Annotated in this window: 92 protein-coding genes and 2 pseudogenes; 27 read left to right on the top strand and 67 right to left on the bottom strand. The window is 70.1% G+C overall.

Features of this window, described 5'->3' with window-relative positions; genetic code table 11:
- Positions 1-430 precede the first annotated feature (430 nt).
- The 6 genes from ACTOQ3_RS30225 to ACTOQ3_RS30250 all read left to right on the top strand — a co-directional run bounded on the left by ACTOQ3_RS30225 (position 431) and on the right by ACTOQ3_RS30250 (position 13,916).
- Complete coding sequence (locus ACTOQ3_RS30225) at positions 431-919, top strand: MarR family winged helix-turn-helix transcriptional regulator (protein ID WP_440086837.1); 489 nt, start codon at positions 431-433, stop codon at positions 917-919.
- Positions 888-3,731 (top strand): PEP/pyruvate-binding domain-containing protein, encoded by a 2,844-nt coding sequence (locus ACTOQ3_RS30230; RefSeq protein WP_440086838.1) that lies wholly within the window; start codon positions 888-890, stop codon positions 3,729-3,731. The genes ACTOQ3_RS30225 and ACTOQ3_RS30230 overlap by 32 nt, the downstream gene beginning before the upstream one ends.
- 313 nt (positions 3,732-4,044) lie before the next feature.
- Positions 4,045-5,334: an ROK family protein gene (locus ACTOQ3_RS30235; protein ID WP_440086839.1), complete on the top strand. Its 1,290-nt coding sequence runs from the start codon at positions 4,045-4,047 to the stop codon at positions 5,332-5,334.
- A gap of 203 nt (positions 5,335-5,537) precedes the next feature.
- Entirely contained in the window at positions 5,538-11,261 is a 5,724-nt protein-coding gene (locus ACTOQ3_RS30240; protein ID WP_440086840.1) for a ThuA domain-containing protein, read from the top strand.
- A gap of 168 nt (positions 11,262-11,429) precedes the next feature.
- A complete protein-coding gene (locus ACTOQ3_RS30245) occupies positions 11,430-11,975 on the top strand; it encodes a hypothetical protein (RefSeq protein WP_440086841.1) in 546 nt (181 codons plus the stop codon).
- Between the two features lie 222 nt (positions 11,976-12,197).
- Positions 12,198-13,916, top strand: a complete 1,719-nt coding sequence (locus ACTOQ3_RS30250) for an HAD-IIB family hydrolase (RefSeq protein WP_440086842.1) — start codon at positions 12,198-12,200, stop codon at positions 13,914-13,916.
- Positions 13,917-13,976: 60 nt separating this feature from the next.
- On the opposite strand, the gene ACTOQ3_RS30255 is transcribed toward ACTOQ3_RS30250, so the two are convergent.
- Positions 13,977-14,720, bottom strand: coding sequence for a hypothetical protein (locus ACTOQ3_RS30255; RefSeq protein ID WP_440086843.1), 744 nt, complete (start codon positions 14,718-14,720; stop codon positions 13,977-13,979).
- Positions 14,721-14,907: 187 nt separating this feature from the next.
- Complete coding sequence (locus tag ACTOQ3_RS30260; protein ID WP_440086844.1) at positions 14,908-15,438, bottom strand: hypothetical protein; 531 nt, start codon at positions 15,436-15,438, stop codon at positions 14,908-14,910.
- Positions 15,439-15,954: 516 nt separating this feature from the next.
- Between ACTOQ3_RS30260 and ACTOQ3_RS30265 the strand changes: the two genes are divergently transcribed.
- Positions 15,955-17,841 carry a propionyl-CoA synthetase gene (locus ACTOQ3_RS30265; protein ID WP_440086845.1) on the top strand — a complete coding sequence of 629 codons (1,887 nt, stop codon included), beginning with the start codon at positions 15,955-15,957 and terminating at the stop codon, positions 17,839-17,841.
- Positions 17,842-17,990: 149 nt separating this feature from the next.
- Complete coding sequence (locus tag ACTOQ3_RS30270) at positions 17,991-20,273, top strand: WD40 repeat domain-containing serine/threonine protein kinase (RefSeq protein WP_440086847.1); 2,283 nt, start codon at positions 17,991-17,993, stop codon at positions 20,271-20,273.
- Between the two features lie 172 nt (positions 20,274-20,445).
- Here the strand turns inward: ACTOQ3_RS30270 and ACTOQ3_RS30275 are convergent.
- The 12 genes and pseudogenes from ACTOQ3_RS30275 to ACTOQ3_RS30330 form a co-directional block, all read right to left on the bottom strand.
- Positions 20,446-20,811: pseudogene (locus ACTOQ3_RS30275) on the bottom strand (cation:proton antiporter domain-containing protein); the annotation flags it as partial.
- On the bottom strand, positions 20,763-21,245 hold the full coding sequence (locus ACTOQ3_RS30280; RefSeq protein WP_440086848.1) for a cation:proton antiporter: 483 nt from the start codon (positions 21,243-21,245) through the stop codon (positions 20,763-20,765). The gene ACTOQ3_RS30280 and the pseudogene ACTOQ3_RS30275, both read right to left, overlap by 49 nt.
- A 68-nt stretch (positions 21,246-21,313) precedes the next feature.
- Positions 21,314-21,646, bottom strand: a complete 333-nt coding sequence (locus ACTOQ3_RS30285) for a hypothetical protein (RefSeq protein WP_440086849.1) — start codon at positions 21,644-21,646, stop codon at positions 21,314-21,316.
- Positions 21,647-21,654: 8 nt separating this feature from the next.
- The gene (locus ACTOQ3_RS30290; RefSeq protein ID WP_440086850.1) at positions 21,655-22,821 is read right to left on the bottom strand and encodes a DUF418 domain-containing protein; all 1,167 of its coding nucleotides are present in this window, start codon (positions 22,819-22,821) and stop codon (positions 21,655-21,657) included.
- Between the two features lie 121 nt (positions 22,822-22,942).
- Positions 22,943-23,938 (bottom strand): N-acetylglucosamine kinase, encoded by a 996-nt coding sequence (locus ACTOQ3_RS30295; RefSeq protein WP_440086851.1) that lies wholly within the window; start codon positions 23,936-23,938, stop codon positions 22,943-22,945.
- Between the two features lie 5 nt (positions 23,939-23,943).
- Positions 23,944-24,831, bottom strand: a complete 888-nt coding sequence (locus ACTOQ3_RS30300) for an alpha/beta hydrolase (RefSeq protein WP_440086852.1) — start codon at positions 24,829-24,831, stop codon at positions 23,944-23,946.
- Between the two features lie 217 nt (positions 24,832-25,048).
- Complete coding sequence (locus ACTOQ3_RS30305) at positions 25,049-26,443, bottom strand: NAD(P)/FAD-dependent oxidoreductase (RefSeq protein WP_440086984.1); 1,395 nt, start codon at positions 26,441-26,443, stop codon at positions 25,049-25,051.
- Positions 26,444-26,686: 243 nt separating this feature from the next.
- Positions 26,687-27,538, bottom strand: coding sequence for an ABC transporter permease (locus ACTOQ3_RS30310; RefSeq protein WP_440071169.1), 852 nt, complete (start codon positions 27,536-27,538; stop codon positions 26,687-26,689).
- Complete coding sequence (locus tag ACTOQ3_RS30315) at positions 27,535-28,386, bottom strand: ABC transporter permease (protein ID WP_440086853.1); 852 nt, start codon at positions 28,384-28,386, stop codon at positions 27,535-27,537. The genes ACTOQ3_RS30310 and ACTOQ3_RS30315 overlap by 4 nt, the downstream gene beginning before the upstream one ends.
- A gap of 42 nt (positions 28,387-28,428) precedes the next feature.
- Positions 28,429-29,673: a polyamine ABC transporter substrate-binding protein gene (locus ACTOQ3_RS30320; protein ID WP_440086854.1), complete on the bottom strand. Its 1,245-nt coding sequence runs from the start codon at positions 29,671-29,673 to the stop codon at positions 28,429-28,431.
- Positions 29,674-29,680: 7 nt separating this feature from the next.
- Entirely contained in the window at positions 29,681-30,826 is a 1,146-nt protein-coding gene (locus ACTOQ3_RS30325) for an ABC transporter ATP-binding protein (RefSeq protein ID WP_440086855.1), read from the bottom strand.
- 25 nt (positions 30,827-30,851) lie between these two features.
- The gene (locus ACTOQ3_RS30330; protein ID WP_440086856.1) at positions 30,852-32,309 is read right to left on the bottom strand and encodes a gamma-aminobutyraldehyde dehydrogenase; all 1,458 of its coding nucleotides are present in this window, start codon (positions 32,307-32,309) and stop codon (positions 30,852-30,854) included.
- Positions 32,310-32,502: 193 nt separating this feature from the next.
- On the opposite strand from ACTOQ3_RS30330, the gene ACTOQ3_RS30335 reads away from it, so the two are divergent.
- The gene (locus ACTOQ3_RS30335) at positions 32,503-32,997 is read left to right on the top strand and encodes an Lrp/AsnC family transcriptional regulator (protein WP_329091340.1); all 495 of its coding nucleotides are present in this window, start codon (positions 32,503-32,505) and stop codon (positions 32,995-32,997) included.
- Between the two features lie 122 nt (positions 32,998-33,119).
- On the opposite strand, the gene ACTOQ3_RS30340 is transcribed toward ACTOQ3_RS30335, so the two are convergent.
- Both ACTOQ3_RS30340 and ACTOQ3_RS30345 read right to left on the bottom strand, forming a co-directional pair.
- Positions 33,120-33,701: a DivIVA domain-containing protein gene (locus ACTOQ3_RS30340; RefSeq protein ID WP_440086857.1), complete on the bottom strand. Its 582-nt coding sequence runs from the start codon at positions 33,699-33,701 to the stop codon at positions 33,120-33,122.
- Between the two features lie 449 nt (positions 33,702-34,150).
- Positions 34,151-36,907 carry a glycosyl hydrolase family 95 catalytic domain-containing protein gene (locus ACTOQ3_RS30345; RefSeq protein WP_440086858.1) on the bottom strand — a complete coding sequence of 919 codons (2,757 nt, stop codon included), beginning with the start codon at positions 36,905-36,907 and terminating at the stop codon, positions 34,151-34,153.
- 620 nt (positions 36,908-37,527) lie between these two features.
- Between ACTOQ3_RS30345 and ACTOQ3_RS30350 the strand changes: the two genes are divergently transcribed.
- From ACTOQ3_RS30350 to ACTOQ3_RS30365, 4 genes are all read left to right on the top strand, one after another.
- Positions 37,528-39,648 (top strand): ThuA domain-containing protein, encoded by a 2,121-nt coding sequence (locus tag ACTOQ3_RS30350; protein WP_440086859.1) that lies wholly within the window; start codon positions 37,528-37,530, stop codon positions 39,646-39,648.
- A gap of 45 nt (positions 39,649-39,693) precedes the next feature.
- Positions 39,694-43,038, top strand: a complete 3,345-nt coding sequence (locus ACTOQ3_RS30355) for a galactose-binding domain-containing protein (protein WP_440086860.1) — start codon at positions 39,694-39,696, stop codon at positions 43,036-43,038.
- Between the two features lie 238 nt (positions 43,039-43,276).
- Positions 43,277-44,032, top strand: coding sequence for an ATP-binding cassette domain-containing protein (locus ACTOQ3_RS30360; protein ID WP_440086862.1), 756 nt, complete (start codon positions 43,277-43,279; stop codon positions 44,030-44,032).
- On the top strand, positions 44,029-44,700 hold the full coding sequence (locus tag ACTOQ3_RS30365; RefSeq protein ID WP_440086863.1) for a hypothetical protein: 672 nt from the start codon (positions 44,029-44,031) through the stop codon (positions 44,698-44,700). The genes ACTOQ3_RS30360 and ACTOQ3_RS30365 overlap by 4 nt, the downstream gene beginning before the upstream one ends.
- Positions 44,701-44,810: 110 nt before the next feature.
- Here ACTOQ3_RS30365 and ACTOQ3_RS30370 read toward each other — a convergent pair whose 3' ends face one another.
- From ACTOQ3_RS30370 to rlmN, 4 genes are all read right to left on the bottom strand, one after another.
- The gene (locus tag ACTOQ3_RS30370) at positions 44,811-46,325 is read right to left on the bottom strand and encodes an alpha/beta fold hydrolase (protein ID WP_440086864.1); all 1,515 of its coding nucleotides are present in this window, start codon (positions 46,323-46,325) and stop codon (positions 44,811-44,813) included.
- Positions 46,326-46,480: 155 nt separating this feature from the next.
- A complete protein-coding gene (locus ACTOQ3_RS30375) occupies positions 46,481-46,732 on the bottom strand; it encodes a Scr1 family TA system antitoxin-like transcriptional regulator (protein WP_440086865.1) in 252 nt (83 codons plus the stop codon).
- Positions 46,733-46,886: 154 nt separating this feature from the next.
- Complete coding sequence (locus ACTOQ3_RS30380; RefSeq protein WP_440086866.1) at positions 46,887-47,147, bottom strand: hypothetical protein; 261 nt, start codon at positions 47,145-47,147, stop codon at positions 46,887-46,889.
- Positions 47,148-47,551: 404 nt separating this feature from the next.
- Positions 47,552-48,676: a 23S rRNA (adenine(2503)-C(2))-methyltransferase RlmN gene (rlmN, locus tag ACTOQ3_RS30385; RefSeq protein ID WP_362680458.1), complete on the bottom strand. Its 1,125-nt coding sequence runs from the start codon at positions 48,674-48,676 to the stop codon at positions 47,552-47,554.
- A gap of 72 nt (positions 48,677-48,748) precedes the next feature.
- Between rlmN and ACTOQ3_RS30390 the strand changes: the two genes are divergently transcribed.
- Positions 48,749-49,840 (top strand): suppressor of fused domain protein, encoded by a 1,092-nt coding sequence (locus tag ACTOQ3_RS30390; protein ID WP_440086867.1) that lies wholly within the window; start codon positions 48,749-48,751, stop codon positions 49,838-49,840.
- A gap of 93 nt (positions 49,841-49,933) precedes the next feature.
- Here ACTOQ3_RS30390 and ACTOQ3_RS30395 read toward each other — a convergent pair whose 3' ends face one another.
- The 6 genes from ACTOQ3_RS30395 to ACTOQ3_RS30420 all read right to left on the bottom strand — a co-directional run bounded on the left by ACTOQ3_RS30395 (position 49,934) and on the right by ACTOQ3_RS30420 (position 55,283).
- Positions 49,934-50,803: a phosphatidate cytidylyltransferase gene (locus ACTOQ3_RS30395; RefSeq protein WP_362680452.1), complete on the bottom strand. Its 870-nt coding sequence runs from the start codon at positions 50,801-50,803 to the stop codon at positions 49,934-49,936.
- A 59-nt stretch (positions 50,804-50,862) separates the two neighbouring features.
- Positions 50,863-51,420: a ribosome recycling factor gene (gene frr, locus ACTOQ3_RS30400; protein ID WP_362680448.1), complete on the bottom strand. Its 558-nt coding sequence runs from the start codon at positions 51,418-51,420 to the stop codon at positions 50,863-50,865.
- Between the two features lie 336 nt (positions 51,421-51,756).
- Entirely contained in the window at positions 51,757-52,524 is a 768-nt protein-coding gene (pyrH, locus tag ACTOQ3_RS30405; protein WP_386160956.1) for a UMP kinase, read from the bottom strand.
- 50 nt (positions 52,525-52,574) lie between these two features.
- Complete coding sequence (gene tsf, locus ACTOQ3_RS30410; protein WP_440086868.1) at positions 52,575-53,408, bottom strand: translation elongation factor Ts; 834 nt, start codon at positions 53,406-53,408, stop codon at positions 52,575-52,577.
- Between the two features lie 109 nt (positions 53,409-53,517).
- Positions 53,518-54,447, bottom strand: a complete 930-nt coding sequence (gene rpsB, locus ACTOQ3_RS30415; protein ID WP_440086870.1) for a 30S ribosomal protein S2 — start codon at positions 54,445-54,447, stop codon at positions 53,518-53,520.
- A 227-nt stretch (positions 54,448-54,674) separates the two neighbouring features.
- Positions 54,675-55,283, bottom strand: a complete 609-nt coding sequence (locus tag ACTOQ3_RS30420; protein ID WP_440086871.1) for an ArsR/SmtB family transcription factor — start codon at positions 55,281-55,283, stop codon at positions 54,675-54,677.
- 118 nt (positions 55,284-55,401) lie between these two features.
- On the opposite strand from ACTOQ3_RS30420, the gene ACTOQ3_RS30425 reads away from it, so the two are divergent.
- The gene (locus ACTOQ3_RS30425; RefSeq protein WP_440086873.1) at positions 55,402-56,709 is read left to right on the top strand and encodes an MFS transporter; all 1,308 of its coding nucleotides are present in this window, start codon (positions 55,402-55,404) and stop codon (positions 56,707-56,709) included.
- A gap of 194 nt (positions 56,710-56,903) precedes the next feature.
- Here ACTOQ3_RS30425 and ACTOQ3_RS30430 read toward each other — a convergent pair whose 3' ends face one another.
- On the bottom strand, positions 56,904-58,256 hold the full coding sequence (locus tag ACTOQ3_RS30430; RefSeq protein ID WP_440086874.1) for a CoA transferase: 1,353 nt from the start codon (positions 58,254-58,256) through the stop codon (positions 56,904-56,906).
- A 335-nt stretch (positions 58,257-58,591) separates the two neighbouring features.
- Here ACTOQ3_RS30430 and ACTOQ3_RS30435 point away from each other — a divergent pair, with 335 nt between their 5' ends.
- Positions 58,592-59,326, top strand: coding sequence for a murein hydrolase activator EnvC family protein (locus ACTOQ3_RS30435; protein ID WP_440086875.1), 735 nt, complete (start codon positions 58,592-58,594; stop codon positions 59,324-59,326).
- A 161-nt stretch (positions 59,327-59,487) separates the two neighbouring features.
- Here ACTOQ3_RS30435 and dprA read toward each other — a convergent pair whose 3' ends face one another.
- The 12 genes from dprA to rpsP form a co-directional block, all read right to left on the bottom strand.
- Complete coding sequence (gene dprA, locus ACTOQ3_RS30440) at positions 59,488-60,555, bottom strand: DNA-processing protein DprA (RefSeq protein ID WP_440086876.1); 1,068 nt, start codon at positions 60,553-60,555, stop codon at positions 59,488-59,490.
- Positions 60,556-61,031: 476 nt separating this feature from the next.
- Positions 61,032-62,693: a YifB family Mg chelatase-like AAA ATPase gene (locus ACTOQ3_RS30445; RefSeq protein WP_440086877.1), complete on the bottom strand. Its 1,662-nt coding sequence runs from the start codon at positions 62,691-62,693 to the stop codon at positions 61,032-61,034.
- A 122-nt stretch (positions 62,694-62,815) separates the two neighbouring features.
- Positions 62,816-63,169: a YraN family protein gene (locus tag ACTOQ3_RS30450; RefSeq protein WP_440071194.1), complete on the bottom strand. Its 354-nt coding sequence runs from the start codon at positions 63,167-63,169 to the stop codon at positions 62,816-62,818.
- Positions 63,170-63,414: 245 nt separating this feature from the next.
- Complete coding sequence (locus ACTOQ3_RS30455) at positions 63,415-63,738, bottom strand: DUF2469 domain-containing protein (RefSeq protein WP_030511723.1); 324 nt, start codon at positions 63,736-63,738, stop codon at positions 63,415-63,417.
- 39 nt (positions 63,739-63,777) lie between these two features.
- Positions 63,778-64,464 (bottom strand): ribonuclease HII, encoded by a 687-nt coding sequence (locus ACTOQ3_RS30460; protein ID WP_440086878.1) that lies wholly within the window; start codon positions 64,462-64,464, stop codon positions 63,778-63,780.
- A gap of 64 nt (positions 64,465-64,528) precedes the next feature.
- Positions 64,529-65,125, bottom strand: a complete 597-nt coding sequence (gene lepB, locus ACTOQ3_RS30465; RefSeq protein ID WP_440086879.1) for a signal peptidase I — start codon at positions 65,123-65,125, stop codon at positions 64,529-64,531.
- A 9-nt stretch (positions 65,126-65,134) separates the two neighbouring features.
- Positions 65,135-66,001 carry a signal peptidase I gene (lepB, locus tag ACTOQ3_RS30470; RefSeq protein ID WP_440086880.1) on the bottom strand — a complete coding sequence of 289 codons (867 nt, stop codon included), beginning with the start codon at positions 65,999-66,001 and terminating at the stop codon, positions 65,135-65,137.
- A gap of 156 nt (positions 66,002-66,157) precedes the next feature.
- Positions 66,158-66,511, bottom strand: coding sequence for a 50S ribosomal protein L19 (rplS, locus tag ACTOQ3_RS30475; RefSeq protein WP_362680339.1), 354 nt, complete (start codon positions 66,509-66,511; stop codon positions 66,158-66,160).
- A 198-nt stretch (positions 66,512-66,709) separates the two neighbouring features.
- The gene (trmD, locus tag ACTOQ3_RS30480) at positions 66,710-67,510 is read right to left on the bottom strand and encodes a tRNA (guanosine(37)-N1)-methyltransferase TrmD (RefSeq protein WP_440086881.1); all 801 of its coding nucleotides are present in this window, start codon (positions 67,508-67,510) and stop codon (positions 66,710-66,712) included.
- 1 nt (position 67,511) lies between these two features.
- The gene (rimM, locus tag ACTOQ3_RS30485; RefSeq protein ID WP_440086882.1) at positions 67,512-68,045 is read right to left on the bottom strand and encodes a ribosome maturation factor RimM; all 534 of its coding nucleotides are present in this window, start codon (positions 68,043-68,045) and stop codon (positions 67,512-67,514) included.
- A gap of 93 nt (positions 68,046-68,138) precedes the next feature.
- Entirely contained in the window at positions 68,139-68,381 is a 243-nt protein-coding gene (locus ACTOQ3_RS30490) for an RNA-binding protein (RefSeq protein WP_362680331.1), read from the bottom strand.
- Between the two features lies 1 nt (position 68,382).
- Complete coding sequence (gene rpsP / locus ACTOQ3_RS30495; protein WP_362680328.1) at positions 68,383-68,883, bottom strand: 30S ribosomal protein S16; 501 nt, start codon at positions 68,881-68,883, stop codon at positions 68,383-68,385.
- Positions 68,884-69,150: 267 nt separating this feature from the next.
- On the opposite strand from rpsP, the gene ACTOQ3_RS30500 reads away from it, so the two are divergent.
- Together ACTOQ3_RS30500 and ACTOQ3_RS30505 are read left to right on the top strand one after the other, a co-directional pair.
- The gene (locus tag ACTOQ3_RS30500) at positions 69,151-69,705 is read left to right on the top strand and encodes a hypothetical protein (protein WP_440086883.1); all 555 of its coding nucleotides are present in this window, start codon (positions 69,151-69,153) and stop codon (positions 69,703-69,705) included.
- 68 nt (positions 69,706-69,773) lie between these two features.
- Positions 69,774-70,795 (top strand): annotated as a pseudogene (locus ACTOQ3_RS30505) (IS5 family transposase).
- Between the two features lie 260 nt (positions 70,796-71,055).
- On the opposite strand, the gene ffh reads toward ACTOQ3_RS30505, so the two are convergent.
- From ffh to ACTOQ3_RS30530, 5 genes are all read right to left on the bottom strand, one after another.
- Positions 71,056-72,615 (bottom strand): signal recognition particle protein, encoded by a 1,560-nt coding sequence (gene ffh, locus ACTOQ3_RS30510; RefSeq protein WP_440086884.1) that lies wholly within the window; start codon positions 72,613-72,615, stop codon positions 71,056-71,058.
- Between the two features lie 85 nt (positions 72,616-72,700).
- Positions 72,701-73,261: a GTP-binding protein gene (locus ACTOQ3_RS30515; protein WP_031158879.1), complete on the bottom strand. Its 561-nt coding sequence runs from the start codon at positions 73,259-73,261 to the stop codon at positions 72,701-72,703.
- Positions 73,262-73,274: 13 nt separating this feature from the next.
- Positions 73,275-73,733 carry a DUF742 domain-containing protein gene (locus ACTOQ3_RS30520; RefSeq protein ID WP_440086886.1) on the bottom strand — a complete coding sequence of 153 codons (459 nt, stop codon included), beginning with the start codon at positions 73,731-73,733 and terminating at the stop codon, positions 73,275-73,277.
- Between the two features lie 24 nt (positions 73,734-73,757).
- On the bottom strand, positions 73,758-74,171 hold the full coding sequence (locus ACTOQ3_RS30525) for a roadblock/LC7 domain-containing protein (protein WP_326646986.1): 414 nt from the start codon (positions 74,169-74,171) through the stop codon (positions 73,758-73,760).
- 43 nt (positions 74,172-74,214) lie between these two features.
- Complete coding sequence (locus tag ACTOQ3_RS30530) at positions 74,215-77,385, bottom strand: nitrate- and nitrite sensing domain-containing protein (RefSeq protein ID WP_440086887.1); 3,171 nt, start codon at positions 77,383-77,385, stop codon at positions 74,215-74,217.
- 489 nt (positions 77,386-77,874) lie between these two features.
- On the opposite strand from ACTOQ3_RS30530, the gene ACTOQ3_RS30535 reads away from it, so the two are divergent.
- The 5 genes from ACTOQ3_RS30535 (at position 77,875) to ACTOQ3_RS30555 (ending at position 82,464) form a co-directional block, all read left to right on the top strand.
- Complete coding sequence (locus tag ACTOQ3_RS30535; RefSeq protein ID WP_440086888.1) at positions 77,875-78,861, top strand: ABC transporter substrate-binding protein; 987 nt, start codon at positions 77,875-77,877, stop codon at positions 78,859-78,861.
- Entirely contained in the window at positions 78,858-79,646 is a 789-nt protein-coding gene (locus ACTOQ3_RS30540) for an ABC transporter permease (protein WP_440086889.1), read from the top strand. Before ACTOQ3_RS30535 ends, ACTOQ3_RS30540 begins: the two co-directional genes overlap by 4 nt.
- Positions 79,646-80,437, top strand: a complete 792-nt coding sequence (locus tag ACTOQ3_RS30545; RefSeq protein ID WP_440086890.1) for an ABC transporter permease — start codon at positions 79,646-79,648, stop codon at positions 80,435-80,437. Before ACTOQ3_RS30540 ends, ACTOQ3_RS30545 begins: the two co-directional genes overlap by 1 nt.
- Before the next feature lie 9 nt (positions 80,438-80,446).
- Positions 80,447-81,229, top strand: a complete 783-nt coding sequence (locus ACTOQ3_RS30550) for an ABC transporter ATP-binding protein (RefSeq protein WP_440086891.1) — start codon at positions 80,447-80,449, stop codon at positions 81,227-81,229.
- Positions 81,230-81,459: 230 nt separating this feature from the next.
- A complete protein-coding gene (locus ACTOQ3_RS30555) occupies positions 81,460-82,464 on the top strand; it encodes a methyltransferase (RefSeq protein ID WP_440086892.1) in 1,005 nt (334 codons plus the stop codon).
- 186 nt (positions 82,465-82,650) lie between these two features.
- Here the strand turns inward: ACTOQ3_RS30555 and ACTOQ3_RS30560 are convergent, their stop codons facing one another.
- The 10 genes from ACTOQ3_RS30560 to ACTOQ3_RS30605 form a co-directional block, all read right to left on the bottom strand.
- A complete protein-coding gene (locus ACTOQ3_RS30560; protein WP_440086893.1) occupies positions 82,651-83,946 on the bottom strand; it encodes a flavin-dependent oxidoreductase in 1,296 nt (431 codons plus the stop codon).
- A gap of 25 nt (positions 83,947-83,971) precedes the next feature.
- Complete coding sequence (locus ACTOQ3_RS30565; RefSeq protein ID WP_440086894.1) at positions 83,972-84,787, bottom strand: ABC transporter permease; 816 nt, start codon at positions 84,785-84,787, stop codon at positions 83,972-83,974.
- Positions 84,784-85,563, bottom strand: coding sequence for an ABC transporter permease (locus tag ACTOQ3_RS30570; RefSeq protein ID WP_440086895.1), 780 nt, complete (start codon positions 85,561-85,563; stop codon positions 84,784-84,786). Before ACTOQ3_RS30570 ends, ACTOQ3_RS30565 begins: the two co-directional genes overlap by 4 nt.
- On the bottom strand, positions 85,560-86,504 hold the full coding sequence (locus ACTOQ3_RS30575; RefSeq protein ID WP_440086896.1) for an ABC transporter substrate-binding protein: 945 nt from the start codon (positions 86,502-86,504) through the stop codon (positions 85,560-85,562). The genes ACTOQ3_RS30570 and ACTOQ3_RS30575 overlap by 4 nt, the downstream gene beginning before the upstream one ends.
- Positions 86,505-87,389: 885 nt before the next feature.
- Positions 87,390-87,929, bottom strand: coding sequence for a GTP-binding protein (locus ACTOQ3_RS30580; protein ID WP_440086897.1), 540 nt, complete (start codon positions 87,927-87,929; stop codon positions 87,390-87,392).
- 7 nt (positions 87,930-87,936) lie between these two features.
- Positions 87,937-88,335 carry a DUF742 domain-containing protein gene (locus ACTOQ3_RS30585; protein WP_362680287.1) on the bottom strand — a complete coding sequence of 133 codons (399 nt, stop codon included), beginning with the start codon at positions 88,333-88,335 and terminating at the stop codon, positions 87,937-87,939.
- 9 nt (positions 88,336-88,344) lie between these two features.
- Positions 88,345-88,767 carry a roadblock/LC7 domain-containing protein gene (locus ACTOQ3_RS30590; RefSeq protein WP_030906232.1) on the bottom strand — a complete coding sequence of 141 codons (423 nt, stop codon included), beginning with the start codon at positions 88,765-88,767 and terminating at the stop codon, positions 88,345-88,347.
- A complete protein-coding gene (locus ACTOQ3_RS30595) occupies positions 88,764-91,745 on the bottom strand; it encodes a sensor histidine kinase (RefSeq protein WP_440086898.1) in 2,982 nt (993 codons plus the stop codon). Before ACTOQ3_RS30595 ends, ACTOQ3_RS30590 begins: the two co-directional genes overlap by 4 nt.
- A gap of 197 nt (positions 91,746-91,942) precedes the next feature.
- Positions 91,943-93,349, bottom strand: coding sequence for an aminobutyraldehyde dehydrogenase (locus tag ACTOQ3_RS30600; protein WP_440086899.1), 1,407 nt, complete (start codon positions 93,347-93,349; stop codon positions 91,943-91,945).
- A 34-nt stretch (positions 93,350-93,383) separates the two neighbouring features.
- Positions 93,384-94,655, bottom strand: a complete 1,272-nt coding sequence (locus ACTOQ3_RS30605; RefSeq protein WP_440086901.1) for a glycosyltransferase — start codon at positions 94,653-94,655, stop codon at positions 93,384-93,386.
- Positions 94,656-94,781: 126 nt separating this feature from the next.
- On the opposite strand from ACTOQ3_RS30605, the gene ACTOQ3_RS30610 reads away from it, so the two are divergent.
- Entirely contained in the window at positions 94,782-95,390 is a 609-nt protein-coding gene (locus tag ACTOQ3_RS30610) for a TetR/AcrR family transcriptional regulator (RefSeq protein ID WP_440071216.1), read from the top strand.
- Here ACTOQ3_RS30610 and ACTOQ3_RS30615 read toward each other — a convergent pair.
- From ACTOQ3_RS30615 to ACTOQ3_RS30630, 4 genes are read right to left on the bottom strand one after another with little or no spacing between them, the layout of a single operon-like run.
- Complete coding sequence (locus tag ACTOQ3_RS30615) at positions 95,384-96,409, bottom strand: ABC transporter ATP-binding protein (RefSeq protein ID WP_440086902.1); 1,026 nt, start codon at positions 96,407-96,409, stop codon at positions 95,384-95,386. The genes ACTOQ3_RS30610 and ACTOQ3_RS30615 overlap by 7 nt on opposite strands.
- The gene (locus tag ACTOQ3_RS30620) at positions 96,409-97,182 is read right to left on the bottom strand and encodes an ABC transporter permease (RefSeq protein ID WP_440086903.1); all 774 of its coding nucleotides are present in this window, start codon (positions 97,180-97,182) and stop codon (positions 96,409-96,411) included. The genes ACTOQ3_RS30615 and ACTOQ3_RS30620 overlap by 1 nt, the downstream gene beginning before the upstream one ends.
- Positions 97,175-98,059, bottom strand: a complete 885-nt coding sequence (locus tag ACTOQ3_RS30625) for an ABC transporter permease (protein WP_440086904.1) — start codon at positions 98,057-98,059, stop codon at positions 97,175-97,177. The genes ACTOQ3_RS30620 and ACTOQ3_RS30625 overlap by 8 nt, the downstream gene beginning before the upstream one ends.
- Positions 98,056-99,183 (bottom strand): polyamine ABC transporter substrate-binding protein, encoded by a 1,128-nt coding sequence (locus ACTOQ3_RS30630; RefSeq protein ID WP_440086905.1) that lies wholly within the window; start codon positions 99,181-99,183, stop codon positions 98,056-98,058. The genes ACTOQ3_RS30625 and ACTOQ3_RS30630 overlap by 4 nt, the downstream gene beginning before the upstream one ends.
- 313 nt (positions 99,184-99,496) lie before the next feature.
- Here ACTOQ3_RS30630 and ACTOQ3_RS30635 point away from each other — a divergent pair, with 313 nt between their 5' ends.
- Both ACTOQ3_RS30635 and ACTOQ3_RS30640 read left to right on the top strand, forming a co-directional pair.
- Entirely contained in the window at positions 99,497-100,480 is a 984-nt protein-coding gene (locus tag ACTOQ3_RS30635; RefSeq protein ID WP_440086906.1) for a hypothetical protein, read from the top strand.
- A gap of 46 nt (positions 100,481-100,526) precedes the next feature.
- Positions 100,527-101,531: an SIS domain-containing protein gene (locus ACTOQ3_RS30640; RefSeq protein ID WP_440086908.1), complete on the top strand. Its 1,005-nt coding sequence runs from the start codon at positions 100,527-100,529 to the stop codon at positions 101,529-101,531.
- Positions 101,532-101,604: 73 nt separating this feature from the next.
- Here ACTOQ3_RS30640 and ACTOQ3_RS30645 read toward each other — a convergent pair whose 3' ends face one another.
- On the bottom strand, positions 101,605-102,204 hold the full coding sequence (locus ACTOQ3_RS30645; protein ID WP_440086909.1) for a DUF742 domain-containing protein: 600 nt from the start codon (positions 102,202-102,204) through the stop codon (positions 101,605-101,607).
- Between the two features lies 1 nt (position 102,205).
- Positions 102,206-105,184, bottom strand: coding sequence for a sensor histidine kinase (locus ACTOQ3_RS30650; RefSeq protein ID WP_440086910.1), 2,979 nt, complete (start codon positions 105,182-105,184; stop codon positions 102,206-102,208).
- Positions 105,185-105,573: 389 nt separating this feature from the next.
- Here ACTOQ3_RS30650 and ACTOQ3_RS30655 point away from each other — a divergent pair, with 389 nt between their 5' ends.
- Positions 105,574-106,599, top strand: coding sequence for an ABC transporter substrate-binding protein (locus ACTOQ3_RS30655; protein ID WP_440086911.1), 1,026 nt, complete (start codon positions 105,574-105,576; stop codon positions 106,597-106,599).
- Between the two features lie 136 nt (positions 106,600-106,735).
- On the opposite strand, the gene ACTOQ3_RS30660 is transcribed toward ACTOQ3_RS30655, so the two are convergent.
- The 7 genes from ACTOQ3_RS30660 to ACTOQ3_RS30690 all read right to left on the bottom strand — a co-directional run bounded on the left by ACTOQ3_RS30660 (position 106,736) and on the right by ACTOQ3_RS30690 (position 115,185).
- Positions 106,736-107,323 (bottom strand): GTP-binding protein, encoded by a 588-nt coding sequence (locus ACTOQ3_RS30660; RefSeq protein WP_329091201.1) that lies wholly within the window; start codon positions 107,321-107,323, stop codon positions 106,736-106,738.
- Entirely contained in the window at positions 107,304-107,666 is a 363-nt protein-coding gene (locus ACTOQ3_RS30665) for a DUF742 domain-containing protein (protein WP_362840796.1), read from the bottom strand. Before ACTOQ3_RS30665 ends, ACTOQ3_RS30660 begins: the two co-directional genes overlap by 20 nt.
- A gap of 39 nt (positions 107,667-107,705) precedes the next feature.
- Positions 107,706-108,128 carry a roadblock/LC7 domain-containing protein gene (locus ACTOQ3_RS30670; protein WP_440086912.1) on the bottom strand — a complete coding sequence of 141 codons (423 nt, stop codon included), beginning with the start codon at positions 108,126-108,128 and terminating at the stop codon, positions 107,706-107,708.
- The gene (locus ACTOQ3_RS30675; RefSeq protein WP_440086913.1) at positions 108,125-111,007 is read right to left on the bottom strand and encodes a nitrate- and nitrite sensing domain-containing protein; all 2,883 of its coding nucleotides are present in this window, start codon (positions 111,005-111,007) and stop codon (positions 108,125-108,127) included. The genes ACTOQ3_RS30670 and ACTOQ3_RS30675 overlap by 4 nt, the downstream gene beginning before the upstream one ends.
- Before the next feature lie 249 nt (positions 111,008-111,256).
- Positions 111,257-113,533 carry a [protein-PII] uridylyltransferase gene (locus ACTOQ3_RS30680; protein ID WP_440086914.1) on the bottom strand — a complete coding sequence of 759 codons (2,277 nt, stop codon included), beginning with the start codon at positions 113,531-113,533 and terminating at the stop codon, positions 111,257-111,259.
- 3 nt (positions 113,534-113,536) lie between these two features.
- Positions 113,537-113,875 (bottom strand): P-II family nitrogen regulator, encoded by a 339-nt coding sequence (locus tag ACTOQ3_RS30685; RefSeq protein WP_329091194.1) that lies wholly within the window; start codon positions 113,873-113,875, stop codon positions 113,537-113,539.
- Entirely contained in the window at positions 113,872-115,185 is a 1,314-nt protein-coding gene (locus ACTOQ3_RS30690; protein ID WP_440086915.1) for an ammonium transporter, read from the bottom strand. Before ACTOQ3_RS30690 ends, ACTOQ3_RS30685 begins: the two co-directional genes overlap by 4 nt.
- Positions 115,186-115,343 lie beyond the last annotated feature (158 nt).

The following is a 115,343-nucleotide window of genomic DNA, read 5'->3' on the forward strand; positions in this document are numbered from 1 at the left end:
CTTCAAGATCCGCGTCTGCGAGGGCACCGACAAGTTCGACGACTGCGGCCGCTGGGGCGACGCCTTCTAACCCCCTCTCCGCACACCGACCCGACACCGACCCGATCGGTCTCCCACGCTCGAACCCGGCCGGCTCCCCAGGGGGCCGGCTTCGTGCTGTACCCGGCCTGTGCCCGGCCTGCATCCCGGCCCTGCATCCCGATGCCGTATCCCGGCGCCGTTCTCACCTCCGCGTCCACTGCCGTGCCGGACGGCACCCCGCGGGGAACCGTGCGTGCGCCACGAACCCGGGCCCCTCTCGCCCGCGGACCGGACACCACGCGAGATCGGCGGAAGGCCGTGGGCTAATTTCATCACTTGTTGACTTCTCCTCCCCTCCGGCTTAGCCTTGCGACAACGCATTAGTTGCATTGATGCAAGGAGTTGTCCGATGGACCCCGTGGACGGCGCGGAGCGCGACCGGCTGGCCGACGACATCGGCGACTTCCGGCGGGCGCTGATCCCCGGCCTGCTGCTCCACATGCTGAACGGCTTCGAGGGCGACGAGCCCTCCATGATCCAGATCGCCACGCTCTACCTCCTCGACGAACCGGTCGCCCCGACGCTCCGCGAACTCGCCGAGCGGGTCAGCCGGTCCGTCTCGGCCACCAGCCGCCTGGTCGACCAGCTCGTACGGCGAGGGCTGGCCGACCGCCGGGAGGATCCCGGCGACCGGCGGGTGCGGCGAATCACCCTCACCCCGGCCGGAGCGGACTTTCTCCGCACGTTCGAGCGCGTCCGGGCCGACGCCCAGCTCGAAGTCACGGCCCATCTGACCGCCGAGGAACGCGAGCTCGTGACCCGGGCCATGACGCTTCTCGGCGAAGCCTCAAGGAGACGACGCACCCATGCCCAAGCCGCTCATCCTGAGATTCGATGACATCGGGGCGGAGATGCTGCCCCTCGTCGGCGGCAAGGCCGCCAATCTCGGCGTGCTCACCACCGCCGGGTTTCCCGTCCCCCCCGGCCTGTGCGTCACCACCGAGGCCTACCGCAGGGTCACCGAGCGAGCCGGGCTGGAGGAGGTGCTCGCGACGCTCGCCACGACGGCCGCCGGGGACGCCCCCGCCCTGAACGCGCTGGCCGCGAAGGCCCGCGAGCTCGTGCTCACCGCGCCGGTCCCCGACGACATCGCGAGCGCCGTACGCGACAGCGCGAACGGTCCCGTCGCGGTCCGCTCCTCCGCGACCGCCGAGGACCTGCCGCACGCCAGCTTCGCCGGGCAGCAGGACACCTACCTCAACGTGATCGGCGCCGACGCCGTGCTGGACGCGGTCCGGCGGTGCTGGGCCTCGCTCTGGACCGACCGGGCCGTCGCCTACCGGGCCGCGAACGGCATCGGCCACGACACGGTGCGCCTGGCGGTGGTCGTCCAGGAGATGGTCCAGTCGGAGGTGGCCGGGGTGATGTTCACCGCCAACCCGGTCACCGGACGGCGGCGCGAGGCGGTGATCGACGCCAGTCCCGGTCTCGGCGAGGCAGTGGTCTCCGGCGCGGTCAACCCCGACCACTTCGTGGTCGACACCGCCACCGGCCGGATCACCGAACGCCGCCTCGGCGACAAGCGGCTGGCCGTACGGTCGCTGGCGGGCGGCGGCGTCGAGCACGTCGAAGCACCCGCGAACCCCGCGGCCTCCCCGGAGTCCACGGAGTCCACGGAGTCCACGGAGTCCACGGAGTTCACGGAGAACGCCTGTGTCACCGACGCGCAGCTGGCGGCGCTGGCCGAGCTCGGTGACCGGGTCGAGCGGCACTACGGTGCGCCCCAGGACACCGAGTGGGCGATCGACTCCGATGGCGTCCTCTGGCTGACCCAGTCGCGTCCCATCACCACGCTCTATCCGATCCCCCACCACGCGGAGCCGCCCGCGGACCCGTTGTCCGTGCCGGGTGACGCGGGCGCGGGGGAAACCGGCGCCCTGGACCCGCGGCGCGGAGGCTCCGAGCCCGGCGGCGCGCGGATCTACTTCTGTTTCAGCCTGGCGCAGGGCCTCTACCGGCCGATCACCCCCATGGGCATGTCGGCCTTCAGGCTGCTGTCGTCGTCGGTGTTCGAGATGCTGGGGATCCCGGTGGCCGACCGGGTGGCCGGTGCCCCCGTCATCGCGGAGTCGGGCGGGCGGCTGTTCTTCGACATCACCGGATTGATGGGCGGCAGGGTGGGCCGCGTGGCCTTCCCGAAGGTGCTCGACGTGATGGAGGCACGGTCGGCGAAGGTGCTGCGCGGCCTGCTCGACGATCCCCGGTTCGGCGTCACCCAGCCCTCGCTCCGCCCGCCCCTGCGCCGGGCGTTCAGGATCGCGTCCCGCTTCCGCGTCCCACAGCGCGCCGTACGGGCCCTGCTCGACCCCGCGTCGGCGCACCGGGACGTGAAGGTGCTGGACGCGCGCCTCCGGAGGGAGCTGGCCGCGCCCGGGGACGCCACCCCGGCCCAGCGTCTCGACCACGTCGAGCGGGTGCTGAGCCACCAGGTCTTCCCCCTGCTGCCGACCGTCGCCCCGGCGGCGGCGGCCGGGTTCGCGATGCTCGGGCTGGCCGCCAAGGCGCTGGGTGACCGGGTCGGGCCCGGCGAGCTGCAGACGGTCCTGCGCGGGCTCCCGCACAACGTGACCACCGAGATGGACCTGGCGCTGTGGCGGCTGGCCACCCGCATACGCGAGGACCGCGAAACCACCTCCCTGCTGCTGGGCACCCCCGCCGCCGAGCTGGCCGAGCGCTTCCGCGCCGGATCGCTTCCCGGCGTCGCGCAGAGGGGCCTGGCGGACTTCCTGTCCGTCTACGGCGTCAGGGCGGTCGCCGAGATCGATCTCGGGCTACCGCGCTGGTCGGAGGATCCGACCCACATCGTCGGCGTCCTCGCCAACTACCTGCGGTTGGAGGACCCGGCCCTGGCTCCGGACGCCCTGTTCGCCAAGGGCGCCGCCGAGGCCGTTCTCATGATCAAGACCTTGAGCGGACGCGCCGGAGGCCTTCGCGGGCGGTTCGTCCGCTTCGCGCTCGGCAGGACGCGGGCGCTGGCGGGTCTGCGCGAGATGCCCAAGTACGCCATGGTGACCGCGCTGGCCGCGATGCGGACCGAGTTGCTGGCCGTCGGCGTCGAGCTGGCGGCGCGCGGGCTGCTGTCCCGTGCCGACGACGTCTTCTTCCTCACCTTCCGCGAGGCCAGGGCGGCCCTCGCCGCGCCCTCCCGGGAGGCCTCGACTCCGCCCTCCCGCGAAGCCCCGGCCACGGCCGGTGCCGCACGACCCGCGCTGACGGACCTCGTGGCGCGGCGGCGCGAGGAGGCCGCCCGCGAGCTGCGCCGCAGGCACGTCCCCCGCGTCCTGCTGTCGGACGGCACCGAGCCGGAGGCCGTCGCCGTACGGACACCGGTGGACGGGGCGCTGACCGGCACCCCGGCCTCGGCGGGCACCGTCACCGGTGTCGCCAGGGTCGTCCTCGACCCGGTCGGCGCGCACCTGGAGCCCGGGGAGATCCTGATCTGCCCCTCCACCGACCCCGGCTGGACTCCGTTGTTCCTCACCGCGGGCGGCCTGGTGATGGAGATGGGAGGCGCCAACTCCCACGGCGCCGTGGTGGCCCGCGAGTACGGGATCCCGGCCGTGGTGGGGGTGAGCGGGGCGACCGAGCACATCACCACCGGCCAGGAGGTCACCGTCGACGGCACCTCCGGCGCCGTCACCGTCACCTGACCGGGCGCGCGACTCGTTCATGGCTCGCTCATGCCTCGCGTCGTTCCCGGCTCGCCCGTGGCTCGCGTCGTTCATGGCTCGCTCACGGCTCGCGGCGGCTCCTTCGCCGCCCTCCCGCACGCACCCCGGCGCCTTCCGGGCGCACCGGCCGGGAGAGTGAAAATTACAAACATAACAACTTGATAACAAAACCCTCACGCCATCTACCTGCGCATGTTCGAAGATGTCAACTCGTTACCTCTCAACAAGGTGCACATCGGACACATGCATGTTAAAAACCCCAATAGTTGATCGCTGAGACAAACGAAAGGCGGTGACTCGCGTGACCCAGGAGTACAACGTCATGTACGCCGCCGGCACCGCCCTACCGACCAGCTCGCCCATGATGCGCCAGACGAACCTCTCGTTGATCTTGCGCCACCTGCGTGACCGCGCGTCCCAGTCCCGGGCCGACATCGCGGAGGTGACGGGACTGCACCGGGCCACGGTCTCCAACCTGGTGTCTCAGCTGATCGACCGACGACTCGTCCAGGAGATCGACATGGAGCACGTCGGCGCGATCGGCCGTCCCCGGCGCCCCCTGGCGCTGCACGGCGCGCATGTCGGCGCGCTGGGTTTGGAGATCAACGTCGACCACATCTCGATTCACGGGTCCGACTTCGGCGGCCGGGTCCTCGTGGAGCGCAGAACCGGCTTCGACGCGATGGCCGGCGGGCCGGACCGCGCACTGCGCGTGCTCGGCAGGATGGCCCTGGAGGCCGTCGAGGAGATGAAGCGGGCCGAGGCCGTCCCCGCCGGTCTCGGGGTGGCGGTCCCCGGCCTGGTCGACGTGGCACGCGGCGTCGTCACGTTCGCACCCAACCTGGGCTGGCGCGACCTGCCGCTGGCGGCACGGCTGTCGGCCGCACTCGGCCCGTGGAGCGTTCCAGTGCTGGTGGACAACGACGCCAACCTCGCGGCCGTGGCCGAGCACACCTCCGGCGTCGCCGCCGGCACCCCCCATCTCGTCTACCTGACCGGCGAGGTCGGCGTGGGCGGCGGCATCTTCGTCGACGGCAAGCTGCTCCGTGGCGCGGACGGCTTCTCCGGCGAGGTCGGGCACCTGCCGGTCGACCCGGGCGGCGCCCGCTGCGGCTGCGGGCGGCACGGCTGCTGGGAGACCAAGGTGGGGTTGGCGGCGCTGGTACGGACGGCCATGCCCGACCATGCCTACCGGCCGGCCGACCTGCCGGTGTCCGACCCCGAGGAGCACGCGACGGAGATCGCCAGAGGATTGGCCGCGGGCGACCGCCGGATGATGGACGCGGTCGCGCAGGTGGGGCGGTGGCTCGGGCTCGGCGGCTCGATCCTGGCCAACCTGTTCAACCCGCGAATGATCGTCGTCGGCGGCTACTTCGCCACGCTCGCCGAATGGCTGCTGCCCCACGCACAGGCGGAATTGGAACGGCTCGTCGTGGCCCGCTCCGCCAACCGGTGCCGGTTCGTCGCCTCCGACCTCGGCTTCGGCGCCGCCTCACGGGGCGCCGCGGACATGGTGATCAACCGGCTCATCGACCACCCGACCCTCATCACGGATCCGCTACCCCGGCTGTCGACCGGCTGACGGGTCCCCCACAAGCCTGGAGGCGGCACCCTCCAGTCACCGCAGTACCCAACCTCATGCAACAAGTGGCACCAGTGCGGCGGCGCGCGCTTTGCCTGACGACCCCCCAAGTCAGGAAAGGGATCATCATGTCACCACGTTCTCGAACGTGGGCCAGGCTCTCGAAGAGCCTGCCGATAACCGAAAACCGCTCCCTACGCCGGATGGCGGCGGCGATGGCCCTGGCCATCGTCGTGCCCCTGATACCCGTCTTCACATTCCTGACGCCGCCGGCGAACGCCGCCGGCGGGCCGGCCCTGGCGTCGTCGGCGAACGCCGCCGACCCCGCCTTCAAGGTCCTGGTCTTCTCCAAGACCAGCGGCTTCCGGCACGACTCGATTCCCGAGGGAATCGCCGCCGTCCAGAAGCTCGGCCAGGAGAACAACTTCGCGGTCGACACGACCGAGGACAGCGCCCAGTTCACCGACGCCAACCTGGCGCAGTACCAGGCCGTCATCTTCATGTCCACGACCGGTGACCCCGTCACCACGCCGGACCAGAAGGCCGCCTTCGAGCGCTACATCCAGAACGGCGGCGGCTTCGCCGGCATCCACGCGGCCTCCGACAGCGGCTACAACTGGGAGTGGTACGGCAAGCTCGTCGGCGCGTACTTCAAGTCGCACCCGGCGACCCAGCAGGCGACGGTCCTCACCGAGGACCTCGCCCACCCGTCGACCTCGCACCTGCCGACCTCGTGGACCCGCGTCGACGAGTGGTACGACTTCCAGGCCAACCCGCGCAACAACGTGCACGTGTTGCAGTCGATGAACCAGAAGTCCTACACCGGCTCCACGCAGGGCATCGACCACCCGATCTCCTGGTGTCAGGACTACGACGGCGGACGCTCCTGGTACACCGGCCTCGGCCACACCAAGGAGAGCTTCGCCGAGCCGAACTTCCTGAAGATGCTCCTCGGCGGGATCAAGACCGCCGCGGGCGCCGAGAAGGCCGACTGCTCGGCCTCGCAGAGCGGCAGCTTCGAGAAGGTCACCCTCGACGACAACACGGCGAACCCGATGATGACCGACATCGCCAAGGACGGCCGGGTCTTCTACATCGACCGCCTGGGCGACGTCAAGATCATCAAGACCACCGGCTCGACCGTGACGGCCGGTCGCCTGAACGTGTTCACCGCCAACGAGAGCGGCCTGCTCGGCCTGGCGCTGGACACGGACTTCGCCACCAACAACTGGCTGTACCTCTTCTACTCGCCGACGGGCCAGAACGTCGACCGGCTGAGCCGGTTCACGGTCAACGGCGACACGCTCGACCTCTCGAGCGAGAAGGTCGTCCTCAACGTGCCGGTGCAGCGGGCCGAGTGCTGCCACCACGGTGGCGGCATGCTCATGGACCACAAGACCGGCGACCTGTGGCTGGCCACCGGTGACAACACCAACCCGTTCGCCTCGGACGGCTACACGCCGATCGACGAGCAGGCCGGCCGGTCCTCGTGGGACGCCCAGCGCACCTCGGGCAACACCAACGACCTGAGCGGCAAGCTGCTGCGCATCACCCCGCAGGACGACGGCACCTACACCGTGCCGGCCGGAAACCTGTTCCCCCCGGGCACGGACAAGACCAAGCCCGAGATCTACGCCATGGGCTTCCGCAACCCGTTCCGCATGGGCCTGGACCCGAAGACCGGCTTCCCGATGGTGGCCGACTACGGACCCGACGCGGGCTCCGCGAGCGCCACCCGCGGTCCGCGGGGCACCGTCGAGTGGAACCTGGTCAGCAAGCCGGGCAACTACGGCTGGCCGTTCTGCGTGGGCGACAACACGCCGTACATCGACTACAACTTCGCCACCAAGGCGTCGGGCTCGGCGTTCAACTGCGCCGCGCCGGTGAACGACTCGCCCAACAACACCGGCCTGACCACGCTGCCCCCGGCGATCGCGGCGTCGATCCCGTACACCAGCGCCACCAACCCGAACTCCTTCCCCGAGCTCAACGGCGGCGCGCCGATGGCGGGCCCGGTCTACCGCTACGACGCCGACCTGCAGTCGACCGTCAAGTGGCCGGCCTACTGGGACGGCAAGGCGATCTTCGGTGAGTGGAACACGAACAAGATGTTCTCGTTCCAGCTCAACGAGGCCGGCAACGCCCAGATCAAGATCAACCAGATCCTGAGCGCCATGAGCTTCAAGCGCCCCATGGACATCAAGTTCGGTCCCGACGGCGCGCTGTACCTGATCGAGTGGGGCTCCGGCTTCGGCGGCGACAACGCCGACTCCGGCATCTACCGCATCGAGTACGTCAAGGGCGTCCGCCCGCCGGTCGCCCGCGTCTCCGCGGACAAGACCGACGGCCCGGCCCCGCTGACCGTGCAGTTCTCCAGCCAGGGGTCGAACGACCCGGACGGCAGGCCGATCACCTACGCGTGGGACTTCGACGGCGACGGCACCACCGACTCGACCGACGCCAACCCCTCGCACACCTACACCCAGGCCGGGCAGTACAGCGCGGTCCTGACCGTCAGCAACCCCGACGGCCTCACCGGCACGGCGAACCTGCCGATCACGGCGGGCAACACCCGCCCGAAGGTGACCTTCGAGCTGCCGCCGAACGGCGCGTTCTTCGAGTTCGGCGACCAGGTGAACTACAAGATCGTGGTCACCGACGCCGAGGACGGCACGATCGACTGTGACAAGGTCCAGATCCAGGCGTACCTGGGTCACGACAGCCACGGTCACCCGCTCGACCAGCACGAGGGCTGCGAGGGCACCATCCAGACGCTGTCCGACAGCGGACACGGCATCGACGACAACCTGTTCTACATCCTTGAGGCCACCTACGCCGACAAGGGTGGCGCGGGCGGCGCCCAGTCGCTGACCGGGCGGGCCGAGGCCATCCTCCAGCCCAAGCGCAAGCAGGCCGAGCACTTCTCGTCGACCGGCCGGGTCGCGGACGGCACGGGCACCGACACCCCCGGCGTCCAGGCCGAGGCCGCCACCGACCCCCAGGGCGGCAACCAGAGCATCGCCTTCACCAACGACGGCGACTACTGGGCCTACACCCCGATCAACCTGAGCGGCATCACCCAGGTGCGGTTCCGGGTCTCCTCGGGCGGCGCCGGCGGCACCGTGCAGATCAAGACGGGCAACGCCGACACCGGGACCCTGGTGGGCTCGGTCGACATCACGCCGACCGGCGGCTGGCAGACGTACAAGGACGTCACGGTCGACCTGACCGACGTCCCGGCGACGACCGGCCCGCTGTTCTTCATCGTGCGCAAGCCGGCGAGCGCGGCCAACGACGCCTACCTGCTCAACGTCAACTGGGTCGACTTCATCGGCCAGGGCGCCACCGACAACCAGCGCCCGACGGTGACCGCGTCGGCGACCCCGGTCACGGGCGTCGCCCCGCTGAAGGTCGACTTCACCTCGACCGCCACCGACCCCGACGGCAACATCCCGCTCACGTACAAGTGGAACTTCGGCGTGAACGGCTCGCCTGAGCCGGCCACCGCCGACGCGAGCCACACCTACAACGCGCCCGGCACGTACACCGCCACGGTGACCGTGACCGACACCAAGGGTGCCTCGACGAGCAAGACGATCTCCATCAAGGTGGACCCGCCGAGCACCGCGTGCCTCACCGGTCGTTCCGACGACTTCCTGGGCGCCGAACTCGACCGGGACCGCTGGTCGGTCGTCCGTGAGGACCAGAACCTCAAGGTCGCGGACGGCAAGCTCGTCCTGCCGACATCGCTCACCGAGATCTACGGCACCGGTGCCGGCACCACGACCAACATCGTCCTCCAGCCCGTGCCGCAGGGAGCCTGGACGGCCACCACCAAGGTCACGCTGAACGCCCGCGACATGTACCAGCAGGCGGGTCTGATCGTGTACGGCGACGACAACAACTACGCCAAGATGGTGCTTCAGGCACGGGGGACCAACGACCACGCCGCCCGCGTCTTCCAGTTCATCCGGGAGGAGAACGGCACCCCCAACGAGGTGACGCAGAGCAACACGGCCAACCTCGGGGACGCCTACCCCGACACGGTGTACGTGCGGTTCATGAGCGACGGCACCAACCTCACCGCCCACTACTCGCCGGATGGGACCACGTTCACGGCGATGCCGCAGACCAAGGCGCTCGCCGGGATCACCAACCCGAGGATCGGCCTGCTCTCCCTGGCGAGCACGGGCACCCGCCCGGTGGTCGACGCGTCCTTCGACTGGTTCCACATCAGCCCCGACGACACCGCGAGCAAGCCCGAGCCGAGCGACGAGTTCGACGGCTCGTCGATCGACACCTGCCGCTGGGACGCGATCGTCCGTGGTGACAGCTCGACCGCCAGGGTCACCGGCGGCAACCTGGAGATCGACACCCAGACGGGCGACATCTTCGGGACCGGCAACTCCGCTCCGAAGAACTTCATCCTGCAGACGGCGCCGAGCGGCGACTGGACGCTGGAGACGAAGATCGACGGATCGGCGCTCAACGAGCAGTACCAGCAGGGCGGCCTGATCGTCTACGCCGGTGACGACGACTACGTGAAGCTCGACTACGTCATGGACAACGCCGCGGGCTCCGCGGTGTCGCGGCGGATCGAGCTGCGCAGCGAGGTCGCCGGAACCGTCCTGAACCCGCAGCCGCAGATCGGCTCGCTCACCCAGGGCGTCTGGCACCTCCGCCTGAAGAAGGAGGGCACCGCCTTCAAGGGGTCCTACTCCTCCGACGGCACCACGTGGACCGAGTTCGCGGAGGCGGTGACCAACACCGCCGTCGGCGACGGCAAGATCGGCGTGTACGCCATCGGCACCTCCCAGCAGGCGTCCAAGACGGTCAAGTTCGACTACTTCCGCCTCAACGGTGGCGGAACGGCCGACTCGACCGCCCCGGTGACCACGGCCACCCCCGACCCGGCCCAGCCGGCGAACGGGTGGTTCACCGGCCTGGTCCAGGTCGCGCTGGCCGGCGCCGACGAGGCTCAGGGCAGCGGCGTCGACAAGACCGAGTTCCAGCTCGACGGCGGCGCCTGGACCACGTACCTGGAGCCGGTGGTCATCACCGGTGACGGTGACCACACCCTGGCGTACCGTTCCGTCGACAAGGCGGGCAACGTCGAGGAGACCAGGACGCTCGCCGTCAAGGTCGACGCGACCGCGCCCGTCACCACCGCGGACTTCCTCCCGGTCGGCCAGGACACCGTGCCGGTGACCCTCGCCGCGACGGACGCGACGTCCGGCGTGGAGAAGATCGAGTACGCCCTCGACAGCGGCGACTGGACGCCCTACACCACGACGGTCGACGTCATCGGTGTCGGCGACCACGAGCTGCGCTACCGCGCCACCGACAAGGCCGGCAACGTCGAGGAGACCAAGGCCGCGACCATCAAGATCGAGGACGGCGCCGAGCCCACCATCCTCATCTCCGGTGTCGCGGACGGCACCGAGTACGGCGACAGCAAGGACCTGACCATCGCCTGGGAGGTCACCGGAACCGGGGTCAAGACCGTGACCGGCAAGCTGGACGGCCGGCCGTTCACGTCCGGGACCGTCCAGCCGCTCCACACGCTGGCCCTGGGCGAGCACACGCTCACCGTCACCGTCGAGACCCAGTCCGGCGGCGTCCACGAGCAGTCGGTCGCGTTCAAGACGGTCACCTCGACCAAGGACATCTCCGCCCTGATCGAGCGCTTCAAGGCGGCCGGGCAGCTGTCCGCCAAGAGCGCCAAGAAGCTTCAGGACAAGATCTGCAAGGTCATGAGGGCCGAGGACAAGAAGCCCGGACCGGACAAGAAGAAGGTCGTCAAGGAGCTCGAGCACTTCATCAAGGAGGTCAAGGACCGGAAGGTCGTCTCCGACCCGACGGTGAAGGCCACGCTTCTGCGTGACGCCAACGCCCTGATCGTCGCGAACGGCGGCAAGCCCGTATAAGTGGGGTCACGGCCCCGACCAGGGGGTGCCGGGCTCTCTCCATGAGCCCGGCGCCCCCGATGGATCCGTAGTCGGGGTGCCCCGCGACGCGGGCACCCCGTTTCGCGCTCCGGCGGCGGCGGGCCCCACCGGACCCGCCGCCGCCGAACCCGGAAGGAAACCACGCCAGTGAACAAGGCCCTGAGATACGCCGCGGCCGTCCTGCTGGCCGGGCTCGGGCTGCTGCTCGGCGCCCCGGCCGCCTCCGCCGCGCCCGGCTCACCCCTCGCGCTGGAGGTCGTCGGGGACGGCGGCCGCAATGTCAACGTGCTCGTCACCTGGAAGAAGGACGGCCGCCCGGTCACCGACATCGTCGCGGCGACCCTGCTCGCGACGGCACCCGACGGCCGTACCTTCGGCCCGATCCCGCTGAAGTCGGCGCCCGAGGGCCAGAACCTCTACAACGCGGCCGAGCCGCTCCCCGTGGGTGAGTGGAAGGTCGCCGTGACCGTCACCAAGCCCGCCGAGGTCCGCAAGTCGGCGACCGTGAAGGCCCAGGACATCGTGCTCCCCAAGGCGGCCGCGCCGGCGTCCACCACGGCACTGGCCGAACGCGCCGCCCAGGAGAACTCGTCCGACGACCTCCCCCTCCAGATCGGCATCATCGCCGCCGCCGCGGTGGCCGCCATCGGGATCATGTTCGTTCTCGTCCGCCGCCGGAACGTGTCCGGCTGACCCGCGGGCCGGAGGATCACCGTGCTCCCGGCCCATCCCATGACGATCGTGTGCGCCGTCATCGAGCACGCCGGTGGGCGCCTCCTCCGGCACGCGAGCCGACCGGATCCGGCTCACGCCAGGCGTGTCAGGGATCTCGTTCCGCCACCGGAACATCCTCCTGCCAGGAGAAGTTCACCTCGGACCCCGTTTCCCTCCCTGGGGCGGGGTAAGTGGCCCGGCATGCGCTATCACGTTCTGGCCTGTGACTACGACGGAACGCTGGCCGCCGAGGGCCACGTCGACGACGACACCCTGGACGCGCTCGAACGCCTCGCCCGATCGGGGCGGCGGCTGGTGATGGTCACCGGCAGGGAGGTCGACTCGCTCACCCGGGACTTCGAGCGACTGGACCTGTTCGACCTGGTCGTCGCCGAGAACGGGGCCGTGCTCCACCGTCCCGGCGAGCAGGAGAGCTCGACCCTCGCGGAGGCGCCGCCCGAGGCCTTCGTCGAGCGGCTGCGCGAGCTGGGCGTGGAGCCGCTCAGTGTCGGTTCGGCGATCGTCTCCACCTTGGAACCCCACGCCGAGACCGTTCTCACCGCCATCCGCGAGCTCGGGCTGGAGATGCAGGTCATCTTCAACAAGGGCGCGGTGATGGTCCTGCCCTCGGGTGTCAACAAGGCCACCGGCCTGGCCGCGGCCCTGGCCGAGCTGGAGATGTCGGCCCACGGCGTGGTCGGCGTGGGCGACGCCGAGAACGACCACGCGTTCCTGGCCGCCTGCGAGTGCGCGGTGGCGGTGGCCAACGCGCTCCCCGCCGTCAAGGAACGGTGTGACCTGGTGACCGAACGGGAGCGCGGCGCCGGGGTCGTCGAGTTGATCGACCGGATCGTGGAGACCGACCTGGCCGACGTGGACGTGACGCGCCACCACCTGCTGCTGGGCACCGACGACGGCGGAGAGGTACGGTTCCCGCCGCACGGCGTGCGCATGCTGGTCGCCGGGCCCTCGCACAGCGGCAAGTCCACCGTCACCGCCGCGCTGCTGGAGCGGATCACCAGGGCGGGCTACCAGTTCTGCCTGATCGACCCCGAGGGCGACTACACCGACGGGGTCGAGGGCGCGTCCGTGCTCGGCGACGTCCGGCGCGCGCCCACCCAGGAGGAGATCCTCCAGGTGCTGCAGGACCCCGAGCAGAGCGTCGTGGTCAACCTGCTGGGCGTACCCCTCGACGACCGGCCCGGTTTCTTCCAGGACTTCCTGCCCCGCCTGTCGGCACTGCCGGCCGGCTCCGGGCACCCGCACTGGCTGGTGGTCGACGAGGCCCACCACATGATGCCCGACGGGTTCAAGCTGCGGTCGGTGGGGATGCTGCGCGAGATAGGCGGGATCCTGCTGGTCACCGTGCATCCCGAGGCGGTCAGCGAGGCGGTCGTCCAGACCCTCGACACGGTCGTCGCGGTCGGGGACGAGCCCGGGGGCGTCCTGGGCGCGTTCGCCGCCGCCACCGGCCACGACGCTCCCGGCCGGGATCTTCCCGACCTGCCGACCGGGGAACTGCTGTTCTGGCGGCTCGGCGGCGAGCCGGTCAGGGTGAGGCTGGCCCCGCCGGAGGAGGAACGCCAGAGGCACCGCCGCAAGTACGCGGCCGGCGAGCTCGGAGAGGACGCCAGCTTCTACTTCCGCGGCCCCGAGAACGTGCTGAACCTGCGGGCCGACAACCTGACCGCGTTCTGCCGCATCGCCGACGGCGTCGACGAGGAGACGTGGACCTACCACCTGCGCCGGGGTGACTACTCGCGCTGGCTGGCGGACAGCGTCAAGGACGAGGAGCTGTCGGCCGAGGTGGCCCAGGTCGAGCAGGATCCCGGCGACTCCGTCGACGACGCCAGGAAACGGGTACGCGAGCTCATCGAGGCCCGCTACACCGCCCCCGCCGAACCGAGCGGAATCACCTGATCCCCCAGCCGGACCGGCGTGTCGGGCGAGGACGGCGTGACCTCGCCCGACACGCCGTCCTCATGCCGTGGCACCGGTGAGCTGGGCGTGAAGGCGCTTGCACTCGTGGACGAAGCGGATCGTCCGGCGGCTGCGCGCGAACTCGGCGACGACCGGGATCTCCCCGCGCGCGCCGGTCCAGCGTGCCACGTCGGTGGCGAAGGCGACGAGTTCGGTGTGGGTCACGGTGATGCGCCGCCCCTCGCCCGGCAACATCCCGGGCAGCAGAGCCCGCAGGATGCGCCACACCTCGTGGTGGCCGCCGGCGTCGGCCAGCTCGGTCAGGGCCGCGATGGCGGGGCGGGTCTCCAGCCAGGTGCGGCGCAGCACCAACGCGAGCTGGCGGCCGATCGTCTCGGCGGGCAGGTCGCCCCTGGCCGCCATCCGCAGCACCACCGGGATCGTCCTGGGCACGCCGCTCCCCAGCAGGAAGGCGATGATCACCGCCGTCGCCTCGCTCACGGGGCCGTCGCAGGCGGCCAGGCGGGACAGTTCCGCCGGGGTCACGCTCGCGTACCAGCGGCCGCGGAGCACGAACGGCAGCATGTTCACGACCACCACCTCGCGGTGCGAGGGCAGCATGGCCGACCACCCGTCGATCCCGCTGCCCAGGCCCTCGCCCGACCAGTCGAACGGCTGCCGCAGCAGCACCTCGTCGATCAGCTCGTCGCCGGTGGACGTGGCCCGTAGCGCGGGTGTCAGGCGGACCTCGGTGAAGTACTCGGGTTCGCCGTCGCCGAACTCGACCATGGACGCGTCCACCATGTGAGTCCACCGGAGACCGCACTCCGGGTCGGGCATGCCCTGCCCGGCCAGCCATTCGGTTAAGATTCTTTATTAAAATCTTGACATCCGTGATCTTCCATGCCGACCGTGCCTGGCGAGCTGGTCGGCGACCGGACAACGGCCCGGCCGAGGGAGGTCCTGCCAGGATCGGTGTGGTCCAGGGGGATCACGGGACGGATGGTCGTGTGGCGTCAGCGCCGGCCTTGGCAGTGGTGAGGGCCGCCAGCAGGTAGGCGGCGAGGGCGTAGGCCGGGGCGTAGAGGAAGAACGGTGTCGCCCCGGCGCCCCGGTAGCAGGCGGAGTCATGGTCACCCAACGGCGGGCACACCGACAGATCCGAGAAAAGGGCAACCAGGTTGGCGCCGAGATTCGCCACTGAAAGGACGACCAGCAGCCAGACCACGAGCCTGGTGAAGCGACGTTCCCGCCACAGCAACGCCGCGACAACCAGAACCGCCGGCACCGCGAAACCGATCGTGAAAATTTCCACGCGCAGCACCGCCACCGCCACATCGAAGACCGCCGGGTTCAGGTACCCGACGCCGAGTCCTTGCGCCAGCGCGAATATCCCGATCCCATCACGCACGGACATGTCATAATAAAACAGCCCGGTAATCGAGATAAGTGCTCCCCCGAAATACGCCGACACCGTCGGAAACAACACGAAAATCACGGCAGCCGACCAACGCATCCACATGCGTCGAAATCATAGGTCCAGCCCCGTCGCTCCACCCACACCCAGGCTTGTCATCCAGGGCGCCGGCACCGCGGTCCGGTCATGAAGCGCCGTGCTCGCATATGCCGGAAGAAGCGGCCCGGAAGGCCGCCCGCTGCGCGCTCTGTCCGTGCTCTCGTTCTACGGCTGGTTGAAGAGAATCCGTCATGGGGTCACCGGCGCGTGCACGGCGAACCGGCCATCCTCGGTATCAAGGTCGCGCCCTCTGCCATCTGGGAAATTCTTAAGACGGATCCGGAGGACGCGGGCTGCCGAGCGCGCCACCTGATCCAAGAGCGGGACGGGAATTGCCCGGAACTCATGGACGAGATCCCGGCCGAGGCCGGCATCCATACGGTGCTCACCGGCGTCCGCATACCGCGCGTCAACACGGTCACGGAGAGGTGGGTGAGGTCCTGCTGTCGTGTGCTTATGGATCGATGCCCGCTCCGGAGAGGGGCCTCGACCCGGGAGTCCGGGAAAGAGCATGATGGCCTGATGTCGTACGCTGACGCCTTCGCCCGCAGCATCGCCGATCCCGAGGACTTCTGGGCCGAGGCCGCCGAGGCGGTCACCTGGAGCAGGCCGCCGCGCGAGGTGCTGGACGCGGGGGCGCCGCCCTTCTACCGGTGGTTTCCCGACGGGGAGCTGAACACCTGCCACAACGCGCTGGACCGGCACGTCGAGGCAGGTCACGGCGACCGGCTCGCGCTGGTCCACGACAGCCCGGTGACGGGCACCGGCAGGCGCTACACCTACGCCGAGCTGCGCGACGAGGTCGCCAGGTTCGCCGGCGTGCTGCGCTCGCTCGGGGTGGAGCAGGGCGACCGGGTGGTGGTCTACATGCCGATGGTGCCCGAGGCGGTGATCGCCATGCTGGCGTGCGCGCGGCTGGGGGCGGTGCACTCGGTGGTGTTCGGCGGGTTCGCGCCCAGGGAGCTGGCGGCCAGGATCGACGACGCGCGCCCCAAGGTGGTCGTGTCGGCCTCCTGCGGGATCGAGCCCTCGCGCGTGGTGCCGTACAAGCCGATGCTCGACGCCGCGCTGGGGCTGGCCGCGCACGCGCCCGCGCACTGCGTGATCCTGCAGCGCGAGCAGGCCCCCGCCGAGCTGGTGGAGGGGCGGGACGTCGACTGGGCGAGCGCGAAGGCCGAACCGGCCGAATGCGTGCCGGTGCGGGCGACCGACCCGCTCTACATCCTCTACACCAGCGGCACGACCGGCCTGCCGAAGGGCGTCGTGCGCGACAACGGCGGGCACGCGGTGGCGCTGCTGTGGAGCATGGCCAACGTCTACGACATCGCGCCGGGCGAGGTGTTCTGGGCGGCCTCCGACGTCGGCTGGGTCGTCGGGCACTCCTACATCGTGTACGGGCCGCTGCTGCGCGGCGCCACGACCGTGCTGTACGAGGGCAAGCCGGTCGGCACCCCCGACGCGGGCGCGTTCTGGCGGGTGATCGCCGAGCACCGGGTGAACGCGCTGTTCACGGCGCCGACCGCGTTCCGCGCCATCAGGAAGGCCGACCCGGAGGCGGCCCTGCTCGGCGGGTACGACATCTCGTCGCTGCGGACGCTGTTCCTCGCCGGTGAGCGTCTCGACCCCGACACCTACCACTGGGCGGCGGACAGGCTGGGCGTGCCGGTCGTCGACCACTGGTGGCAGACCGAGACCGGCTGGCCCGTCGCCGCCAACCTGCGCGGACTGGAGCCCATGCCGGTCAAGCCCGGCTCCCCCACCGTGCCCGTCCCCGGGTACGACGTGCGCGTGCTGAGGCCCTCCGGCGACGAGTGCGCCCCGGGAGAGGAGGGGGCGATCTGCATCCGGCTCCCGCTCCCGCCGGGCACCCTTCCCACCCTCTGGCAGGACGACGAGCGCTACGTGAAGTCCTACCTGTCGGCCTTCCCCGGCCACTACCTGACCGGCGACGGCGGCCACCTCGACAAGGACGGCTACCTGTTCGTGATGGGCCGCACCGACGACGTGATCAACGTGGCCGGGCACCGGCTGTCGACCGGGTCCATGGAGGCGGTGCTCGCCGCGCATCCGGCGGTGGCCGAGTGCGCGGTCATCGGGGTCGCCGACGAGCTTAAGGGGCAGGTGCCGCGCGGTTTCGTGGTGCTGAAGAGCGGGTCGGAGATCGACCTGGAGACCCTGCGGGCCGAGCTGGTCCTGGCCGTCCGCGAGCAGGTGGGCGCCGTGGCGGCCTTCCGGCAGGTGGACGTGGTCCCGGCCCTGCCGAAGACCCGGTCGGGGAAGATCCTGCGCAAGACCATGCGCGGTATCGCGGAGGGCTCCGACGAGCCCGCCCCCTCGACCATCGAGGACGCGACGGTGCTGGACGTGCTGCGCCCCATCATCGGACGCCGCACCGCCGCAGACGGCTAGGAGGCCGGAATCTCCCGAGGTCACCCCGGGGGTTCTCGAGAATTCACGTGACGGCCGCGCCGATCGGACGGCCCACGCTCGGCATCATCACGGTTACGATCAGTTCCCCTTTACGGCTTATCACACCATGCCGTCGTTAAGGTCTTATCGTGGCGAACGACGCGGGCAGGCTGGTCGCCGGGCGATACCGGCTGATGAACGTGCTGGGCCGCGGCGGGATGGGCACGGTGTGGCGGGCGCGGGACGAGAGCCTGCACCGCCAGGTGGCGGTCAAGGAACTCATCCTCCCCGATCATCTGGACGTTTCCGCGCGCGAGACGCTCTACAAGCGGATGCAGCGTGAGGCCCGCGCCGCGGCGCAGTTGAAACATCCGGCGATCATCACCGTTCACGACCATGTCGTCGAGGCCGACGGCCGCCCGTGGATCGTGACAGAGATCGTCGACGGGCCCTCATTGGACGAGGTGCTGAGAACCCGGGGGCGCCTGCCGCCCCAGCGGGTGGCGGCGATCGGCGGGCAGATTCTCGCGGCGCTGACGGTCGCACACGCCGCCGGGATCACCCATCGCGACATCAAACCCGCCAACGTCCTGCTCGAAGGCGAGCGGGTCGTGCTGACCGACTTCGGGATCGCCGCCGTCGAGGGAGACGTCACCCTCACCGGCGCCGGCGTCACCCTGGGTACCCCGGCCTTCATCTCTCCCGAGCAGATCAACGGCCACCCCGCCACCGCGGCGTCGGACCTGTGGTCGCTGGGCGCCACCCTGTACGCCGCGGTCGAGGGCCACCGTCCGTTCAGCGGCACGACGCACGCGTCGATCTACGTCTCGATCGCCACCCGGCCGCCCGTCCCGCCCGTGCACGCCGGTCCTCTGGCGCCCGTTCTGGAAGGGCTGCTGCGCAAGGACCCCGCCCTACGCCTCACCGGCTCCCAGGCCGCAGCCGCGCTCGCCGGGATCGCCGCCGGGCCGGCATCCGGTGAACCCTCCGCCGGGCCGGGAGACGAATCCTCGGCCGGGCCGGGACCGGACGACGGCGACACCCGGATCGCCGACCGCGCCGCTCCCCCCGCACCCGCTCCTCCCCCGTCTCCTTCACCGGCCGAGGCGTACGCCACCGCGCGCCAGGAGGAGGTACGGCCCGTCACCCTGCCGTTCACCGCAGTGTCCGCCGTGTCCCCTATGTCCCCCAGCGCCCCGCCCCCCACCACCTCTCCGGCCGCCACCGAGCCCGCGCGGGTCCCGGCGCGTACCCCCCGGCGCGGGCTCCGCCCCGCGATCGCGGTGGCCGCGGCGATCCTGGTCACCGCCGCCACCGCGGCCTACCTGTTCCGGCCCGCGCCGGACCCCGCGAGAACAACCGGCGTCGCCCAGCTCAGGGGGCACACCGAGAGGGTGAACGTCGTGGCGTTCAGCCCCGACGGCGGAACGCTGGCAGGCGGCGACGGCGACGGCGCGGTGATCGTGTGGGACGCGCGGACCCGGCGGCCGGTCGGCGACCCGATGAAAGGCCACACCAGGGCGGTGGAGGCGATGGCGTTCAGCCCGGACGGCGGGCTCCTGGCCAGTGGCGGCAACAACGGCGAGGGAACCGACTCCGGCGACCACACGGTGATCCTGTGGGACACACGGACCCGGCAGCCGGCCGGCGACCCCCTCACCGGCCACACCGACTGGATACGGTCGGTCGCCTTCAGCCCCGACGGCAGGACCCTCGCCACCGCCGGCGCCGACAAGACGGTGATCCTGTGGGACGTCGCGACCCGGCAGCCGACCGGCGACCCCCTCACCGGCCACACCGACTGGGTGCAGTCGGTCGCCTTCAGCCCCGACGGCAGGACCCTCGCCACCGCCGGCGACGACGCGACGGTGATCCTGTGGGACGTCGCGACCCGCCGGCCGATCGGCGCCCCCCTCACCGGCCACACCGATCTGGTGCGGTCGGTCGTCTTCGGTCCCGACGGCAGGACCCTCGCCACCGGCGGCCGCGACAGGACGGTGATCCTGTGGGACGTCGCGACCCGCCGGCCGATCGGCGCCCCTCTCACCGGCCATCCGGACGAGATCCACACCGTCGCGCTCAGCCCGAACGGCGCAACCCTGGCCGTGGGCACCGGTTCCGTCGTCCGGCTGTGGGACCTGGCGACCCGGCGGCCGATCGGCGACCCGCTCACCGGCCACGCGGGTCCGGTCTGGTCGGCCGCCTTCGCTCCCGACGGGAAGATCCTCGCCACCGGTGGCGACGACAAGACAGTGAGGCTGTGGGACACCTCCTTCGCGGCCGGTGCCGGCACGACCGTTCCGTGGCCGTGGCTCGCCGGGGCGGGCGTGCTGGTCGTGGCGGCGGCGGGAGCGGTGGTGATCCTGCGGCGGCGCGGCCGGCGGGCTCTCGCCGGGGAGGCCACCGGAGCGGGAACCTCGGCGGCCTCCTAGCGGGCCTGTCCCAGGGAACCGGCTGCCGGTCCCCGGCCCCGGCCGAATCCGCCGCCTCGGCGTCGCGCCGCCCTCCGGGGAGCAGCCGGGCGATCTGCTCGGAGCGGCTCGCGACCAGCGGGCCCAGCAGGGCGAGGACGAGCACGTACCCGGCGATGAACGGGGCGAGCCTGCCGTCCAGCCCCGCGGCCAGCGCCATGGTGGCCAGGACCAGGGCGAACTCGCCGCGCGAGAGCACGGTCAGCGAGATGTTGACCGCCTCCGGCCGGCCGAACGCGTTGAGCCTCGCCGCCAGCACCCCGGCCACGACGTTGAGCACCACCGTGACCAGCACCGCGATCGTGACGGGCCAGGCCACCGACAACATGTCCCCCGGCTCGATGGACAGGCCGAAGGCGAAGAAGAACAGCGCGGCGAAGGCGTCCCTGAGCGGATGGACGAGCTGCCGGATGCGCGGGGCGGCCCTGCTGGAGCTCAGGATGAGACCGATCATGAAGGCGCCGATGGCGTCGGCTCCGCTGAGGACCGGCTGCAGCACGGCGAGGTAGAGCGCGAGGAAGACGTCCTCGACGACGATGATCCCGAGGAGGAGATGCCGATCACCCCGGCCAGGACCATGGCCTCCCTGGTCCCCCAGCCCACGGCGAACCCGAAGGCCAGGCCGCCGCCGACGTTGAGCACGATGTAGCCGACCCCGGCCGGCACCAGGCGCCTGCCTCCCGACACCAGGTCGTCGAGGGAGAACTCCAGGCCGAGGTGGAACAACAGGAAGATCAGGCCGAGCGCGGCGACGACCTTCAGGTCCGCCGGATTCTCCACGAGGGCGAGACCGGGCGTGTGCGGGCCGAAGACGATGCCCGCCAGCATGAACAGGGGGATGGTCGGCAGCCCTATCCGGGTGCCGAGCCTGGCGATGATCCCGGCGGCGAGGAAGGAGCCGCCGAGCGCGACGAGAGCGTCACCCAGTGCCATTCGGCCCTCCCCCCGAGACGATCGCGGGCATGGCGGACACACATTCGTGGAACATGAAAAAACCTCCGTCAAACGATCTCGGGCAGGAACCTCTGCTGATCGCTTGACGGAGGCGCTCGGGGAGAGCTCTCGTCGTACAGGGTGTGCGTGGCCGGGACCGGCCAGGCGGGCAGGGGCGCGACCCTCACCGACCGGCCGGGCGGCGCGAGGCCGGGGCCGGGCGGGCACAGGTCGCAGGCCGGCGCGTGAGGGGTCGCGGGAGCGAAGCCGACCCCGCTGGCCAGCGTGATCGCGGCGCCGGGGACGGCAGGGTGATGGTCGGGCCCCGGCAGCGGGGCGTACACGAGGGCGATCAGGGACAGCAGAAGGGCCGCGACCGTACCGGCGACCCTTCGCGACAAACCCTGCCCTAACGTTTTATGGAATCTTCTACTATTTTATCAGGGTTCTTCGAGCGTCCCTGTGGCGCCAGGTACGCCCACTGCCAGAGCGTCTCGACGGGGCCTCGTTCGAAGCGCCGCAGCCACAGCGTGGACAGCGTCATGAAGAGCGCGCAGATGCCCGCCCAGGCCGCCGGTACCCACCACGGCCGCAGGTCGTCGAGCGACGCGGCCAGGCCGAGTCCCCACCCGTAGCAGAGCGCCGACGCGACCAGGTTCTGGAAGATGTAGGAGCTCAGGGCGGTACGGCCGACGTTGTTCAGCCCTCGCCTCAGCACCCCGGGGGCGCCGGTCGCCCGCCGCGCGAGGGTCGCGACGAGGCCGAGCAGGCCCAGCGCCACCAGCGGGGGCAGCAGGTAGCGGTCCACCAGGAACCAGCCGGGGCCGGCGAAGGCGGTGACCAGGTTCAGCGGCAGGGCCACGGCGAGTCCGGCGACCATGAGCCTCCGGCGCAGCGTGGCGCCCCGCTCCGAGTCCTCGAACACCCCGGCGCGCATCAGCCGGGAGCCGAGCAGGAACAGCACGATGCCCATCGGGACGATGAGGACGATCTCGATCCGGTAGAGACCGATCATCTCGATCCGGGCGGCGACCTGCTGCGGGTAGGTGCCGTCGGTGAAGAGCGTGGACGACTCCGGCCCGCCGCCCGTGCTCGCCGGGGCGGCGAGCATGCCGGCGGTGAGCAGGCCGATCAGCGCGGCGAACACCGTCCCAACGGTGATCATCCATACCTTGACCACGCGGTCGCTCCTGCCGATCAGGTACGCCACGATGATCGAGGTCAGCGCGTAGCCCATCAGCACGTCGAACTCGAAGATCAGCAGGTAGTGGATCAGGCCCTCGACGAACAGCAGCCCGGCCCGCCACAGGTACCAGCCGGGCCACGGCACGCCACGGCGGGCGGCCGAGCGGTACTGGAGTTCGAGCCCGACCCCGAAGAGCAGGGTGAGCAGCGCGAGGAACTTGCCGTTGGTGAGGGAGCGGAGGAGGGTCTCCACGGTTCCCGGACCGCCCAGCGCCCCCATGACGTCGGCGGGGCCGCCGGGGTCGGTGAAGATCCAGATGTTCGTGCCCAGGGTGCCGACGACGGCGATGCCCCTGAGCAGGTCGAGCACTTCTACGCGGCGACTTGTCACGCCTTCCACGATCCCGCCCGGCGGGCCCGCGGACATCGTCGCGCAGGCCCATCCGGGACGTACATCGATGTGTGTACCCGGACCGGGTTCCGGCCCGCCGGACCGTGGAGAGGAAACCCGGTCAGCCTCCGGAGACGACGCGGGCGTGCAGCCGGGCGGCGGTCGCCGGGTCCCAGCCGAACGCCTTCCGGCCGGCCAGCCACGCCGCCGCCGCCGCGCCGTCGCCCGCCAGGACCGTCGAGGGACCCAGCCTCTCCCGTACGGCGGAGGCGACCGGTCCTTCACTGGTCAGCACGCTCCCGGCCAGCACGATCGGGCTCGTCTCGCCCGACCGGCGGACCTCGGCCACCGTCTCGCAGAGCAGCCGGGCCGCGGTGGACACGATCTCCAGGGCGGCCGGGTCCCCCTCCGCCGCCGCCCGGCTGACGAGCGGGGCGAGCCGGGCCAGCTCCAGCGGGGGCCGCGACTGCGCGCGGACCACCAGTCTGATCGCCAGTGCCCGCGTCTCCTCCATCGTGCCCGCGCCGCCCTCTCCCATCTCGGCGACCACCGGCCCCGAGACGTCGTCCTCCAGGAGCGCGTCGGTGACGAGGCGGGTGAGCCTGCCGCCCGCGTCCCCCCGGCTGAGGGCGTGGGCGGCGGCGGCGGCCGCCTCCCTGCCCAGCCAGAACCCGGAGCCCTGGTCGCCCAGCAGCCAGCCGAGCCCGTCGGCGATCATCACCGGCTCGCCGTCCTCGATCCTGGCGGCGATGGCCCCGGTCCCGGCGATGAGCGCGGTGCCGCGCGGTTCCGCCGTACCGGCGGCGAAGGCGATGCCCAGGTCGCCGGTGAGCCGGGGCGGGACGCGCAGGCCGGCGGCGGCCCACATGGGGTCGAACACCAGGCGGTCCAGCGCCCCGCCGCCCGCCAGCCCGATCACCGCCCCGGCCACCAGGCCCGGGTCGATCCCGCGCAGGGCGATCTCCAGCGCCAGGCCGATGTTGGCCACCGCGACGGCGTTGCCGTGGGCCGCGGGATTGCCGCCCGGCGCCTTCCCGTACCCGGCCCGCCGCCCCGAGGCGTCGAGCAGGAGGGCCCGCGAGGAGGTCCCGCCGACGTCCAGCCCGAGGACGTACATCGCGTTCAGAGGTGCTCGCCGAAGAACGTGGCGGCCGCCTCGACCGCCCGGGTGACGTGCGGTTCGGCGTCGTAGAGGTCGATGTGCAGCCTGGCGTCCAGCCAGACGAGCCTCTTGGGCTCGTCCATCCGCCGGTACGCCTCCTCGGCCCCCTCGGGCGAGCAGAAACGGTCGACCACGCCGTGCACGATCAGGCCGGGCTTGGGCGACAGGAAGTCGGCGCCCGTCATGTTGTCCATGGTGATCAGCTCGCGGACGGAGGCACGGGTGACCTCGTTGCGCCAGTGCTCCGAGGCGCCCCTGGAGGTGCCGTAGTAGGCGAACGGCTCGTCGCCCGGCATCGCCGCCTCCCCCTCCTCGGCCACCGCGGGCAGGTACTCCACCTCACCACCCCTGTCCTGGCGCTCCAGCACCGCTGTGAACGAGGCCAGCGCCTCCTGGTACCCGGAGGGGGACATCCCGGCGCGCATGCCGTAGGGGTTGTTGTAGGCCCCCGCGATGCCCGCGAACGCCTTCACCCGGGGGTCGAACGCGCTGAACTTGAGCGCGTAGCCCCCGCCGAGGCAGATCCCGACCGCGCCGATCCTGTCGCCGTCCACCTCGGGACGCGAACGCAGCAGCGAGACCGCGGCCCGCAGGTCCTCCAGCTTGCCCTGGGCGTCCTCGTGGTTGCGCGGCTCCCCGCCCGACTCTCCCCAGTTGCGGTGGTCGAAGGCCAGCGTCGCGTATCCCGCCTCGGCCAGCCGGGCGGCGTACAGGCCGGTGACCTGGTCGCGGGTGCCGGTGAACGGGCCCGTGAGGACCAGGGCGGGATGCGGGCCCGGCGCCGCCGGAATCCGCAGGTCGCCGACGAGGGTGATCCCTCCGGCGGTGAACTTCACCTTTTCGGACATGCTCCAAGTCTGTACGGCCCGCGCGGCGGAAGCCAACGGCGTCCCCCCGCCGGTCCCGGACCCGGCCCCGGCCGTTCTCCGGCCCGTCCCATGCCGTCCCCCCGTCGTCCCTGATCGTCCTTCGCCGTCCCATGGCCGTCCCCGCCCCCGCCCGACCGGCCTGAGCCCGGAGCGGGAGCGGGGACGGCCCTTGGGAACCTCAGGGACCTCGGAAACCTCAGGAGTCGAAGCCGAGACCCATCCGGTCCAGGGTCCGCAGCCAGAGGTTGCGGCGCCCCTGGTGCAGGTCGGCCTGGGCGATCGACCAGCGGGTCATCTGGATCCCGGCCGAGCGGACCGGCTCGGGCGGGAACGGGACGGGCTTCTCCTTGACCATCCGCAGCTCGGTCCGCTCGGTCCGCTCTCCGGCGAGCAGGTCGAGCATGACGTTCGCCCCGAACCGGGTCGCGCCGACGCCCATGCCGGTGTACCCGGCGGCATAGGCGAGGCGCCCGCCGTGAGACCGGCCGTAGAAGGCGCTGAACCGGCTGCAGGTGTCGATCACGCCGCCCCACCTGTGGGTGAAGCGCAGCCCGGACAGCTGGGGGAACGTGGTGGAGAAGTGTTCCGCCAGCTTGACGAAGGTCTCGTCGCGCTGCTCGTACTCGGGCTTGATCATGCCGCCGTTGTAGTAGACCGCGTCGTAACCGCCCCAGAGGATCCGGTTGTCCTCGGTCAGCCGGTAGTAGTGGAACTGGTTGGCCGCGTCCCCGACCCCCTGCCGGTTGTGCCAGCCCACCGAGGCCAGCTGGCCGGCCGAGAGCGGCTCGGTCATCAGGGCGTAGTCGTAGACCGGCACCAGGAAGTGTCTCAGCCGCCGCAGCAGCGGCTGGAACACGCCGGTGCCGAGCGCCACCTTGCGCGCCCTGACGCTGCCGTGCGGGGTGATCAGGTCCAGGCTCGTCGGGGTGTCCCTCATGGTGCGTACCGGCGTGCGCTCGTGGATGCGCACGCCCAGCGAGAGGCAGGCCTGCCGGAGCCCCCAGGCCAGCCGGGCGGGGTCGAGCATGGCGCAGCCGTCGCGCTCCCAGTGGCCTCCGATGTACGTGGGCGAGTTCACCTCCGCCCGCACCTGTTCCTCGTCGAGGACGTCGAAGCGGGCGCCCAGGTCGCGGGCGACGCCGACGTTGCGGTTCATCTCCTCCAGCTGCCATGGCTCGGTGGCCACGTGCAGCTCGCCGGTGCGCTCGTAGCCGCAGTCGATGCCGTATCCGGCGACCGCCTCGCCGATCTCGTCGAGGTTGTCGAGACCGAGGCGTTCGAGCGTGGAGATCTCCTCGGGCCAGCGCTCCAGCCCGTTGGCGATGCCGTGGGTCAGCGTGGCCATCGCGAAGCCGCCGTTGCGGCCGGACGCCGCCCAGCCGACCCTGCGCCCCTCGAGGAGGACGACGTCGAGCGAGGGGTCGCGTTCCTTGGCCATCAGGGCGGTCCAGAGCCCCGAGAAGCCGCCGCCGACCACCGCCAGGTCGGCGGTGGTCTCGCCGAAGAGCCGCGCCAGCGGCTCGGGTTTCGCCGGACTGTCGAGCCAGTACGGCTTGCGCTCCGCGTCAGCAAGAGCCTTCAGCGGATCCACAAATCTCACTTCCCTACGTGAGTCAGGTTGTCTTTGTGTGTATCGCGTGGTCATGGAGATCACGCGCGGGTTCCCCCCGCCTGGGTCCGATCTCGCCTCCCTGTTCTCTGCCGGGAATCTGTTCTCCGCCGGGATATTGTCCGCCGCGGCCCTCGCCGCCGGGAACCCGGGACCCGGAGATCCGGGAGCCCGGGTACACCGAAGCCCCGTGCCACCCGGTGAGGGCACGGGGCTCGGCGAAGGCTAGGTGCGGCGGCGCGCGGTGACCGTGTTGACCACGGCGATGGCGACGCCTACCGCGAATATAAGCGTTCCGATGACGTTCACCTGAGGCGGCACCCCGATACGGGTGGCGCCCCAGATCCACAGCGGGAACGTCTGGACGGCGCCGCTGGTGAACTGGGTGATCACGAAGTCGTCGATGGACAGGGCGAAGGCCAGCAGCGCGCCAGAGACGACGCCGGGCAGGATCATCGGGAAGGTGATCCGCCAGAACGTGATCCAGGTGGACGCGCCGAGGTCGCGCGCCGCCTCCTCGATCGACCGGTCGAGCCCGATCACCCGGGCCCGCACGGTGATCGCCACGAAGGACAGCGAGAACAGCACGTGCGCGACGACCACGGTCGCGAAGCCGGTCTGCACGCCGACGCTGATGAACAGCGACAGCAGCGAGGCGCCCATGACCAGCTCGGGCGAGGCGATCGCGGCGAACATCACCAGGTTGGTGGCGCCCTGCCCGCGGAACCGGTAGCGGCCCAGGGCCAGGCCCATGAGCGTGCCGAGCAGCGTCGTGATCACCGTGGAGAGCAGGGCGATGGAGATGGAGTTGCGCACCGCTTTGAGCAGTTCGGGATACTCGTCCAGGCGTCCCCACCACTGGAGGGTGAAGCCCTGCCAGGTCACGTTCGACTTGCTCTGGGTGTCGTTGAAGCCGAACACGATCATGACGGCGATCGGCAGGAACAGCCAGATCAGGATCAGCCACACGTAGCCGAAGAGCAGCCGGTCGCCCAGCCGCCTCCGTCCCCGCGGGGACCTCCGCCCGGCGGGCGCGTCCGCCGCCGGGGCCTCCGTGACGTCGATGGTGCCGCTCATCGGGCCGCCGCCTCCAGGACGTTCTCCGTGCCGAGCGCCTTGGCGTAGGCGAAGATGCCGACCAGCATCGCCGCCATCAGCGTGAACGACAGCGCGGCGGCGGTCGGGTAGTCGTTGTTGACCAGATACTCGGTCTGGATGATGTTGCCGATCATCGTGTTCTCCGGGCCGCCGAGGATGCCCGCGTTGACGTAGTCGGCGGTCATCGGGACGAACGTCATCAGCACCCCGGCGAACACGCCCGGCAGCGAGAGCGGCAGCACGATCCTGGTGAACGCCTCGCGCCTCGCCGCGTAGAGGTCCTGGGCGGCCTCGACCACCTTGGGGTCCACCCGCTCCAGCGCGACGTAGATCGGCAGGATCATGAACGGCAGGTAGTTGTAGACCAGCCCGCCGATCACCGCGGACGTCGTCTGCAGCACGTGGAAGTCGTCGGGCAGCAGCCCGGCCGACTTCAGCGGCCCCAGCAGCATGCCGTCGTCGGCGAGCATGAACTTCCACGACACCGTGCGCAGCACGAACGAGACGAAGAACGGCAGCAGCACCAGCAGCAGGTAGGTGGACTTGCGGCTGCCGCCCTTGAAGGCGATCCAGTAGGCCATCGGGTAGGCCAGCGCGATGGAGATCACGGTCGCGGCCAGGCCGTACCCCGCCGAGCGCAGGAACTGCGTCTGGTACTGCGCCAGGGCGTCGCCGTACACCGAGAGGTTGAACGTCTGGACGAATCCGTCGACCACGTTGCCCTCCTGGGTGGAGACCGAGGCCATGAAGACCATCGGCACCACCAGGAAGATCGCGAGCCAGAGTCCGCCGGGCAGGATGAGCAGGTAGGGGGCGAGGCGCTTCACCGGCCGACGACCCCTTCCGGTCCGAGTCGCTCTCTCATCCGCCTAGCCCTGCGTGACCGGCTGGAAGATGTCCTCGAAGATCTTCTCCTCCGCGGAGGTGAGCGTCTTGTACGACCGCAGCTTGGCCATGTCCGCCTCCGAGGGGAAGATCAGCGGACTCTCGGCGATCTGCTCGAGCGCCTTCTTCTCGTCGCCCTCGGCCTTGGCCGCGTCGGCGAGGACGAGGTCCTTGGCGGAGGAGACCGGCGTGATGTAGTTGATGTACTCGACCAGCATCGTGGCGATCTTGGGCTGGTAGACGTAGTCCATCAGGGTGAGCGCGTCGACCGGGTTCTGCGCGGTCTTCGGGATGCACATGTTGTCGGTCCAGATCGTGCCGCCCTCCTCGGGCACCACGAACCGCAGGTCCTTGCCCTCGGCGACCTGCTGGAAGATGTCGCCCGACCAGGCCATGGTGATCCAGACGTCGCCCCTGGCGAGGGCGTCGACGTAGTCGTTCTCGTAGTACTTGCGCACCAGCCCCGCGTCGCGCTGCTCCTTGAGCTTCTCGCCGGCCTTCTTCCAGTCGGCCTCGGTCGACTTGTCGGGGTCGATGCCCAGGGCGAACATGCCGAAGTTGGCGACCTCCTGGGTGTCGAGCATCATGCCGACCTTGCCCTTGTACTTGGGGTTCCAGAGGTCCTGGATGCTCTTGACCTCGTCCACGTACTTGGGGTTGTAGGCGATGCCGGTGACGCCGACCGTCCACGGGATCGTGTGGGCGTTGTTGGGGTCCCAGGTGGGGTTCTTCACCGCGGAGCTCGCGTTGGCCGCGAAGTTCGGCAGCTTGGAGTGGTCGAGGGGGACGAGGTAGCCCAGCGCGATGGCCTTGCTCAGCTGGAGGCCGTTGGTCAGGACCATCAGGTCGTAGCCGATGTCGTTGCTGGCGGCGAGCAGCGGCTGGACCTTGCCGAAGAACGTGCTGTTGTCCTGGATGGCCTCCTGGTAGGACACCTGGATGCCGGTGTCGGCGGTGAACAGCTCCAGCGAGGGGTACCGCTTGCCGTCCTTGTCGATGTAGAGCGGCCAGTTGGCGAAGCGCAGCGTGCCGTTCTTCTTCTTGGAGCCCCAGTATTCGGCGATGGCGTCCCTGGGGGGGACGGCCGCCACCTTCTTGCCCTCCACGCCGCAGGCGGCGAGGGCGAGGGCCGCGGCCGACAGCCCGCCGAGGCGAAGGGCGTCACGGCGCGTGACGGAGCGGCTCTGCGTCATGCCTCGCAGAAAGGCGGGGTTCGTGCGGGGGTCCATGTCGAGCTCAACTTCCGATCGCGTACGAGTGGTGCGGCAGCCACGACAGCCAGACGGCGTCGCCACGCTCCGCCGTGCTCGTGCTGTCGAGTGCGTTCTGCTGGAAGACGGTCACCTCTGCGCCGTGGGCCAGGCAGACCGTGTAACTGGTGTAAAGCCCCAGATAGACCACCTCTGAGACGGTGCCTCGCACGACGCTGAGGTCGCCGGTGGGCTCCTCCGTGGTAATCCTGATCTTCTCCGGGCGCACCGTGATCGCGATCGGTTCCCCGGCGCGGAACGATCCGCCCTCGGCGAGGACGTGGTCGTCATCACCCAGCTTAAGCACCGCGAAGCCCGACTGGAAGCGGTCGACAGTGCCGCTGAGCAGGTTGGACGTGCCGATGAACCCGGCCACGAAAGCGGTCGCGGGCCGCTCGTAGATCTCTCTGGGGGTGCCAAGCTGCTCGACCTGGCCGTCGTTCATGACGGCGATGCGGTCACTCATCGTGAGCGCCTCGCTCTGGTCGTGGGTGACGTACACGAAGGTGATGCCGACCTCGCGCTGGATGCGCTTGAGCTCGATCTGCATGGCCTGGCGGAGCTTGAGGTCGAGGGCGCCGAGCGGCTCGTCCAGCAGGAGCGCGCGGGGGTTGTTGACCAGGGCCCGGGCCAGGGCGACCCGCTGCTGCTGGCCTCCGGACATCTCCCGGGGGCGGCGTTTCTCGCGCCCGGTGAGATCGACGATCTCCAGGATCTCCCCCACCCGGCGCTTGATCTCGGCGTCGGCCACCTTCTTGCGCCGGAGGCCGAACGCGACGTTCTCCCAGACGTTCATGTGCGGGAAGAGGGCGTACGACTGGAAGACCATATTGACGTCGCGCTTGTTGGGGGGGACGTCGGTGACGTCCTGGCCGTGCAGCCGCACGTTGCCGCGCGAGGGGTCCTCGAAGCCGGCGATCATGCGCATGGTGGTGGTCTTGCCGCAGCCCGAGGGGCCGAGGAGCGAGAAGAACTCCCCCTCGGCGATCGACAGGGTGACACCCTTGACCGCCTGGACGACCTCGCCGTGGGAGACGTACTCCTTGACGACCCCGTCAAGTTCGATTGCGGGTACGTGGGGCGAGCGGGAGACGGTGTCGGCCGTCTCCGTGCTCGCCTGGATTTCGGTCATGCCAGGCTTATCCCTCTGTTCGCGGCTATTCGCCGATGTAGTGCATGACGTGCTTGACGCGCATGTAGTCGTGCAACCCGAAAACGGACAGATCCTTGCCGTAGCCGGAGTGTTTGAAGCCTCCGTGCGGCATCTCCGAGACGAACGGGATGTGGGTGTTGACCCACACCACGCCGAAGTCGAGACGGTTCGACACCCGCATCGCCCGGCCGTGGTCGGAGGTCCACACCGAGCCGGAGAGGCCGTACCTGACGCCGTTGGCCTTGGCGACCGCGTCGGCCTCGTCGGAGAAGGTCTGGACGGTGATCACCGGCCCGAACACCTCGTTCTGCACCATCTCGTCGTCCTGCTTGAGGCCGTCGACGACGGTGGGGGCGAAGAAGTAGCCCCGGTCGCCGATCCGGTTCCCGCCGGTCAGGACCTTGGCGTGGCCGGGGGCCCGGTCGATGAAGCCGGTGACGCGGGCCAGCTGGTCGGCGTTGTTGAGCGGGCCGTAGAGGGCGTCCTCGTCGGAGAGGTCGCCGGTCACGGTGTTCGCCGCCGCCTCGGTGAGCGCGGCCACGAACTCGTCGTGGACGTCCTCGTGGACCAGCACGCGGCAGGCCGCGGTGCAGTCCTGCCCGGCGTTGTACAGGCCCGCGGTGGCGATGGACTCCGCGGCGGACTTGAGGTCCCTGACGTCGTCGAACACGACGACGGGCGCCTTGCCGCCCAGCTCCAGGTGCACCCGCTTGAGGTCGTCGGCGGCGCTCCTGGCCACGGCCATGCCCGCGCCGACCGAACCGGTGATCGCGACCATCGACGCGGTCGGGTGGCCGACGACCAGCGCGCCGGTCTCCCGGTCGCCGACGACGACGTTGAAGACGCCCTTCGGCAGGACGTCACCGAGGATCTCGGCCAGCTTGACCGTGGAGACGGGGGTGGTGTCCGAGGGCTTGAGCACCACGGTGTTGCCTGCGGCGAGCGCCGGGGCGATCTTCCAGACCGCCATCATCATCGGGTAGTTCCAGGGGGTGACCTGGCCCACCACGCCGATCGGCTCGTGCCGGATCACGGAGGTGTGGTCGGCGAGGAACTCGCCCGACGTCGGGCCCTCCAGCGTGCGCGCGGCCCCCGCGAAGAACCGGAAGTGGTCGGCGGCGATCGGGGTCTCGTCCTCGGCCATCCGGGCGCGCGGCTTGCCGGTGTTGCGGCACTCGGCCTCGTTCAGCTCCTCGGCCCGCGCGTCGATCGCGTCGGCCACCTTGAGGAGGAGGTTGGCGCGCTCGCCCGGGGTGGCCCGGCTCCACGACTCGAACGCGGCGGCGGCGGCGGCATAGGCCGCGTCGACGTCCTCGGGACCCGAGACGGGGGCCTTAAGGTAGATCTCGCCGGTGCATGGATCAATGACGTCGGAGAACCGGTCGCTCCTGGCCTCCACGAGTTCGCCGCCGATGTAGTTCCGCAGGCGAGGGAATTCGCTGGTCTCAACCGGGGTGGTCACCGTCGGCCTCCTAAGGATCGGGGCTGAGTTGTCGCGACTCTTACAGAGCGACAGCCTTACGACAAGGGATTTCGTTGTTAAGATACCAAATTGCTACGAAATCGCTTGACAGAAGCGCCGGAACTGACAGCATGTCGCATCGGAGCCGCAACATGACGGCAACAGCCCCGCAACATGACGCCAGGGAGCGCCCATGACGACGCCGCCCAAGGTTCGCCGCGAAAACGACGCCAGGCCCGGCCCCGTCGTCCTCGACGAGATCTCCAAGCAGATCATCGAGCAACTGCAGACGGACGGGCGCAAGCCGTACGCCGCGATCGGCAAGGCGGTGGGGCTCTCCGAGGCCGCCGTGCGCCAGCGGGTGCAGCGCCTGCTCGACGCGGGGGTGATGCAGATCGTCGCGGTGACCGACCCGCTCACCCTGGGTTTCCCCCGCCAGGCCATGATCGGCATCAAGTGCGAGGGCGACCTGGAGACGGTCGCCGACGAGCTGTCGGCCATCAGGGAGATCGACTACGTCGTGCTGACCGCCGGGTCGCTGGACATCATGGTCGAGGTCGTCTGCGAGAGCGACCAGCATCTCCTGGAGATCCTCGGCAAGATCCGGGCCATCCCCACCGTCCGCGCCACCGAGACCTTCGTCTATCTCAAGCTTCACAAACAGACCTACTCCTGGGGCACCCGCTGACGGGTCCCGGGGCACACTCCGGCACCTCCGCGTCCGGTCGCCTCGCCGCGCCGCCGCGGGCCGGCGGAGCGTCGCCTCCGCCGTAGCGCCGCGGGCCGGCGGAGCCGGGAGAGCCCGTGCCGCTAAAGACCGCGAGAGGCGTCGTCGCCGGCTGACGGATCGCGAAAGGCGTCGTCGCCGGCCGGACGGGGCTCCAGGGCGTCCGCGAGCTCGTCGAGGAACTCGTCGACCTCGGCGATCGCGTAGCCCGGCCTCAGCATCACCGTGGCGAACCTCGCCTCGCGCACGTCACCGGGCGTGAGAGGCGCGTCGGTGGTGCCGCGCAGGGTGGCCACGATCCGGTCGAGGAAGGCGTCGACCTCGTCCTCGTTGTAGCCCATGCCGAGCCGTCCCGGCCTGAAGGCGACCCGCTCGACCCGGGCGGCGCGGTCCTCGTTCTCCTCCCGCTCGGGCGCTTCGGGCGCGGCACGGCGGGCGGGGACGGCCGGGCGCCCGTCCGTGCCGGTGGGCCGGGTCTCGATCGCCACGATGAAGGCCTCGAGCGCGAAGTCGACGGCGACCTCGTTGTAACCGCCGAGCCTGGTGCGGAACCGGGCGTCGCGGATCTCGTCCGCGGTGACCGGCTCACCTTCCGGGGCGCCCCTGCCGAGGGTCCCCTCGATCCGGCGGACCAGCAGGTCCACCTGGTCCGGGTCATATCCCATGCGAATCCCGAGGACCCGTGGAAAGCGGTTCAAACCCGCGTCCTTTCGCGTCTCCCCGATAGGGCCTTTATCCGATGTATCCATTCTGGAGGAAATAGCCGGACAAAAGCGAGACGTCTGAGGCGGGCGTGGAGCCTGGTGTTCCAATGGACGCCGGGATCCGCGAAAACGGCCTCGGCACGCGGCGGGACCCGGACGGTCCCGTCACGACGAATGACGATGAGGATATCCGGGGGTGACAGCTCGGGTGACCGGCGGGAATGCCGGAGACGGGGCCCGGGGGCCGGGTGAACGGCGGGGAACGGCGGAGACCGGGCGCACGGATCGGGTGACCGGAGAGAAAGGCGGAGGCCGGGCACCACGGATCGGGTGAACGACGGGAAAGACGGAAACCGAGTCCGGCGGGTCGAGACCCTCCGCCGAACTCGGTTTCCTGAAAAATCGCTGATTTAGTTATTTATCAGGTCGAAGCTCTCCCAGGGGCCCACCGCGTCACGGTCGGCGATCAGCGGCTGGGCACCACCGCCCTCGGCGCACACCAGCTTGTTGTTGACCTGGGCCCTGAGGCTGACCGAACCGTCCGGGTTGGTGAGGAGCTGGAAGACCTCCCAGGGGCCCACCGCGTCGCGGTCGGCGATCAGCGGCTGGGCTCCGGCGCCCTCCGCGGCCACGAACTTGTTGTTGATCTTCGCGCGCAGCGCGATGGTGCCGTCGCTCTGGTTGACCCGCTCGAACTGCTGCGCCGTCCCGGTGGACGTCCCGTTCGCGATCAGCGGCGAGCCGTTGGAGGCGGTGACGTAGAGACCGTTCGCCTTGGAGCGCAGGCTGATCGTCCCGTTGCTCGTGCCGCCCGGCAGACCCAGGGTGGAGGCGGTGCCGCTCAGGGACTTGACGCTTTGGTTGGCGGAGCCGGTCAGCGTCGTGGAGGCGTAGCCGCTCAGCGGCTTGGCGGTCCGCTCCACGACGTACACGGTGCCGGCGGCGGTGGCGAAGGAGACCTCGCCGGTGGAGACGGTGGTCAGGATGGCGTTGTCGGAGGCGCGGCGCACCCGGATCTGCTGGGTGCCCCAGGGGTTGACCACCGTGGCCTGCTTGCCGTGCAGGCTCCTGAGCCCGACGTACTTGATCTCCCCGGCCTCGCGCTCGGAGCTGACCTGGAAGCCGTCCTTGGCCAGGAGGGTGAACTTCCCGACGAAGGAGGAGTCGCCCGGCACCGCGGGGAACACCCTGATCCTGTCGTTGTAGCTCTGCATGAGCGACTCGTTCAGCGCCGACAGGTGCACGCCGAGATACTCGAAGACGCCGTTGGTGTTGGTCGTCATGCCGTTGGGGTAATTCTGGTACTTCTGCAGCATCGTCTTCATGCCCTGGTACGCCTGGTCGCCGAGACCGAGGCGGGCCGCCTGCACCGCGTCGTTGGACCAGACGTTGCCGTAGGGGAACGGCCGCTGGTTCCAGGTGTTCAGCGCGGTCTGGTAGTCGGGGTAGCCGATGCCGGTGATGTTGTACGGCCAGATCAGCTCCGAGGCGACGTTCTCGTTGTTCCTCGTCTGCGAGATCGGCGGCTCGTGCGGCAGGTAGGCGCCGTTGCCCGTCGGGTAGGCGACGAGGTTGTTCACGATGTTCTGCCAGTCGGCGCGCAGGCCGGCGTCGAGGCCGAGCTGCTGGCTGACTTGGATCGTGAGCGGGAAGATGCTGCGCACCGCGGCCAGGTCGGTGATCGCGTTGCGGACGTTCCAGTACGTCTCGTGGGAGTGGGAGTTGGCCATGTAGTACTTGCCGGTCGGCCCGTCGAAGGACAGCAGTCCCTTGTAGAGCTTCGCGGTCTCGCGCATGTACGGGTACGCCACGTCCCGCAGGTAGTTCGCGTCGTTGGTGTAGCGGTACTGCAGGTACATGTTGTACGCGGCCTGGTAGCCGGTCGTCAGGATGTTCTTGGTGTAGTCGCTGTTGACCGTGCCGCGCGCGTTGCCGTCCCAGCCCATGGTCTCGGGCACCCACAGGGCGTCGATCCCGTACCTCGTCTGCGTGTACGCCTTCAGCGCGGTGTAGTTGCGGCTGTAGAGCCGGTTGAAGGTGTTCATCAGGTCGGCGTGGTTGGAGGCGAGGAAGGAGTTGTAGACGTCCCGCTGGTTCCAGTACCAGTAGGCGTTGCTCCACTTGGAGTTGTCCTGCGTGGCGCGGAAGACACCGTTGATGAAGTGCAGCGGGTAGTTGCCGTAGCCGCCCGCGGCGATCATGTACGTGCTGAGGTAGTAGACGTTCTCCAGGTAGTCCGCGTCGCGGTTGGAGGTGGAGTACTGGACGAACGACTTGGCCCAGAACGCGTGCCACCAGTTGCGGTAGTTGTTGAACGTGGTGGCGTAGCCGGTGTTCCTCACCGAGGTGAGCTGGCTGCGGGCCTGGGCCACCGAGTCGCGGTTGGGGGCGTTGATCCGGCTCGCGGCGGTGAACCAGATCGTGTAGCTGGAGGTGGGCGTGATGTTCAGCCGCACCTTCCTGCCGTCCACCACCTGGGTGGTGAAGTTCGCGCCCTCGACGGTGGCGGCCATGGTGTAGCCGAAGCCGTTCGCGTCGGTCTGGCCCCGGCTGAACCCGGCCACGTTGGCGTCGGAGAAGGTGGAGATCGTCCGCCAGGTGTTCAGGTCGGGCACGTCCGCGATGTTCTGGACGGTGGCCGGGTCCCACATGCTGAGGTCGAAGGCCACGTTGGACACGCCGCCCCGGGTGTCCTCGACGTGGATGCCCATGACCTCGGAGTTCGGCGACCCCATCACGGTCACGGTCCGGTTGGAGTCGTACCTGGTGGTCAGCGTCCCGTCGTACAGCGACAGCCGCTGCTGGAAGGTCGTGTACCCGGTGTCCATGGCCGGGGTGGTGCTGAGGTTCGCCAGGCCCGCCGCGTAGGTCGACTGCGGCGACAGGTCCACCCCCGACACCTGCATCGTCAGCCCGTTCTGGTTCCAGGCCATCGCCCCGGTGCGGCCGTTGCCGACGGTCAGGCCCTGGACCGGGTTGGTGTTGGGGCGGTTGTAGACGAGGTCGTGCTTCGACAGGTACGACCCGTGGTCGACCCTCAGCGCCCCGGTCGCCTGGTCGAAGGCCGTGTCACCCGGTGCCGCCCACGCCGGCACGGCCATGCCGACCGAGGCCAGGCATGTCACGAGGAACCACATGAGTAAGAGGCGTACTGGTTTTCTCGGCATGATCTTCCTTAATCGCCACCGGGGACGGCGGCCACGCCGCCCCGCCTTGACCGAGCGCGCGACTCACCCACCTGCGTGCCGGCGCCGCCGCTCGGGGAGAGCGGGTCGCTTCGGCGGGACGTTCCGGTGGGCGGGTGACGTGATGCAGGGGAGCTACGCCGGGGAGTTAGGGAGCCGCCGCCGGCAATCGGCGACCGGCGGCGACTCCCTAACTTCCCCGTGGGTACAGATCCGCCACCGGGACACCTGTGGTCACAGGCCGGGCCTGCTTCACATTTGGTAGATCGGATCTGTCAGCCGTAGTTAACATCGGACGTCTGCATACGTCAAGACGTGAAATATCCCCTTTGGACAGGAAGAACTTGCCCCGCAAGCGCGGTGAGTCGCTGACCAGGCCATATTTTGTCCATACCGTCCGGAAATTACAGCGTGCCGCAAATAAATACATCCGATGTATCAAGATCATCGCGAGGCGAATCGCCTGTTAGCGCTCCCATACATTGACGCTTTCGCTGGTCCGTGCGAATCTTTTGTCGTACGGCGGCGAATGTCTCGACATCTCCGCCGAAAGGTTGTCACCAGGTGCGGCGGCGCGCTCCTCTCCCCCTAGGAGTAGACGTATGCGCCGGATCTCGCGGGTTCTCCTCGCGCTGGCCGTCATGATCACCGGAGCCGTCGCGCTGCTACCCAGCACCGCCTCCGCGGCTCCCCTGACCAAGGTCCTCATCTTCTCCAAGACCGCCGGCTTCCGGCACTCCTCCATCCCCCTCGGGATCTCCGCCATCCAGCGGCTCGGCGCGGCCAACGGCTTCACGACGGTCGCCACGGAGGACGCGGGAGCCTTCACCACCGCCAACCTCGCCCAGTACCAGGCGGTCATCTGGCTGTCGACCACCGGCGACGTGCTCAACGCGACGCAGCAGACCGCGTTCCAGTCCTACATCGCGAGCGGCGGCGGATACGTCGGCGTCCACGCAGCGGCCGACACCGAGTACGACTGGCCCTGGTACGGCGGCCTGGTCGGGGCGTACTTCCGCGCCCACCCCGCCACCCAGCAGGCGACGATCCGCGTCGAGGACCGGGCGAACCCGTCCACCTCGCACCTGGCGCCCACCTGGACCCGCACCGACGAGTGGTACGACTACCGCGCCAACCCGCGCACCGCCGTCAAGGTGCTGGCCAACCTGGACGAGTCGTCCTACAGCGGCGGCGGCATGGGCGCCGACCACCCGATCACCTGGTGCCAGGACTACCAGGGCGGCCGGGCCTGGTACACCGGCCTCGGTCACACCGACGAGTCCTACGCCGACCCCGGCTTCACGAAGATGCTGCTCGGCGGCATCCAGGTCGCCGCGCGGGCCAGGGCCGCGGACTGCCGTCCCGAGACCGGCTACACGCCGCTGTTCGACGGCACGCAGGCCAGTCTCAACCAGTGGCGGCAGGCCGGCGCCGGCGGCTTCACCCTCGCCAACGGGACGCTGTCCTCGGTCGGCGGCATGGGCCTGCTCTGGTACCCCGTCTCGACCTTCTCCAACTACTCGCTCAAGCTCGACTGGATGATGCCCGGCGACGACAACGGCGGCGTCTTCATCGGCTTCCCCGACCCGGGGAACGACCCGTGGCAACCGGTCGACCTGGGACACGAGATCCAGATCGACGCCTCCGACGCCGACCCCACCCGGACCACGGGCAGCGTCTACAGCTTCAAGGCACCCGACACGGCCGCGCGCGCCGCGGCGCTCAACCCGCCCGGCTCCTGGAACACCTACGAGATCGCGGTGCACGGGCAGCGCGTCGAGATCTACCTCAACGGCACCAAGATCAACGACTACACGAGCACGCGGAACATCGCCAACGGCTACATCGGCGTCCAGAACGACGGTGACGGGCTCGACATCAGCTACCGCAACATCCGCATCAAGCAGGACGGTCCCTCGAACCCTCCCACCACCGACCTGGCGCGGGGCAGGCCGGTCACGACCAGCAGCGTGGAGAGCGGCAGCGCGCACGTCGGATCCAACGCGGTGGACGGCAACCCCGCCACCCGCTGGGGCAGCGCCTACGCCGACCCGCAGTGGATCACCGTCGACCTCGGCGCCACCTACAACCTCAACCGGGTCCGGCTGAACTGGGAGGCCGCCTACGGCAAGGCGTACCAGGTACAGACCTCCACCGACAACAGCACCTGGACCAACATCCACTCCACCACCACGGGCGACGGCGGAGTGGACGACCTGACGCTGACCGGCACCGGCCGCTACGTGCGCGTGTACGGCACCCAGCGAGCCCTCGCGTACGGCTACTCGCTGTGGGACCTCAGCGTCTACGGCACCCCCGCCACCTCGACCCCCACGCTGCTGTCCGTCGGCAGGCCGGTCACGACCAGCAGCGTGGAGAGCGGCAGCGCGCACGTCGGATCCAACGCGGTGGACGGCAACCCCGCCACCCGCTGGGGCAGCGCCTACAGCGACCCGCAGTGGATCACCGTCGACCTGGGAGCCACCCGCTCCATCAGCCGGGTCCGGCTGAACTGGGAGGCCGCCTACGGCAAGGCGTACCAGGTACAGACCTCCACCGACAACAGCACCTGGACCGACGTCCACTCCACCACCGCGGGTGACGGGGGCGTCGACGACCTGACCGTCACCGGCACCGGCCGATACGTGCGCGTGTACGGCACCCAGCGCGGCCTGCCCCCCTACGGCTACTCCCTGTGGGACCTCGACATCTACGGCACCTGACACCACCCCGCACGCGTCTGCCTTTTCACCCCCCAGGAGACCTTCGTGTTAGGTTTCACGCGCCTTCGTACGACCTTGGGCGTTCTCGTTCTCGCTCTCGCCGCCGCCGCGGCGGGAGCCACCGGCACCACCGCCGCGGCGTCGACCGCCGCCGCGCTCGGGACCGCCTCCGCCTCCTCGCTCGGGACCACCGCCGCTCTCGCCCCGCCGCCGACCAGCGCGTTCGAGAAGGTCAAGCTGGACGGCGGGCTGTCGATGGGCGAGCCCATCGAGCTCTCCGTCCTGCCCGACGGCAAGGTCCTCTACATCAACCGGGGCACCACCTCCGGCGGCGGCCAGGTCCGCCTGTACAACCCCGCGACGAAGGCCACGACCGTGGCGCTCACGCTCCAGCTGGACGCGCGCTTCGAGGACGGGCTCATCGGCATCACCCTCCACCCGAAGTTCGCCACCAACCGCTGGGTGTACCTCTTCTACTCGCCCAAGATGACGCCGCTGGTGAACCGGATCTCCCGGTTCACCTTCAACGCCGGCACCAACGTCCTCGACCCGGCCAGCGAGGACATGATCATCGAGTGGCCCACCGAGCGTGAGCTGTGCTGCCACTCGGCCGGCTCGATGACCTGGGACAGCGACGACAACCTGTACTTCGCCGTCGGCGACAACACCAACTCCGGCGGCGACTCGGCGGGCATGGCCCCGATCGACGAGCGCACGAGCCGCAACCCGCAGTACGACGCGCAGCGCACCTCCGGCAACACCAACGACCTGCGCGGCAAGATCAACCGGATCCACCCGGAGAACAACGGCACCTACACCATCCCCGCGGGCAACCTCTTCGCCCCGGGGACCGCGCAGACCAGGCCCGAGATCTACATCATGGGCACCCGCAACCCGTACCGGATCTGGGTCGACAAGAAGTCGGGCAACACCCTGCACTGGGGCGAGGTCGGCCCCGACGCGAACGCGACCCTCGCCAACCGCGGTCCCGCCGCCTACGACGAGTTCAACCGCGCCACCGGGCCCGGCAACTACGGCTGGCCCTACTGCGGCGGTCCCAACGTCGCCTACAACGACTGGGACTTCGCGGCGAACGCCCCCCGCGGCTGGTTCCCCTGCGGCGGCACGACCGGCCCGGTGAACAACTCGCCACGCAACACCGGCCTCCAGCAGCTGCCCCCCACCAAGCCGGCGCTGGTCTGGGAGCAGCACGGCGGCAGCAAGGAGTGGCCCGCCCTGGACAACCCCGGCGGCTGCGGCTCTCCCAACCACGCCGAGGTCTACCACTACGACCCGAACCTCGTCTCGGACGTGAAGTGGCCCGTCTACTACGACAACAAGCTGCTGATCTCCGAGTACTGCCGTAACTGGATCAAGGAGGTCCAGTTCGGCAACGGCAACCCGACCACCGGGACGCCGACCGTCATCGAGCCGGTGCTCGCCGGAATGAACCTCGTGCACCCCATCGACATGGAGTTCGGCCCCGACGGCTCGCTCTACCTGCTGGAGTACGGCAGCGGCTACTTCTCCGGCGCCGCCGACGCCGGCCTCTACAAGATCAACCACGTGCAGGGCGGCCGGTCGCCGATCGCCCAGGCCACGGTCAACCGGGACAACGGGCTCGCCCCTCTCGCGGTCACCTTCTCCAGCGCCGGGACCTCCGACCCCGACGGTGACGCGCTCACCTACGCCTGGGACTTCGACGACAACGGCACCGTCGACTCCACCGCCGCCAACCCCACGTACACCTACACGACCAACGGCGACAAGCGGGCCAGGCTGACCGTCAGGGATCCGGGCAACCGCACCGGGACCGTCGTGATCCCCGTCGTGGTGGGCAACAACCGGCCCGCGGTGACGCTGAACGGCCTGCCCGCCGGAGGCATGTACAGCTGGGGCGACGACCTGGTCTCGACCGCGACCGCGACCGACGCGCAGGACGGCACGCCCCCCTGCGCAGACGTCGTCATCCGTGCCGCGCTCGGCCACCAGGAGCACGCCCACGAGGAGGGCCAGGGCACCGGCTGCGGCTTCACCGTGAACACCGGTCCCATCCACGCGGGGCTCGACGCCGTGCAGTTCTTCGTGATCCGCGGCGGCTACACCGACCGCGGGGCGACCGGCAGCGTCCCGCTCACCGGCGAGAAGGAGATCACGCTCTGGCCCAAGCAGTGGCAGGCCGAGCACTACGTCCAGCTCAACGGCCCCAGGGTCGTCGACCAGGCGGCGGCGGAGGGCGCCAAGCGGCTCGGTGACATCCAGAACGGCGAGTGGGTCAAGCACCACGCCGTCAGCCTCAAGGGCATCACCGGGGTGAGGGCGCGCGTCTCCTCCGCCAACGCGGGCGGCACCGTGTCGTTCCGCTTCGACTCGCCCACCGGCCCCGAGGTCGCCCGCGCCGCGGTCGCCGGAACCGGCGGCTGGGACAACTACGCCGAGGTGACCGCCCCGGTCACCAAGCCCGACGACGGCACCCACGACCTGTACATCGTCTTCACCGGCACCGGCACCGGCACCGGCGCCCTGTTCGACCTGGACAGCTACACCTTCACCGGTGCCGGGGCCGGCACCCCGCCCGGCGATCCCGACCCCACCACCGACCTGGCGCGGGGCAGGCCGGTCACGACCAGCAGCGTGGAGAGCGGCAGCGCGCACGTCGGATCCAACGCGGTGGACGGCAACCCCGCCACCCGCTGGGGCAGCGCCTACGCCGACCCGCAGTGGATCACCGTCGACCTCGGCGCCACCTACAACCTCAACCGGGTCCGGCTGAACTGGGAGGCCGCCTACGGCAAGGCGTACCAGGTACAGACCTCCACCGACAACAGCACCTGGACCAACATCCACTCCACCACCACGGGCGACGGCGGGGTCGACGACCTCACCCTCACCGGCACCGGCCGCTACGTCCGCGTCCACGGCACCCAGCGCGGCCTGCCCGCCTACGGCTACTCCCTGTGGGACCTCAGCGTCTACGGCACCCCCGCCACCTCGACCCCCACGCTGCTGTCCGTCGGCAGGCCAGTCACGACCAGCAGCGTGGAGGAGGGCAACGGCCGGGTCGGCGCCTACGCCGTGGACGGCGACCCCGCCACCCGCTGGAGCAGCGCCTACGCCGACCCACAGTGGATCACCGTCGACCTGGGAGCCACCCGCTCCATCAGCCGGGTCCGGCTGAACTGGGAGGCCGCCTACGGCAAGGCGTACCAGGTACAGACCTCCACCGACAACAGCACCTGGACCGACGTCCACTCCACCGTCGCCTCCGACGGCGGAGTGGACGACCTCACCGTCAGCGGCAGCGGGCGCTACGTCCGCGTGTACGGCACCCAGCGCGCCCTGCCCGCCTACGGCTACTCCCTGTGGGACCTCGACATCTACGGCCGCTGATCCCGTGAACGCGAAGCCGGACCACAACGGCACGTAACCGCACGGGCTCGGCACAACCGAACACCGCACAGGCTCGACGACGGAGACCTCGCGTTCGCGCGGGGTCTCCGCCCGCGTTCCGGCAGGACGCGACGGGAAAGCGGGTGACCGGGAACACAGGGGCCATCAGCCAAGGCCGGAAACCGGGAGATCGAGGACGCGGGCCGGAAAGCGGATGATCACGGTAGGGTTGCGGCTTATGCGGCTCTCCACGGTGTCCTTCCGATACTCGCGGCGCGGCCCCTGGATCCTGCGGGACGTCGAGCTCACGCTCCGCCCCGGCTCCGTCGTCGAGGTCACCGGCCGCAACGGCGCGGGAAAGTCGACGCTGCTCCGCCTGATGGCGGGGTTCGTCCCCCCGTCCCGGGGCTCGATCTCCGACCGGCCGGGCGTCGTCGGCTACGCCCCCGACGTGTTCCCCGTGGACCAGCCGTTCACCGTCGCCGCCTACCTCGCCCACATGGCCGGGATCCGGGGCCTCTCCTCCACCTCGGCCGCCGGAGGCCTGGCGGAACGGCTGAACGCGACCCACCTGCTGGAGCAGCCGCTCGGCGACCTGTCCAAGGGCAGCGCGCAGAAGGTGGGACTCATCCAGTCGCTGCTCGCCCCGCCGGACCTGCTGATCCTGGACGAACCCTTCGCCGGTCTCGACGAGCAGACCCGCACCGAACTCCCCGTGATCATCGAAGAGATCGCCGCACGCGGCGGCACGGTCGTGGTCAGCGACCACCAGAAGCAACTCCAGGACTTCCCCGGCGCCGACCACTGGCTCGTCGCGGACGGCAACGTCACCACCGGCGCCCTTCCCCCGCAGAACACCTCCGAAGAACCGCGGACACTTCCGGCAGGACCGTCCCCGCAGGTGGTCATCGAGGTGGTCGTGGACGCGGACGACGCCGACGAGGTGGAACAGAAGCTCCGCGCCGACGGCTACCTCACCAGGCGGTCATCATGATCCACCTCGTACGCTTCAAGCTCTCCGCCTACGCCCGGTCGCACCGGCTGCTCCAGCCGATGATCGGGCTCTTCGTGATGCTGCTCATCTTCTACTCCACCCTGACCCCGCCGGGCAAGGAGCTGCCCGCGTACGCCGACTCGGCCGGGTTGCTGATCCTCGTCTTCGCCTGGGCCGCCCGGGGACTGCTCGACACCGAGCCCCCGACGCAGCGGCTGATCTCCATGACGGCCGCCGGACGACCCGGTCGCGAGATCGGGGCCGGGCTGCTCTCCGCGCTGATCGTCACCCTCGGCATGGCGGCGATCGCGGTCGGGTTCCCGCTGGTCCACGGCTTCGCGGCCATGCCCACCTCCGCCGACCTGGCACTCGGCATCGTGCTGCACGTGCTCGGCGTGAGCGCGGGAACGGCCCTGGGCGCCCTGACCAGCCGCCCGATCCTGGCCTCCCCCGCCGTCTCGATGCTCGCCCTCTTCGGCGGCTATCTCGCCCTGCTGCTGGTCAGCCTCACCCCGGTGGGCCGCCTCTCGGTGCCGATCATGCCCTGGATGCGCGCCGCCAACGCAGGCCTGCTCGACACCGTCGTGCTCCCCATCTCCGCCGCCACCCTCTTCTGGACCGCCGCGAGCCTCACCCTGTACGCACGGCTCCGCCGCCTGAACCCCTGAACGGGTGTCGTCGAACCACCGGACTCGCCGTGGTTCGACGACACCCACTCACTCGACAGCCACACGAATCTCACCCGGATGAGCACCCGGGCGGAGACCCGCCTCCGGAGTCAGAAGGCGGGCGAGGCCGCGACCGGGCCGGCCGCCCAGTGGTTCGGGCCGGTCGGCCACGTCCGTGACGGCGCCTGCTGCTTGAGCACGCTCTCCTCGGGCGTGCCCACGGCGCAGCGCGTGCCGCGCGGCGGCACCTTCAGCGAGATCAGGTACTCGTCGAAGATGTCCGTCTGGCACTTGTCCTTGCCGTAGATGCGGTGTCCCCAGCCCTCGTATGTGAGCAACACCGCCTTGGACCCGAGCTGACGGGCCGCGTTGGCGGACCATATCCACGGGGTGGCCGGATCGTGCAGGGAATTCCCGAGCAGCAGCGGGGCGTCGCCCGTGTATCGCAGTGCGTGCGGCGCGTTGGTGGTCGGGTAGTTCATGCAGATCGGCAGATCGTCGATCGGGTACGGGTGGTACCCCGTGTCGGGTGCGAGCCGGTTGGAGACACGCATGAGCGCGGCGTACTCCGAGTAGTTACGCACCTGGAGGTTGTAGTCCTGGCAGAGAACCGCGGTCGGCAGATAGGCGACGTCACCCTCCACGGGCTGTCGGCCGGGCAGCGGGGGCGCCCACTCCGGCGGCGGCCCGCCGTCCAACCAGTTGATCACCTCGCTCAGTAGGTTCCAGGCCGGCCCCTCGGTGCCCAGTGCGGCGTTGTAGATGACCTGCAACTCGGTCATCGTCTGGCCCGTGCTCGGATACTTCAGCTCACCACGCCGCGCCTTCTCCCGCAGGTCCTTCCAGATCGCACGGATGTCGCGCCCATGCAGGACGCAGCTGGTGTCCTGCTCGCACCAGCCGACGAACTGGTCGAACGCGTCCTCGATGGCGAGCGCCTCGGTGGCCAGGAAGCCCGCGACGCCGAGGCTGTGGTCCATGTTGCTGTCGAGCCCAAGGGCCCGGACTCGGCCGGGGAACAGCTCGGCGTACATCTGGCCGATCAGCGTGCCGTACGAGATCCCGTAGTAGGTGAGCTTCTCCTCGCCCAGGGCGGCGCGCAGCGCGTCCAGGTCACGGGCGACGTCGGCGGAATCGACGTGGTCGTACAGCGGACCGGTACGAGCGCGGCAGTCGGCGTGCAGCTTCTTGGTGAACGCGTTCCAGGCGTCGAAGTCGGCCTGGCTTCTCATGACGGTGTGCGGCATCCGGTTGTACACCGACGCCGAGCAGATCACCGGGTTGCTGCGCCCCACGCCCCGAGGGTCGAACCCGACGATGTCGAACCGTCGCTGCAGTTCCTCGGTGTAGGACCCGGGGGCGCCGTACACGGCCTCCACGCCCGACCCGCCCGGACCACCGGGATTGATCACCAGCGAACCGACCCGCGCGGCCGGATCCGTGGCCTTCCGCCGCGCGACGGCGATGTCGACCTTCGCCCCGCCCGGCTTCGACCAGTCGATGGGCACGCTCAACGTGCCGCACTCGGCGGCGGGCTCCTCCTCACAGGGCGCCCAAACGATGGTTTGCGCCCTCGCTACCTCGGTGTCCGCGTTGGCCACCGCGACCGGTAAAACCGTCACCATCGCCAGGAGGACGGCGAACCAAGAGATTCTTCTTCGCACAATGCTCCAGTCTCTAGTCGATCTTCTGTCGTAACGGGCGACGGTAGCGGATCACTACATATTCGAAGGTAGAAACAGGAGAAAATGGCAGCATTTCCTCTAAATGGGTATCCGATTCAGTGGAGTTCGTGCCCTGTCATCGACGTGGACGACGACACCGCCACGCGGACGAGCCCGGCGTGCTCCCCGACACCGTAGGGAAGGACGCGGATCGTCACGTTGGGTCGGCACGCGGCGTTCAGCAGAGCTTGCAGCCGGTCGCGCATCAGTTCGTGCCCGCCTGTCGGGCGACGAACGACACCTTCGTCCACCACCGCGAGCAGATCCGGTGCGTCGGGGCGGCTGAGCGACGTGCGACGTACCGGCATGTCGGCTTACGGGCTTGAGCACGGCCTGTGCAACGTTCGCCGCGGAGCGACCGTGGGAGAACCGGCCCGCAACCTGGAAGAGGAGACCCGACTGGAGAACCAGCCCTGGCGACGCGTCCCGTTGATCCCGATGCCGTAACCGGCGATCAGGTGGTCACCCACACGGAGCGGCGACCTCCCAGAGGGCGCTCACCGGCATGGCGCGCATGCGGTCGCCGAACGGGAGCGTCTGTGTCCCCGTGCAGAGGACGATTCCCACCACGAAATCGGCGGGGTCGGTGAGCGCGGCCTGGCGGACGGCGAGGGTGTCGAGGTTGCGCCACTCTCCGGCGCGCCCCTTGGCGAGGAGCCGGACCGGGGTGCTCTTGCCGCACTGGCGTGCCCCGGTGACGAGGGTGACGCGGGTGTCGGCCAAGGCCTCCTCGACGAGCCTTTCCGCGCGTCGTGGAACGATCCTGCCGAGAGGAGTCTGTGAGCCGCTGACCATGGGACAAGCACGTCACAGCATGAGGTCTGATGACAGGATGGCCGCTGGGTTGCCGGCAGGATGGTCGCTGCTTTACCGGTGGATCGGTCGCCAGGTCTCCGCCAGCACGGTCGCAGGCAACGCGGCGGAATGGCCGCTGCTTCGCGGGATGCCGATCGATACGAGCATGACCGTGCCGGGGAACGCCAAGGCGACGGCGTGGGGATCCGGGCGGGCCACACCGGGCCGGTTGGCGATGCGGTGGGAGGGTGGGGTGGCCGGGGAGCGCCGCCCCGGGTGGGTAAGCCGGGGCGGCGGTCGGCGCCTCGGGGGGCGCAGCCGTACGGTAAGGGCTACTCGGCGGCGGCGAGCTGGCCGCAGGCGCCGTCGATCTCGCGGCCACGGGTGTCGCGGACCGTCACCGGCACGCCGTGATACTCCAGGCGGCGGACGAAGGCGCGCTCGTCCTCCGGGCGGGAAGCGGTCCACTTCGAACCCGGGGTCGGGTTGAGCGGGATCAGGTTGACGTGCACCAGCTTGTTCTTGATCAGCTTGCCGAGCAGGTCGGCGCGCCACTCCTGGTCGTTGATGTCCTTGATCAGCGCGTACTCGATGGAGACCCGGCGCTTGGTCCTGGCCGCGTAGTCCCAGGCGGCGTCGAGGACCTCGGCGACCTTCCAGCGGGTGTTGATCGGCACCAGCGTGTCGCGGAGCTCGTCGTCGGGCGCGTGCAGCGAGAGGGCCAGCGTCACCGGCAGGCCCTCGGCCGCGAGCTTGCCGATCGCCGGGACCAGGCCCACCGTGGAGACGGTGACGCCGCGGGCGGAGATGCCCAGGCCGTCGGGAGCGGGCTCGACCATGCGGCGGACGGCGCCGATCACGGCCTTGTAGTTGGCCAGCGGCTCGCCCATGCCCATGAAGACCACGTTGCTGACCCGCCCGGGACCGCCCGGGACGTCGCCGGCCGCGAGCGCGCGGGCCCCGGCGACGACCTGCTCGACGATCTCGGCGGTGGTCATGTTGCGGGTCAGACCCGCCTGGCCGGTGGCGCAGAACGGGCAGTTCATACCGCATCCGGCCTGTGACGACACGCACATGGTCGTACGGTCGCTGTAGCGCATGAGGACCGACTCGACCAGCGCGCCGTCGAAGAGCCGCCACAGCGTCTTGCGGGTGGTGCCCGCGTCGGTGGTCATCTCCCTGACCGAGGTCAGCAGGCTGGGGAACAGCGCGGTGGCGAACTTCTCCCTGGCCGCGGCCGGCAGGTCCGTCATCAGCTCGGGATCGCCGTTGAACTTCTCGAAGTAGTGCCGGGAGAGCTGGTCGGCGCGGAACGGCTTCTCGCCCAGTTCGGCGACGACCGCCCGGCGCTCGGCCATGGTCAGGTCGGCCAGATGGCGGGCGGGCTTGGCCCGGCGCGGCGCCACGAAGGTGAGCTGGCCGGGTACGGGGGTCCCGGACGGGCTGACGGTCGACAAGTCCAACGCCTTCTCTCAACGGTTACGCGAATGCTCGAAGCGGTGCCCGACGGTGATCTAGAGTCCGGAGGTATGGCGACAAACCGCCCCACGGGCCCCGCGGAACAGCGGGGGGACGGCGTCGAGGTCGTGCTCACCGACGTCAACCCCTACGGGAGCCGCACCCTGGTGGTCGAACGCGACGAGACTTCCTCGGTAGCTTACCTGTGCGGGCCGGGGGGAACGGTGCACGGAGCCGTCTGGCTGGCCAACCACCGCCCGGCCCCGGACGGGATCGACCCGGACCGCCTGGACTCCGAACTGCCGCCGGTGGCCCCGAGGGCGAACACCCGCCACCCCGACGGCAGGGGGCCCCTGGGCGCGCTGCGATCGCTGTGGTTCGAGGAGGGCGACGGCGTCGCCCTGTACGAGAACGACGAGCTGCTCGCGGTCATTCCTGGATGGGCGGACATGGGCAGGGGAATGCCCGGCTACTCCCGCGACGCGCTGGGCGAGTCCCCGTTCGCCTGGTCGCTGGAGGAGGCCCACGAAGGTCTGGCCTCCCGGATCGCCAAGGCCCGCGCCTACTGGGAGTGGCGCGCGGGAGACGGCTCCTGGGCCACGTTCCAGCAGTTCGTGATGGGGCACCTGGACCGCAAGGTCGGTACCGCGGGCAGGTTCTGGGACGCGGGGGGCGAGCGGATGCCCGCGGTGGGCATCACCGAACGCCCCCCGGAGCGGGGCAGGGAGCACACGATCCTGTCCACGGTCGGGATGAGCTGCCAGCGGATGCCCACCGTCGAGCAGTACATCGACCGGCCGGACGCGTACGCCCGGGTGGAGCTCGCCGTCGCCTCCCCCGGCGACGCCCGCGACGCGGCCCGGCTGTTCCTGTGGCTGGGGCAGTATCCGTGGCACTCGGTCACCTGGCTGGGCCACGGCCACACCGCCAGGTGGTACCACCGGCCGGAGACCTTCCCGCTCGGCTCCGCCTACGGCGGCGTCATGATGCTGACCGGACTGCCGGGGCTGCCCGACCTGTCGGGTTTCTCCTTCGGCGGCGACTCCGTGCAGTGGCTCTGGCTCGTCCCGATCACCCCGGACGAGCTGAGCCTGGTCTCGGCCGAGGGCTACCGGGCGGTGCTCCCGCGCCTGTCCGCGACCCGGCTCACCAGGGCGGGATGACCGGGACCGCGCGGGAACCGTACCGGGGTGCGGGACGTCACGCGCGGGCGGGAGGCGCTGTGACCCCGGCCGGCGCGGTTCAGACCAGCAGGCTCAGACCAGCAGGGTGAGCAGCACCCAGACCGGGATCAGCGCGGCCACCATGGAGTCGAGGCGGTCCATCATGCCCCCGTGGCCGGGAAGCACGCTGCCCATGTCCTTGACGCCGAGATCGCGTTTGATCACCGACTCGACGAGGTCGCCGAGCGTGGCGAAGACCACCACGACCGCGCCGATGAGGACGCCCTTCCAGATGTCGTCCTCCAGCAGCCACGCCACCAGCCAGCCGCCCACCGCCATGCAGGCCAGCGCCGACCCGGCGAAGCCCTCCCAGGTCTTCTTCGGGCTGATCACCGGGGACATCTTGTGCCTGCCGAGGGAGATCCCGGCGAAATACCCGCCGATGTCGCTCGCGGCGGTGGTGGCGATGAAGACGACCACCCGGTCCGGGCCCTGGTCGGGGTCGGCGAGCAGCAGCGCCACGAACCCGGCGAGCAGGGAGGGGTAGACGACGACCAGGATGGTCGCGGTGATGTCGCGGACGTAGTTCTCGGTGCCCTGGAACATCCGCCAGATCATCAGCACCAGCACGGTCATCGCGAAGACGCCGACCAGCCAGGCGGTCCCGCCCCAGGCGGAGCCGGTCACCTCACCGCCCCAGTAGGCGCCGACCAGCATGGCGGTCATGCCCGCCAGGACCGGGACGAGCGGGACGTTGATGCCTCTGGCCTCGAACGACCGGACCAGCTCCGTCACGCCGATGCCCACCGCCGCGATCACCACGGCGAGGAAGAGCACCTTCACGAAATAGAGGGAGGCGATGATGACCGCCGCCAGGGCGAGCCCCACCGCCACTGCGACGGGGAGGTTCCGGCCGGTACGGCTACTGCCCGCCACGGGTTCCACAGGGGGTCCTACTTTCATACCTGCACAAAATCCTTGCCCCGTACGGACAACGGCCCGCACGGGACAAGGATCATGGTTCAGACTTCGAGCAGCTCGGCTTCCTTGTGCTTGAGCAGCTCGTCAATCTTGGCGACATGCTTCTGGGTGAGGTCGTCGAGCTCCTTCTCCGCCCGGCGCACCTCGTCCTCACCGGCCTCGCCATCCTTGATCAGCTTGTCCAAGGTCTCCTTGGCATTGCGACGGATGTTGCGAATGGAGACCTTGGAGTGCTCCGCCTTGTTCCGGGCGACCTTGATGTACTCCTTGCGGCGCTCCTCCGACAGCTCGGGGAAGGCCACCCGGATCACCGCTCCGTCGTTACCGGGGTTCACACCGAGATCCGAGTTGCGGATCGCCTTCTCGATCGCGGCCATCGAGCTCTTGTCGAAAGGCTGGATGATGACCATGCGCGCCTCGGGCACGTGGAACGAGGCGAGTTGCTGAATGGGGGTGGGTGTCCCGTAGTACTCAGCGCTGATCTTGTTGAACATCGACGGGGTGACACGACCTGTGCGGATGCCCGCGAAGTCGTCCTTCGCCACCGACACGGCCTTGTCCATCTTTTCCTCGGCTTCGAGGAGGGTTTCGTCGATCACAGCGGCTCCCTGTCTTCTCGGTCACTCCCCATCCTCACGCACTTCGCGGGACGCCATGACGCCGGAGGCCCACCCTGGACCGCCACGGTCGCGTACCGCTCAGCTCGCTACGTCAGGTTCGCACCTTGTCCTGTGGTCGCTCACCACTCCTCGCTCGCTTCGCGGGACGCTCCTACCTCGCGTACCGCTCCACTCGCCACGTCGGGCTCGCTCCCTGTCTTCTCGGTCACGCGCCCCTCACGCGCTTCGCGGGACGCTCCTACCTCGCGTACCACTCCACTCGCCGCGTCGGGCTCGCTCCCGTTGCCGTACCGGCCCTGTCACCGTGCCGGCCCGTCACCGTGCCGGACTCACCAGCGTGCCGATCTTCTCACCGCGCACCGCCCGCAGGATGTTGCCCTCGCCCATGAGGTCGAAGACCACGATGGGCAGGCTGTTGTCCATGCACAGGCTGATGGCGGTGGCGTCCATGACTCCAAGGCCGCGGGTCAGCACCTCACCATATTCGAGATGGTCGAACCGGACGGCGTCGGGGTTCTTGCGGGGGTCGGCGTCGTAGACGCCGTCCACCTGGGTGCCCTTGAGCAGCGCCTCGGCGCCGATCTCCAGCGCTCGCTGCGCGGCGCAGGTGTCGGTGGAGAAGAACGGCGAGCCGAGCCCCGCCCCGAAGATGACCACGCGCCCCTTCTCCAGGTGGCGGATGGCACGGCGGGGCAGGAACGGCTCGGCGACCTGCTGCATGGTGATCGCCGTCTGGACCCGGGTGTCGATGCCCCGCTTCTCCAGGAAGTCCTGGAGGGCGAGGCAGTTGATGACCGTGCCGAGCATGCCCATGTAGTCGGCCCTCGCGCGGTCCATGCCACGCTCGGACAGGGCGGCGCCCCGGAACATGTTGCCGCCGCCCACGACGACCGAGACCTGGACGCCACCGCGGACGGCCTCGGCGATCGAGTCGGCGAGGTGGCCCACGACGCCCGGGTCGATGCCCAGCGGCTCGCCGCCGGCGAACGCCTCGCCGGACAGCTTCAACATCACCCGCTTCCAGCGAAGCGGGTCCGAGTACGAAGAAACCGCCGGCGTAGCGGGTCCTGGGTTCTCCTGCACGGCGGCGGCCTCCTCGTTTGATGCTCTGTTTGAAGAGCGGATGTCAGGGATTAGGCCTGGCCGACCTTGAAGCGGACGAAGGCCTGGACCTTGACACCATTCTCGTCCGCGAACTTCGCGACCGACTTCTTGTTGTCCTTGACGAAAGACTGCTCAAGGAGGGTGAAGTCCTTGTACCAGCCGTTGATCCGGCCATCAACGATCTTGCCGATGGCGGCCTCGGGCTTGCCCTCCTCGCGGGTCATCTCCTCGAAGAGCGCGCGCTCCTTCTCGACGACGTCGGCCGGGACCTCGGCGGGGCTGAGGTACTTCGGGGCCATCGCGGCGGCGTGCTGCGCGATGTCCTTGGCGACGTCGGCGTTCGGGGAGTCGAGCTGCACGAGCACGCCGACCGCCGGGGGAAGCTGGGGGTCGGTCTTGTGCATGTAGGCGCCGATGAAACCGCCCTCGAGCACGGCGAACCTGCGGATCTCGATCTTCTCGCCGAGCGCGGCGTTGGCCTCGTCGAGGTGCGTCTTGACGCTCTTGCCGTCGAGCTCGGAGTCGAGCAGTGAGGGCACGTCGGACGGCTTGGTGGCCAGGATGTGGTCGACCACCTGGCCCGCGAGCTCCTGGAAACGCTCGCCCTTGGCGACGAAGTCGGTCTCGCAGTTGAGCTCCAGCAGCGCGGCGGCGGAGTCGCCCTCCTGCTTCAGGGCGACCAGGCCGTTGGAAGCGGTGCGGGCCTCACGCTTGCCGACGTCCTTGGCGCCCTTGAGGCGGAGGATCTCGACCGCGCGGTCGAAGTCACCCTCGGAGGACTCGAGAGCCTTCTTGCAGTCCATCATGCCGGCGGCGGTCAGCTCACGAAGCCGCTTGACGTCGGCCATGTTCACGGAAGCCATTGTCTTTTCCTCGTGGGAATCGTCGTGGATCGGGTGGGTGCCCCCGACTGAGCGGCACCCACCCGGAAGGGTCTTGCGGGTCGTACGGCCGGGGCCGTACGAAAGTGACCTAGGCCTGCTTCTCGGTCTTCTCGGCGGACTCGTCCTCGGCGGCGGGAGCGTCCGTCGCCTCGGCGGTCTCGGTCCCCGCGACCTCGGCCTCGGCCTCGGCGGGGGCCTCGGCGGTCTCGGCCTCGGCGGCCGGGGCGCTGTCGGCGCTGCCCGCGAGCAGCTCCTGCTCCCACTCGGCCAGCGGCTCGGCGCCACCGGCGACGGCCGGCTTGTCGTCGCCGCGGTTGGCGCCGGCGCGGGCCATGAGACCGGCGGCGACGGCGTCGGCGACGACGCGGGTCAGCAGGCCGACGGCGCGGATGGCGTCGTCGTTACCCGGGATCGGGTAGTCGACCTCGTCGGGGTCGCAGTTGGTGTCGAGGATGGCCACCACCGGGATGTGAAGCTTGCGAGCCTCGCTGATCCCGATGTGCTCCTTCTTGGTGTCGACGACCCACACGGCACTGGGGATCCGGGACATGTCGCGGATACCGCCGAGGGTGCGCTCGAGCTTCTCCTTCTCGCGGCGGCGCATGAGGAGCTCCTTCTTCGTGAGCCCCGAGGCGGCCACGTTGTCGAAGTCGAGCTCCTCCAGCTCCTTCAGGCGCTGGAGCCTCTTGTGCACGGTGGAGAAGTTGGTGAGCATGCCACCCAGCCAGCGCTGGTTGACGTACGGCATGCCGACGCGGGCGGCCTGCTCGGCGATGGCCTCCTGGGCCTGCTTCTTCGTGCCGATGAACATGATCGTGCCGCCGTGCGCGACGGTCTCCTTGACGAAGTCGTAGGCCCTGTCGATGAAGGCCAGCGACTTCTGAAGGTCGATGATGTAGATGCCGTTGCGCTCGGTGAAGATGAAGCGCTTCATCTTCGGGTTCCAGCGACGGGTCTGGTGGCCGAAGTGCACGCCGCTTTCCAGCAGCTGTCGCATGGTGACGACGGGGGTGGACATTGATCGTCCTCCAGATCGGGGCGCCCATCTCTGGGCGCTGTTCTCGGTTGGACGCGACAGCCTGCGGCTGTCGCCCTGATGCCCCGAACAGGATCCAGCCGGGCTCTCGCCCGGACCGAGGGACCCCGGTTCTTGACGGGGCATGCGAAGTCGGCCCATGACTCACAGGCCTCCAAAAGTGTACCCGCAACCGCGCCTCTTCCCGACCTTCGGGCGTCAGGTGACCCTTACCCGTCGCGTGGAAGACCGTGCGGCCGGCGCTGGGCACGGGGGAAGAGGCTGACCTGCGCCTCGGAGACCCGGGCACCGGGCGGGGCGTCCCCCCTGTCCCTGACGGTGGTCTTGTAGGGGGTGAGCAACTCGTCGATCCGCTCGTTCAGCGCCCTCAGCTCCTCGGCGTCGACCAGCAGGACGGCGCGGTGGAACATCGCGGCCTCCCGCCACTCGCGTGACTCCCGCTCGAGGTTCTCCATCGCCCTGTTCACCTCGTCCGCCGCCTGCTCCAGCAACGCCTTGATCAGGAACTCCTTGGCGCCGCGCACGTCCGGTCCGTCGTCCGGGTCGGGACTGACGCTGAGACCCACGGCGCTGGAGCGCCAGAGCCGTTCCCTGCCGTCACCGCGCGCGGGCGCGTCCTCGACGAAGCCGTACTTGGCGAGCATGCGCAGGTGGTAGCTGGCCGCGCTGGGCGTGACCCCGACGACCTCGGCGACCTCGGTCGCGGTGCAGGGCCCCTCGGCCTGGAGCCGGTTCAGGATCGCGAGCCGCGCGGGGTGCGCCAGCGCGCGCATCGCCGTGGGATCGGTGAGGGACTTCCGCCTCGGTACCTCGGTCATGTGCAGACCGTACCCACTCCATATGTGAAGCATTGCCTTCATAACTATGAAGGGTTATCTTCACAGTTATGAAGCATTCCCTTCAGAGTCTCCGGAAGCCGGAAGGAGACGGATCCCCATGACCTCCGCGACCTCCGGGGCTCCCGCGGCTCCCGAGCCCTCCGCGACCAGGCCGGTGCCCCTCAGGAAGCAGCGCGACTACCGGTTCCTGCTCTCCGCCCGCGCCGTCACCGAGACCGGCACCGAGGTCTCCCGGCTGGCGGTGCCGCTGACCGCCGCCGTCCTGCTCGGCGCCTCCCCGATCCAGATGGGCGTGCTCACCGCCGCGACCTCGCTGCCCTACCTGCTGATCGGGCTCCAGGCCGGTGCCCTCGCCGACCGGCTGAGGCGGCACCGGCCGGTCATGGTCGCCTGCGACACGGTCTCGGCCGTCGCCATGGCCACGATCCCGGCGGCCTGGTTCACCGGGCTGCTCAGCGTGCCGTGGCTGATCGCGGTGGCGTTCGTCGTCGGCACCTGCTCGGTGATCTTCCGGGCGGTCAACTTCCCGCACCTGGTCACGGTGATCCACAAGAGCCAGCGGACCGAGGCGCTCGCGGGCTTCCAGTCGGCCTTCGCCGTGGCGACCGTCGCGGGACCGGGTCTGGCCGGGCTGCTCGTCCACCTGGTCACGGCACCGTTCGCGATCCTGGTCGACGCGGTGTCGTTCCTGGCCTCGGCGTTCCTGATCAGGTCGATCAAGGCGCCGGAGAACCACACGCCCGCTCCTCCGCGCGGCATGTGGACCGAGATCCGCGAGGGTCTGGGCACGGTGGCCGGGCACCCGGTGCTCCGCGCGCTCTGCGCCGCCGGGGTCACGATCAATTTCTTCGGCAGCGTGTACATGGCACTGTTCGTGATCTACACGCTCACCGTGGTCGGCCTGCCCGCGGGGCTGGTCGGCGCGATCACCGCCTTCTTCGGCGTCGGCGGCCTGCTCGGTGCGGCCCTCGTCCCGCGCCTGACCCGGCGGTTCGGCGAGAACCGGATACTGGCCTGCTCCGTGCTGCTCTTCCCCGTCGATTTCATGGTCGCCGCGCTCGCCTCGGGACCGGTGTGGCGCAGCTTCCTGTTCCTGTCCGCCAGCGCGGTGACCTCCGGCACGGCCGTCGTGGTCTTCTCCGTCTGCATGGGCGCCATCACCCTGCGCGAGACCCCCGCCGAGCTGCGGGGCCGGGTCAACGCCACGCAGTCGTTCATGATCCAGGGTGTCCTCACCCTCGGCGGTCTCACGGGCGGTCTGGCCGGCGAGCTGCTCGGGTTGCGCCCGGTGTTCTGGATCTCAGCGGCCGGAGCCCTGACCACGATCGCCTGGATCTGGCTCTCTCCCCTGCGTCATTCCCCCGCCCCCGCCCCCGCCCCCGATGATCCATCCCGAACCCGATGACCCCGCGGCGAGCCGCTCCTGCCCGCACGGACATGCCGGCCACGGGTGGGCCCGCACCGCGGGTACGTCCGCGGCGTAGCTGTTCGCGGGGGTCTCTCGCGAGAGGGCGTTCGGGAAAGACCGCCGGGAGAGGGCGCGGGAGGAGGGCGTTCAGGATTCGGGAGAGGACCTCCGGGAGCGGTCGTGGAAAGGTCTCACCACCAGGCGGGCGGGTGCTCGCCCCTCTGCGGGGGTGGACTCGACCAGTACGGTGACACGCCGTCGACGGTGCCGGGCGGCCTGAGGTAGGTCAGGCGGCCGAAGGCGCTGTCCATCTCCTCGATCATGTCGGTGACGTCAGGCTCCGGCGTGGCCGCTCCGTCGACCCTGCCGAGACCGTCCAACCACCGCGCGGTCCCGGCCAGGGAGAGTTCCACTCTCCAGGATCCCCCCTCGGTGGATCGGCGGAGCAGGGCGGCCATCGCGCCGAAGGCGGCCAGGTGGCCGGTGGCGTGGTCGAGAACCTGGGCGGGCAGCGGATGCGGCCGCGATCCGTCGCCACCCTCGCGGGCGATACCGGACACCATCTGTACCAGGCTGTCGAACCCACGCCTGCCCGCCCACGGCCCCCGCCCGCCGTACGCCGAGACATCGACGCACACGATTCCCGGCCTGATCCCGGCCAGCCTCCGGGGACCGAACCCCAGCGCTTCGAGGGCGCCCGGCCGGTAGGACTGCACGAGCACATCGGCCTCCGCCACCAGGTCGCGCAGCGCGGCGCTCCCGGCCGGAGTCCTCAGGTCGAGATGGCAGGACCGCTTGCCGAACGCGGTGCCGATCACCGGCCCCGGAACCTCGGGAAGATGCCGGGCACCCACCCTGAGCACCTGGGCCCCGTGGGCGGCCAGCGTGCGGGTCGCCACCGGCCCGGCGATCACCCTGGTCAGATCGAGCACCCGCACCCCGTCGAGCGCCCGCCCTCCCCCGCCTCTCGGAGCACCGGGCCTCGGACCACCGGAATCGCCGATCCGGGTCAGGTGAACGAGCGGCGACGCGGCGACCGCCCGCGACTGCGGGTGCTCACGCCATCCGGCGCGGTCGCGCATGGCCGCCGCGCATCCTCCCGCGGACGTCACCGCCTCCTCGACCTCGACGGCGGTACGCCCCGCGCAGGCGCGTTCGACGGCGTCCCTGCCCGTATCGGCGGGCAGTCCCAGCGCCGTGAGGACCGCGTCACGGTGGTGGTCGAAATTGCAGTGCAGCCGGACCCAGCCGTCGGCGGTGCGGTAGTCACCGGAGAGGGGAGCCCACAGATCCACGGCGACTCCGTCGATCCTGAAGTGACGCTCGTCCAGGAAGGCGATCGCCGCCTCCCGCACGTCCACCGCGGCCTGGCTCCCGCCTCCTTTGAGCGCCGCGGCGGCCGCGGTGGCGGCCCCGACGGCGACGGCGGCCGCGGTGCCCACCCGGAAGACGGAGGGCAGCACCGGATCGTCCCCGCTCACCCTGACCGGCGGCAGCTCGACGCCCACCTCGGCGGCCAGCTCGCGGATACGCTCTTCGACCACGCGATCCTCACTCGCACACGACGTTCCGGGCTCTCCCCCGCTCACCCGACGTTCCCCCGCTCTCCCCGTTCACCCGACGTTCCCCCGCTCTCCCCGTTCACACGACGTTCCGGGCTCTCCCCGCTCATACGACGTTCTCCGGCTCTTCCCGCTCAGTCGATATCTCTGGGCCATCCCATCCCAGCTCATCTCACGCGACACGCCAGGACTCTCATCGCTCACATGATGTTCTGCGACCCTCTTCGTCCCCATCCTCAGCCACATCCTCGACCGCCTATCCACAGAATCCCATTCGGCCCATACCCGGTCCATCACGGGACTTCATGCTCACGAGCATGAAGTCCGTCCACACCGTGGGGCTGCGAGCCCTGTTGTGCTCACTGATCCTGGCCACACCGGCGGCAGCGGGCGCCCGTCACGCGACCGCCCTCGCCCACCCCACCGGCATGACCGGCCGCGCGTACGGCGTGACGACTCCCACGACCACCCTCGCGTCCGCCCGCCCGGGTGCGCGCGGCCCGGCGAGAACGGCGCGTCCGGCCGGGGCACCCGCCCCCTCCTTTCACGGGAAACGGCCCCACCGGGAACGACCCCACGGAGGACGGCCCCACGGGGAACGGCCGCGCTGGGAATGGCCGCGCTGGGAATGGCCGCTCGCCGGACGGCCGCGGGTGCTCAGGGGCTTCGCACCACCGGCACAGCCGTGGCTGGCCGGTCACCGGGGCACCGACCTCTCCGCGTCTTCCGGAGCCGAGGTGCGGGCCGCGGGAGCGGGAACGGTCGGCTACGCCGGGCCGCTCGCGGACCGGGGCGTGGTGACCGTGCTTCACCCCGGTGGCCTGCGGACGACCTACCTTCCCGTCCAGCCCTCGGTGCGGCGCGGGCAGGCGGTGGCCACCGGCGAGGTGATCGGCACCCTTCAGGACGTCCCTGGGCACTGTCCCGCCTCCTGCCTGCACTGGGGCCTGCTCCGCGACCGTGCCTACCTCGACCCTCTGCTCCTCCTCGGTCATGGCCAGGTCCGCCTCCTTCCCCTGTGGCCGGCTCCGGCCTCGCGGCCCCCTTCGTAGGCTGCTCCGAAGCCCCGTTACGAGTTTTCGGCTTGAGCCGCCTCGACTCCTTGTCCTGCGCTGTTCCGGCTCCTTGGCTTGGGCCGTTTCGAGCCCTTGACTCGAGCCGCCTCGGCTCCTTGGGCTCGACCGACGACCGCCCCTCGCGACCCGGGAACGGGCTACCCGCCGGGAGGGCGGTCGGGGCGGAGGCGCCAGCCCCGGGAGACGCGTTCGACGTAGCCCGCGGCCGCCAGGCCTCCGAGGCAGGCGAGCACGGTCTCCAGGTCGACCCCCGCGGCGACGGCTATCGTCGCGGGGCCCACGCCGATCCGGGTGGGCATGGCCTCGACGACCTTCCGGGTCTCCGGGTCGAGCCGGTCGCGAGGAAGTACCGGACCGCGCGGCTCGGGAGCCAGGTCGGTGCCCATCGTCCCGGCGAGTTCGATCACCTCCTCGGGACCGGTGACGCAGATGGCCCTGCCCTGGCGGATCAGCCGATGGCACCCCGCCGAGAACTCCGAGGTCACCGGGCCCGGCATCGCGGCCAGGTGGCGGTTGAGCGCGATCGCGTGCCCGGCGGTGTTGAGCGCTCCGCTCCGCACGGCCGCCTCGACGACCACGGTGCCCCTGGACAGGGCCGCGATGACGCGGTTCCTGATGAGGAACCTCGGCCTGGTCGGGTGCGCGCCCATGGGGCACTCGCTGACCAGCACCCCCCGTTCCCGGATGGCGGCGAACAACTGCTGGTGCGCGCTGGGGTAGGCGACATCGGCGCCACAGGCCAGCACGGCGACGGTCGGTCCCTCGCAGGCGAGGGCGCCCCGGTGGGCGGCGCCGTCGATGCCGTAGGCGCCGCCGGAGACGACACCCCACCCCCTCTCGCTCAGCCCCGCCCCGAGCTCCGCCGCCACGTGCGTGCCGTAGGGCGTGGCGGCTCGGGAACCGACGACCGCGACGGATCTGAGACAGGAGAACCGCAGGTCGGCGTCGCCGTGGAGCCAGAGGGCATGGGGCCTGGAGTCTCCCAGGTCGTCCAGCTGGGTCGGCCATTCGGGATCGCCGGGAACCACCAGCCTCGCCCCTATCCGCTCGCCCTCGGCCAGGTCACGCGCGGGGTCGGCCGTCTTCAACCGGGCCGCCCAGGAGGCGACCATCCGGTCCAGCCTGGCCGCGAGCCGCCCATCCCGCGCGGCCTCCGAGCCGTTGTCCGTCCCAGACCGGCCGCCGCCGGAGCGGCCGCCGGACACGCTCGGTCTCCCGTGCCGCACCGCCTCCGAGGCGTCGTGCCGAAGGGGGCGTTCCCCGGACGGGCCGGATGCTCCGTCTCCCGGCTCCGGGCTCCCGTCATGCGGGCCCTCGCCCCCACCACGCGGAGGGAACCGTTCACCGGCTGAGCCGGACCTCCCGCCCGGCGGCTCCGGACTCCCGCCACACCGGCCGGGACCTTCGCCAACTGAACCGGGACCTCCGTCGTGCGGGCCCGAGCCTGCCTCTCGTGGGCCGGATCTTCCAGCCGACGGGCCGGGGCCGCCCACCGATCGGCCGGGATTTCCGGCCGGGCGGCCGTGCGTTTCGGCGAACCATCGGGTGAGATCCGCGTCCGCGGACCCCTTCCGGACCAGGGCGACGGCGGCCTCCGGGCCGCGCAGGGCGACGAGAGCGCCCATCACGGTGTCGCCCGGCTCGGCCAGGCGCATCAGGGTGAGCCGTGCGAGCCTGTCGCTCATCGTTCCTCCCCCAGCCATAGCCCCAGCGCGGAGTTGGTCTCGTGGAGCTCCGGCCGCTCCTTGCCCGCGAGGTCGGCCAGAGTCCAGGCCAGTTTGATGATCCGGTCGAGGCCCCGGGCGCTCAACCGGCCGCTGTCGAGATGCCCGAGCAGCGGCGACATCGCCGCGGGCGGCGGCCGGTATTCGGTGTGGAGGGCTCGGGCGGGCACCTCCGCGTTGCACCGCCACGGCGTGTTCGCGAACCTTTTGGCGGCCCGCTCACGCGCGAGCAGCACCCGCTCGGCCACCACCCCGCTCGACTCGATGAACCGACGGTCGGCGAGGAGCTCGCGCCTGGTCGAACGGAACAGGCCGACCTTGACGTCCACCCGGTCGAGCAGCGGGCCGGAGAGCCTCGCGAGATAGCGGCGGCGGGCCGCGGGAGCGCACGTGCACGGATCCTCCGGGGTGGAGGGCCGCGCGCACGGGCATCTGTTGGCCGCCAGCACCAGCATGAACCTGGCGGGGAAGGTCACCGACGCCAACGCCCTGGAGACCGTCACCCGCCCCGATTCGAGCGGCTGCCTGAGCGCGTCGAGAACGGTCGTCGAGAACTCGGGCGCCTCGTCCAGGAAGAGCACTCCCCGGTGGGCCAGTGAGACCGCCCCCGGACGGATCATCCCGCTGCCCCCGCCGATGACGGACGCGACGGTCGCGGTGTGGTGGGGCGCCACGAACGGCGGGCGGACCAGCAGGGGGCGGTCCCTGGGCAGCACACCGGCGACCGAGTGGATGGCGGTCACCTCCAGGGCCTGGTCCCGCTCCAGAGCGGGGAGCAGGGTCGGCAGCCGCTCGGCGAGCATGGTCTTGCCGGTGCCGGGGGGACCGAGCATCCAGAGGTTGTGTCCTCCGGCGGCGCAGATCTCCAGCGCGCGACGGGCGAGCGGCTGCCCCGCGACGTCTCCCAGGTCGGGAGCGTCGTCCGGGCCCTCCCCGGCATCGTGGGCGTCTCCGGGGCCGGCCTCGCCGGGAGATCCCGGCGGGAGCGGGAACGCGACCCCCGGGCCGCGATCACTGGTATCGGCACCGGGCTCCCCCGCCCCGGCTCCCCCGCACCCTCCGGAACCGGCCCGGCCGGAACCCGGCGGAAGACCTCCCGCCGGCTCGTCGCTCCGCAACCAGCGCACCAGGGCGCCCAGCGTGGTCGCGGGAACCACGCTCACCCCCGGCACGAGACCGGCCTCGGCGGCGTTACGGGCGGGAACGACGACGGTGTGGGCACCGGCGGCGACGGCCGCCAGCACGGCGGGGAGCACACCCCGCACCGGCCTGACCGAGCCGTCCAGGCCCAGCTCGCCCAGGAAGATCGGCTCGGCGACCCTGGCGGCGGGCACGAACCCGGCCGCCGCGAGCAGGGCCATGGCGATCGCGACGTCGAACAGGCTTCCACGCTTGGGCAGGCTGGCGGGAAACAGGCTGACCGTGATCCGGGCGTCGGGCCAGGCGTATCGGCTGTTGACCAGGGCGGAACGGACCCGGTCTCGGGCCTCGCTCAGCGCGGTGTCGAGCATGCCGATGAGGTGGAGGCCCGCCACGCCACTGCCGACATCGGCCTCGACCTCGACGAGACGGCCGGTCACCCCGACCAGGGCGACGCAGCGCGTGCGTGCGACGGCCACTCACCCCACCCCCCGCGGAGAGCGAATGATCCACGACAGGCCGGGAGAGATCGGCGGCGCGGGAGACGCCGACACGCCGGGGAACATCGATGCGCCAGGGAACATCAACACGCCGGGAGACATCAGCACACCCCCCGCTCGTGGCGGATGGCGAAATCCCCGGCGAACCGCTCCAGGGCGACGACGTCGACGCGGATCGCGTCGAATCGGTCCTGACGCTCGGCGAGCCAGCTGGCCGCGAGCCTGCGCAGACGGGCGATCTTCGCGTCGGTGACCGCTTCGAAGGCGGTGCCGTGGCTGCGCCCCGAACGGGTTTTCACCTCCACCGCGACGAGCGTGCGTCTCTCCCGGGCGACGATGTCGATCTCCCCGTCCGGGCACCGCCAGTTGCGATCCAGGATCTGCAGGTCGTGTGCCAGCAGATAATCGACGGCGATCTGCTCGCCGTGCTTGCCGAGCTCATCTTTCGCGGCCATGGAACCACCTCCGGTTCCAGACCTTCGCTCAGCTCACCGCACCGCCAAGAAGCCGAGCGCGATTCTGTGGAAATCCGGCCGGGCACGGAGCGTGGCTGTGGACAACGTCTCGCGGCCGCTCAGCCGCATCACGAGGCCTCGAAGCGCTCAGCCCCACCCCACCGGCCCCTCGGCCCTCCAGCCTCTCGAGGGCGCCTTCGAAGCCGCCGGGAAAGCCACCGGGAAAAAGGGCCCGGGAAAGCCGCTCAGGAGGAGAAGCCCTCCTTGGGCATCTCCAGATCGGGCTTGGCGAGCTCCTCGACGTTCACATCCTTGAAGGTCACCACGCGGACGTTCTTGACGAACCTCGCCGGGCGGTACATGTCCCAGACCCAGGCGTCCTGCATCTTCACATCGAAGAACACGTCACCGTTCTCAGCGGTGCGCACGTCGAGGTCGACGGAATTGGTGAGATAGAAGCGCCGCTCGGTCTCCACGACATAGGTGAAAAGGCCGACAACGTCGCGGTACTCACGGTAAAGCTGCAGCTCCATCTCGGTTTCGTACTTTTCGAGATCCTCTGCGCTCATACCGGTCCTCCTGTTAAACGCCCACCCCGGCCCGCCCGATCAGACGGCACCGGCCCCCACTTCATTCTCACCCATCACCTCGCCCGCTCCTGACCGCGCCACCGTCGAGAACGAGAAGCGGTGATCCGGACACGGACCGTAGGTTCTGAGAGCCCTGCGATGGTCGGCGGTGCCATACCCCTTGTGCACGGCGAATCCGTACCGGGGATGGCGTTCGTGCAGCGCCACCATCATCTCGTCCCGCGTCACCTTGGCCACGATCGAGGCCGCGGCGATGCAGGCCGCGACCTGATCTCCCTTCCACACGCCCAGCGACGGCGCGGGCAGGCCGGGAACGGGGAACCCATCGGTCAGAACGTAGCCGGGGTGACAGGGTAACCGCGCCACGGCCCTGCGCATTCCTCCGATGTTGGATCTGTGCAGGCCCCGGGCGTCGATCTCACCCGGCGGGATCACCACCACGCTCACCGCCCGCGCGGTCACCGTGATCCGCTCGAACAGCGACTCGCGCCGGGAGGCCGTCAGCAGCTTGGAGTCGTCCAGGCCGTCGATCGGGCCGCCCAGCACCACGGCGGCGACCACCAGCGGCCCGGCGCAGGCGCCCCGGCCCGCCTCGTCGACTCCCGCCACGGGACCGAGCCCGCGCCGGCTGAGAGCCCGCTCGTAGCCGTACAGTCCCGAATCCCGCCGGACCACGCTGGGTCTGGGGCGAAACGCAACCGTCATGGCACCACGGGTGACAGAGCGACCATGACCAGAGAGTACGCCCCCTCCGGTGCATTCGGTACCGCTATCTCACCTTGAGGAAGCTCTCCGGCCTCGAAAGCACCGCGGCCCTGGAGAACGGCCAGTAGATCGCGACGGCACGGCCGATGACGTCGCTCTCCGGAATCGACCCCTCTCCCAGCCTCTCCTCGTGGGCGCGCGAGTCGGCGGAGGAGGTGCGGTGATCGCCCATGACCCACAGCCGCCCCTTGGGAACGACCTTCTCGAACGGCTCCCCCGAGGGGAAGTCGCCGGAGTAGAGGTAGGAGCTCTCCTCGAGCGGCACCCCGTTGACCGTGATCCGCTTCTTGGCGTCACAGCACTTCACCGTGTCACCGCCGACCGCGATCACCCGCTTGATGGTGTCCTCGTTGTTCCAGCCCCTGAAAACCACGATGTCGCCGCGCTCGGAGTCGCCGTGCAGCTTGTTGACGACCACCCGGTCACCCACCAGAAGGGTGTTCTGCATCGACTCCGACGGGATCCAGAACGACTGGAAGACGAACGCCTGCAACAGCAGCGCCGCCACCACCCCGCACACCAGCAGGAACAGCGACTCGCGCAGGCCACCGCCCTTGCCGCTCTTCTCTTTCTTCTTCTCAGCCTCGGGTTCAACGGTCATGAGATGGGGCTACCGCCTTGAGAGCCAGCGACGACGCCACAGCACCAGCGGCACGGCGCCCGCGAAGCCCGCGAGGAGCGGAGCGGCCCCTCCCAGGGCCGCGGCGGCCTTGAGGGCCGGCTGGCCGAAGGTGTCGGGAATGGGAAGGGTCGTGGCCCTGGAGAACGGCCACACGATCACGAAGGCCCGGCCGATCACCTTGTCCACCGGGATCGTCCCGCCACCGGGATCACCCAGGTGGGAGCGGGAGTCGAGGGAGACCAGCCGGTGGTCGCCCATCACCCACAGGCGCCCCTCACCGACCTTGGCCTCGAAGAAGCTCTGGGACGGCACGTCGCCGGGGTAGAGGTACTCCTCGTCGAGGGGAACCCCGTTGACCGTCACCCGGCCCTTGGCGTCACAGCACTTCACGGTGTCGCCGGCGACGCCGATGACCCGCTTGATGTAGTCCTTCTCGCCGGGGACCACGCCGAAGGCGGTGCCGACCCAGCGGAAGAATCCCGCGACCGGGTTGGGCGGCTCCTCAAGGTCGATCTCGGGGTCCCAGGAGTCGACCCCGGAGAAGACCACCACGTCGCCGCGCTCGATGTCGCGGACGCGGTAGACGAGCTTGTTGACCAGGACCCGGTCGTTCGTGAGGAGGGTGTTCTCCATCGACTCCGACGGGATGTAGAAGGCCTGGATCACGAAGGTCTTGATTATGAGGGCGAGCACCAACGCCACGACGACCAGGACAGGCAACTCCTTCCAGAAGGAGCCCTTCTTCTTGTCCTTGCCGTCTCCGGCGGTCTTCTGAGTGTCTTCGGCGACCACGTCCACCTCGTCCTCGACAGGTCGACGCGAGACTGCGCCGTACTCCCGGTCTTCGCTAGTCATCGCTGACGAGCCTAGATGATGGGCGGTACCAAGTGGTCGAGTGACGGGGTACCGCATAGCCATGCGTATTGCCATAGGAGGTCAAACCTCCTTACATGCGACTGGCCCGCTCCCCGGTGACGGGGGCACGGGCCAGGTCGGCGGACGCTGACGCGCCTAGCGGGCTTCGCGCTTCTCGCGGATGCGAGCGGCCTTGCCGCGCAGGTCACGCATGTAGTAGAGCTTGGCGCGGCGGACGTCGCCACGGGTCACGAGAGTGATCTTCTCGATGACCGGGCTGTGCACCGGGAAGGTCCGCTCGACACCGACGCTGTAGCTGACCTTGCGGACGGTGAAGGTCTCGCGGGAGCCACCGCCCTGGCGACGCAGGACGAAGCCCTTGAAGACCTGGACACGGGACCGGCTGCCCTCGATGACCCTGACGTGGACCTCAAGCGTGTCACCGGGCCGGAAGTCCGGGACGTCGGTGCGGAGCGCGGACTTCTCGAGCTCGCTGATCAGCGTGTGCATGGCAGTGGTACCTCATTTACGAGCGCACACGGAGGTCCATCCGGCCGCGACGGGGCGGCGTCGCGATGGACACGCGTGCTGAAGTGGACTATGTCTCGGAGCCGGAACCGTCTGCCCGGCGGCGCGCGCCAGCCGGCGTTCAGTCGGCGGCAACGCTTCAGTCTGCCATATTTTCCCGACCGACCGGAAATCAACCGGTCAGGACGGCCGGCCCTCGAGATCCGCCGGCCCCGCCTGGGGGAGATCCAATTCCGCCAGGGCTCGCCTGTCGTGCTTGTCCAGGCTCTCCGGGTCGAGCGCCGCCAGCAGCTCGGGCCGGTTCCTCGCGGTACGGCGCAGCGCCTGGTCCCGCCGCCACCGGGCGACCTTCCCGTGGTGCCCGGAGAGCAGAATCTCCGGCACCTCGTGCCCCCGCCACTCGGGCGGCTTGGTATAGACGGGGCCCTCGAGGAGGTTCTCCATCGCGCCGGGCGCGAAGGAGTCGTCCACGGCCGAGTTGACGTTGCCGAGCACGCCCGGCAGCAGCCGCCCGACGGCCTCGATCATCACCAGCACGGCCACCTCGCCCCCGGCGAGCACGTAGTCGCCGACGCTGACCTCGTCCACACGCATGCGGGCGCCGTACTCGGCCATCACCCGGGAGTCGATGCCCTCGTAGCGGGCCGGGGTGAACAGCAGCCACGGCTCGGCGGCGTACTCCATCGCCAGCCTCTGGGTGAAGGGCACGCCGCTGGGAGTCGGCACGATCATCCTCGGCGGTCCGGCCGGGCCGGAGGCGAGGACCGCGTCGATGGCCTCCCCCCAGGGGCCCGGCTTCATGACCATGCCGGGACCGCCCCCGTAGGGGGTGTCGTCCACGGTGCGGTGCACGTCGTGGGCGTGGTCGCGGAGCTGGTGGAGGTGGACGTCGAGGATGCCGCGCTCGCGGGCCTTGCCGATGAGGGAGACGTCGAGGGGCGCGAAGTACTCGGGGAAGATGGAGATGACGTCGACGCGCATGTCAGACGATCTCGTCCGGGTCGAGCAGCCCGGCGGGGCCGTCCACGACGAGGACGCCCTTGACGAGGTCGACCACCGGGACCAGCGCCTTGACGAACGGCACGTAGACCTCGCCGCCCCCGGCGGCCCCGGCCTTGCCGCGCCGTACGACGAGCAGGTCCTGGCCGTGGTGGAGCACGTCGGACACCTCTCCCACCGTCTCGCCGTCGGGCTTGACCACGGTGAGGCCGATGAGCTGGTGGTCGTAGAACTCGTCGGGATCGTCGGAGGGCGGGATGTCGTCCGAGTCGATGACGAGCATGGTGCCGCGGAGATCCTCGGCCCGGTCACGGCCGGTCACGCCCTCGAACCTGACCAGCAGGATCCCGGAGTGCCAGCGGCGGGACTCGACGACCAGCGGGCCGGCCGACGCGGGGTCGGTGGCCAGGGCCGTGCCCGGGGCGAAGCGCCGGTCCGGCTCGTCGGTACGCACCTCCACGGACACGTCCCCGCGGAGCCCGTGCGGGCGGCCGATCCGGCCTACGACGAGCTGCACGCCCGCCTCCTCACGTAGTGGTGTCTAGGGAAAGCAGACGGGCCACCCACACTGGGCGGGTGGCCCGTTCGCTCGATGGACGCGTCTCGACGGCTAGCGGGCCTCGTTCAGGTCGAGAAGATCGACCCGGATGTACTTGCCGTCGCCGAGGGCGTTCACGACCGTGCGAAGCGCCTTGGCCGTACGGCCGCCGCGGCCGATGACCTTACCGAGGTCCTCGGGGTGGACCCGGACCTCAAGCACACGCCCGCTGCGGATGCGGCGGGCGTGAACCTGGACGTCGTCAGGATGCTCGACGATGCCCTTCACCAGGTGCTCGAGGGCCTCCTCGAGCACCTCAGGCCTCGCCTTCCGGCTTCTCCTCGGCGGCCGCGGTGGGCTCAGCCGGGGTCTCGGCGGCGGCCTCTTCGGCCTTGGGGGCCTCTTCGGCCTTGGCCTCTTCAGCCTTGGGAGCCGCCTTGCGGGTCGACTTCTTCGGCGTGGTGGCGGCCTCCAGGGAGAGCGCCTCCTTGGCCGCGGCCTCGTAGACGGCGTGACGGTCGGCCTTGGGCTCGGCGACCAGGAGCGGAGCCGGAGCCGGCTCGCCCTTGAACTTCTGCCAGTCGCCGGTGAGCTTGAGGAGCTTGAGCACGGGCTCGGTCGGCTGCGCGCCGACACCCAGCCAGTAGGCCGCCCTGTCGGAGTCGACCTCGATGCGCGAGGGGTTCTCCTTCGGGTGGTACAGGCCGATCTCCTCGATCGCCCGGCCGTCACGCTTGGTGCGGCTGTCGGCGATGACGATGCGGTACTGCGGGTTGCGGATCATGCCGAGCCGCTTGAGCTTGATCTTGACTGCCACTGGTGTGGTCTCTCCTGCATTAGAGCGTGGGTGAGCGGCGTCTCATCGAGTGGGGCACGAGGAGAGGACCGTTCGAGGGACAGGCATGGCACGCGGGAGTGAGAGGGCAACCACGTGTCACGATGTTCCAACATGTCATTGTGCCAGACGTGCGGGGGTGCCCGGCCAACCCGCGGCCATCCGGTACGGCGGCCGGAAGGCAAATCTCGGTAATCCCCGTGTGTCCGGACCCCGTGGCGGGCCGGCCTGGTGCGCTAAATGGCCGCCGTGGCAACCACCCTCAGATCTCTGCTGCTGACCGCGACCGGATCCGTCGCCGTGCTGGGTGCGGTCCTGGCCATCCGCGCGACGACCCCGGCGGGCCAGGCCGACGTGTCCCCGGCGCCCATCTCGTCCCCCGCCGGAACCCTTGACAGGACCCTCGACGGAACCCTCGGGCGCCCCGGAGGAACCACCGGGGCCACCGGGGCCACCGAGGCCTCGGGAATCTTCGGCGTCCTCGGAACCGACCTCATGACCGGCGGGGACCGCGCCCCCGGGCACTCTCAGGCCCCGTGGGGAGCACCCGAACCACCCGGCGCGCCCGCCCGGTGGGGAGATCCCGCCATGCCGGAGGCCGTGCCCGAGGCACCGCTTCCGCGGGGAACCGTGGTCCCGCCGGGAACACCCGTCTCACCGGTGGTCCCGATCCCGCTGGGGGCCCCGGCCGCGCCGGGACTCCCGATCCCCCAGGAGGCGTCCGCGCGGTCCGTGTTCCCGGGGTTCCCGGGGTCCCTGGGCTTCCCGGCCTCCCCGCAGTCGCCGCCGCTCCAGCCGTACTAGGAGCTGTTTGGGGTTCGGATCTATGTGAGGCCCGGTAGTGGGCTGGTCGTGGCTGGTAAAACTCGGACGTGGCGCGTTTTGATGTGACCGATGCCGAGTGGGCGTTGATCGAGCCGTATCTGCCGGTGGCGGCTACCGGGCCGCTTCCTCGGCGGGTACGTGATCAGTTCAACGGGATCTTGTGGCGGTTTCGCACCGGGTCGGGCTGGCGTGACGTGCCAGAGCGGTATGGGCCATGGTCCACGCTCTACTCTCGGTTCAACGGCTGGGCCAAGGCCGGGGTGTTTCAGGATCTGATGGACGCGCTGATCGCCGAGGCCGCTTTGCGCGGGCAGGTCGGGCTGGAGGTGGTCAGCGTGGACTCCACGATCGTGCGGGCGCATCAGGAGTCGGCCGGGCTGGCGGTCGCCGGGGAGACCTTGGATGCGCTGGAGCAGGCACTGACCGAGGAAAAGGGGGCTCCGCTGGCAGAGCAGCCGCCGGTGCTGCGAGTGATGCGCCGCAGGTCACACCCAGCGCGGACAACGCGGACACGTCGCTTGCGCCGGATCGTGCCGCCACGCGGCGACGCCGAAAGGCCCGGGCGAAGGCTGCCGGGCTCGGCCGATCCCGGGGCGGGCTGAGCAGCAAGGTCCATGCTGCGGTCGATGCCGCCGGGCTGCCGCTGGCCTTCGTGCTCAGCCCCGGCCAAGCCGGCGACTGCCCGTGGTTCATCACCGTCCTGGACAAGATCCGCATCCCCGGCCGGGTCGGCCGGCCTCAGACCCGCCCTGCCGCGGTGGTCGCGGACAAGGCCTACTCCTCCAAGGCCAACCGCTCCTACCTGCGCCGCCGCAAGATCACTGCGGTCATCCCGGAGAAGACCGACCAGCAGGCCAACCGCAAGAAGAGAGGGTCAGCGGGCGGGCGGCCCGTCGGCTTCGATCCGGAGCGCTACCGGCAGCGCAACACCGTCGAACGTTGTTTCCAGAAGATCAAGGCCTGGCGCGGATTAGCCACCCGCTACGACAAAACCCCGGAAAGCTATGAGGCCGGACTCCACCTCCGAGGCTCGATCATGTGGCTGAAACTCCTCACTTCAACCACATGATCCGAACCTCGAACAGCTCCTAGGACCGGCCGGGCGGCCGGCCGCGAGAACCGCGGCTTTCGTGGCGGCCGCCCGGTCGACCACGATCCAGATCCACGCGGGCGGCGGGGCACGGCCGAACGCCGCGCCGATCGGATCGGGGGGCGGCGCGGGGCACTACTTGGGGCGTACCCCGAGGAGCTCGAGCACGGCGACGAGGATGAAACCCCCGACGATGATCACCCAGATCCACCTGGCGCGCGAGTGGAAGCCGTCGTCGCTCATTTCTGTCCCGGGAGCTTGAACTTCGAGGGGTCGAAGCCCGGCGGCAGCTCCAGGCCCGGCGGCAGCTGCTGCCGGGAGCCCAGCTTGCCGAGGAGGCCGCTCCCCGCGGGGGTCGCGGGCTCGTCGGTCTTGTCGGGGACGGCCTTGCCGAGCGCCGCCTTGCGCGGGTCACCGCTGACCCTGCGCCCCTTGGCCGCCTTCTTCTGCGCGGCCTTGCCGCCCTTGCGACCGCCCGGCATGCCGGGGATGCCCATGCCGCCGGCCATCCGCTTCATCATCTTCTGGGCGTCGAAGAAACGGGTGACCAGCCCGCTCACCTCGGTCACCGTCACGCCGGAACCCCTGGCGATACGGGCCCGGCGGGAGCCGTCGATCATCTTCGGGTTGTGACGCTCGGCAGGGGTCATCGAGCGGATGATGGCGGCGATGCGGTCGAGATCGCGGTCGTCGACCTGGTTGAGCTGCTCGCGCATCTGTCCCATGCCGGGCATCATCCCGAGCAGGTTCTTGATGGGGCCCATCTTCTGGACCATCATCATCTGCTCGAGGAAGTCCTCCAGGGTGAAGCCCTCGCCCGAGGTGAGCTTGCTCGCCATCTTGGCGGCCTCGGCCTCGTCGAAGGTCTTCTGGGCCTGCTCGATCAGGGTGAGGATGTCACCCATGTCGAGGATGCGGGACGCCATCCGGTCGGGGTGGAAGGCGTCGAAGTCCTCGAGCTTCTCACCGGTCGACGCGAACATGATCGGCCTGCCGGTGATGTGGCGGACCGACAGGGCGGCGCCACCGCGGGCGTCGCCGTCGAGCTTGGTCAGCACGACGCCGTCGAAACCCACGCCCTCCATGAAGGCCTGGGCCGTGGAGACGGCGTCCTGGCCGATCATGGCGTCGACGACGAACAGGACCTCGTCGGGCGAGACCGCGTCGCGGATGTCGGCCGCCTGCCTCATCAGCTCCTGGTCGATGCCCAGGCGGCCCGCGGTGTCGATGATGACGATGTCGTGCTGCTGCCGCTTGGCGTGGTCGATCGACTGGCGGGCCACGGCGACCGGGTCGCCGACGCCGTTGCCCGGCTCGGGCGCGTAGACCGCGACGCCCGCGCGCTCGGCCACGACCGAGAGCTGCTGGACGGCGTTGGGCCGCTGGAGGTCGGCGGCGACCAGCAGCGGCGTGTGGCTCTGCTCGCGCAGCCAGCGGGCCAGCTTGCCGGCCAGGGTCGTCTTGCCCGCGCCCTGCAGACCCGCGAGCATGATGACGGTCGGCGGGTTCTTCGCGTAGCGAAGCCGCCTGGTCTCACCACCGAGGATCTCGATGAGCTCGTCGTTGACGATCTTCACGACCTGCTGCGCCGGGTTCAGCGCCTGGGAGACCTCGACGCCGCGGGCGCGCTCCTTGACCTGGGCGACGAACGCCTTGACCACGGGCAGCGCGACGTCGGCCTCGAGCAGCGCGATGCGGATCTCGCGGCAGGTCGCGTCGATGTCGGCTTCGGACAGCCGACCCTTGGATCGAAGGGAGGAGAAGACCGATGTCAGCCGGTCGGAAAGCGTCTCGAACACGTGATTGGCCAGCCTCTGCGCTACAGGTCTGCGACTCGACCTCCCAGCCTATCCGCTGGGAGGTGCGACTGACGCCCTCCAGCGGTCAGCGACCCCAGCCGGGGACGGCCATCCGCATGGTGAGCGCGTGCTCCACGAGCGTGATGAGCGTGGCCTTCACCGCGTCGCGCGAGCGGGCGTCGGTCCGGGAGATGGGGATGTGCGGGGCCAGCGTCAGCGCCTCGCGCACCTCCTCCTCACCGTGGAGGTAGGTGCCGTCCCAGCCGTTGACCGCGACGACGAAGGGGAGCTTGGCCTCTTCGAAGTAGTCGATCGCCGGGAAGCTGTCGGCCAGCCGCCGGGTGTCGACGAGCACGATCGCGCCGATCGCGCCGCGGACCAGGTCGTCCCACATGAACCAGAACCGGTGCTGACCCGGCGTACCGAACAGGTACAGGATCAGGTCCCGGTCCAGCGAGACGCGGCCGAAGTCCATCGCGACCGTGGTGGTGGTCTTGTTCGGTGTGAGGCCGAGATCGTCGATCCCGGCGCTGGCGTCGGTCATCACCGCCTCCGTGGTCAGCGGCAGAATCTCCGACACCGCCCCCACGAAGGTGGTCTTGCCAACACCGAATCCCCCGGCGACGACGATTTTCGTCGATGTCAGGCCGCCGCCGCGGCTAGAGCCTGCGAAGTCCACTGAGCACCCTTTCCAGCAGGTTGAGATCCGGCTTGCCCGCGTCCAGCTGCGGCTGGTGGATCTGCACCAGGGCCTCGGCGGCCATGTCGGCCACCAGGATCCTGGTCACGCCGAGCGGGATGCGGAGCATCGCGGAGATCTCAGCGACCGAACGCACTTGCCGGCACAGGGCGCTGATCGCCTGATACTCCGGGGTGCGGGTGGATAAATCATGATGTATGGAGGTCGCCGAGGAGACCAGGGCCTCCAGGGCGAGTTGGGTCCGGGGGGCGGTGCGCCCCCCGGTCACGGCATACGGACGGACGAGGGAGCTCTGCTCCGACGGCGCCGGGTGCATGAGATGGGAAGGACCGCCCTGATGCCGGTGGGGGTCGTCCATTGATTGATAGGGATACCCGCCGTGCGGGTCGCCCTCACCGGTCCAGCCGCGGCCTGCCACGACAGCCTCCTAGCGTCATCGCCGTCACCGTGAGTGGGAAGACTGCAGTTCGGCGCGGACTGCCGGGGTCAGCACCTGACCCGCCCGCTCGACGAGCATCGTCATCTGGTAGGCCACCAGCCCCATGTCACAGTCGGCGGCGGCCAGCACCGCCAGACAGGAACCGTCACTGATGGACATGATGAGGAGCAGCCCTCGTTGCATCTCAACCACGGTCTGGGTGACCGCACCGCCCTCGAAAACCCGCGAGGCACCCTGGGTCAGGCTGATCAGGCCGGCCGCGACCGCGGCCAGCTGGTCCGCCCTGTCCCTGGGAAATCCGTCCGAGTACGCCAACGGCAGACCGTCGGCTGACACGACGACCGTGTGCGCCACACCTGGGACGTTGTTCACAAAGTCGGTGATCAGCCAATTGACCCCCCGGGCGGCCTGGCTCATTTCGCGCACGTGTCATCCTCCTTGGCGACCATGATGAGCTCGCTCACCGGTCCTCCTTGTTTCCTTCAACATCCCGGCCGAAGTCGGGATACGGCCGCCCGTCTCCGGCGCCGCCCCTGGCGGCCGCGCGCCCCTGCCGTACTCCCTGCTGGAAGCTCGCCAGCCTGCTGCGCACCGCCTCGGGGGAGACCGTCGGCCGGTGCACGGGAGTTTGGGGGGCCGCGCTCAGGTCGGGCGCGGCCGTACCGGGTACCAGGTTCGCCTTGGGCACCCGCTTGGGCAGCCCCGAACCGGTGACCCCGCCGAGCGAGGGCTCGCTGGCGGCCTTGGCGGCCTGCCAGCCCGCGTCGGCGGGCGACGACCAGCCGCCCGGTGCGGGGGTGGCCGGTTGCGAGAGCTGGACGGTCTCCTGAACGGCCTGGGCCTGAACCTGGGGGGCCTCTTCGGCCCGCTCCTGGACGGCCGGGGCCGGCTCGACCTTCTTGAACCAGTCGGACTCGACGGCCGCGAAGATCGGCAGGAACTCCTCCTTCGCCTCTTCCATGGGCGAGGCGTCGGGGATCACCGGCAGCGGGCCGGTGTTGTCCGCCGGGTCGAAGACGCGTCGCCCGAACGGCCCGGAGTTGCCGGTGGACGGCCAGCCTCCGGAGTCGCCGCGCGAGGAGGTGGACCAGACGTCGGAGCCGGTGTCCCTGCTCTGCTGACCGCCGGGCCAGACGGGGGCGTCGCTGCGCGGGGCCGTGTTCGGGCCCGTGGACCACGACCCCGCGTCACCGCGGGGCCCGCCCTGTCCCTGCCGCCATCCCGAGGGGTCGGGCTGGGAGGCGTTCGGCCAGCCGTGGCCGGGGTCGGTGCCGGGCGACGGCGCCTGTCCCGGCCAGGGGGTGTCGACGGGCGCCTGCCCGAACTGGCTGCCTCCGAAGGGAGGCTGCGAGGCCTCGAAGGAGTTGAACTGCTGCCCCATGTCGAAGGAGGCGAACGAGTTCTGGTGGGCGGCCTCGAACGAGGCGAAGGACGGCATCGGGGGGGCGGTGGGGCTGGCCAGCACGGGCGGGCGGTCCATGGAGGCCATGGACCCGGCCCAGTCCCCGCTCTGCATGCTGGGGGAGGTCCCGCCCGGGCGGTTGGTGACGGCGAGCAGGTTCTCCGGGAGCAGGACCATCGCGGTCAGGCCACCGCTGTCCTGCTGCCTGAGCTGGACGCGGATGCCGTGCCGCAGGGCGAGGCGGCCGACCACGAACAGGCCCATCCGGCGGGAGACGGAGACGTCCACCACCGGCGGGTTGGCCAGCCGCCAGTTGGCCTGGGATAGCTCCTCGGCGGTCATGCCGATGCCGATGTCGGTCACCGAGACCATCACCCCGCCGCCGTCGATGCGGTTGCTGGAGACGATCACCTTGGTCTCGCGGGGGGAGAAGGAGATCGCGTTCTCCACGAGCTCCGCGATCAGGTGGACGACGTCGTTGACGGAGGTGCCCACCACGGACACGCCGGCGGACAGCTGCAGGTCGACCCGTTCGTAGTTCTCGACCTCCGACAGCGAGGCGCGGACCACGTCGATGAGCGGGACCGGCTGGCTCCACCGGCGGGCGGGCTCCTGGCCCGCGAGGACCAGGAGGTTCTCGGAGTTGCGGCGCATGCGGGTGGCGAGGTGGTCGAGCCGGAAGAGGCTGCCGAGCCGCCCCTCGTCCTGCTCGCCCTGCTCCAGGCTCTCGATGAGGGAGAGCTGGCGTTCGACCAGGGTCTGGCTGCGCCGGGAGAGGTTGACGAACATCGAGTTGACGTTGCTCCGCAGCGTGGCCTCCTGGCCCGCCAGCCGTACGGCCTCACGGTGGACCTCGTCGAAGGCCCGGGCCACCTCACCGATCTCGTCGTCGGAGGCGACGCCGATCGGGGTGATGTCGGTGGCCGAGACCTCGCCGCTCTCGCGCATCGTCTGGACGGTCTCGGGGAGGCGCTGGCCGGCGATGGAAAGCGCCTCGGTACGGAGCCTGCGCAGCGGCCTGACCAGCGACCTCGCCATGACGGCGGTGACGATCAGGACGAGGAGCAGCAGCAGTCCGCTCAGCCCGGCGGCGATCAGCGCGCCGCGCTGCTCGGACGCCTGCAGGTCCGCGCTCTGCATGATGAGGGTCTTGGCGACCTGTTCCTCCACCACGCGCATGCGCTCGATGATGTCGGTGGAGGAGTCGAACCAGGAGGGCAGGTCGTTGAGCTCGCTCTTGGAGACGTCGACGTTCACCAGCGGCCGGCCGTTGAGGGCCAGGAAGATGGCGCGGGCGCGCGTCGCCGCCGCGCGGTCCTTCTTCTGGCTGCTGACCGTGTCGTCGTAGAGCTGGCGCTGCTGGATCGACGCCTCGGAGCGGAAGGTCGCGAGCTCGCTGTCGAACTGCGCCCGGGCGGCCAGCATGGCGTCGAGGCCTTCGGCGCTGAACCCCCTGACGACGAGGGCGGCGGCGAGGTTCGCCCGTTCCCTGGACGCCTGCTCCTTGGCCCTGGTCAGCGCGGCGAACGCGGCCGCGCCGCTGGTGAGGTCCTGGTCGGAGACACCCTGGATGATCTCGTCGTGCAGGGCCAGCAGGTCCGCGATGGTACGGGAGTACATGGCGATCGTGGGCTGGGCCGGCACCTGGGTGGCCGCGCCCGCGGCCAGTTCGCGCAGGCTCTTGAGCTCGTCGATGCGGCGGCGGATCTGGGTGAGCTCGGTCTCGCCCCGGGTGCCGAGGGATCCCAGGAGACCGCTGTTGTCCATGGCCCCGTTGACGAGGAGGCTCACCGGCCCGACGACCTGGTCGACGGACTCGTACTGCTTGCGCAGGCTCGCCTTGCTGCTGGCCTGGCGGCCTCCCGCCACGTGCCGGGCCGACAGGTCCCGCTCGAGCTGCAGCTCGTCGACCAGGTCGCTGAGACCGGCGGTGAGTTCGGCGGTGGCGCGCACGCGTTCGTACTCGGCGGCGCTGCTGATCGAGGTGGTGACCCGCAGGCCGCCCAGCACGATCGCGGCGACGGTGGGAATGACGATGAGCGCGATCAGCCGCGATCTCACTCGCCAGTTCTTGAGCGCGAGCCTGCTGCCGTTCCTCTCGGACTTCTCGGAGTCGCGACCGTCGAGGTCCTGACCCGGGCCGCTCCGCGGCTGCCCCCCCTGGTTGTCGAATCCCAGGGCAGGTGCCAGCCCGGATTCGCGTTCGCTGGGGATTGACGCTGTCCTCACTGGCCTCCGCTGCCTCTCCTCGGATCGTCTGCTTGGAGGGGATCGCGTCACGCAGTGATGTGCGAGTGACGCCGACGCATCCATGGGGTAGGGGTTATTGGAGCACAGCCGGATGAGTTCGGCCAACAGCACATAACTCACATTCTTCACTTAACAGGCACACAGCATCCGCAATCGGGCGATGACTCTCCGTCCTGTAACCGCAAACTTCCACAAAGTTGCGAAACAGATTTATTGACTTCTTTCACGGCGCCCGCTAGATCCGCCCGTCGGCGATTGGTACCAGTGTGACAACCGGGAGCCCTGTGACCGTTTTGTGGCCTAGGGACGAAAGGGGCAATATTTGTAATTTGACTGATCTACTCCGCTACTCTGATCGGCGGTCGGCATACCCCCCTTGACCAACATGCCTCCCGGGACCCCCTCCATGTCGCCCGTCGAGTCACCGCGAGTTCCGGCAGGGGCGGTCAAACGCAGCTAAGGAGACCCATGAGGTTCAAACTTGCGAGCCGGGCCGTCATCGCGGGAGTGGCCGCCGCCCTCGCGCTGAGCGCCTGCGGAAGCTCTGACACCCCCACTGACACCACCGCCGCGAACGCGGGGGGTCTGGAGAAGAGCAGCATCAAGATGGGGGCCCTGCCGATCCCCGACTCGGCCGCGCTCTACATCGCCAACAAGAGGGGCTTCTTCAAGGAGGAAGGGCTCACCGTCGAGATCGAGGTGGTGCCCGGAGGCGCCCAGGCCCAGCAGGGTCTCCTCGGCGGCACCCTGGACGCCACGCAGACGAACTACGTCTCGACCTTCCTCGCCGTCTCCAAGGGCCAGAAGATGAAGATCATCTCTGACCTCTACCAGGCCGCCCCGAACTCGTTCAACCTCATGGTGCCGAAGGACTCCGGGATCAAGACGCCCGCGGACCTCAAGGGCAAGAAGATCGCGGTCAACAGCAAGCAGAACATCGGCACCCTGGCGGTGACCACGGTGCTCAAGACCCACGGCCTCACCGAGAAGGACGTGGAGTTCGTGGAGTTCCCCTTCCCCGAGATGGGGGCCCAGCTGAAGAACAAGACCGTCGACGCCGCCTGGATGACGGAGCCGGCCCTGACCGCGGCGCAGAAGATCCTCGGCGCCCAGAAGCTCGCCGACACGATGGTCGACTCCACCGCCGACTTCCCCATCGCGGGAGTGGTCGTCACCGAGAAGTTCGCCAACGAGAACCCCAAGACGGTCGCCGCCTTCCAGCGCGCGGTCGCCAAGGCCCAGCAGATCGCCGCCACCGACCGCAAGGCCGTCGAGGAGATCCTGCCGACCTACACCAAGATCGACGCGGCGACCGCGGCCGTCATCACGCTCGGGTCCTTCCCCACCAGCCTCGACGAGACCCGCCTGCAGCGGGTCGCCGACCTCATGCTCGAGCAGGGTTACCTCACCAGCCCCATCCAGGCCAAGACCGTCCTCCCCGGAAACCTCGGGTGACAAGGCGCAATCCGCTCGACAACAGACTGCTCTGCGGCGTCCTCGGCGTCGCGGGGCTGTTCTGCGTCATGGAGGCCGCGGGCCGGGCCGGGCTGATCGACCCGATCGCGTTCCCGCTGGCCTCCACGGTGCTCGGCCGGGCGGCCGCTCTCGTGACGGACGGGGAGTTCCTCTCCGACGTCGCCTCGACCCTCGGCGCGTGGGCGACCGGTCTGCTGATCACGGTCGCGATCGCGGTGCCCGCCGGGTTCCTGCTCGGCACCCTGCCCCGTGTGGAGGGCGCTCTGCGGCCGATCGTGGAGTTCCTGCGCCCGATCCCGTCGATCGCGCTGATCCCGCTGGCCCTCGCCGTGTTCTCCGACAGGTTCGACATGAAGGTCACCCTGGTCGTCTACGCGGCGACCTGGCCTGTCCTGATCAACACGATGTACGGCCTCAAGGACGTCGACCCGCTCGCCAAGGAGACGCTCCGCAGCTTCGGGTTCGGGAAACCGGCCGTGCTGTGGCGGGTCTCCCTGCCGAGCACCGCGCCCTTCATCGCCACCGGTGTCCGGCTGGCGTCGGCGATCGCGCTCATCGTGGCGATCAGCACGGAGCTGATCGGCGGCGGCGCCGACGGCATCGGCAGCTACGTCCTGGAGAGCGCGGGCGGTGTGGACGCGACGGAGTACGTCATCGCCGCCGCCATCTGGGCCGGCGTCATCGGCGTGGTCACCAACGGCCTGTTCGTGCTCGCGGAGCGGCGGCTCTTCCGCTGGCACACCGCCCGTACGGAGGTGGTGTGATGAGCGGCCCGATGCGTGTCATCGGCCGGCTGTGGCCGGTCGTGGTCGTCGTGGCGCTGTGGGAGCTGCTCACCCGCTACCTGGAGATGCTGAGCTTCCCGCCTCCGTCGCAGATCATGGCCAGCGCGTACACGTTGTGGCTGACCGGCCCCGCGGAGCGGCTCTGGCTCACCGACGCGGCGCTGGAGAACATTCCCGCGAGCGTCGGCCGGCTGCTGGCCGGGTGGGTGCTGGCCGGGGTCGTCGGGATCGCCCTCGGGGTCGCCCTGGGCCGCTCCCCTCTGCTCTTCCGCCTCGTCGACCCGCTGGTGCAGTTCGCCCGCGCCATTCCCCCGCCCATGCTGCTGGCGTTGTTCCTGGCGCTGTTCGCCATCGGTCCCCGGATGCAGATCAACTTCATCGCGTTCGGCATCGTCTGGCCGGTCCTGATCAACGCCTGCGAGGGGGCCAGGCACGTCGACCGACAGCACCTGGACACCGCGAGCGTCTTCGGGCTGACGGGCCGCGAGCGGCTGTTCCGGATCATCCTGCCCTCGGCCATGCCGAAGATCTTCGCCGGGCTCCGGGTCAGCCTGTCGCTGGCCCTGATCCTCATGGTGCTCTCCGAGCTGATCGGCAGCACCGACGGGATCGGCTTCCAGCTCCTGGACGCCCAGAGGTCGTACGACTTCCCCGGCGTGTGGGCGACCATCGTGGTGCTCGGCGTCCTGGGATACGCGCTCAACTCGGCGTTCCTGGCGGCCGAGCGACGTGTCCTGTCCTGGCACCGATCCGCCAAGCAGACGACCTGAGGACCTGCTGTGCTCGAAATCACGAACCTGTCCCATACATACGGCAGCGGGCCGACCGCGCACAACGCGCTGGGCGGCATCAACCTGAAGGTCGCCCAGGGCGAGCTGGTGTGCGTCGTCGGCCCCTCCGGGTGCGGCAAGTCCACCCTGCTGCGCTCCATCGCGGGGCTGATCCGGCCCAGCGGCGGCCAGGTCACGCTCAACGGCACCCGCGTCGAGCAGACACCCGACAACCTGGCCGTGGTGTTCCAGGACTACAGCCGCTCCCTGTTCCCCTGGATGTCGGTGGCCGACAACGTCTCGCTCCCGCTGCGCCGCAGGGGTCTGGACAAGCAGCGGCGCAGGGAGTCGGCGCTGGAGGCGCTGGAGGAGGTCGGGCTGCAGGGCGCCGCGGCCAAATACCCGTGGCAGCTGTCCGGCGGCATGCAGCAGCGGGTGTCCATCGCCCGCGCGCTGGCCTACCGTCCGGCGCTGCTGCTGATGGACGAGCCGTTCGGCTCCGTCGACGCCCAGACCCGCGAGGACCTGGAGGACCTGACCCTGCGGGTCCGAGGCCTGCACAACATGACCATCGTGCTGATCACCCACGACATCGACGAGAGCGTCTACGTCGGTGACCGCGTCGTGGTCCTGTCCAAGGCGCCCGCCGGGATCGTGGGCGACCTGCGCGTGGACCTGCCGGGGCCGCGCGACCAGATCACCACCCGCGAGCACCCCGACTTCGTGCACCTGCGCGCCGAGGTCGGCCGCCTGGTGCGCGGCATCCCCAGCCCGTCCACCCCGGCCCACTGAGCCCGGCCCTCCCCGCCCCCGGCGCCGGCCCCCGCCCCGGGCTCACGGCCCCGGCTCACGGTCCCGGACCGCGACGGGAACGCCGGCGGGCCCGGCTCCCGGTGCCGTGAAGAACACCCGCCGGAGCCGGCGCGCCCCCCGCCCGGGCGCGCCGGCGCTCCGGTGTGGACGCCCGACCCGGGCGTGCCGGTCCCCCTCACGGAGCCGCACGCCGCACAGAGAGGATCTCCATGAGCAACCCACAGGCACCGGTCTGGGACGCGATCGGCGGCGTCTCCCGCTTCGCCGCCCTCGCCACGATGGCCGAGCTCGGCTGCGCCGACCACCTGCGCGACGGGCCCCTGGACGTCGACGAGCTCGCGCGGCGCTGCGGCGCCGACGCGCCCGCGCTCGGCAGGGTGCTGCGCGAACTCGCCTCCATGGGCATCGTCGCGACGGTACGGCCCGGCGTGTACGAGCTGACCGAGGCCGGAGCCACCCTCCGCGACGACGTGCCGGGCTCGCTGCGCCCGGCGGTACGGATGATCGCCGAGGAGGGCTTCTGGTACGGCATGGGCAAGGTACCGCAGACCGCCCGCACCGGCAGGTCGGGGTTCGCCGAGCGGCACGGCCCGCTGTACGGCTACCTCAAGGCCAACCCCCGGGCCGGGGCCCTGTTCAACGACTACATGGTGGTCCGGGCCAAGCCCTTCGCGGACGCGGTGGCCGAGCGCTACGACTTCTCCGGCGTGCGCACGCTGGTGGACGTGGCCGGCGGCAAGGGCCACATCCTGGCCGCCGTTCTGAACAGGTATTCAAATGTCGCGGGCATTCTTTTCGACCAGGAACAGGTGGTCGAAGACGCCAGGCGGTTCTTCACCGAGGCTGCTCTTGAAGACCGGTGCAAATTCGTCTCCGGCGACTTCTTCGCCTCGGTACCCGAGGGCGGCGACACCTATCTGTTGAGCAGCGTCATCCACAACTGGTCCGACGAGGACTCGGTGCAGATTCTGCGCAATGTCCGTAAGGCCATTTCCGAGGACGGCCGGGTGCTGCTGGTGGAGGCCGTGGTGCCCGACGACGACCGGCCGCACATCAGCAAGGACATCGACATGCGCATGCTCGCCCTGTTCGGGGACGGCATGGAGCGCAGCGCCTCCGAGTACGCCGCACTGCTGGAGGCCTCCGACTTCCGGCTCAGCCGGCAGGTGGAGCTGCCCCAGGGAGCCTCCGTCGTGGAGGCCCTGCCTGTGTGACGGGGCTGTGTGACGACGGTCGGCGGCCGGTGACGTGAACCTCGCGTCACCGGCCGTCGCCGTTTCGCCCGCCTCGCGAACCGCGCCCGCGCTTCCGGGCCGGGAGTGCGCCCCGTCCCCCGGGGACGGTCTCGCCCCCTGCCGGTTCAGCGGTCACCAGCCAGGGCCACCCGTCACCAGAATCTCCTACATACCGATATAACGAGCATTCCACGAGGAACGGGCGTTGAGGGCGCTCACGTCCACGTCGGTGATCCTCTGCTGGGCAGCGGCCATCTCCGCCAGTTCCTTCGGCGTGAGCACGTCGGCGATGTCGTCGAACCCGCCGGGCGCCCGCTCGGTGACCAGCGCGATGGTCTTCTCCATGGGCAGCTCACGATGGGCGAGCACGAGCCCCGTGGTGGCGGTCCTGCGCTCCTTCTCGTACGCGGCCAGTCCCGCGGCCGGATCGGTCGCGCCGGCCAGCTCCCTGGCCAGGACCCGGGCGTCCAGTACGGCCTGCGAACCGCCGTTGGCGCCCACCGGGTACATCGGGTGCGCGGCGTCTCCCAGCAGGGTGACCCGGCCCGCTCCCCACGAGGGGAGCGGGTCCTTGTCCACCATGGGGTACTCCAGGATCCGTTCCGAACCGGAGATGAGCGCGGGCACGTCCAGGTAGGGCAGTCTCCAGCCGTCGAAATGCGGGAGCACGTCCTCCAGACGGCCGGGTCTGGACCAGTCGGCGGCCGGGACGGGGCCGGGTTCGGCGGTCATCACCTCGGCCACCCAGTTGATCAGCACTCTCCCCCGGACCCGAGCCCGCGAGATGGGGTAGACCACGAACTTCGCCGACAGGTTGGAACCCGCGACGATCATCGTGGTGCCGTCGAGAAAAGGATCCCCCTCGGCCGTTCCCCGCCACATCCGGATCCCGTTCCACAGCAGCGGCCCGTCGCCGGGATGCAGCCGGGCACGCACGGCCGAGTGGATGCCGTCCGCGCCCACGAGGACGTCGGCCGTCTCCTTCAGGCGCTCACCGGTCCGCACGTCGCGCAGCGACACCGTGACGCCGGTGACGCCGGCGGGTCCGGCGGGTCCGGCCTCCTCCTGCTCGAATTCCTCCAGCCGCAGCCCGGTCCTGACGGCGCCGGCGCCGAGCCGTTCACGCACCGCGGAAAGAAGCAGCATCTGCAGCTCACCGCGGTGAACGGAGTACTGGGGCCAGTTGTATCCCGCGAACCTTCCGCGCGGCAGCGACAGGATCGTTGCACCGAACCTGTCCGTGAAGTTCATGGAACCCGTCGGGACGCCGATCTCCGCGAGCTCGTCCCCCACGCCGAGCTCGGTCAGCTCCCGGACGGCGTGGGGTTGCAGGTTGATGCCCACCCCCAGCGGGCGCAACTCCACGGCCGACTCGGCGATCACGCAGTCGATACCCGCGGCGTGAAGGCTCAGCGCGGTGGTGAGCCCTCCGATGCCACCTCCGATGATCAGTACTCGCATGGCGTCCTCGATGTCCGTCGGGGGTTCATGTCTCACTCCGCGCGTTCAGGTGCCACCTGAGCACCCGCTTCTCCACCGCCACGAAAACGGCGTTGAGCAGGTACCCCAGTAGGCCCAGGATCACGATTCCCGCCCACATCCGGGGCAGTTCGAAGCTGCGCTGTGCGCCTATGAGAAGCGAGCCGATGCCCACGGTGCTCCCGATGAGCTCGGACAGGACCATCAGGATCAGGGCGAGGCCCAGGCTGATCCGGAGCCCGGCCACGATCTTGGGAGCCGCGCCGGGAATGATGATCCACAGCAGCCTCCGGATCCCCCGCACCCCGAAGACCTCGGCACTGTCCAGATGGAGCTGCTCCACCGTACGTACGCCGTCGGTGGTGTTGAGCAACACCGGCCAGATGACTCCGGAGACGATGGTCGCCACCTGCATGGGCGTCCCGAGCTGGAACGCCACGATGTAGAAGGAGATCAGGGTGGGCGGCGGAACCGCCCGTCCGAAGTGGACCATGGGCTCCACGTAGTCGGCCAGCGTGCGGGACAGGCCCAGCGCGATGCCGACGGCGACCCCCGCGAGACAGGCGAGCGCCCACCCTCCGAAGAGGTTGTACAGGCTGTGCCCGAAGTCGTCCAGCGCGTCCTGGGTGAGGAACAGCCGGCTCGCCGGACCGGAGAACCACAGCTCGTACATCGTCGCGACGATCTGCGACGGCGGCGGGAAGTAGCTCTCCTGGATGATCCGGGTGGCCACCTCCCAGACCGCGATCAACGCGGCCGCGAGCCAGAACCGGGACACCGCCCCGGTGATGACACCGCGCGCCGCCGTACCGGCCCGGCTCATCGTGTCGTCTCCTCGGCGCGCGCGAAGTGCCAGCCGAAGAGACCGCGCTCCACCCGGAGCAGCAGCGCGTTGACGACGAGGCCGAGCGCTCCCGCCCAGACCGCACCGGCCAGTATCACGTCGGTGTTGCCTCCGGAGCTGCCCGCGGTGATGAGGAAGACGCCGAGACCGCTCGTGCCGCCGCTCAGCAGTTCGGCGCTCACGACCACGACCAGCGCGATGCCCGCGGAGACACGCACCCCGGTCGCCACGAACGGTGCCGCGCTGGGCAGCGAGACCCGCCAGAGCACGGCCAGGGGACCGAAGCCGAAACTACGCAGCGCGTCCTTCGCCACGGGGTCCACGTCCCGAAGCGCGTAGAGCGTGTTGAGCAGGATGGGCCAGGAGGCCGCGTAGAGGATCAGGGACACCTTCATCTCGGTCTCCGCCCCGAACAGCAGAATCGCCAGCGGGATCAACGCCACCGAGGGGATCGGGCGGAGAAACTCCACCACGACCCGGCTCGGCGTGCTGAGCCACGGAACCGATCCGAGCACCACGCCGGCGGTGACCGCCACGACGACGGCCAGAGCCAGGCCGACCAGCCAGGCCAGGACCGTGTCCGCCACACCGGCGAGGAAGAGGGGGTCCCCCGCCAGCGTGACGGACCGGAGCAGCACGACCGAGACCGGTGGGACGACCTCCGGGTCGGCGATCCCCAGCCGGATGACCGTCTCGGCGAGGACCATCGCCGCGCAGGCCCCGATCGCCCCCCGGATGACACGGTTTCTGTTCACGTGCCGGCGATGATGAGGTCCTGCACGTTGAGCGTCTCGTCGAGGAGGCCTGACTCGCGCATGGTGTCGGTGACCCGCTGGAGACCGGTGGCGTTCAGCGTGGTGGGGAAGCTTCCGAAGGCGAGGTCGGCCGCCGTGTCCGCGGTGATCTTGGTGTATTTCGGGATGGCCGCGATCACGTTCGCCCGGTCGGCCGCGAGCGCCTTGGCCTCCGCCATCACCCGCTGGAACGCCGCCACGGTGTTGGGGTTCGCCTTGGCGAACTCCGAGGTCACCGCGTAGCCGGCGATCGGGAAGTCCGCGGTCGGTCCCTGGGAGAGGTCCCAGAGGACCCGGGCGCCGATGGACCGGCCGATCAAGGTGCCGAACGGCTCCACGACCACGACGGCGTCGGCCGTGCCGGCCTTCAGCACGCTCTCCATCTCCGGGAAGGGGAACTCCACGAAGCTCTTGTCCTCGTCGAGCTCGATGTTGTGCGCCTTGGCGGCCACACGGGCCAGCATCGTCGCGATGTTGCGCTTGGTGTTGACCGCGATGGTCTTGCCCTTGAGGTCGGCCACGGTCCGGATCGGGCTGTCCTTGGCGACCATGATCGTATGCGTCCCGGGAGCGCTCCGGAAGCCGTCGGAAACGATTTTGAGGTCGATGACACCCTTGGCGTGGGCGCTGAAGAAGGAGACGTAGTTGCCGAAGCTGACGTCCAGGCTGCCGCCCTTGAGCTTGGGAATGGCCTCCGCGCCGCCCGCGAGCATGCTCAGCGTGACATCGAGACCCTGCTTCCTGAACAGCCCCTTCTCCAGCGCGATCTGCAGCGGCGCCGTGTCGAGGACCGGGATCGTGCCGATGTTGATCTTGACCTTCTCCGGGCCGGAGCCGCCGGCGTCCCTGCCAGGCTCCTCGGCGCCGCCGCATCCGGTGACCGCGATGAGTGCCAGCGCCATGATTCCGGCAATGGACGAGCGTAATCTCATGGATCCCCCAAGGCCGCGCAGCATGAAGAAACGATCTTCAGAACGAAGAACGGCAGATTCTAGCGTCCATACATATCTATAATACGAATTCCGCTATTGTGTTATCAAATTTCCAATTTAGAACATATTTCACGATGAACGACAGTGCGGCACGAAACAGACATAACACCACTAGGTGCCATAAGCTCCGCTTGAGTCCCCGCACCCGTTCCAGCGAATCGCGCTCCGGAAATCACCTTGCTCGAAATCACCGGCCTCACCCACGCCCACGGCGGCGGCGAGAAAGCGCACCGGGCCGCCGAAGAGCCCGAACCTAGCGTCGGGGCCTCCGCGTCGCCGGCCTTTCGGACCCCGTGAAGTCCACCCCGCCGCGCCCCGCCGCCGGCCTCGTCAGGCCGGCCGGCGAAACCGTCGAAGTGGGCGGAGTTCCGGTCCGGCGGACGCCCGGCAACCTGGCGGTGGTCTTTCAGAGCACCGGACACGAACCAGATGCGGGCACAAATAATATATTCACGCCCTATATTTCAATATAAGTGACGTGTACATGTTCGCGGCCATCCGCCCGCCAGGCCGACGCGCCGTCATACCGCGCCGTCCTCACGTTCGAGGTCCTGTCGGCGGGCAGGAAAGGATCCCGATTAAGGAAGTCTTATAAGGATCGGACGATCTGTCCGTAATTCCCTCATCGGCCTTGTCGTCGTTCCAGCGCTCGCCTCGTGCGGCGATTCCGGTACCGGCACGGGAAGGCCGGACCGGACGGTCTCCGCCTTCCACGAGAGTGAGGGTCTTCGTGAAGGCGGGTCTCCCCGAAGGCGCGGGCCTCGTCCCGATGAGGACGAGGCCCGCGCCGGGACGTCAGACCCGGAGGGTGAGAACGTGCTCGACCAAGGTGATCAAGGTCGACTTCACGGCGTCGCGGGACCGGGCGTCGGTCCGGACGACGGGGATGTGCGGGGCGATCGTCAGAGCCTCCCGCACCTCCTCCTCACCGTGGACGTGCGATCCGCCGAACCCGTTGAGGGCCACGACGAACGGCAGGCCGGCCTCTTCGAAGTAGTCGATCGCCGGGAAGCTGTCGGCCAGCCGCCGGGTGTCGACGAGCACGATCGCGCCGATCGCGCCGCGGACCAGGTCGTCCCACATGAACCAGAACCGGTGCTGACCCGGCGTACCGAACAGGTACAGGATCAGATCACGGTCCAGCGAGACCCGGCCGAAGTCCATGGCGACCGTGGTGGTCCGCTTTGTCGGAATGTGCGAGAGGTCGTCGACGTCCGCACTCGCCTCCGTCATCACCGCTTCCGTGGTCAGCGGCATGATCTCGGAGACCGCACCGACGAAGGTCGTCTTGCCGACACCGAACCCGCCGGCAACGACGATCTTCGTCGACGTCATTCCGGCGTCAGAGCCTGCGAAGCCCACTGAGCACCCTTTCAAGCAAATTGAGATCCGGCTTACCCGCATCCAGCGACGGCTGGTGGATCTGCACCAAGCCCTCGGCCGCCATGTCCGCGATCAACACCCGGGTCACGCCGAGAGGCATGCGCAACAGGGCGGAGAGCTCGGCAACCGAGCGCACCTGCCGGGACAGCGAGATGATCGCCTGATATTCCGTGGAGAGCGTGGTGGGATCCACGCCCGCGAACGTCGCCGAGGAGACCAGCGCCTCGAGAGCGAGCTGCATCCGAGGAGCGGTCCTGCCCCCGGTCACAGCATACGGACGGATCAAACGATCTCGCCCGCTCTTGGCCTGGGACGTGCCCAGAGATTCCTCCGGGCCACGCCAACCTGGTGCGTCCATATCACCCCCCTATCGCTGAACCGACTGCAGCTCGGCCCGGAGCGCAGGCGTAAGCGCCTGGCCGGCACGCTCTGCGAGCAGTGTCATCTGGTAGGCCACGAGGCCCATGTCGCAGTCCGGCGAGGCCAGCACGGCCAGCGCGGAGCCATCGCTGATCGACATGGTCAGCAGGAGACCCCGCTGCATCTCGATCACCGTCTGTGCCACGGGACCGCCCTCGAAGACCCGCGAGGCCCCCTGGGTGAGACTGATCAGACCGGCCGTGATCGCGGCGAGCTGGTCCGCCCGGTCCTTGGGGAAACCCTGGGAGTAGGCCAGCGGGAGCCCGTCCGCGGAGACGATCACCGCGTGCGCCACTCCGGGCATCTCCTTGACGAACTCGGTGATCAGCCAGTTGAAACCGCGAGCGGCCTGGCTGAGTTGGTTGTTCACTGCTGGTTCTCTCCCTCGACGGCGTTGGCGCGCTCGCTCATCTCAGCACGTCCCTGCCGTACGCCTTGCTGGAAACTGGACAGACGGCTGCGCACCCGTTCCGCCGATATCGGCGGCATCGGGGGGGCCGGAGCCGCCGGAGCCGCGGAGGCGGCCCCGGGAACGAGGTTCGCCTTGGGCACCCGCTTGGGCAGGCCCGCTCCGGTCACGCCGCCCTCCACGGGCTTCTTGGCGACCTCGGCGGCCGCCCAGCCCTGGTCGGAGGGAGTGCTCCACGGCTGCCTCTCGGCCGCCGGCTCGGCCGGCCTGGGCTGCTGCGCCTGCTGGGGCGTCCGCTGCGGCAACGGCTGGGACTGCTGCTGGGGCGTCCGCTGCGGCAACGGCTGGGACTGCTGCGGCGGTGGCGAGGAATGCGTGATCTGCGGGATGTTCTGGGTCTCCAGCCCTTGCGGACCCCTCCTGACCCGTTGCTCCAGCGGCCGTGGCCTGACCTCGGCCACGGGCTCGGGAGCGGCCTCCGGCTCCGGCTCGGGAGCGACGGACGCGCTGCTGCGGAACCAGTCGGAGCCCACCGCCGCGAAGATCGGCAGGAACTCCTCGGGCTCCGGTTCCGTCGGCGGCACCTCGACCACGGGAAGTGCCTGGGTGTTCTCCATCGGTTCCAGCCGCTGCGGCGTCCAGGGGTCGATCGCGGGCGGGTCGGGCCAGGCCGAGGGGAACGACGGCGGCGCGGTCGACGCCATGGGGGACGACCACAGGTCCTCCACCGCGGAGGCGGGCACCATCGGCCCGGACCACAGGTCCGCGGACGTCGGCGCCGGCACCTGAGGAGGCGCCTGGGCGGGCGGCGTCCCGGGACCGGCCTGCGGCCGGGTACCGCGCCCGGCCCCGGCCCCGGCCCCGGCCCCGGTCCCGAACGGGTCCGGGTTCGGGACGGAGCCGAACGGGTCGGGGTTCACCGCGCCGAACGAGTCCTGGTTGGACATGTTCGACATGCTGGACATGGAGCCGAACGAGTTCGCCGGGCCCCCGAAGGAGCCGGACGGCATGCCCTGTGCCGACATCGCCATCTCGGGCATCATCGTGGACTGGGCCACCACCTGCACCGGCAGGAGCACGACGGCGCTGAGGCCGCCGGTGTCCGGGCGCCTGAGCTGGACCCTGATGCCGTGGCGCATGGCCAGGCGGCCGACCACGAACAGGCCCATCCGGCGGGAGACCGACAGGTCCACCGCGGGGGGCTCGGCCAGGCGGCGGTTGGCCTCGGCCAGTTCCTCGTCGCTCATCCCGATGCCGGAGTCGGTGACCGCCAGGATGACGGCGCCCATCTCGTTGCCGTTGCTGGTCACCGTGATCTTGGTGTCCTGCGGCGAGAAGAAGATCGCGTTCTCGACGAGCTCCGCGACCAGGTGGACGATGTCGTTGACGGCCTGACCGATGATCGAGATACCCGACTCGATCCGGAGGTTGACCCTCTCGTAGTTCTCGACCTCCGACAGCGAGGCGCGGACGACGTCGCTGAGCGGGACCGGCTCACTCCACCGGCGGCTCTGCTCCTGGCCGGCGAGGACCAGGAGGTTCTCGGAGTTGCGGCGCATGCGGGTGGCCAGGTGGTCCAGCTTGAAGAGGCTGCCCAGCCGGCCCTCGTCCTGCTCGCCCTGCTCGAGGTCGTCGATGAGGTCGATCTGCCGTTCCACCAGCGACTGGGTGCGGCGGGAGAGGTTGACGAACATCGCGTTGATGTTGCTGCGCAGGCGGGCCTCGTCACCGGCGAGCCGGATGGCCTCGCGGTGGACCTCGTCGAAGGCCCGGGCCACTTCCCCGATCTCGTCGCGGGAGGCCACTCCGATGGAGGGCACCTCGACGTTCGGGGCGTGGTCGCCGGACTCCCGCAGCACCCGGACGGTCTCGGGCAGCCGGGTGTCGGCCACCTCGAGCGCCTCGCTGCGCAGCCTGCGCAGCGGCCGGACGAGCGTGCCGGCCACCCAGGCGGTGATGAGCAGGATCAGTACCAGCAGGACCAGGATCGAGGCGCCGGAGATCACGGCGCTGCGCTGCTCGGCGCTCTCCATCTCCTGGCTGCGGGCGACGACCGCGGACGCCAGGCGGCGCTCGAGGGTCCGCATGCCCTCCACGATCGAGGTGGAGGCGCCGTACCAGGTGTTGGCGCTCGCGGGCCAGGTGCGGCCGGCCATCCGCTCCAGCGGCTTGTTCTCGCGCATGAGGGACATGACGAGGGCACGCACGGAGTCGGCCTGGTCGACCTTGGGGCCGGTGACCGCGTCGCGGAAACCCTTGATGTCGGAGGCGGAGGCGGTGGCCCGGAAGGCGTTCTCCTCGCTCTGCTGGCTCCGGTACGCGCCGAGGAGGTCGGCGGGGTCGTCGAAGTCGAACTTGCGGTCCAGGAAGCTGACCAGGAGGGTGCCGCGCTGCCTGGCGACCTGCTCCTTGGCCCGGGTCAGCGCGCCCAGCGCGAGCGCGTCTCCGATGAGGCGCTCGTCGCCGCCGCTGCGGCCCAGGTCGTCGTGGAGGGTGATGAAGTCGGTGATCATCCGCGTGTACATGCCGAGGGCCGCTCGGGGGAGCACGCTTCCCTCGGTCATCAGCCTGCGCAGGCCGGGGAGCCCGTTGAGCCAGCGGCGGATCTGGGCGACCTCGGTACGGACGCGGGCGGCCTGCGACGCGTCGAGGGTGTCCATGGCGGCCAGCGTCTGCTCCCTGCTCCGGTCGACCACCGCGCGCTGTTCCCTGACCCTGCCCAGGTTGGTGCGGGTCTTGGCGGCGATGGACCAGGCGGTGAGGTCGCGCTCCTCGGCCATCTCGTGGGAGAGGGTGCCGAGCGACTCGACCAGCGCGGCGACCTCGCTCATCCGGCGGTACTCGTTGGCCGTGGACAGGGCCGTGGTGAGCTGGAGGCCGGTGAGGAGCACGGCCGCGGCGGTCGGGAGCAGGATCAGCGCGACCAGACGGGGACGCACACGCCAGTTCGCCGGCAGGAGTCGACTGCCCACCCCTGACGCGCGGTGGCTCCGGCGGTCTTGTGTCATCACTGGCCTACGTAACCCCTCGCCGGATTTGGAAGCGGCGGAAGCAATTTGAGCACATCCTTTATGTCACTTCGAATGGAGTAAGTGCCGACATATCCCCTTAAAGGGGACATATGGCATCAAAGTTTTCAGGCGGGCCGGAAGGAATCCCTCACCTCCGGAGCCTGGTGCTTGATCATCAGATGGCGGGTCACAGAGTATTCCTGAACCGCCTCCTGACTCATGTCCTTGCCGAAGCCACTTCCCTTGACCCCGCCGTGCGGCGCCTCGGACGCGATGGGCAGATGGTCGTTCACCCAGGTCACGCCCACGTCGAGCCGGTGCGAGACGCGCAGTGCCCTCGCCACGTCCCTGGACCAGACCGAGGAGGCCAGGCCGTAGGGGGTGTCGTTGGCCAGCCGTACCGCCTCGTCCTCACCGTCGAAGGGCAGGGCCACGAGGACCGGACCGAAAAGCTCACCCTGAACGATCTCACTGTTCTGCGCGGCGCCGGAAACCAGGGTGGGCGGATAGTAGAACCCGGGCCCCTCGAGCGGGACACCGCCGTGCAGCACGGAGGCGCCCGCGGCGACGGCGCGCTCGACGAAGCCGTGCACGCGGTCGCGGTGCCCGGCGGAGATCAGCGGGCCGATGTCGGTGGCCGGGTCCCAGGGGTCGCCCACCGTGATCTGGGCCAGCGTCGCGTGGAGCGCCTCGACGGCCTCGTCGTACACGTCGCGGGAGATGTAGACGCGGGTCGCGGCCGTGCAGTCCTGGCCGGTGTTGTAGGTGGCGCCCATCGCGACGCCCCTCGCCATCTCCGACAGGTCCGCGTCGCCGAAGACCAGCGCCGGGGCCTTGCCGCCGAGTTCCAGGTGGACCCGCTTCAGCGAGCCGGTGGCACCGCGCATGACGGCGCGGCCGGTCGCGGTGGAGCCCGTGACGCTCACCATGTCGACGCCCGGGTCGGCGACGAGGGCCTCGCCCACCTCGGCGTCGCCCAGGACGACCTGGAGCAGGCCGTCGGGCGCGCCGGCGCGGGCGAACAGCTCCGCCATCCTGAGCGTGGTGCCCGGCGTCTGCGGGGCGGGCTTGATGACCACCGCGTTCCCGGCCGCCAGCGCGGGGCCGATCTTCCACACCGCCATGACCAGGGGGAAGTTCCAGGGGGCGATCGATCCCACGACCCCGACCGGGCGGCGTACCAGCACCGAGGTGTAGCCGGAGCTGAGCACCCCCGCGCCGGTGCCGTCCAGCGAGCGGGCCGCACCGGCGAAGAAGCGGAGGTTGTCGGCCGCGAACGGCAGTTCGCCGTCGCGGAAGACCGCGGCGGGCTTGCCGGTCTCGATGACCTCCAGCCGGGTGAGCTCCCCGGCGTCGCCCTCGACGAGGTCGGCGAAGCGCAGCAGCACCCTGGACCGTTCGGCCGGGGTCGCCGTGCTCCACTCCTCGAACGCCGCGCGGGCCCGCCGCACGGCGGCGGCCACCTCCTCGATCGGGGTGTCGGCCACCTCCCGCAGCAGGTCGCCGGTCGCCGGATTGATCAACTTGCCCATGGAACTTCCCTCGTCGTGGTGATGCGGGGAGCCGTCAGGCGCCGGCCCGCTCGATCAGGTCGGCCGCCCTGCGCAGGCCGTCCCGGCCGCGGATCTCCTCGCCCGCGGCGGCCAGGCGCTCGCGGAGCGCGGTGTCGCCCAGGAGCCGCTCCAGCGCACCGGTCAGCTCCTCGTCGGAGAAGGTGTAGGTGGCCAGGCGCACACCGTAGCCGAGCTCGTGGACGCGCTGCGCGTTGTCGTACTGGTCCCAGAACAGGGGCAGCAGGATCATCGGCTTGCCGAAGTGCAGCGCCTCGGTGGTGGTGTTGTTGCCGCCGTGCGTGATGACCAGGTCGACCAACGGGATGATCTTGGTCTGCGGCACGAACTCGGCGCCCCACATGTTGCCGGCCAGCTTGATCTCCTCGTGCAGCGGCCCCATGGAGACGATGAAGCGGTACGGGGTCGTGGCCAGCACGTCGATGACCCGCTGCATGAGGGCGACGTCCGCCGAGCCGAGCGAGCCCAGCGAGAAGTAGACCAGCGGCCCCTCCTGCCCGGCCAGCGACGCGGGGAGCTCGAAGCCGCCCTCCGTCTCGCGCACCGAGGAGTCCAGGCGGTGCCAGGAGTCGCCCAGCGGCCGGGCGTCGGTGTAGTCGGCGATCTCCGGGAAGACGTACAGGTTGAGGTCGCCCTCGTGGATGAAGTCCAGGTCCGGCAGCGGGCGGGCGCCCTGCTCGACGACCCACTCGTTGAAGGCGGTCCAGATCTCGCGGTGGGTGCGGTCGTACTCGGCGTTGAAGGCGTCCCACTCGGAGCGGTCGTCGGCGGGCAGCCCGGAGAAGACCGGCGCGACGCCCTCGCCGCGCACCTCCAGCGGGTTGCAGGACACGATCCGCACGAACGGCTTGCCCGCCGTCAGCAGCGCCGGGAAGGTGATGACGTTGTCCTCGACGATGACGTCCGGCTGGACGCGCTCGATAATCGCCTTCAGCTGAGGCTCGCAGTACTTGGCGCCGTCGATAAGCGCGTCCCAGATCGGCTTGGTGACCGTCTCCAGCTGCTCCAGGGTCGACTTCCGGTATTCGGGCGCGGTGTCCCTGATGAAGTCCTTCCAGAACTGCCCGGCGTCCTGCTCCTCCTCGGACGGCGGCGCGAGATCGACCAGGTCCTCCTCGAATCCGAGAGCCGCCAATTTCCCCTTCCAGGAGGCCTCAGCTGCGAAAACGACTCGATGTCCGCGCTTACGAAGAATGTCACCGATGCCGATGCAGTTGTTCGTCGGCCCGTAGGCACTCTCCGGCATGAACAGGATCGTGAGAGACATCACGCCTCCTTGCGTCTAGGGGGTTGCGGCTTTTGAAGAATGGTTCAATTCTTGGCTGGTAAAAACGCCGGGAAAGGGCCACTATGGACCCCGGCACAGAGCGTGGTTTTCAACGAGCGGGGGAATATGACGCGCAAGGGACGGGCGGACCGGCGCCTGGATCTCATCGCGGCCGCACACCGGGCGATCGTCCGGCACGGCACCGAGGGGGTGCACCTCAACCACGTCGCCGAGGAGGCCGGTCTGACCTCCGGAGCGGTCCTCTACCACTACCCGCGCCTCAGCGAGTTGCTGGTCGACGCCCACCACGCCGGGATGGAGCGCTTCTACGAGCAGAGGCTCAAGCGGATCAGCGGCATGCGCGACCCCGCGGAGAAACTCGTCGTGACCATCCGCTCGGGACTGCCGCACGGCCCGGACGACCCGGACGTCCGGCTGCTCAACGAGCTCGGCGGCGCCGCGGCCCGCAACAGGATGTACGCGCTCCTGCTGACCACGCTCTACGACCGCCAGGTCTCGCTCTACCAGAGCATCCTCGACACCGGGGCCGCCCTGGAGACCTTCAGGCTGTCCGGCGACTCGCTGCCCATCGCCCGCAACCTCGTCGCGCTCGAGGACGCGTACGGCTACCGCATAACGGCCCGCCATCCGGTGATCGGCACGCAGGAGGCGGCGGAGCTCATCCTCGACTACGCCAGGACCGCGACGAACAACCCGCTCAAGTCTTCTCATTGAGGGATCAGCACTCCGTCCCCGTCCGCCCAGTCGAGCGCGACGGGGGAGCCTGCACGCACCTGCGTGGCCCCGGGGGTGGCCACCAGGACGGGCGTGGGGCGCCCGCTCACCTGGACCGACACGTGCGAGACGCCGCCGAAGAAGCTCACGTCGACGACCTCGCCGCGCAGCACCCCCTCGGTCCCGAGCCTGAGCCGCTCCGGCCGTACGGCGAGCAGCGCGGGCGTGCCGTCGGGCAGGTTCGAGACGCCGGGAAGCACGCCGAGCCCGTCGCCGGCCAGGCCGACCGAGCAGGCCCTGCCGGGGAAGATGTTGTTGGCCCCCACGAAGCCGGCGACGAACGGGGTGCTCGGGCGCTCGTACAGCTCCACCGGGGCGTCGACCTGCTCGACCGAGCCCGCGTTGAAGACCGCGATCCTGTCGGCGAGCGACATGGCCTCCTCCTGGTCGTGGGTGACCACGACGAAGGTGATGCCGACCTCGTTCTGCAGCCGCTTGAGCTCCAGCTGCATCTCCGCGCGCACCTTCTTGTCCAGCGCGGACAGCGGCTCGTCGAGCAGCAGCAGGCGCGGCCGCTTCACGATCGCGCGGGCCAGCGCGACCCGCTGCCGCTGGCCGCCGGAGAGCTGCTGCGGCCTGCGCCCGGCCATGGCGTCCAGCCCGACCTTCTCCAGCACCTCGCCGACCCGGCGGCGGATCTCCGCCCGGCCCAGCCTCTCCCGCTCCAGGCCGTACGCGACGTTCTTCGCCACGGTCATGTGCGGGAACAGGGCGTACGACTGGAACATCAGGTTGACCGGGCGGCGGTGGGCGGCCTGGCCGAGCAGGTCGTCGCCGTCGAGCGTGACGGAGCCCTCGTCGGGTGACTCGAAGCCCGCCAGGATCCGCAGGAGCGTCGTCTTGCCGCAGCCGCTGGGGCCGAGCAGCGCGAAGAACTCGCCCTGCCGGATCTCCAGGGAGACGTCCGACAGCGCCGTGACGTCGCCGAACCGGCGGCTGACACCTGTGATCTTCAGCATTAGGACAGCGACTCCGTCAGTCGGGTCATCCGCTGGGTCACGATCACCGCGGTGAAGCTCACCAGCAGCAGCAGCGTGGCCAGCGCGTTGATCTCGGGGGTGACCCCGAAGCGGACCATTGAGTAGATGACGATGGGCAGGGTCGGCGTGGTGGGCGCGGCCGTGAAGTACGCGATGACGAACTCGTCGATCGAGAGGGTGAACGCCAGCAGCGCGCCCGCCGTGATGCCCGGCGCCAGCTGCGGCAGCGTGATCCGCAGGAACGTGGTGAACGGCGTCGCCCCCAGGTCCCTGGACGCCTCCTCCAGGGAGGTGTCGGCTCCCGCGAGCCGGGTGCGCACCACCGCGGTCACGAACGCCATGCCGAACACCGTGTGGGCCAGCAGCACCGAGTGCAGCCCGAGGGTCGACTTGATCGTGGCGTAGAACACCAGCAGCCCGATGGCCAGCACCAGGTCGGGCAGGACCGCGGGCAGCACGCCCAGCGCGTCCAGCGTCCGCGACCTGGTGTGCCGGGCCAGGCCCACCGCCAGCAGGGTGCCGAGCACCGTGGCCAGCACGGTGGAGCCCGCGGCCACGACGAGGGTGTTGACCAGTCCCTCGCGGATCTTGGCGTTCTGGGCGAGGACGCCGTACCAGTCCAGGCTGAAGCCCTCGTAGACGTAGGGGGACTCGCCGGCGTTGAACGACATCACGACGAGCACGGCGATCGGCGTGTAGAGGAAGACGTAGGTCACCCAGAAGGGGACGTACAGCAGGCGTGATCTACGCACGTCGGGCACTCCAGGCCTGCAGGAGCAGCAGGACGATCAGCACGGCGATCAGCGCCAGCGCGAGGGTGGATCCGAACGGCCAGTCGCGCGCCTTGAGGAACTGGTCCCTGATCAGGTTGCCGACCATGATGGAACGGCCGCCGCCGAGCAGTTCGGGGATGATGAAGTTGCCGAAGCTCGGCACGAAGACGAACAGGCAGCCGGTGAGCACGCCCGGCAGGGTGAGCGGCAGCGTCACCGACGCGAACGTGCGGACCGGCGAGGCGCCGAGGTTGGCCGAGGCCTCGCGCAGCTGCGGGTCGAGCTTCTCGATCGCCGCGTACAGCGGCAGGACCATCAGCGGCAGGTACGAGTAGACCAGGCCGGTGACGATGGTGCCCTGGTTGTAGAGCAGCTCGAGCGGCTTGTCGATCAGCCCCAGGTCCAGCAGGGTGCTGTTGACCAGGCCGGGGCCGCTCAGCAGGATGATCCAGGCGTAGATGCGGACCAGGAAGTTGGTCCAGAACGGCAGCACGATCGCCACCAGGGCGATCGTCTTCCACTTCCGCGGGAGCTGGGCGATCAGGTAGGCCGTCGGATAGCCGACCAGCAGGGCGATCAGCGTGGCGATCGTGGCCAGTTTCAGCGAGCCGAGCACGACGTCCAGATAGAGCGGGTCGAGCAACCGGGCGAAGTTCTTGCCCGTGACCTCGTAGACCACCCCGCCGAACCGGCCCCTGCGGAACACCGTGAAGCTGAGCAGCAGGGCGAGCGGTACCAGCAGGAGGACGAGCAGGTAGGTCAGACCGGGCCCCAGGAAGACGAGCCTTCCCAGGGCACGCGACCGGCGCGCCCGCGATCTCGCGGACGCGCCGGAAACGACGGTGGAACGTGTCACTGCTTCGCCGAGACCTCGGTCGCGAGCTGGGTGAACTTGACCGAGTCCTCGCCCAGGTCGATGATCGACTCACCCTTGAGCAGGTCGGACGGCGTCATCTGCAGCGGGGCGTTGTCGGCCTTGAGCTTGGCGTCCATCGCGTCCATCGCGGCCTTGTTCGGGACCTTGTAGAGGATGTTCTCCGCGGCCCAGCCGTGGACCTTCGGGTCCAGGATGTAGTTGATGAAGGCGTGCCCCGCCTCCTTGTTCTTGGAGGACTTCAGCACGACCATGGTGTCCACCCACAGGTCGCTGCCCTCCTTCGGGATCACGAACTTGATGTTCTTCTCGGTGGTCGGGCACCAGCCGTCCCACGCCTCGACCATCACGGCCTCGCCCGTCTTCAGCTTCTCGCCGAAGGTGGTGTCGTCGTAGCCGAGCAGCTTCGGCTTGGCCTCGAGAAGCTTCTCCTTGACCTTGGCGATCTCCTCGTCGCTCTTGGTGTTGACCGAGTAGCCGAGGGCCTTGATGGCGGGAAGGGCCAGCCAGCGCTCGGTGGTCATCATGGTGACCTTCTTGAGCGCCTCGGCCGGCGGGTCGAGAATATCGTTCCAACTCGTCGGCGCGGTCTTCACCAGGTCGGTCCGGTAGCAGATGCCCGTGGTGCCCCAGGTGTAGGGGACCGAGAAGACGTTGCCCTTGTCGTAGGACAGCTCCTTGGCCTCGGGGTAGAGGTTCGCGAGGTTCGGGATCAGCTCGGGGTGGATCGGCTCCAGCAGCCCGGCCTCGTTGAGGGCCTGGGCGTACTGGCCGGAGACGAAGGCCACGTCGAGACCGGTGTCGGTGCCGGCGGTGAGCTTCGCCATGATGTCCTCGTTGGTGGCGTGCTCCGTCACCTTGAGGGTGGTCTTGAGGTTGTCCTTGATCCGCTGGGGCAGGTCCTCGGGCGTGTAACCGGCCCAGACGGAGATCGTGACGCTCTGCTTGGAGAGGTCGGCGTTGGGGTTGAGCTGCGCCGACGAGGCACTGGCGGCGGGCGCGGCGGCGGTGTCCGCGGCCTCACCGCCGCAGGCCGAGACTGCGAGCGCGAGACCGGCGACCAGGGCGGCGACCGGAAGACGACGGGTGTACCGGGTGCGGGACACGGCCGCTACTCCTTCAGAATTCAGTGTAATTGGGGTAGACCGGCCGTTGGGGACACGGCAGACCAAAGCAGGAGTGTTGCAGTCAACATTAACTTGAGCAAGACTTCCCCCGACATCACCCCTGGAAAGTCTGGTCCGTTTGTTAAATCCTGCTTCAATCTGGGACCGGCTCGACACGGTTCCCCGGGCCGGCGACGGGCGGACCAGTGAGCTCCTCGCGGCTCTGACCTGCGAGGTCCCGGCGCCATTCGACGTCCGCCGATTCCATCCGCTTCCCGTGCCGATCACTACTCTTTTCTCAATCGACACTCAATTGTCATCGACCGGCGAGGGCGTCCGAGGCCCCGAACGAGGGTTCGAGGTCGACCAGACCAACCACTCGGTGGTCGTCGGCGAGAGGGTCGTCGTGAAATGGCTCACCCCGCCCGCGCCGTTCCCCCAGCCCGCGCCCGACATGTTCGCGCACCTGGCGTCGGTCGGCTTCACCGCGACCGCCACGCCGTACGTGTCCGTCTCCCGGCGCGCCGACGACGGCTCCGAGCTGCTGATCGCCCTCGTCACCGCGTACCTGCCCGGCGCCGCGGACGGCTGGGAGTGGTGCGTGGACGAGGCCGTCTCCGGTGGCACCTCCTTCGCCGCCGACCTGGGCGTCCTCGCCGCCGACCTGCACGCGGCGATGGCGACCCCGTCCGCGACCTTCCCCGACCCCGTGGGACGCGCGGACGCCGTACGGGCGGGAGAGAGCCCGTGGTCGCTCCGGGCGGGCGAGGCGCTGGAGGAGGCACTGGCGCTGACCGGCGGCGAGGACGGCGACTGGCTCGCGGAGCGCGCCGGCGCGCTCCGCGCCGAGCTGGCGCCCCTCGCCTCCGCGGGGGCCACCCCGCTGATCCGCATCCACGGGGACCTGCACGTCGGCCAGATCCTCCGCTGGCGGGACGGCTACGCGGTGATCGACTTCGACGGCAACCCGACCGTCGCGGACGCCGACCCCTTCCAGCCCGCGGCCCGTGACCTCGCCCAGCTCACCACGAGCCTCGAACACGTCGGCCAGGTCGCGATCAGGCGCCGCGACGCCGACCCCGAGGTGATCGCCGGCTGGTCCGCCGCGGCCCGCGCCACCCTGGAGTCGGCCTACCTCGGGCGGCTGGCCGAACGGGGTCACGCCGCGCTCCTGGACCGTTCCCTGCTGCTCCCGTTCGAGATCGAGCAGGAGTGCCGCGAGCTCGTCTACGCGGCCAGGCACCTGCCCCGCTGGCGCTACGCCCCGATGGGCGTGCTGCGGTCCCGATACCGATGAACCCGACGAATCCGAAGAACCCGACGACCTCGATGGAGGAGAGACCGTGATCCCCGAGCTGTACCTCGCCGATCTGGAGGCCAAGCCCGCCGCGCTGGCCGCCCTGGCCGACGCCCTGGAGGCGGGCGACCCCTTCGCGGGGATCCCCTCGGGGATCCGGCGGGTGCTCCTCCTCGGCATGGGCAGCTCCCGCTACGCCGCCCGGGTGGCCGCGCTGCGCCTGCGGGCCGCGGGGGTGGACGCGGTGGCCGAGTACGCCTCCGCGGCCCTGTCCTACCCGCCGGCCCCGGACACCCTGGTGGTCGCCATCTCCGCCACCGGCGGCAGCCGGGAGACCCTGGACGCGGTGGCCCGCCACCGGGGCCGGTCCTTCGTCCTCGCGCTGACCAACAACCCGGACTCGGCCGTCACCGAGGGCGCCGACCTGGTGGTCCCGATGGTGGCGGGCGAGGAGCGCGGCGGCGTCTCCTGCCGGACCTTCCAGCACACCCTCGCCCTGCTCCTGGCACTCGGCGGCCATCTGACCGTCCCCGGCTGGGGCGGGCGTGTCCCGGCCGGGGACGAACCCGGCGGTTTCGGCCGGGACGTGCCCGAGCTGCTCCGCCGTACGGCCGAGGCCACCGCCGACCTGCTCGACCGCCGCGACGAGTGGCTGGAACCGGCGGCGGCGCTGCTCGACGGCCCGCACGGCGTCTACACGATCGCTCCCGCCGAGCACCTGTCCTCGGCCGAGCAGTCGGCGCTGATGTTCAGGGAGGGCCCCCGCAGGGCGGCCGACGCGTGCGAGACCGGCGACTGGGCCCACGTGGACGTCTATCTCACCAAGACCCTCGACTACCGCGCCATCCTCTTCCCCGGCTCCCGCTACGACGAGCAGGCCATGGACTGGATCGGGCAGCGCGGCTCCACCGTCCTGGCCGTCGGCGGCGAGCTTCCCGGCGCCAGGGCCTCCGTCCGCTACCGCCACGACGACGACCCCGACGTGGCGCTGCTGACCGAGACCCTGGTGGCCGAGCTCGTCGCCGCCCGCTGGTGGCTCGCGGGAAACTGACGCGGGCTCCCCGCCCCGCCCTCGCGCGAAACCGTCTCGGGCTCCCCCGCCCCGAGGCCGTCCCGGCGGGACCTCAGCCCCTGAGGTGGTTGAGGACGCGTTCGAGCAGGTCGGGCCCGGGACCCGCCGCGGTGACCCGGGGATGGTGGATCCGCACCAGGCCCTCGGACTCCATGTCGGAGACCAGGACGCGGGTGACGCCGAGGGGGACACCCAGGAGAGCGGATATCTCCGCGATCGAGCGGATGCTGCGGCACAGATCGCTGATGAAGCGGTATTCCCGGGTGTAGGACAGGCCGAGCGGGGTCGTGGTCGTGGTCGAGACCAGCGCCTCCATGGCGAGCTTCGAACTCGGCACGACCCGTCCCCCGGTCACGGCGTACATCCGGACCAGCGCGCTCTCCTCCTCGGCCGGCTCGTCGTGCTCCGGCTCGTACCCGAGGCGCCCGTCCCGCCGGGTTCCGAACCCGGGCGGCTCCTCCGGGGAGCCGTATCCCGGCGGCTCGGCCCCGGCACCGTGCGCGGGCGGCGCCGCGGGCCATCCGTGTCCCCCGGGCTCGGCCCGGAGGCCGTACCGGGGCGTGTCGTCCCACCGCTCGTCCCACCGCTCCTGCTGAGGGGAGGCGTGACCGTCGCGAAGCTCGCGCCCGTGGTCCCGGTTGCCGGTCCGCACGCTATTCCTCCTGCTTCGGAAGCTCGTTGCGGGCCTTGCGCACGCCCTCCTGGAAGCTCGCCATGCGGCTGCGCACCCGCTCGGGCGAGAGGGCGGGCCTGGCCGGCGCCGGCGCCGGCGCCGGGGACTGCTCGGACCGCACGGGCGGCGTGACCGAGCCGGGGACCAGGTTGGCCCGGGGAGTGCGCCTGGGCAGGCCGGCCTCGGTCGTACCACCGAGCACGGGAGCGCTCGCCACCTGCGCGGCCTGCCAGCCGAGGTCACCGGGCGAGGTCCACGGCTCGGGCTCGGCCCGGGGTTCCTCGGAGGCGGGGTCACCGAAGCCCTCAGAAACGCCCTCAGAAACGGAGTCCTCAGAAACAGAACCCTCGGAAACGGAGTCCTCGGAAACGGGACCGGAGGAGTCGCCGGAAGCGGCACCCGCCTCGGGGCGGGCCGTCCGCGCACCGGGATCGCGGGGGGAGGCGGCGGTCCGGAACCAGCCGGACTCGACCGCGGCGAAGATCGGCAGGAAGTCGTCCTCCCGCTCCGCCGGGATCCCCTCACCGGCCTCGTCCACCGCGGGAAGGCCGTCGAGGAAACCGGGCGAGCCGTCGAGCGGACCGGGAGGGCGGCCGAACGGGCCGCGGGGCGGCTGCGGGAACTCCCCTCGCTCCCCCGGGGGGCGGATCCGCTCCGCGGGCGGGCTCCACACGCTCCGCGCGGCCTCCTCCGGCCTGGTCCGCGAGGGCAGCGCCGGCCTCGCCGCGGGAGGCGCCTGCGCGGCCGTGGGCGCCGCGAGCAGCGGAACCCGCGACGGCGGGCCCGCGACACCGGGAACCTGCGGGACCGGAGCGGCCGGATCGTCCTCGTCGTCGTCCGGGGTGTGCGGGAACGGCGGAACGGGCGAACCGCCCGCGTCACCGGGGAACGTGGAACCGTCCGCCTCCACGGAGAAGCCGACCACACCCGCGGGAAGACCCGCCACACCCGCCGGCGTACCCGGGAAGGCCGTCGCGGGCCGCGGGTAGCCGGTCGGCAGGCCCACGATGGGCGGCAGGACGAGGAGCGACTCGGGAATCATGATCATCGCGGTCAGGCCGGCGTCCTGGGGGCGGAGCTGGACACGGATGCCGTGCTTGAGCGCGAGGCGGCTGACGACGAACAGGCCCATGTGGCGGGCGATCGAGGCGTCGGCGGCCTGCGGGTTGGCCAGCCGCCGGTTGACCTGGGAGAGCTCGTCGAGCGTCATGCCGATGCCCTTGTCGGTCACCGAGACCATCACACCGCCGTCGTCGACCCGGCTGCTGGACACCGTGACCCTCGTGTCAGGCTGGGAGAACGAGACGGCGTTCTCGACCAGCTCGGCGAGCAGGTGGACCACGTCGCTCACCGCGGGGCCCACGACGGCGACCTCCGACTGGACCCGGTTCGTCACCCGCTCGTAGTTCTCCACCTCCGACAGCGCGGCCCTGACCACGTCCATCAGCTCGACCGGCTGCCTCCAGCGCCGCGCCACCTCCTGCCCCGCGAGGACGAGCAGGTTCTCGCTGTTGCGGCGCATGCGGGTGGCGAGGTGGTCGAGCTTGAACAGGTCCGCCAGCCGCTGGTCGTCGCGCTCGCCGCGCTCCAGCCGCTCGACCAGGGTGAGCTGGCGTTCCACCAGGCTCTGGCTCCGCCGCGAGAGGTTGACGAACATCGCGTTCACGGTGGCGCGCAGCCTGGCCTCCTCGCCCGCCAGCCGCACGGCCTCCCGGTGGACCTCGTCGAACGCCCTGGCGACCTCGCCGATCTCGTCGCGCGACAGCACCCCGATCGGCGGCACGTCGGCGGCGGTCTCCCCTTCGCGCGACTCGCGGACCCGCTGGACGTACGCGGGCAGCCGCTCCCCCGCGACTTCCAGCGCCTCCCTGCGCAGCCGTCTCAGCGGCACCACCAGCGAGCGCGCCACCCCGACGGTGATCGCCAGCACGAGCGCGAGCAGGGCGGCGACGGCCGCGGCGACCATCAGGGCGTGGCTCTGCTCGGTGTCGCCGAGCCGCTGGCTGCGCGCGACGATGTCCCGGGCGTGCCGCTCCTCGACCTCGCGCATGTGGCCGATGGTGACGGTGACCGCGTCGTACCACTCCTTGGCGTCGTCCTTCCGCTCCAGGGTCAGGCCCCTCAGCGGGGCGCCGGAGGCCGCGCGGAGCAGGACCAGCTCGCGCAGGAGCTCGGCGCGTTCGGCGGTGCGGCCGTTGACGGTCTCGTCGAAGAGGCGGCGGTCCCGGCTCCCGGCCTCGGCGGCGAAGGTCCTGCGCTCGTTGCGCTCGGTGGAGAGCGCGCCGAGGAACTGCTCCATCTGTCCCTGCTCGAACCGGCCCGCCACGAGCACCACCGTCAGCAGCGCCCGCTGGAAGGAGATGGCCTCCTTGGCGCGGGCGAGCGCGTCCAGGGTGATCGCCTGGCCGAACAGGACGTCGTCGGCGCTGCCCTTGCCGAGCTCGTCGTACAGGGAGAGCAGGTCGGCGATGAGCAGGGAGTAGGCGGCGATGGCCGCGTCGGGCAGCAGCGTCGACCTCAGCGCCTGCTCGCGCAGCGGGAAGAGGTCGTCCAGCCGGGTGATCGCGCTCTCGACCTCGTCCCTGGTACGGCCGCTCACCTCCTCACCGAGCAGGGAGCCGCTCTCGCGGACGCGCGCCGCGGAACCGTCGACCAGGTCCATCTGGGCCCGCACGTTCTTCACGCCGCTCTCCGGACGGCCGAGGGCGATGAACCAGGCGGTGTGGTCGCGTTCCTCGGCCAGTTCGTGGGTGAGCGTGCCGATGTGGGCGGAGAGCCGGGCGAGGTCGTTGACCCGCTGGTAATCTCCCGCGGCGCGCATCGAGGCGAACACCTGGACACCGCCGAGCAGCACCGCGGCGATCGTGGGCACCAGAACGAGCGCGACAAGGCGCCGGCGTACCCGCCAGTTCCGCGGGCGCAGGCGACTGCCCGCGTCGTGGATCTCGTGTGGACTCACCGAACGCTGCCCTCTCGGTGGATGAACCTCTGGCCGAATTTCCCATGGTCCCCGGCAATTCGAGCACATATCAACCCGTGGGGCCAAGCGAACGCAGCTCGGTAAATGCGGTGTTCCCGGCGAGACAGGGACCGAACCCGGGGCTCCAGCTATGGCTGGAACCCTGTTTCCGGCCCCCCGAATACCCTCATTAGGTACTTCTCGACCTTTATGACCGTTTGCATCGTTCCATTCTGCGGCCGCGAGAGCCCGCCACGGGGGCGCGTCAGCCGCCGGGGAATCACAAATTGTGATTCGCCATATTTACGCCATATCTTGACCCCCTACATCCGTAGCCCGCACCGCGCCCCCGGCCCGCCGAATCCGGGCGGCGAGCCCTGGAGGAGACCGTGGCCACACCCGGCGACGTCGCGAGCCAGGTTCGCGGCTCCCGCCCGACCGCCCGCGCCCTGTCCCTCCCCCGGCTCCCCCTCCCCCGCCGCCTCCTGGCGCTCGGCGCGGCCACCGCGTTACTCGTCTCCCTCGCCGCGTGCACCGGCCAGGACGCACCGGCTCCCCCGGCCTCCGGCGGCGGGACCGTGAGGATCGCCCTCCACGAAGGGGCGGGCTACGAGGCCGGCGCCGCCGTCATCGGCCGCCTGCTCGCCCAGGAGCTCGGCCACCGGGCGCAGACCGTGAGACTCACCCCGTCCGAGTCCTGGGAGGGCCTCGAGAAGGGCACGGTGGACGTGATCGTGGAGAATTGGGGGCGGGAGGCGCTGAAGCGGACCTACATCGAGGAGAAGAAGGTCGCGGTCTCCGCGGGAAGGAGCGGCACCAGGGGGGTCATCGGCTGGTACGTGCCCCGGTGGATGGTGGACGAGTATCCCGGGATCACCGACTGGCGGCAGCTCAACAGGTACGCCCACCTCTTCAAAACGGATAAATCAGGTAATTTAGGTCAGCTTCTCAACGGGGACCCCTCGTACGTCACCAACGACGAGGCCCTGGTCCGCAATCTCGGCCTCGACTACCGGGTCGTCCACGCGGGCAGCGAGAAAGCGCTGATCGACGCCGCGAGACAGGCGACCCGCGACCGGACCCCGCTGCTGATGCACTTCTACGAGCCGCAGTGGCTCTTCACCCAGATCAAGCTGGCGAAGGTCGACCTTCCGCCGTACGCGATCGGCTGCGACGCCGACCCGGCCAAGGTGCGGTGCGACTACCCGCCCTACCTGCTCGACAAGATCGTGAGCAGGCGGTTCGCCGACACCGGGGGCAGGGCCTACGAGCTGGTGCGGAACTTCTCCTGGACGAACGAGCAGCAGAACGCGGTGGCGAACGACATCGTCGACAACGGCCTCGACCCCGCCGAGGCGGCCCAGAAGTGGATCAACGCGAACAGGATCACCTGGAAGGAGTGGATCCCGGACTGACGGGTTCCCGGGTCGCGTTCCGCCGGCCGGCACGGCGCGAACCGGACACCGGACCGCGTCCCGCTCCGGAGACGGCCCGGAACCCGGTCCGGGACGGGCCCGCGGAGCGCGGGCCCGTCCCGGAGGGAAAGCGTTGCTACACCGACGTGCCGTAGGCCGTGCGGACCCGCAGCACGTGCTCGACCAGGGTGATCAGCGTGCTCTTCACCGAGTCGCGGGAGCGGGCGTCGGTCCGCACCACGGGGATGTGCGGGGCCAGCGTCAGCGCCTCGCGCACCTCCTCCTCGTGGTGCGGGAACTCGCCGTTCCAGCCGTTGACACCGACCACGAAGGGGAGCTTGGCCTCCTCGAAGTAGTCGATCGCCGGGAAGCCGTCGGCCAGCCGCCGGGTGTCGATCAGGACCACCGCGCCGATCGCGCCGCGGACCAGGTCGTCCCACATGAACCAGAACCGGTGCTGACCCGGCGTACCGAACAGGTACAGGATCAGATCACGGTCCAGCGAGAGACGGCCGAAGTCCATCGCGACCGTGGTGGTGGTCTTGTGGGGAGTCAGCCCCAGGTCGTCGATCCCGGCGCTGGCGTCGGTCATCACCGCCTCCGTGGTCAGCGGCACGATCTCCGACACCGCCCCCACGAACGTGGTCTTGCCGACGCCGAACCCACCCGCGACAACGATCTTCGTTGACGTCAGGCCACCCTGGCTAGAGCCTGCGAAGTCCACTGAGAACCCTTTCGAGCATGTTGAGGTCCGGTTGTCCCTCGTTGAGATGCGGCTGGTGGATGCGGACGAAGCCCTCGTCGACCATATCCGCCACCAGCACGCGGGCCACGCCGAGCGGCACCTTCAGCAGAGCCGAGATCTCGGCGACCGACCGGTACGAACGGCAGAGCCTGATGATCGCATCCTGCTCGGGGGTGAGCAGAGCCAGGTCCTCCTCCATGATGAAGGAGGAGGAGACCAGCGCCTCCATCGCCATGTGGAAGCGCGGCTCCGACCTGCCGCCGGTGACGGCGTACGGACGGAACAGGGGCTCGTCGTCCCCGGTTCCGTCAATCCCGAGCACGAGCCTCTCCCGTGAGGAGACCGGGCGTGAGCGCGGTCATCACCGGCCCCGGGAGGACTGCAGCTCGGCGCGGAGCGCCGGGGTGAGCACCTGTCCGGCCCTGTCGACGAGCAGGGTCATCTGGTACGCCACCAGGCCCATGTCACAGTCGGGAGAGGCCAGCACGGCGAGCACGGAGCCGTCGCTGATCGCCATGACCAGCAGCAGGCCGCGCTCCATCTCGACCACCGTCTGGGTGACGGCGCCTCCCTCGAACACGCGGGAGGCGCCCACCGTCAGGCTGAGCAGGCCCGCCGCGACGGCGGCGAGCTGGTCGGCCCTGTCGGGGGGAAACCCCTCGGAACTGGCGATCCTCAGCCCGTCGGCGGAGACGCACACCGCGTGCGCGACACCTGGCGTGCCGCGGACGAACTCGGTGATCAGCCAGTCGAACCTGCGTGCCTCATGACTCAGGGTCGTCACGAGCCCTCCTCCTTGTCCACCAGGCTCCTGGTGGTGGTATCGACTACTTCGGCACGGCCCCGCCGTACACCTTGCTGGAAGCTGGACAGACGGCTGCGCACCCTGTCCGGTGACATGGGCGGCACGGGGCTGGACGGTACGGCCGCGGCCGTACCGGGGACGAGATTCGCCTTGGGAGTGCGCTTGGGCAGGCCCGCTGCGGTCACCCCGCCGAGCGCGGGCTCACTCGCCGCCTGGGCGGCCCGCCACCCGGCGTCGGCGGGGGTGTTCCAGCTGTCCGGCTCGGCCGCCACCGCCCTCACCTGCTCTCTCGTCGGCGGTGTGTCGCGAGCCGGCTCGCGGACCGGCATGCCGGTCGGGGGTGTCGGCTCCTCCCCCCACGCCGCCTCCGGATCGGAGAGCTCGCCCTCCGATCCGGAGGATGACGCCCGTCCCGGGGATCCGCCCGTGGCCGGCTGCTCGCCCGGCCCCTCCGCCCGGCGGAACCAGGCCGACTCGATCGAGGCGAAGATGGGCAGGTACTCCTCCTGCTCGGCCTCGAGCGGGGAGACGCCCACCGCGGGCATCGCCCCCACCGCCGTGTCCTCGTACGAGGACTGGCTCCAGGCGGAGAAGTCGGAGACGGGAGCGCCGTTGCCGTTGCCGTTGACCTGTCGCTTGGGCAGCGGCGGGCCGCTCCTGGCCGGGCCGCCGGGCGGGCCGGAGGGAATACCCGGTGCCGGGGGGGCACCGAACGGCGGGGCGGAACCGAACGAGGGCGGGTCCACCGATGTCTGCCCGAACCCCTCCTGACCGAACGCCTCCTGACCGAACGCCTCCTGCCCGAATGTCTCCTGCCCGAACGAGGCCTGCCCGAAGGGATTCGACCCGAACGGGGACTGTCCCTGCTCGAACGAGGGGTGGGTGTGTCCGAACCCGGGCCGGGACTGCCCGTACGAGGGCTGCCGACCGGCCGGTCGACCCGCGGGCGTCTGCGCGAAGAGGTCCTGCGCGGGAGCCGGCTCGGCCCCCCAGGAGGGCGTCTGGACCGGCTGGACCGCCTGGACGACGAGCCCCGGCGGGAACAGGACCATGGCGACGAGACCGCCGCCCTCCTGCGGGCGCAGCTGGACCCGGATGCCGTGGCGCAGCGCCAGGCGGCCGACCACGAACAGGCCCATGCGCCGTGACACCGAGACGTCGACGACGGGCGGGTCCGCCAGCCGGCGGTTCGTCTCGACGAGTTCCTCGTGGGTCATGCCGATGCCCGGGTCGCTCACCGCGAGCAGCGCGCCGCCGCCCTCGATCACGCTGCTGGAGACCACGACCTGGCTGGCCCGGGGGGAGAACTGCAGGGCGTTCTCCACCAGCTCGGCGACCAGGTGCACGATGTCGTTGGCGGCGCTGCCCGCGACCGAGATGGTGCGGTGCACCTTGACCTGGACCCGCTCGTAGTCCTCGACCTCCGACAGGGAGGCGCGGACGACGTCGACGAGCTTGGCCGGCTGGCTCCGCCTGCGGGTCGGCTCGTGACCGGCGAGGACCAGGAGGTTCTCGGAGTTTCGGCGCATGCGGGTGGCCAGGTGGTCGAGCCTGAACAGGTCGGCCAGCCGGCCGCCGTCCTCCTCGCCCTTCTCCAGGCCGTCGATCAGCGAGATCTGCCGCTCGACCAGGGTCTGCGTGCGCCGCGACAGGTTGACGAACATCGCGCTGATGTTGGAGCGGAGCTCGGACTCCTCTGAGGCCAGGCGCACGGCCTGCCGGTGGACCTCGTCGAAGGCCTTGGCGACCTCCCCGATCTCGTCGCTGGTGTCGACCGAGATGGGATCGACGTCGGGTGTCCGGGTGTCGCCGGAGACCCGCAGGCGCCGCACGACCTCGGGAAGCCGGAAGCTCGCCACCTCCAGCGCCTCGGCGCGCAGGCGGCGCAGCGGCGTCACCATCGAGCGGGCGATGACGACCGTGAGGCCGAGCACCAGCAGGAGCAGCAGCAGGATGAGCCCGGCGGTGATGATCGCGTTGCGCTGCTCGGCGTCCTCCAGGTCCCTGGCCCGGGTGACCACGTCGCCGGCGACCTGGGTCTCGACCTTCCGCATCCGGTCGAGGACCACGCTGTTGTCCGAGAACCACTGCTTGACCTCGTTGAAGTCGGACAGCAGCCGCCCGGTGCGCGAGGGATCGCTGGCGAGCACGATCACCCTGGCCTTGATCAGCTCGGCCCGGTGGACCCGCTCGTCGATCAGGGCGGTGACGAGGAGCTGGGCGTTGTCCGGGCTCGCCTCGACGCCGAAGTCCGCCTCGTACTCGTCCATCCGGGAGCGGGAGGCGATGAACTTCTCGACCTCCTGCGGGTTGATCAGCGAGGGCGCGTAGTAGCCGGCCAGCAGCCGGGCGCGCTGCTTGGAGACCTCCTCCTTGGCGTACGCCAGGGCGCTGAGCGCGCGGGTGTTGCCGATGATCTCCGGGTCGTCACTGACCAGCGTGAGCTCCTCGTGGAGCGTCAGCAGCGGGGCGATCATGGAACTGTACCGTTCCACACGGTTGATGCCCGGCAGGCGGCGCAGCTCCGGAAGGCCCTCCAGCTGGTAGGACACGTTCCTGGCCGCCTCGACGACCCGGGCGCCGTAGGAGTCGTCGATCGCCTGGACTTCCAGCCGCACCTTCCTGGCCAGCGCGTCCACGGTCCTGCGCTGCGCGTCGGAACTCTCCTTCAAGCCCTTGTTCGAAGGCTGGAACGACGACCACGCGCCTCGGTCACGTTCCAACCCGAGCGCCTGGGCCAGGTCACGGAGACCGCCCGAGTACTCCGCCGCGGTGGCGGTCCGCTGGTACCCGGCCACACTGTCCACGGAGGCCACCACGCGCGTGCCGGCGAGCACGACGCCCACTGCCGTCGGCACCAGGATCAGGGCCGTCAGACGCGAACGGACACGCCAGTTTTTCAAGCCGAACCGGGCGGCAGGCCGCTTGCCACGGTCGGGTGCCGAAGCACCTCCGCTTTCGGATGTCGCCGTAGTCACCGCTCTCGCTACCCCTCAATCACGACACAAGTGGACAACATCAGACCACAAGGTCATGGGAAAGAATCGGCAAAACCGACATAGCGACTTTAATCGTTACGAAGGCGACGAGGGACCGATTTTTTACGGTTACCGCAGGGCAGCCAGCACCTGATCGCGCACCTGCGCCCGCTGGACCTCGTCGGTCAGCGGACGGCCGGCTCTGTCGACCACGTAGAAGACGTCCACCGCCTCTGCGCCGAGAGTCTCCACACGGGCGGCCCGTACGTCAAGGCCACATTCACCGAATGCTCTACCAATCCGCCACAAAAGTCCCGGACGGTCATGGGCCCGCACCTCGATGACGGTGGCGGTGTTGGACGCGTCGTCCACCAGGTTCACCCTCGGCGGCGCCACCGGCACCCGGGCCGGGCGCATCGACCTCGTCCTCCTGGCCAGGCGTTGCTCGATGTCGAGGCGGCCGGCCAGCACCAGGCGCAGGTCGGCCTCCAGCGTCGCGGGGTCGGGCGGCGAGCCGTACTCGGGCACGACCGAGAACTCGATCACGGCGGTCGTCCCCGCCGAGGCGGCCGACGCGGCGCGGACCACCATCCGGTGCGCGGCCAGCACCCCGGCCGCGCGCCAGAGCAGCCCGGCGCGGTCGGGCGCGACCACGGTGACCGCTCCCCCGTTGACGCGTACGGCGCCGCCGCCGTGGCGGGCCAGGGACGCCTGCTCCACCGAGAGGGACGGCGCGGGGCGCAGCGGGGTTCCCGAGAGCGCCGAGCGGACCCGGCGTACCAGGTCGGCGACGAGCGAGGCCTTCCACGAGTTCCAGGCGGCGGGCCCGGTGGCGTGGCCGTCGGCCACGGCGAGGGCCGCCAGCAGTTCGAGGACCTCGCGCGAGCCGACGGCCTCGGCCACCCGGGAGATCGTCACCGGGTCGTCCAGGTCGCGGCGGGTGGCCGTCTCGGGCAGCAGCAGGTGGTGGCGGACCACGGTCTCCAGGATGTCGACGTCGGCCGGGGGCAGGCCCATCCGGGCCCCGATGTCGCGGGCGACGACGGCGCCGGTGGTGGAGTGGTCGCCGGGGTATCCCTTGCCGATGTCGTGCAGGAGCGCCGAGATGAGCAGCAGGTCGGGCCGGGAGACCTCGCGGGTGAACGAGGCGGCGCCGGCGGCGGCCTCGATCAGGTGCCGGTCGACGGTGTAGCGGTGCACCGGGTTGCGCTGCGGGCGGTGCCGCACCCGCTCCCAGTCCGGCAGCAGGCGGACCAGCACCCCCGCCTGGTCCAGCTCCTCCCAGACCGGCACGGCCGCGCGACCGGCGCCCAGCAGTGCCACCAGCGCGTCACGCGCCTCGTCCGGCCAGGGCACGGGCAGCGGCGGCGACTGGGAGGCCAGCGTGGTGACCGTGGCGGGTGCCAGCGGCAACCCCGCCTCGGCCGCCGCCGCGGCGGCGCGCAGCACCAGGACCGGGTCCTTGCGCGGGTTGACCCCGCGGGCGAGCACGACCTCCCCGCCATGCTCGACGACGCCGTCGGCGAGCGGGCGGCGGCCGCGGGGGGTGGGGCCGGTCAGCAACCGGTCGACGGTGCGCCAGGTGGCGTCGAAGGCGTGCCCGATCGTCCTGGCGGCCTCGGCGAGCCTGCGCATCAGCGCCTCGGCGTCGAGCAGGCCGAGCATCCCGGCGACGGCGTCCTGTTCCTGGAGCACCAGCCTGTCGGCGCCGCGGGCGGTCACCAGGTGCAGGCCGTGCCGGATGTCGAGCAGGAGCTCGTAGGCCTCGCGCACCCGGGGGCCGGGCGCCGAGGCGACCCAGGCCGCCGCCACGGCCTGCATCGCCTGCACGTCGCGGATGCCGCCGCGGGAGTCCTTGAGGTCGGGCTCGAGCAGGAACGCCAGTTCCCCGCTGGCCTCCGCCCGCTTGTCGGCGGCGTCGCGCAACTCGCCCAGGCGGCGCCGGGAGTCGGCACGCCACTCGGCGAGCACGATCTCGCGCGCCGAGCGGGTCAGCTCCGGGTCTCCCGCCACGTGCCGTGCCTGGATCAGGCCGAGGACCGCCTTGAGGTCCTCCCTGGCGACCTTGGCCGCCTCGTCCACCGTCCGCACCGAGTGGTCGAGCCCCACCCCGGAGTCCCAGATCGGGTACCAGATGCGGTCGGCGACGCGCGCCACGTCCTCCCGCCCGTCGTGGAGCAGGACCAGGTCGAGGTCGCTGCCCGGCGCGAGCTCGGAGCGTCCAAGACTCCCGACCGCGACGAGCGCGACTCCGGTGAGGGCGCCGCGCTCGTCGTTTCTCGTCGTTCCCCCGTTGGGCCCGTACGGCGTGCCGACCGCGGTGCGGACCAGGTCCGTCAGCCAGCGGTCGATGTCCGCGGCCCGTTCCTTACGGGCCGCGGCGTACGAGCGCGTGTCGCCTCTCACCGGTTAGAGCGCCTCGGGTCCGCGTTCCCCGGTGCGGACGCGAACGACCGTGTCCACCGGAACGGACCAGACCTTGCCGTCACCGATCTTGCCGGTCTGCGAGGCCTTGACGATGACGTCGATGACGTCCTCGGCGTCCTCCTCCTCGGCGAGCACTTCGAGGCGGACCTTGGGCACCAGGTCGACCTGGTACTCGGCGCCGCGGTAGACCTCGGTGTGACCGCGCTGGCGGCCGTAGCCGCTGGCCTCGCTGACCGTCATGCCCTTGACCCCGAACTGCTCCAGGGCCGCCTTCACGTCGTCGAGCTTGAACGGCTTGATGATCGCTGTGATGAGTCTCATGCGTCCACCTTCTTAGACGCCGGGGTGGGGGCCGGGCCGTTGACGGCGGCCACACCCGAGGAGTGGATGGTGCCGAGGTCGTAACCGGTCTCGGCGTGGGAGGTGATGTCGACGCCGGTGATCTCTTCCTCGGCGCCGATGCGGAAGCCGACCGTCTTGTCGATGATCTTAGCGATGATCCAGGTGATGATGAAGGAGTAGGCGCCGACCGCGACCGGGCCGAGAACCTGCAGGCCCAGCTGCTTGACACCGCCACCGTAGAAGAGGCCGGTGCTCTGCTGCTCCAGGAACGGGTAGGCGGCGATGAAACCCAGGGAGACCGCGCCGATCACACCGCCGACCAGGTGCACGCCGACCACGTCGAGGGAGTCGTCGTAGCCGAACTTGTACTTCAGGCCCACCGCGTAGGCACAGACCGCACCGGCGACGAGACCGAGGACGAGGGCCGCCCAGGGGTCCACGAAACCGCAGGCGGGGGTGATGGCGACCAGACCGGCGACGGCGCCGGAGGCGACACCGAGGCTGGTGGCGTGGCCGTCGCGCATCTTCTCGACCACGAGCCAGGCGCCCGCCGCGGCGGCGGTGGCGATCTGGGTGTTCATGAACGCCAGGCCGGCGGTGCCGTCCACCGCGAGCTCGGAGCCCGCGTTGAAGCCGAACCAGCCGAACCACAGGAGACCGGCGCCGAGCAGGACCAGGGTCAGGTTGTGCGGCCGCATCGGCTCCTTGCGCCAGCCGGCGCGCTTGCCGAGCACGAGCGCCAGCGCCAGCGCCGCGGCTCCCGCGTTGATGTGGACCACGGTGCCACCGGCGAAGTCCTCGATGCCGAGGTTGAACAGCCAGCCATTGCCCCAGACCCAGTGGGCCACGGGGAAGTAGACGATGGTCGCCCAGACGATGGTGAACAGCACCCAGGCGCCGAACTTCGCGCGGTCGGCGATGGCACCGCTGATCAGCGCGACGGTGATGATCGCGAAAGTGAGCTGGAAGGCCGAGAAGACCAGGCTCGGCATACCCGTGCCATCGTCCTTGGTGGCGGTGTCGACCAGGCTCTGCAGCCCAAGGGCGTCGAAGCCGCCGATGAACTTGTTGACGAGCTCGCTGCCGTTGTCGGTGAAGGTCAGCGAGTGCCCGTAAAGCACCCATGCGATGGTGACGGTGATGATGCTGACGAACGACATCATCATCATGTTCAGGACACTCTTGGCCCTGGTCATTCCTCCGTAGAAGAACGCAAGGCCGGGAGTCATCAACAGCACCAAGGCGGTGGCTGTGAGCATCCAGGCAGTGGTGCCGCTATCGATCTTCATTCGACGCGACCCTCCCTTACAAATGGCGTGTGGCCGGTTTCACAGTCGCAGTGATCGCTTCCTGGGCTCCATCGACCGGCCGCGCACTGACGTTGCGCCACAGCGTGTTCTTCCACCGTTTCAAGGTGCGACCTTGTGTGTTTCACATCTGTGAATCT

Source organism: Streptosporangium sp. LJ11 (assembly GCF_051918945.1).
Taxonomy (GTDB): domain Bacteria; phylum Actinomycetota; class Actinomycetes; order Streptosporangiales; family Streptosporangiaceae; genus Streptosporangium.

What these genes read in the sequence shown, in the direction of transcription:
- ACTOQ3_RS30435 (WP_440086875.1), top strand. Translation starts at nt 58,592, where the DNA reads ATGAAGTCCGTCCACACCGTGGGGCTGCGAGCCCTGTTGTGCTCACTG.
- ACTOQ3_RS30320 (WP_440086854.1), bottom strand. Translation starts at nt 29,673, where the DNA reads ATGGACCCCCGCACGAACCCCGCCTTTCTGCGAGGCATGACGCAGAGC.
- ACTOQ3_RS30390 (WP_440086867.1), top strand. Translation starts at nt 48,749, where the DNA reads ATGGCGACAAACCGCCCCACGGGCCCCGCGGAACAGCGGGGGGACGGC.
- ACTOQ3_RS30345 (WP_440086858.1), bottom strand. Translation starts at nt 36,907, where the DNA reads ATGCCGAGAAAACCAGTACGCCTCTTACTCATGTGGTTCCTCGTGACA.
- ACTOQ3_RS30545 (WP_440086890.1), top strand. Translation starts at nt 79,646, where the DNA reads ATGAGCGGCCCGATGCGTGTCATCGGCCGGCTGTGGCCGGTCGTGGTC.
- ACTOQ3_RS30580 (WP_440086897.1), bottom strand. Translation starts at nt 87,929, where the DNA reads ATGACGTCGACGAAGATCGTCGTTGCCGGCGGGTTCGGTGTCGGCAAG.
- ACTOQ3_RS30600 (WP_440086899.1), bottom strand. Translation starts at nt 93,349, where the DNA reads ATGGGCAAGTTGATCAATCCGGCGACCGGCGACCTGCTGCGGGAGGTG.
- ACTOQ3_RS30375 (WP_440086865.1), bottom strand. Translation starts at nt 46,732, where the DNA reads ATGCCGGTACGTCGCACGTCGCTCAGCCGCCCCGACGCACCGGATCTG.
- ACTOQ3_RS30420 (WP_440086871.1), bottom strand. Translation starts at nt 55,283, where the DNA reads ATGACCGAGGTACCGAGGCGGAAGTCCCTCACCGATCCCACGGCGATG.
- ACTOQ3_RS30455 (WP_030511723.1), bottom strand. Translation starts at nt 63,738, where the DNA reads ATGAGCGCAGAGGATCTCGAAAAGTACGAAACCGAGATGGAGCTGCAG.
- trmD (WP_440086881.1), bottom strand. Translation starts at nt 67,510, where the DNA reads ATGCGCGTCGACGTCATCTCCATCTTCCCCGAGTACTTCGCGCCCCTC.
- ACTOQ3_RS30365 (WP_440086863.1), top strand. Translation starts at nt 44,029, where the DNA reads ATGATCCACCTCGTACGCTTCAAGCTCTCCGCCTACGCCCGGTCGCAC.
- rpsB (WP_440086870.1), bottom strand. Translation starts at nt 54,447, where the DNA reads ATGTCCACCCCCGTCGTCACCATGCGACAGCTGCTGGAAAGCGGCGTG.
- tsf (WP_440086868.1), bottom strand. Translation starts at nt 53,408, where the DNA reads ATGGCTTCCGTGAACATGGCCGACGTCAAGCGGCTTCGTGAGCTGACC.
- ACTOQ3_RS30425 (WP_440086873.1), top strand. Translation starts at nt 55,402, where the DNA reads ATGACCTCCGCGACCTCCGGGGCTCCCGCGGCTCCCGAGCCCTCCGCG.
- ACTOQ3_RS30230 (WP_440086838.1), top strand. Translation starts at nt 888, where the DNA reads ATGCCCAAGCCGCTCATCCTGAGATTCGATGACATCGGGGCGGAGATG.
- ACTOQ3_RS30605 (WP_440086901.1), bottom strand. Translation starts at nt 94,655, where the DNA reads ATGTCTCTCACGATCCTGTTCATGCCGGAGAGTGCCTACGGGCCGACG.
- ACTOQ3_RS30335 (WP_329091340.1), top strand. Translation starts at nt 32,503, where the DNA reads ATGACGACGCCGCCCAAGGTTCGCCGCGAAAACGACGCCAGGCCCGGC.
- ACTOQ3_RS30300 (WP_440086852.1), bottom strand. Translation starts at nt 24,831, where the DNA reads ATGTCCGAAAAGGTGAAGTTCACCGCCGGAGGGATCACCCTCGTCGGC.
- lepB (WP_440086879.1), bottom strand. Translation starts at nt 65,125, where the DNA reads ATGACCGTTGAACCCGAGGCTGAGAAGAAGAAAGAGAAGAGCGGCAAG.
- ACTOQ3_RS30265 (WP_440086845.1), top strand. Translation starts at nt 15,955, where the DNA reads ATGTCGTACGCTGACGCCTTCGCCCGCAGCATCGCCGATCCCGAGGAC.
- ACTOQ3_RS30240 (WP_440086840.1), top strand. Translation starts at nt 5,538, where the DNA reads ATGGCGGCGGCGATGGCCCTGGCCATCGTCGTGCCCCTGATACCCGTC.
- ACTOQ3_RS30260 (WP_440086844.1), bottom strand. Translation starts at nt 15,438, where the DNA reads ATGTGGATGCGTTGGTCGGCTGCCGTGATTTTCGTGTTGTTTCCGACG.
- rplS (WP_362680339.1), bottom strand. Translation starts at nt 66,511, where the DNA reads ATGCACACGCTGATCAGCGAGCTCGAGAAGTCCGCGCTCCGCACCGAC.
- ACTOQ3_RS30450 (WP_440071194.1), bottom strand. Translation starts at nt 63,169, where the DNA reads ATGGCCGCGAAAGATGAGCTCGGCAAGCACGGCGAGCAGATCGCCGTC.
- lepB (WP_440086880.1), bottom strand. Translation starts at nt 66,001, where the DNA reads ATGACTAGCGAAGACCGGGAGTACGGCGCAGTCTCGCGTCGACCTGTC.
- ACTOQ3_RS30565 (WP_440086894.1), bottom strand. Translation starts at nt 84,787, where the DNA reads ATGAGCCGGGCCGGTACGGCGGCGCGCGGTGTCATCACCGGGGCGGTG.
- ACTOQ3_RS30250 (WP_440086842.1), top strand. Translation starts at nt 12,198, where the DNA reads ATGCGCTATCACGTTCTGGCCTGTGACTACGACGGAACGCTGGCCGCC.
- ACTOQ3_RS30310 (WP_440071169.1), bottom strand. Translation starts at nt 27,538, where the DNA reads ATGAGCGGCACCATCGACGTCACGGAGGCCCCGGCGGCGGACGCGCCC.
- ACTOQ3_RS30295 (WP_440086851.1), bottom strand. Translation starts at nt 23,938, where the DNA reads ATGTACGTCCTCGGGCTGGACGTCGGCGGGACCTCCTCGCGGGCCCTC.
- ACTOQ3_RS30535 (WP_440086888.1), top strand. Translation starts at nt 77,875, where the DNA reads ATGAGGTTCAAACTTGCGAGCCGGGCCGTCATCGCGGGAGTGGCCGCC.
- ACTOQ3_RS30555 (WP_440086892.1), top strand. Translation starts at nt 81,460, where the DNA reads ATGAGCAACCCACAGGCACCGGTCTGGGACGCGATCGGCGGCGTCTCC.
- ACTOQ3_RS30460 (WP_440086878.1), bottom strand. Translation starts at nt 64,464, where the DNA reads ATGACGGTTGCGTTTCGCCCCAGACCCAGCGTGGTCCGGCGGGATTCG.
- ACTOQ3_RS30690 (WP_440086915.1), bottom strand. Translation starts at nt 115,185, where the DNA reads ATGAAGATCGATAGCGGCACCACTGCCTGGATGCTCACAGCCACCGCC.
- ACTOQ3_RS30225 (WP_440086837.1), top strand. Translation starts at nt 431, where the DNA reads ATGGACCCCGTGGACGGCGCGGAGCGCGACCGGCTGGCCGACGACATC.
- ACTOQ3_RS30575 (WP_440086896.1), bottom strand. Translation starts at nt 86,504, where the DNA reads ATGGCGCTGGCACTCATCGCGGTCACCGGATGCGGCGGCGCCGAGGAG.
- ACTOQ3_RS30585 (WP_362680287.1), bottom strand. Translation starts at nt 88,335, where the DNA reads ATGGACGCACCAGGTTGGCGTGGCCCGGAGGAATCTCTGGGCACGTCC.
- ACTOQ3_RS30560 (WP_440086893.1), bottom strand. Translation starts at nt 83,946, where the DNA reads ATGCGAGTACTGATCATCGGAGGTGGCATCGGAGGGCTCACCACCGCG.
- ACTOQ3_RS30525 (WP_326646986.1), bottom strand. Translation starts at nt 74,171, where the DNA reads ATGAGCCAGGCCGCCCGGGGGGTCAATTGGCTGATCACCGACTTTGTG.
- ACTOQ3_RS30685 (WP_329091194.1), bottom strand. Translation starts at nt 113,875, where the DNA reads ATGAGACTCATCACAGCGATCATCAAGCCGTTCAAGCTCGACGACGTG.
- ACTOQ3_RS30360 (WP_440086862.1), top strand. Translation starts at nt 43,277, where the DNA reads ATGCGGCTCTCCACGGTGTCCTTCCGATACTCGCGGCGCGGCCCCTGG.
- ACTOQ3_RS30350 (WP_440086859.1), top strand. Translation starts at nt 37,528, where the DNA reads ATGCGCCGGATCTCGCGGGTTCTCCTCGCGCTGGCCGTCATGATCACC.
- ACTOQ3_RS30610 (WP_440071216.1), top strand. Translation starts at nt 94,782, where the DNA reads ATGACGCGCAAGGGACGGGCGGACCGGCGCCTGGATCTCATCGCGGCC.
- ACTOQ3_RS30395 (WP_362680452.1), bottom strand. Translation starts at nt 50,803, where the DNA reads ATGAAAGTAGGACCCCCTGTGGAACCCGTGGCGGGCAGTAGCCGTACC.
- ACTOQ3_RS30325 (WP_440086855.1), bottom strand. Translation starts at nt 30,826, where the DNA reads ATGACCGAAATCCAGGCGAGCACGGAGACGGCCGACACCGTCTCCCGC.
- ACTOQ3_RS30370 (WP_440086864.1), bottom strand. Translation starts at nt 46,325, where the DNA reads ATGGTGACGGTTTTACCGGTCGCGGTGGCCAACGCGGACACCGAGGTA.
- ACTOQ3_RS30615 (WP_440086902.1), bottom strand. Translation starts at nt 96,409, where the DNA reads ATGCTGAAGATCACAGGTGTCAGCCGCCGGTTCGGCGACGTCACGGCG.
- ACTOQ3_RS30340 (WP_440086857.1), bottom strand. Translation starts at nt 33,701, where the DNA reads ATGGGATATGACCCGGACCAGGTGGACCTGCTGGTCCGCCGGATCGAG.
- ACTOQ3_RS30280 (WP_440086848.1), bottom strand. Translation starts at nt 21,245, where the DNA reads ATGGCACTGGGTGACGCTCTCGTCGCGCTCGGCGGCTCCTTCCTCGCC.
- ACTOQ3_RS30255 (WP_440086843.1), bottom strand. Translation starts at nt 14,720, where the DNA reads ATGGTGGACGCGTCCATGGTCGAGTTCGGCGACGGCGAACCCGAGTAC.